General features: G+C 39.9%; 107 protein-coding genes, 11 pseudogenes and 2 other annotated features (2 of these 120 cut by a window edge). Of the genes and pseudogenes, 22 read left to right on the top strand and 96 right to left on the bottom strand.

Annotated features, from left to right (window positions below; genetic code table 11):
* From budA to argF, 6 genes are all read left to right on the top strand, one after another.
* On the top strand, positions 1–42 hold the 3' end of the coding sequence (gene budA / locus JCM15457_RS06255; protein WP_034988492.1) for an acetolactate decarboxylase. The gene continues 669 nt to the left of window position 1, outside the view; the window shows 42 of its 711 coding nt (coding positions 670–711); the start codon falls outside the window, past its left edge; its stop codon occupies positions 40–42.
* A 329-nt stretch (positions 43–371) separates the two neighbouring features.
* Positions 372–1,403, top strand: coding sequence for an N-acetyl-gamma-glutamyl-phosphate reductase (gene argC / locus JCM15457_RS06250; RefSeq protein WP_034988491.1), 1,032 nt, complete (start codon positions 372–374; stop codon positions 1,401–1,403).
* 18 nt (positions 1,404–1,421) lie between these two features.
* A complete protein-coding gene (argJ, locus tag JCM15457_RS06245) occupies positions 1,422–2,624 on the top strand; it encodes a bifunctional glutamate N-acetyltransferase/amino-acid acetyltransferase ArgJ (protein ID WP_034988490.1) in 1,203 nt (400 codons plus the stop codon).
* A 52-nt stretch (positions 2,625–2,676) separates the two neighbouring features.
* Positions 2,677–3,423, top strand: coding sequence for an acetylglutamate kinase (gene argB, locus JCM15457_RS06240; protein ID WP_034988489.1), 747 nt, complete (start codon positions 2,677–2,679; stop codon positions 3,421–3,423).
* Between the two features lie 2 nt (positions 3,424–3,425).
* A complete protein-coding gene (argD, locus tag JCM15457_RS06235) occupies positions 3,426–4,577 on the top strand; it encodes an acetylornithine transaminase (RefSeq protein ID WP_034988488.1) in 1,152 nt (383 codons plus the stop codon).
* Between the two features lie 164 nt (positions 4,578–4,741).
* A complete protein-coding gene (gene argF / locus JCM15457_RS06230; RefSeq protein ID WP_034988487.1) occupies positions 4,742–5,758 on the top strand; it encodes an ornithine carbamoyltransferase in 1,017 nt (338 codons plus the stop codon).
* A gap of 845 nt (positions 5,759–6,603) precedes the next feature.
* Here argF and JCM15457_RS06220 read toward each other — a convergent pair.
* The 6 genes and pseudogenes from JCM15457_RS06220 to guaB form a co-directional block, all read right to left on the bottom strand.
* Positions 6,604–7,113 carry an ECF transporter S component gene (locus tag JCM15457_RS06220; RefSeq protein ID WP_034988485.1) on the bottom strand — a complete coding sequence of 170 codons (510 nt, stop codon included), beginning with the start codon at positions 7,111–7,113 and terminating at the stop codon, positions 6,604–6,606.
* A gap of 117 nt (positions 7,114–7,230) precedes the next feature.
* Positions 7,231–8,079, bottom strand: a complete 849-nt coding sequence (locus JCM15457_RS06215; RefSeq protein WP_034988787.1) for a PfkB family carbohydrate kinase — start codon at positions 8,077–8,079, stop codon at positions 7,231–7,233.
* 160 nt (positions 8,080–8,239) lie between these two features.
* The gene (locus JCM15457_RS06210) at positions 8,240–9,013 is read right to left on the bottom strand and encodes a hypothetical protein (RefSeq protein WP_034988484.1); all 774 of its coding nucleotides are present in this window, start codon (positions 9,011–9,013) and stop codon (positions 8,240–8,242) included.
* Positions 9,014–9,040: 27 nt separating this feature from the next.
* Positions 9,041–10,635: pseudogene (locus JCM15457_RS06205) on the bottom strand (APC family permease).
* 173 nt (positions 10,636–10,808) lie between these two features.
* The gene (locus JCM15457_RS06200) at positions 10,809–11,528 is read right to left on the bottom strand and encodes a demethylmenaquinone methyltransferase (protein WP_034988483.1); all 720 of its coding nucleotides are present in this window, start codon (positions 11,526–11,528) and stop codon (positions 10,809–10,811) included.
* Between the two features lie 162 nt (positions 11,529–11,690).
* Positions 11,691–13,174 (bottom strand): annotated as a pseudogene (gene guaB / locus JCM15457_RS06195) (IMP dehydrogenase).
* 528 nt (positions 13,175–13,702) lie between these two features.
* Here guaB and JCM15457_RS06190 point away from each other — a divergent pair.
* Genes JCM15457_RS06190 through JCM15457_RS06165 form a run of 6 tightly spaced genes read left to right on the top strand, consistent with a single transcriptional unit; the run spans position 13,703 to position 19,818 of the window.
* Entirely contained in the window at positions 13,703–15,133 is a 1,431-nt protein-coding gene (locus JCM15457_RS06190; RefSeq protein WP_081778221.1) for an MFS transporter, read from the top strand.
* A 39-nt stretch (positions 15,134–15,172) separates the two neighbouring features.
* On the top strand, positions 15,173–16,339 hold the full coding sequence (gene aroC, locus JCM15457_RS06185; protein WP_034988481.1) for a chorismate synthase: 1,167 nt from the start codon (positions 15,173–15,175) through the stop codon (positions 16,337–16,339).
* A 16-nt stretch (positions 16,340–16,355) separates the two neighbouring features.
* The gene (locus JCM15457_RS06180; RefSeq protein WP_034988480.1) at positions 16,356–16,883 is read left to right on the top strand and encodes a hypothetical protein; all 528 of its coding nucleotides are present in this window, start codon (positions 16,356–16,358) and stop codon (positions 16,881–16,883) included.
* A gap of 5 nt (positions 16,884–16,888) precedes the next feature.
* Complete coding sequence (gene aroA, locus JCM15457_RS06175; protein WP_034988479.1) at positions 16,889–18,211, top strand: 3-phosphoshikimate 1-carboxyvinyltransferase; 1,323 nt, start codon at positions 16,889–16,891, stop codon at positions 18,209–18,211.
* A complete protein-coding gene (locus JCM15457_RS06170) occupies positions 18,208–19,302 on the top strand; it encodes a prephenate dehydrogenase (RefSeq protein ID WP_034988478.1) in 1,095 nt (364 codons plus the stop codon). Before aroA ends, JCM15457_RS06170 begins: the two co-directional genes overlap by 4 nt.
* 6 nt (positions 19,303–19,308) lie before the next feature.
* A complete protein-coding gene (locus JCM15457_RS06165) occupies positions 19,309–19,818 on the top strand; it encodes a shikimate kinase (RefSeq protein ID WP_034988477.1) in 510 nt (169 codons plus the stop codon).
* Positions 19,819–20,041: 223 nt separating this feature from the next.
* Here the strand turns inward: JCM15457_RS06165 and JCM15457_RS06160 are convergent, their stop codons facing one another.
* The 17 genes and pseudogenes from JCM15457_RS06160 to JCM15457_RS06080 all read right to left on the bottom strand — a co-directional run bounded on the left by JCM15457_RS06160 (position 20,042) and on the right by JCM15457_RS06080 (position 41,682).
* Positions 20,042–21,271 carry a dihydrolipoamide acetyltransferase family protein gene (locus tag JCM15457_RS06160; RefSeq protein ID WP_034988476.1) on the bottom strand — a complete coding sequence of 410 codons (1,230 nt, stop codon included), beginning with the start codon at positions 21,269–21,271 and terminating at the stop codon, positions 20,042–20,044.
* Between the two features lie 13 nt (positions 21,272–21,284).
* Positions 21,285–22,316, bottom strand: coding sequence for an alpha-ketoacid dehydrogenase subunit beta (locus JCM15457_RS06155; protein ID WP_034988475.1), 1,032 nt, complete (start codon positions 22,314–22,316; stop codon positions 21,285–21,287).
* Between the two features lie 23 nt (positions 22,317–22,339).
* Positions 22,340–23,308 (bottom strand): thiamine pyrophosphate-dependent dehydrogenase E1 component subunit alpha, encoded by a 969-nt coding sequence (locus tag JCM15457_RS06150; protein ID WP_034988474.1) that lies wholly within the window; start codon positions 23,306–23,308, stop codon positions 22,340–22,342.
* 62 nt (positions 23,309–23,370) lie between these two features.
* Positions 23,371–24,714: a dihydrolipoyl dehydrogenase gene (gene lpdA, locus JCM15457_RS06145; protein WP_034988473.1), complete on the bottom strand. Its 1,344-nt coding sequence runs from the start codon at positions 24,712–24,714 to the stop codon at positions 23,371–23,373.
* 572 nt (positions 24,715–25,286) lie between these two features.
* Positions 25,287–27,104, bottom strand: a complete 1,818-nt coding sequence (locus JCM15457_RS06140; protein WP_034988472.1) for a sigma-54-dependent Fis family transcriptional regulator — start codon at positions 27,102–27,104, stop codon at positions 25,287–25,289.
* Positions 27,105–27,275: 171 nt separating this feature from the next.
* Positions 27,276–28,454, bottom strand: a complete 1,179-nt coding sequence (locus JCM15457_RS06135) for a pyridoxal phosphate-dependent aminotransferase (RefSeq protein WP_034988471.1) — start codon at positions 28,452–28,454, stop codon at positions 27,276–27,278.
* A 61-nt stretch (positions 28,455–28,515) separates the two neighbouring features.
* Entirely contained in the window at positions 28,516–29,661 is a 1,146-nt protein-coding gene (locus JCM15457_RS06130; protein ID WP_034988470.1) for an ArgE/DapE family deacylase, read from the bottom strand.
* 45 nt (positions 29,662–29,706) lie between these two features.
* Positions 29,707–30,408 carry a methionine ABC transporter permease gene (locus JCM15457_RS06125; RefSeq protein ID WP_034988469.1) on the bottom strand — a complete coding sequence of 234 codons (702 nt, stop codon included), beginning with the start codon at positions 30,406–30,408 and terminating at the stop codon, positions 29,707–29,709.
* A complete protein-coding gene (locus JCM15457_RS06120) occupies positions 30,401–31,483 on the bottom strand; it encodes a methionine ABC transporter ATP-binding protein (protein ID WP_034988468.1) in 1,083 nt (360 codons plus the stop codon). Before JCM15457_RS06120 ends, JCM15457_RS06125 begins: the two co-directional genes overlap by 8 nt.
* Before the next feature lie 55 nt (positions 31,484–31,538).
* Positions 31,539–32,381, bottom strand: coding sequence for a MetQ/NlpA family ABC transporter substrate-binding protein (locus tag JCM15457_RS06115; RefSeq protein WP_034988467.1), 843 nt, complete (start codon positions 32,379–32,381; stop codon positions 31,539–31,541).
* 91 nt (positions 32,382–32,472) lie between these two features.
* Positions 32,473–32,719, bottom strand: a binding site (T-box leader).
* 112 nt (positions 32,720–32,831) lie between these two features.
* The gene (locus JCM15457_RS06110; protein WP_338040111.1) at positions 32,832–33,671 is read right to left on the bottom strand and encodes a homoserine O-acetyltransferase/O-succinyltransferase family protein; all 840 of its coding nucleotides are present in this window, start codon (positions 33,669–33,671) and stop codon (positions 32,832–32,834) included.
* Between the two features lie 422 nt (positions 33,672–34,093).
* Entirely contained in the window at positions 34,094–36,199 is a 2,106-nt protein-coding gene (locus tag JCM15457_RS06105; protein ID WP_034988465.1) for a cation:proton antiporter, read from the bottom strand.
* Positions 36,200–36,318: 119 nt separating this feature from the next.
* Complete coding sequence (locus tag JCM15457_RS06100) at positions 36,319–36,909, bottom strand: uracil-DNA glycosylase family protein (RefSeq protein WP_034988464.1); 591 nt, start codon at positions 36,907–36,909, stop codon at positions 36,319–36,321.
* A gap of 170 nt (positions 36,910–37,079) precedes the next feature.
* The gene (locus tag JCM15457_RS06095; RefSeq protein ID WP_034988463.1) at positions 37,080–37,895 is read right to left on the bottom strand and encodes an SPFH domain-containing protein; all 816 of its coding nucleotides are present in this window, start codon (positions 37,893–37,895) and stop codon (positions 37,080–37,082) included.
* Positions 37,896–37,926: 31 nt separating this feature from the next.
* A complete protein-coding gene (locus JCM15457_RS06090) occupies positions 37,927–38,262 on the bottom strand; it encodes an Arc family DNA-binding protein (RefSeq protein ID WP_187325791.1) in 336 nt (111 codons plus the stop codon).
* 78 nt (positions 38,263–38,340) lie between these two features.
* A pseudogene (locus tag JCM15457_RS06085) lies at positions 38,341–41,270 on the bottom strand (DEAD/DEAH box helicase).
* Positions 41,263–41,682, bottom strand: a complete 420-nt coding sequence (locus tag JCM15457_RS06080; RefSeq protein WP_034988462.1) for a (deoxy)nucleoside triphosphate pyrophosphohydrolase — start codon at positions 41,680–41,682, stop codon at positions 41,263–41,265. The pseudogene JCM15457_RS06085 and the gene JCM15457_RS06080 overlap by 8 nt, the downstream one beginning before the upstream one ends.
* Positions 41,683–41,868: 186 nt before the next feature.
* On the opposite strand from JCM15457_RS06080, the gene JCM15457_RS12635 reads away from it, so the two are divergent.
* The 3 genes from JCM15457_RS12635 (at position 41,869) to JCM15457_RS06070 (ending at position 44,483) form a co-directional block, all read left to right on the top strand.
* Positions 41,869–42,108: a hypothetical protein gene (locus JCM15457_RS12635; RefSeq protein WP_369384617.1), complete on the top strand. Its 240-nt coding sequence runs from the start codon at positions 41,869–41,871 to the stop codon at positions 42,106–42,108.
* Positions 42,081–43,052, top strand: a complete 972-nt coding sequence (locus JCM15457_RS06075; RefSeq protein WP_369384616.1) for an ArgE/DapE family deacylase — start codon at positions 42,081–42,083, stop codon at positions 43,050–43,052. Before JCM15457_RS12635 ends, JCM15457_RS06075 begins: the two co-directional genes overlap by 28 nt.
* A 93-nt stretch (positions 43,053–43,145) precedes the next feature.
* Positions 43,146–44,483, top strand: a complete 1,338-nt coding sequence (locus JCM15457_RS06070; protein ID WP_034988461.1) for a dihydrolipoyl dehydrogenase family protein — start codon at positions 43,146–43,148, stop codon at positions 44,481–44,483.
* 114 nt (positions 44,484–44,597) lie between these two features.
* On the opposite strand, the pseudogene JCM15457_RS06065 reads toward JCM15457_RS06070, so the two are convergent.
* The 21 genes and pseudogenes from JCM15457_RS06065 to JCM15457_RS05970 all read right to left on the bottom strand — a co-directional run bounded on the left by JCM15457_RS06065 (position 44,598) and on the right by JCM15457_RS05970 (position 64,912).
* Positions 44,598–45,477 (bottom strand): annotated as a pseudogene (locus JCM15457_RS06065) (VOC family protein).
* A gap of 31 nt (positions 45,478–45,508) precedes the next feature.
* Entirely contained in the window at positions 45,509–46,114 is a 606-nt protein-coding gene (locus tag JCM15457_RS06060) for an alpha/beta hydrolase (protein WP_034988460.1), read from the bottom strand.
* A gap of 357 nt (positions 46,115–46,471) precedes the next feature.
* Entirely contained in the window at positions 46,472–47,017 is a 546-nt protein-coding gene (locus tag JCM15457_RS06055; RefSeq protein WP_034988459.1) for a phosphoribosyltransferase family protein, read from the bottom strand.
* Positions 47,018–47,020: 3 nt separating this feature from the next.
* A complete protein-coding gene (locus tag JCM15457_RS06050) occupies positions 47,021–48,097 on the bottom strand; it encodes a guanine permease (RefSeq protein WP_034988458.1) in 1,077 nt (358 codons plus the stop codon).
* A 204-nt stretch (positions 48,098–48,301) separates the two neighbouring features.
* A complete protein-coding gene (locus tag JCM15457_RS12150; RefSeq protein WP_156406576.1) occupies positions 48,302–48,478 on the bottom strand; it encodes a hypothetical protein in 177 nt (58 codons plus the stop codon).
* A 265-nt stretch (positions 48,479–48,743) separates the two neighbouring features.
* Positions 48,744–50,201: a glycoside hydrolase family 1 protein gene (locus JCM15457_RS06045; protein WP_034988457.1), complete on the bottom strand. Its 1,458-nt coding sequence runs from the start codon at positions 50,199–50,201 to the stop codon at positions 48,744–48,746.
* Positions 50,202–50,225: 24 nt separating this feature from the next.
* Entirely contained in the window at positions 50,226–52,040 is a 1,815-nt protein-coding gene (locus JCM15457_RS06040) for a beta-glucoside-specific PTS transporter subunit IIABC (RefSeq protein WP_034988456.1), read from the bottom strand.
* 119 nt (positions 52,041–52,159) lie between these two features.
* Positions 52,160–53,014, bottom strand: coding sequence for a BglG family transcription antiterminator LicT (gene licT, locus JCM15457_RS06035; RefSeq protein ID WP_034988455.1), 855 nt, complete (start codon positions 53,012–53,014; stop codon positions 52,160–52,162).
* Positions 53,015–53,191: 177 nt separating this feature from the next.
* Complete coding sequence (locus tag JCM15457_RS06030; RefSeq protein ID WP_034988454.1) at positions 53,192–53,824, bottom strand: superoxide dismutase; 633 nt, start codon at positions 53,822–53,824, stop codon at positions 53,192–53,194.
* Between the two features lie 244 nt (positions 53,825–54,068).
* A complete protein-coding gene (locus JCM15457_RS06025; protein ID WP_034988453.1) occupies positions 54,069–54,881 on the bottom strand; it encodes a transporter substrate-binding domain-containing protein in 813 nt (270 codons plus the stop codon).
* Between the two features lie 15 nt (positions 54,882–54,896).
* Complete coding sequence (locus JCM15457_RS06020; RefSeq protein WP_034988452.1) at positions 54,897–55,640, bottom strand: amino acid ABC transporter ATP-binding protein; 744 nt, start codon at positions 55,638–55,640, stop codon at positions 54,897–54,899.
* Between the two features lie 24 nt (positions 55,641–55,664).
* A complete protein-coding gene (locus JCM15457_RS06015) occupies positions 55,665–56,363 on the bottom strand; it encodes an amino acid ABC transporter permease (RefSeq protein ID WP_034988451.1) in 699 nt (232 codons plus the stop codon).
* Positions 56,364–56,396: 33 nt separating this feature from the next.
* A complete protein-coding gene (locus JCM15457_RS06010) occupies positions 56,397–57,545 on the bottom strand; it encodes a trans-sulfuration enzyme family protein (protein WP_034988450.1) in 1,149 nt (382 codons plus the stop codon).
* A gap of 87 nt (positions 57,546–57,632) precedes the next feature.
* Positions 57,633–57,868 (bottom strand) — a binding site (T-box leader).
* Positions 57,869–57,969: 101 nt separating this feature from the next.
* Positions 57,970–58,704, bottom strand: a complete 735-nt coding sequence (locus JCM15457_RS06005) for a DUF1129 domain-containing protein (RefSeq protein WP_034988449.1) — start codon at positions 58,702–58,704, stop codon at positions 57,970–57,972.
* 34 nt (positions 58,705–58,738) lie between these two features.
* Complete coding sequence (gene ychF, locus JCM15457_RS06000) at positions 58,739–59,839, bottom strand: redox-regulated ATPase YchF (protein ID WP_034988448.1); 1,101 nt, start codon at positions 59,837–59,839, stop codon at positions 58,739–58,741.
* 19 nt (positions 59,840–59,858) lie between these two features.
* A complete protein-coding gene (locus JCM15457_RS05995) occupies positions 59,859–60,068 on the bottom strand; it encodes a DUF951 domain-containing protein (RefSeq protein WP_034988447.1) in 210 nt (69 codons plus the stop codon).
* Between the two features lie 31 nt (positions 60,069–60,099).
* Positions 60,100–60,981, bottom strand: coding sequence for a ParB/RepB/Spo0J family partition protein (locus JCM15457_RS05990; protein WP_034988446.1), 882 nt, complete (start codon positions 60,979–60,981; stop codon positions 60,100–60,102).
* Positions 60,974–61,738 (bottom strand): ParA family protein, encoded by a 765-nt coding sequence (locus tag JCM15457_RS05985; RefSeq protein WP_034988445.1) that lies wholly within the window; start codon positions 61,736–61,738, stop codon positions 60,974–60,976. The genes JCM15457_RS05990 and JCM15457_RS05985 overlap by 8 nt, the downstream gene beginning before the upstream one ends.
* 14 nt (positions 61,739–61,752) lie before the next feature.
* Positions 61,753–62,610, bottom strand: coding sequence for a nucleoid occlusion protein (noc, locus tag JCM15457_RS05980; RefSeq protein ID WP_034988444.1), 858 nt, complete (start codon positions 62,608–62,610; stop codon positions 61,753–61,755).
* A gap of 2 nt (positions 62,611–62,612) precedes the next feature.
* Positions 62,613–63,359, bottom strand: a complete 747-nt coding sequence (gene rsmG / locus JCM15457_RS05975) for a 16S rRNA (guanine(527)-N(7))-methyltransferase RsmG (protein WP_034988443.1) — start codon at positions 63,357–63,359, stop codon at positions 62,613–62,615.
* Positions 63,360–63,541: 182 nt separating this feature from the next.
* Positions 63,542–64,912, bottom strand: a complete 1,371-nt coding sequence (locus JCM15457_RS05970) for an MFS transporter (RefSeq protein WP_034988442.1) — start codon at positions 64,910–64,912, stop codon at positions 63,542–63,544.
* Positions 64,913–65,141: 229 nt separating this feature from the next.
* Here JCM15457_RS05970 and JCM15457_RS12145 point away from each other — a divergent pair, with 229 nt between their 5' ends.
* Both JCM15457_RS12145 and JCM15457_RS12515 read left to right on the top strand, forming a co-directional pair.
* Positions 65,142–65,315: a hypothetical protein gene (locus JCM15457_RS12145; RefSeq protein ID WP_156406575.1), complete on the top strand. Its 174-nt coding sequence runs from the start codon at positions 65,142–65,144 to the stop codon at positions 65,313–65,315.
* Positions 65,316–65,650: 335 nt separating this feature from the next.
* Positions 65,651–65,773: a hypothetical protein gene (locus JCM15457_RS12515; RefSeq protein ID WP_268870128.1), complete on the top strand. Its 123-nt coding sequence runs from the start codon at positions 65,651–65,653 to the stop codon at positions 65,771–65,773.
* 95 nt (positions 65,774–65,868) lie between these two features.
* On the opposite strand, the pseudogene JCM15457_RS11920 reads toward JCM15457_RS12515, so the two are convergent.
* Positions 65,869–66,138 (bottom strand): annotated as a pseudogene (locus JCM15457_RS11920) (site-specific integrase); the annotation flags it as partial.
* Between JCM15457_RS11920 and JCM15457_RS11915 the strand changes: the two are divergent.
* Positions 66,128–66,406: pseudogene (locus tag JCM15457_RS11915) on the top strand (type II toxin-antitoxin system PemK/MazF family toxin); the annotation flags it as partial. The pseudogenes JCM15457_RS11920 and JCM15457_RS11915 sit on opposite strands and share 11 nt — an antisense overlap.
* A 421-nt stretch (positions 66,407–66,827) precedes the next feature.
* Here JCM15457_RS11915 and JCM15457_RS05960 read toward each other — a convergent pair.
* The gene (locus JCM15457_RS05960; protein WP_034988440.1) at positions 66,828–67,214 is read right to left on the bottom strand and encodes a winged helix-turn-helix transcriptional regulator; all 387 of its coding nucleotides are present in this window, start codon (positions 67,212–67,214) and stop codon (positions 66,828–66,830) included.
* A gap of 166 nt (positions 67,215–67,380) precedes the next feature.
* On the opposite strand from JCM15457_RS05960, the pseudogene JCM15457_RS05955 reads away from it, so the two are divergent.
* Positions 67,381–68,402: pseudogene (locus JCM15457_RS05955) on the top strand (zinc-binding alcohol dehydrogenase family protein).
* 69 nt (positions 68,403–68,471) lie between these two features.
* On the opposite strand, the gene JCM15457_RS05950 reads toward JCM15457_RS05955, so the two are convergent.
* The 5 genes and pseudogenes from JCM15457_RS05950 to JCM15457_RS05930 all read right to left on the bottom strand — a co-directional run bounded on the left by JCM15457_RS05950 (position 68,472) and on the right by JCM15457_RS05930 (position 72,170).
* Complete coding sequence (locus tag JCM15457_RS05950) at positions 68,472–68,849, bottom strand: nuclear transport factor 2 family protein (RefSeq protein WP_034988439.1); 378 nt, start codon at positions 68,847–68,849, stop codon at positions 68,472–68,474.
* A gap of 147 nt (positions 68,850–68,996) precedes the next feature.
* Positions 68,997–69,698: pseudogene (locus JCM15457_RS05945) on the bottom strand (type 1 glutamine amidotransferase).
* A 67-nt stretch (positions 69,699–69,765) separates the two neighbouring features.
* Positions 69,766–70,488 (bottom strand): DUF554 domain-containing protein, encoded by a 723-nt coding sequence (locus JCM15457_RS05940; protein WP_034988438.1) that lies wholly within the window; start codon positions 70,486–70,488, stop codon positions 69,766–69,768.
* A gap of 107 nt (positions 70,489–70,595) precedes the next feature.
* Positions 70,596–70,907 (bottom strand): Rossmann-fold NAD(P)-binding domain-containing protein, encoded by a 312-nt coding sequence (locus JCM15457_RS05935; RefSeq protein WP_051993315.1) that lies wholly within the window; start codon positions 70,905–70,907, stop codon positions 70,596–70,598.
* A gap of 66 nt (positions 70,908–70,973) precedes the next feature.
* The gene (locus JCM15457_RS05930; RefSeq protein WP_081778204.1) at positions 70,974–72,170 is read right to left on the bottom strand and encodes an MFS transporter; all 1,197 of its coding nucleotides are present in this window, start codon (positions 72,168–72,170) and stop codon (positions 70,974–70,976) included.
* Between the two features lie 92 nt (positions 72,171–72,262).
* On the opposite strand from JCM15457_RS05930, the gene JCM15457_RS05925 reads away from it, so the two are divergent.
* Positions 72,263–73,156 (top strand): helix-turn-helix domain-containing protein, encoded by an 894-nt coding sequence (locus tag JCM15457_RS05925; protein ID WP_034988437.1) that lies wholly within the window; start codon positions 72,263–72,265, stop codon positions 73,154–73,156.
* Positions 73,157–73,337: 181 nt separating this feature from the next.
* On the opposite strand, the gene JCM15457_RS05920 is transcribed toward JCM15457_RS05925, so the two are convergent.
* From JCM15457_RS05920 to JCM15457_RS05835, 18 genes are all read right to left on the bottom strand, one after another.
* Positions 73,338–74,504: an MFS transporter gene (locus JCM15457_RS05920; protein ID WP_034988436.1), complete on the bottom strand. Its 1,167-nt coding sequence runs from the start codon at positions 74,502–74,504 to the stop codon at positions 73,338–73,340.
* 73 nt (positions 74,505–74,577) lie between these two features.
* Positions 74,578–74,865: an ArsR/SmtB family transcription factor gene (locus JCM15457_RS05915; RefSeq protein WP_034988435.1), complete on the bottom strand. Its 288-nt coding sequence runs from the start codon at positions 74,863–74,865 to the stop codon at positions 74,578–74,580.
* 212 nt (positions 74,866–75,077) lie between these two features.
* Positions 75,078–75,713 (bottom strand): glutathione binding-like protein, encoded by a 636-nt coding sequence (locus JCM15457_RS05910; RefSeq protein WP_034988434.1) that lies wholly within the window; start codon positions 75,711–75,713, stop codon positions 75,078–75,080.
* Between the two features lie 59 nt (positions 75,714–75,772).
* Positions 75,773–76,060, bottom strand: a complete 288-nt coding sequence (locus JCM15457_RS05905; RefSeq protein ID WP_034988433.1) for an ArsR/SmtB family transcription factor — start codon at positions 76,058–76,060, stop codon at positions 75,773–75,775.
* Positions 76,061–76,102: 42 nt separating this feature from the next.
* A complete protein-coding gene (locus JCM15457_RS05900; protein WP_034988432.1) occupies positions 76,103–76,954 on the bottom strand; it encodes a transporter substrate-binding domain-containing protein in 852 nt (283 codons plus the stop codon).
* Between the two features lie 98 nt (positions 76,955–77,052).
* The gene (locus JCM15457_RS05895; RefSeq protein ID WP_034988431.1) at positions 77,053–77,691 is read right to left on the bottom strand and encodes an amino acid ABC transporter permease; all 639 of its coding nucleotides are present in this window, start codon (positions 77,689–77,691) and stop codon (positions 77,053–77,055) included.
* 457 nt (positions 77,692–78,148) lie between these two features.
* Complete coding sequence (locus JCM15457_RS05890) at positions 78,149–78,388, bottom strand: hypothetical protein (RefSeq protein WP_034988430.1); 240 nt, start codon at positions 78,386–78,388, stop codon at positions 78,149–78,151.
* The gene (locus JCM15457_RS05885; protein ID WP_051993314.1) at positions 78,358–79,236 is read right to left on the bottom strand and encodes a DUF4767 domain-containing protein; all 879 of its coding nucleotides are present in this window, start codon (positions 79,234–79,236) and stop codon (positions 78,358–78,360) included. The genes JCM15457_RS05890 and JCM15457_RS05885 overlap by 31 nt, the downstream gene beginning before the upstream one ends.
* 23 nt (positions 79,237–79,259) lie before the next feature.
* The gene (locus tag JCM15457_RS05880) at positions 79,260–80,024 is read right to left on the bottom strand and encodes a hypothetical protein (protein WP_051993313.1); all 765 of its coding nucleotides are present in this window, start codon (positions 80,022–80,024) and stop codon (positions 79,260–79,262) included.
* Between the two features lie 102 nt (positions 80,025–80,126).
* Complete coding sequence (gene fliS / locus JCM15457_RS05875; protein ID WP_034988429.1) at positions 80,127–80,504, bottom strand: flagellar export chaperone FliS; 378 nt, start codon at positions 80,502–80,504, stop codon at positions 80,127–80,129.
* A 16-nt stretch (positions 80,505–80,520) separates the two neighbouring features.
* A complete protein-coding gene (locus JCM15457_RS05870; protein ID WP_034988428.1) occupies positions 80,521–80,862 on the bottom strand; it encodes a hypothetical protein in 342 nt (113 codons plus the stop codon).
* A 16-nt stretch (positions 80,863–80,878) separates the two neighbouring features.
* The gene (fliD, locus tag JCM15457_RS05865; protein ID WP_034988427.1) at positions 80,879–82,294 is read right to left on the bottom strand and encodes a flagellar filament capping protein FliD; all 1,416 of its coding nucleotides are present in this window, start codon (positions 82,292–82,294) and stop codon (positions 80,879–80,881) included.
* Between the two features lie 10 nt (positions 82,295–82,304).
* Positions 82,305–82,736, bottom strand: a complete 432-nt coding sequence (locus tag JCM15457_RS11680) for a flagellar protein FlaG (RefSeq protein WP_051993312.1) — start codon at positions 82,734–82,736, stop codon at positions 82,305–82,307.
* 117 nt (positions 82,737–82,853) lie between these two features.
* Positions 82,854–83,843 carry a flagellin N-terminal helical domain-containing protein gene (locus tag JCM15457_RS05855; protein WP_034988426.1) on the bottom strand — a complete coding sequence of 330 codons (990 nt, stop codon included), beginning with the start codon at positions 83,841–83,843 and terminating at the stop codon, positions 82,854–82,856.
* 556 nt (positions 83,844–84,399) lie between these two features.
* A complete protein-coding gene (locus JCM15457_RS05850) occupies positions 84,400–85,863 on the bottom strand; it encodes a glycoside hydrolase family 1 protein (RefSeq protein ID WP_034988425.1) in 1,464 nt (487 codons plus the stop codon).
* Entirely contained in the window at positions 85,863–86,795 is a 933-nt protein-coding gene (locus tag JCM15457_RS05845) for an ROK family protein (protein WP_034988424.1), read from the bottom strand. The genes JCM15457_RS05850 and JCM15457_RS05845 overlap by 1 nt, the downstream gene beginning before the upstream one ends.
* Positions 86,796–86,829: 34 nt before the next feature.
* Positions 86,830–88,416 (bottom strand): alpha-L-rhamnosidase-related protein, encoded by a 1,587-nt coding sequence (locus JCM15457_RS05840; RefSeq protein WP_034988423.1) that lies wholly within the window; start codon positions 88,414–88,416, stop codon positions 86,830–86,832.
* Between the two features lie 20 nt (positions 88,417–88,436).
* Entirely contained in the window at positions 88,437–89,651 is a 1,215-nt protein-coding gene (locus JCM15457_RS05835) for an MFS transporter (protein WP_081778203.1), read from the bottom strand.
* A 129-nt stretch (positions 89,652–89,780) separates the two neighbouring features.
* On the opposite strand from JCM15457_RS05835, the gene JCM15457_RS12380 reads away from it, so the two are divergent.
* Positions 89,781–90,908 (top strand): helix-turn-helix domain-containing protein, encoded by a 1,128-nt coding sequence (locus JCM15457_RS12380; protein WP_235725602.1) that lies wholly within the window; start codon positions 89,781–89,783, stop codon positions 90,906–90,908.
* Positions 90,909–91,256: 348 nt separating this feature from the next.
* Here JCM15457_RS12380 and JCM15457_RS05825 read toward each other — a convergent pair.
* The 5 genes and pseudogenes from JCM15457_RS05825 to JCM15457_RS05805 all read right to left on the bottom strand — a co-directional run bounded on the left by JCM15457_RS05825 (position 91,257) and on the right by JCM15457_RS05805 (position 94,621).
* Positions 91,257–91,984: pseudogene (locus tag JCM15457_RS05825) on the bottom strand (class II aldolase/adducin family protein).
* A gap of 41 nt (positions 91,985–92,025) precedes the next feature.
* On the bottom strand, positions 92,026–92,253 hold the full coding sequence (locus JCM15457_RS05820; protein WP_034988422.1) for a hypothetical protein: 228 nt from the start codon (positions 92,251–92,253) through the stop codon (positions 92,026–92,028).
* 13 nt (positions 92,254–92,266) lie between these two features.
* Positions 92,267–93,805 carry a PTS galactitol transporter subunit IIC gene (locus JCM15457_RS05815; RefSeq protein WP_034988421.1) on the bottom strand — a complete coding sequence of 513 codons (1,539 nt, stop codon included), beginning with the start codon at positions 93,803–93,805 and terminating at the stop codon, positions 92,267–92,269.
* 18 nt (positions 93,806–93,823) lie between these two features.
* Entirely contained in the window at positions 93,824–94,141 is a 318-nt protein-coding gene (locus JCM15457_RS05810) for a PTS sugar transporter subunit IIB (protein WP_034988420.1), read from the bottom strand.
* Between the two features lie 12 nt (positions 94,142–94,153).
* On the bottom strand, positions 94,154–94,621 hold the full coding sequence (locus JCM15457_RS05805; RefSeq protein WP_034988419.1) for a PTS sugar transporter subunit IIA: 468 nt from the start codon (positions 94,619–94,621) through the stop codon (positions 94,154–94,156).
* 216 nt (positions 94,622–94,837) lie between these two features.
* Between JCM15457_RS05805 and JCM15457_RS05800 the strand changes: the two genes are divergently transcribed.
* Complete coding sequence (locus tag JCM15457_RS05800; RefSeq protein ID WP_034988418.1) at positions 94,838–95,611, top strand: DeoR/GlpR family DNA-binding transcription regulator; 774 nt, start codon at positions 94,838–94,840, stop codon at positions 95,609–95,611.
* A 60-nt stretch (positions 95,612–95,671) separates the two neighbouring features.
* Here JCM15457_RS05800 and JCM15457_RS05795 read toward each other — a convergent pair whose 3' ends face one another.
* From JCM15457_RS05795 to JCM15457_RS05695, 22 genes and pseudogenes are all read right to left on the bottom strand, one after another.
* The gene (locus tag JCM15457_RS05795; RefSeq protein WP_034988417.1) at positions 95,672–96,790 is read right to left on the bottom strand and encodes an NAD(P)-dependent alcohol dehydrogenase; all 1,119 of its coding nucleotides are present in this window, start codon (positions 96,788–96,790) and stop codon (positions 95,672–95,674) included.
* Between the two features lie 274 nt (positions 96,791–97,064).
* Positions 97,065–97,880: a rhamnulose-1-phosphate aldolase gene (rhaD, locus tag JCM15457_RS05790; RefSeq protein ID WP_034988416.1), complete on the bottom strand. Its 816-nt coding sequence runs from the start codon at positions 97,878–97,880 to the stop codon at positions 97,065–97,067.
* A gap of 30 nt (positions 97,881–97,910) precedes the next feature.
* The gene (locus JCM15457_RS05785) at positions 97,911–99,176 is read right to left on the bottom strand and encodes an L-rhamnose isomerase (RefSeq protein WP_034988415.1); all 1,266 of its coding nucleotides are present in this window, start codon (positions 99,174–99,176) and stop codon (positions 97,911–97,913) included.
* A gap of 15 nt (positions 99,177–99,191) precedes the next feature.
* Positions 99,192–99,509, bottom strand: a complete 318-nt coding sequence (gene rhaM / locus JCM15457_RS05780; protein ID WP_034988414.1) for an L-rhamnose mutarotase — start codon at positions 99,507–99,509, stop codon at positions 99,192–99,194.
* Positions 99,506–100,977, bottom strand: a pseudogene (rhaB, locus tag JCM15457_RS05775) (rhamnulokinase). The gene rhaM and the pseudogene rhaB overlap by 4 nt, the downstream one beginning before the upstream one ends.
* 23 nt (positions 100,978–101,000) lie before the next feature.
* The gene (locus JCM15457_RS05770) at positions 101,001–102,263 is read right to left on the bottom strand and encodes an MFS transporter (RefSeq protein ID WP_034988413.1); all 1,263 of its coding nucleotides are present in this window, start codon (positions 102,261–102,263) and stop codon (positions 101,001–101,003) included.
* A gap of 168 nt (positions 102,264–102,431) precedes the next feature.
* Positions 102,432–103,424, bottom strand: a complete 993-nt coding sequence (locus JCM15457_RS05765) for an AraC family transcriptional regulator (protein WP_034988412.1) — start codon at positions 103,422–103,424, stop codon at positions 102,432–102,434.
* Between the two features lie 441 nt (positions 103,425–103,865).
* The gene (flgL, locus tag JCM15457_RS05760) at positions 103,866–104,786 is read right to left on the bottom strand and encodes a flagellar hook-associated protein FlgL (protein ID WP_034988411.1); all 921 of its coding nucleotides are present in this window, start codon (positions 104,784–104,786) and stop codon (positions 103,866–103,868) included.
* A 6-nt stretch (positions 104,787–104,792) separates the two neighbouring features.
* Positions 104,793–105,203: a flagellar basal body rod C-terminal domain-containing protein gene (locus tag JCM15457_RS12375; protein ID WP_235725601.1), complete on the bottom strand. Its 411-nt coding sequence runs from the start codon at positions 105,201–105,203 to the stop codon at positions 104,793–104,795.
* Complete coding sequence (flgK, locus tag JCM15457_RS05755; protein ID WP_152537282.1) at positions 105,200–106,315, bottom strand: flagellar hook-associated protein FlgK; 1,116 nt, start codon at positions 106,313–106,315, stop codon at positions 105,200–105,202. The genes JCM15457_RS12375 and flgK overlap by 4 nt, the downstream gene beginning before the upstream one ends.
* Positions 106,316–106,327: 12 nt before the next feature.
* A complete protein-coding gene (locus JCM15457_RS05750) occupies positions 106,328–106,687 on the bottom strand; it encodes a hypothetical protein (protein ID WP_034988410.1) in 360 nt (119 codons plus the stop codon).
* Positions 106,688–106,690: 3 nt separating this feature from the next.
* Positions 106,691–106,987: a flagellar biosynthesis anti-sigma factor FlgM gene (gene flgM / locus JCM15457_RS05745; RefSeq protein WP_034988409.1), complete on the bottom strand. Its 297-nt coding sequence runs from the start codon at positions 106,985–106,987 to the stop codon at positions 106,691–106,693.
* 152 nt (positions 106,988–107,139) lie between these two features.
* Entirely contained in the window at positions 107,140–108,330 is a 1,191-nt protein-coding gene (gene fliY / locus JCM15457_RS05740) for a flagellar motor switch phosphatase FliY (RefSeq protein ID WP_034988408.1), read from the bottom strand.
* Complete coding sequence (locus JCM15457_RS05735) at positions 108,327–109,454, bottom strand: flagellar motor switch protein FliM (RefSeq protein ID WP_034988407.1); 1,128 nt, start codon at positions 109,452–109,454, stop codon at positions 108,327–108,329. Before JCM15457_RS05735 ends, fliY begins: the two co-directional genes overlap by 4 nt.
* A 20-nt stretch (positions 109,455–109,474) precedes the next feature.
* The gene (locus JCM15457_RS05730; protein WP_034988406.1) at positions 109,475–109,867 is read right to left on the bottom strand and encodes a chemotaxis protein CheW; all 393 of its coding nucleotides are present in this window, start codon (positions 109,865–109,867) and stop codon (positions 109,475–109,477) included.
* A 21-nt stretch (positions 109,868–109,888) separates the two neighbouring features.
* Positions 109,889–110,251, bottom strand: a complete 363-nt coding sequence (locus JCM15457_RS05725; protein ID WP_034988405.1) for a response regulator — start codon at positions 110,249–110,251, stop codon at positions 109,889–109,891.
* Between the two features lie 14 nt (positions 110,252–110,265).
* Positions 110,266–110,853 (bottom strand): chemotaxis protein CheC, encoded by a 588-nt coding sequence (locus tag JCM15457_RS05720; RefSeq protein ID WP_034988404.1) that lies wholly within the window; start codon positions 110,851–110,853, stop codon positions 110,266–110,268.
* Positions 110,853–112,939, bottom strand: a pseudogene (locus JCM15457_RS05715) (chemotaxis protein CheW). Before JCM15457_RS05715 ends, JCM15457_RS05720 begins: the two are co-directional and overlap by 1 nt.
* Positions 112,940–112,963: 24 nt before the next feature.
* Complete coding sequence (locus tag JCM15457_RS05710; RefSeq protein ID WP_034988403.1) at positions 112,964–113,737, bottom strand: CheR family methyltransferase; 774 nt, start codon at positions 113,735–113,737, stop codon at positions 112,964–112,966.
* A gap of 4 nt (positions 113,738–113,741) precedes the next feature.
* Positions 113,742–114,779 carry a chemotaxis-specific protein-glutamate methyltransferase CheB gene (gene cheB, locus JCM15457_RS05705; protein WP_034988402.1) on the bottom strand — a complete coding sequence of 346 codons (1,038 nt, stop codon included), beginning with the start codon at positions 114,777–114,779 and terminating at the stop codon, positions 113,742–113,744.
* Between the two features lie 17 nt (positions 114,780–114,796).
* A complete protein-coding gene (locus JCM15457_RS05700) occupies positions 114,797–115,294 on the bottom strand; it encodes a chemotaxis protein CheD (protein ID WP_034988401.1) in 498 nt (165 codons plus the stop codon).
* Positions 115,275–115,343 carry the 3' portion of a chemotaxis protein CheW gene (locus JCM15457_RS05695; RefSeq protein ID WP_034988400.1) on the bottom strand. It continues 426 nt past the right edge of the window, so 69 of the gene's 495 nt are visible here — the last part of the coding sequence; the start codon falls outside the window, past its right edge; it ends in the stop codon at positions 115,275–115,277. Before JCM15457_RS05695 ends, JCM15457_RS05700 begins: the two co-directional genes overlap by 20 nt.

Raw genomic sequence — 115,343 nt, 5'->3', positions numbered from 1 at the left:
TCTCAAGACAATGTCGCTGATGTTATCTCTAAAGCTGAATAAAAACTACCTATATTAATGAAGACTGGAGAATTGCCGGTCAAAGTGTAGACTTTATTATTTTTCTATGCTTTGCGTGGCAACTTTATACTCCAGTCTTTTTTGTTTATGCATTATACATCAATTTTATACAACAGCACCCAAAAAATGTTTTTTACTTTTATTCATGCAAAAAGTGAATACAAGACTATATATGCATATAAATATTCATTTTAAAGTATTTTTATGATATTTTATTAAAAAACAGTTGAAAAAAATACTATAATATAATATAGTTGTAAACAACAAAATGAATTGTTATTCAATTTATACGGATGGAAGAGGGAGAAAAAATGAAAGTCGGGTTACTAGGGGCTACGGGATATAGCGGTGCAGTTCTATATTCCTTATTAAAACAACACCCTAAAGTTGCACATATTGATTTATATGGTCATAAAAAAGAGGCAAAAAGCACTGAATTTCTGGACACAACCATTCCTGCATATCTAAATGAACATGTGGAACTGCAGGAATTCGATCCTGCCGTGATTATAGACAAGGATGATATTCTGTTTTGCGCCACACCATCAGGAGTTACCAATAAATTAGCCCGACCTTTCATTGAAAAAAACTTTCCACTTATCGACCTTTCTGGAGATTTCCGATTCAAAGATCCGGCAGTATATTCAAAATGGTATAACAAACCAGCAGCGCCAGCTGAACAGTTGCAAAAAGCATGCTACGGCTTAGCAGAATTCAATAAGCTGACATCAAATTACATTGCTAACCCTGGCTGCTATGCTACAGCTTCATTGCTAGGACTTGCTCCGCTTGTTATCGACAAACTGATCGTTCCAGATACAATCGTCATCGATGCCAAATCTGGAGTTTCCGGAGCTGGGAAGAAGCCTAATGCAACCAACCATTATACCTTTATAAATGAGAATGCTTGGTTATACAAATTAAACAAACATCAGCATATCCCAGAAATCACTCAGCAATTACAAGCATGGGATGCAGACATTCCTGCAATTCAATTTACCACAACTTTGATTCCTGTAACTCGTGGTATTATGGCAACGATTTACGTTAAAGCAGCAACGGGAGTGACCTTGGATGGTCTGCGACGATCATTCCAACAGCATTATCAGAATAAAAAATTCGTTCGTGTTTTAGCAAATGGAGTGCCAAGCATCAAGGAAGTTACCGGTTCGAATTATTGTAATATCGGGTTCGACTACAACAAGGTTACCAATACGATCGTTGTCGTTTCGGTAATCGACAATTTAATGAAGGGTGCCGCGGGACAAGCTGTGCAGAACTTTAATAATTTATTTAATTTTCCTGAAGACGCAGGCCTGCCATCAATGCCGGTTTTCCCTTAAACAAAAGGAGAAACAACTATGAATGCAGAAAAAGAATATCATGAAATAGAATTTACTTGGCCACAAGGCTTTTATAGCGATGGAGTCAATACTGGCATGCGGCAAAATCGTCCTGATCTCGGTTGGATCTACTCAAAGATCCCCGCAGCGGCCGCAGGTGTCTACACTACCAATAAGGTTTGTGCCGCACCGACTACCCTTACTAAACAAATCGTTACACAAAACCACCAATTACAAGCTATCGTTATGAACAGTGTATTCGCCAACTCATGTACCGGCAAACAAGGCGAAAAAGATGTGGCAGTTGAACAACAGCTCGTGGCTGAAAAATTGCATATTGCTCCTTCTCTTGTCGGGGTTGCCTCGACTGGCTTGATTGGTTCATATCTTCCAATGGAAAAAATAACAGCAGGAATCAAGAAGTTGCAGGGAACAAAAAGCGACACTGTTACTGAAGCTGTTATGACAACTGATACCCGCTCAAAAAAGATCAGCGTTTCTTTCAAGCTTGGAAAACAGGAATGTGTCATGACTGGTTTTGCGAAAGGTTCAGGCATGATCCATCCCAATATGGCTACAATGCTCGCTTTCATCACAACCGATGCAGCTGTCAGCCCCGTTGTACTGCAAAACCTCATCAGTGAACTGGCTGATGAAACATTTAACCAGATCACAGTTGATGGAGATACTTCGACCAATGATATGGTAGTTGCTCTTGCAAACGGTGCAGCCCAAAACGAAATACTAACATCTTCGTCGCATTCTTTAACCATTTTCAAAGCAGCACTTCATCACGTGTTGGCATTTTTGGCGCAAAGCATTGCAGCTGATGGCGAAGGTGCCACCAAGTTGGTTGAGGTCAATGTTGCTGGTGCTGCATCAGTTCAAGACGGCAAAAAAATTGCAAAAGCTATCGTCGGCTCCAGTCTTGTTAAAGCTGCACTTTTTGGCAATGATCCGAATTGGGGACGCGTTATGAGCACAATCGGTACGACAGATGCCGCTTTTGATCCCCAAACAATAACTATTAAGCTTAACAACATTCTGGTTGTTAACCAAAGCCTAGCCGCTGAATTTGACAGAGATGCTGCGGCCGAGTCATTGAAGGGTTCAAAAGTCACTATTGATGTCGACCTGCATAACGGTATGTTCCACGGACAGGCATGGGGTTGTGACTTAACATACGGTTACGTCAAAATCAACGCTGCTTACCATAGCTAATCTCAAAAAACAGTTTGCTAATAACTTAGCGCAAGAGAGAAAGGATTACAGAATGAAAGATTTTATTGTTATCAAAATTGGTGGCAACACGATCAGTCAACTAACAACAGAATTTTATCAACAATTACGGACATGGTTGTCTGAAGGCAAGAAAATTCTACTCGTTCATGGTGGTGGCTCCAGCATTTCAAAGCTATCATTGCAGCTGAATCTGCCTGTTCGCAAACTTAATGGTATTCGTGTTTCCGATGAACAGACACTCGATGTTACACGGATGGTTTTACTTGGAAAAACACAACCGCTACTGCTGCAAGAACTGAGTGCACAGTCTATCCCAGCTATCGGCCTAAACGCGGCCGATGACAATCTTTTGGGCGGTGACTTTCTTGATAAAAAGACTTATGGTTACGTGGGAGAGATAAAGACCATTAATAAAGAATTACTTGACAAACTGCTGACAACACACATTGGGGTTATTGCTCCGCTTGCAGTGACTTCGACCAATCAATGGCTTAACGTCAACGCAGATACGGCAGCAGCCGATATTGCAAGTCTTCTTAATGCAACCGCACTTTATCTCATGACTGATGTGCCCGGTGTTTTGAATAACGGTAAAATCGTCCCCAAGCTTTCACGCGAAGTAGCCCATAATTTGCGAAATAAAAAAATTATTACAAATGGAATGCAGCCCAAAATAACAGCAGCTTTCCAAGCATTTCAAACAGGGGTCGAACATGTCTCGATCACCAATAAACTAACTACATCTGGAACACTTATCACCCAGGAAGGAGAAGATTAAAGATGAAACATATTTTCCCGACATATAAACGTTTCCCATTCGAAATAGTAAAAGGTAACGGGGTCACTTTAACTGATAACAACGGTCAGCAATACCTCGACCTTACCAGCGGTATTGGAGTGTGCAACCTTGGATACAACACTACCCCTATCAAAAACGCTGTTAAAGCACAATTGGATAAAGTATGGCATACATCTAACTTATATAATAGCGAGCTTCAAGAAAAAGCAGCTTCATTACTAGTTAAGGACGAGGATAAAGATGTCTACTTCTGTAATTCCGGAACTGAGGCCAACGAAGCAGCCTTAAAATTGGCACGTAAAGCAACCGGAAAAAGCTCTATTCTTGCATTCGACCATTCATTTCATGGTCGCAGCTATGGTTCACTTTCTATGACTGGCAACGAAAAGATCAAAGAAGGTTTCGGACCATTCGTGCCTGATATCAAATTTGCAGAGTACAATGCACCAGACGCACTTACACAAATAACACCTGAGCTCGCTGCTGTCATTCTAGAGGTAATTCAAGGTGAAGGCGGTGTAGTCAATGGCGATCCGGATTGGCTTGAAGCTGTCGCTGCAAAATGTAAAGAACAAAAGGTTCTCTTGATTATTGATGAGGTCCAGACTGGAATGGGACGAACCGGAAAATTATTTGCCTACCAGAATTACAACCTTGATCCCGATATTGTGACTTCAGCTAAGGGACTGGCTAATGGCATTCCCGTTGGCGCAATGATTGGAAAAACTGAGTTGGCGGCTGCCTTTGGGCCAGGAAGCCATGGAACAACTTTTGGCGGCAACCCACTTGCAATGGCCTCCGCAACAGCAGTTTTGAATATTCTAAACGATGATTTTCTGGAAGCTGTACAGCAAAAAGCCCTTTTCTTCTGGCACTATTTAGAGAAAGAAATTCAACCATTAGAACTAGTGAATGGTATTTCCGGCAAAGGTCTAATGGTCGGTATTCATCTAAAATCCGACATTGAAGTTGGCAAAGTAATCACTAGCTTGCACAAGCAAGGTATCTTAACACTCTCATCGCGGGATAATACTTTGCGTTTACTGCCTCCACTTATTATTACCGGCTCAGAATTGTTGCGTGCAGTCCATGTTATCAAGGAAACATTGGTTAACACAGTGATTGGTCAATAAAACTTTGGCAGTGTTCCGCAAGAACGTAAAAAAAAATGCATCTGCTGAATTTTATTTCAAAAAGCAGTGCGTCTTCACTCTTGCGAACCATAATTAACGTAAGACTGAGTTAACTTGAATGAGCTGTAAAAACATATTATTCACATCATACTGGAGGGTTCACAATGAATCATTTCTATGGCAAGTCTTTTCTAAAAGAAACCGACTTTTCGGCAGCTGAAATCAATTACCTAATTGATTTTGCTATTCACCTTAAGAGTCTAAAGCAGCAAAACATTCCGCACCAGTACCTTGCGGGAAAAAATATTGCATTATTGTTTGAAAAATCTTCAACGCGGACGCGTTCCGCCTTCACCGTTGCAGCAAATGACCTTGGTGCTCATCCTGAATTCCTCGGCAAAAACGATATTCAATTTGGTAATAAAGAATCGGTTGCTGATACCGCTAAAGTCTTGGGCGGCATGTTCGATGGAATCGAATTTCGCGGTTTCAAGCAAAAAACTGTCGCAGACCTCGCTGCATACAGTGGTGTCCCTGTTTGGAACGGTTTGACAGATGATTGGCATCCAACGCAAATGATAGCTGATTTTATGACCCTCAAAGAACACTTCGGCAGTCTAGAAGGCTTAACATTAACATATGTTGGCGACGGCCGTAATAATGTTGCCAACAGCCTTCTGGTTACCGGCGCTATCCTAGGAATTAACATTCATATTGGAGCCCCCAACGAACTCCAGCCCACCGCCTCTGTCCTTGAAATTGCACAGAATGCAGCTGCGAAAAGCGGTGCCCAAATACTGGTCACTGAAGATGTCACAGCCGCTGTCAAGAATGCTGATGCTCTCTACACTGATGTATGGGTTTCAATGGGCGAAGATGTTGATTACGATAAGCGAATCACACAATTGCTACCCTACCAGATCAATGAAGACCTCTTGGCACAAACAGGGAAAGAAGAAACAATTGTTCTTCATTGCCTGCCTGCTTTTCACGATACTCAAACAACGATTGGTGCTCAATTATTGAAATCACATCATCTTGATGCACTTGAGATAACAGATGATGTCTTTCAGAGTACAAAGTCCGTTGTATTTCAAGAAGCAGCCAACCGTATGCACGCCATCAAGTCAATTATGTCCGTCACATTAGGGAAACCTTTTATACCAGAAAGTATTTTTTAAAACAATAAAAAAATTGTTTTTGAATTTTAATATATGTTACTATGATCCTAGTTTAAGAGATAAGAAAAGGATCTGAGCATCATGCCAACACCACCTAAGTTTCTGGTTCTTCTAAACCGTTACTCAGTTACTGCATTTTTTACCATTATTGCTATCATCGACCTTTTTTTGAGCAGAGAACCACTGACAGCAAGATTTTTGTTTCTAGCATGGAATTTTGGAACCGCACTGCTTAACGAAAAACTGTTGTTTCACTTTTTCTACGCTTCCTCCAGTTCCTCCCGCTATGCAAAACTAAAGGCTGTTTTGTGTCTCTGGCAAGTAGTTCTTGCAGTGCTGGGCTTTTACTTAGTTCGCTTATAATAAACACAAAAAGACCTGATTTAATTAATATCAGATCTTTTTTGTGTTCATATTTTCATCTTTGGCTTTCCTTTTCAAAGAGCATGAACTGCACAACATTATCTTGCTATAGTTTCCGCTTCGTGTTTAGAATGCTGACTACTCCAAGAACTTTTTCCCATTTTCGCTAAGGTTCCTGATTCCATGTTCAACCAAAAAATCTTATTCTAATAAATTGAGCATAGAAGCATACTTTATCGCCCACATTCTCAGTCTGAAACCGCCTCTAAAATTTTAGAGATCGTAACACTTAGCTATCATTTAAAAAAATAAGCATGTTTACTCCAAAAAATGAGTTCTTCAGCTGTGTTCCCACATAAAAAATGTGTGAACAGCCAAGCCTGCTAACATGCTTTTGCTTCTGCCATGATCCACACCTAAACTAAAAAAAGCGACTATTGGACTATTGACACACCTCATTTTGTCAAAGTTCTTTCTTAATATTATTTATTATGGCTGGTAACACCGCTATTAAGCCGATAGTAAACAGGCAATGCCACTAATGCCCCAACGATACCTTGGAATAGATTAGTTGGAACACCCACTAAACCGGTCTGCAACGTGTATAGAATAGAATCTGCTACCAAGTACCCCCCGACCATTACAAGAATCCCTACAAAGGCTGACAGTAAGAACGAGGATTTCCCCCTATCCGCACCAAGCAAGCCAGCCAAGTAGCCTTCCAACCCGTGAATAATCAAAGAAAACAACATGTACTGCGGGTACCCAGCCAGCAGATCCAGTAAAAATCCGCTCAATCCGCCAACGATTGCTCCTTCACGTTTTCCAAATAACAATGCAGCAATAAAAATCCCCGCATCACATAAATTTATATAGCCGTGCGTCATTGGTATTGGTATTAAAAATACTCTTGCGATAACAACATTTACAGCAATTAGAACAGCTACTACTGTCAAACGTTTCAAAGAAAAAGAATTATTTTTTTGCTCCATATCAGTACATGTCCCCCTTTACAACCTCAGTGTTTAAGAATGATAAATTACAGCATTTTTTAATTTTCTCATCAATTATTAATCAACATTATACCACTTACTGCTGCATATTCTAGTCTAATCTGTATTTTTTTGAGCCAATTCACGCATGATTCCACTTATGTCAATTCCAGCACGTCGTTCGATATTGGCATCAGCTGTGTCTTTCAGGGCTTGATAAGTCAAAAGGGTTGCTTCACTAACAGACTCTGAGAACGGTCGACCTTTCCAAAGAAAAGCTGTCAACAAAGCCGCGAAAACGTCACCACTTCCATAAAAATGACCGTGTAGCCGCGGAAACATACTTCTCCTTACACAACCATTCTCATCGCGCCAAATACAACCAATTTTTCCTGCTTGCTCAACCCCTGTGATGACTGCCCTTCCATGGTGCTGCATCATCTTCTCTAAACGCTCTAATAATTCACACTCACTAAAGGCCTGCTGCTGATCCCCTTCACTTTCTATTCTTCCGGCTGTTAAGAGAAGAGCTTCAGTGTAATTTGGAGTAATAATGTGAGCCTGTTGAATCAACTGACACATAATCTCTAACTGTGTCGCCGCCAAATTTGGATATAACTTCCCACCATCTGCGAAAACAGGGTCAATAAAAACAAACGGCAACTTATTTTTCGTCAAAAATGTAACTAATCTTTTTCCAACCTGCAAATCTCCAATGTATCCAATCAGAGCACCATCAATCTTAAGCTTTTGCTGATTCCAATGCTGTAAAACACGTGGCACCCACTGTGCTACTGGTAAACTAATAGGCTGACCATAGCCTTCACTTTGAGTTGATAAAATACTGGTCGGCAACAATGCTGGTGTGATGCCTTGCAGCACTAACAGTGGTAACGCGACCGTTGTCGACAGACTTCCAATAGCCGATATATCCTCTGCAAGCAGCAACCGCCCCCTTTTTTTCATGCCTTTCACTATTGCACCACCCTTCGTTTTACCTAATTGCCCTTCAATAACCCGAATAACCTATACAAAAAAGCGAGAACCGAAAATCACTCTAGTTCTGCCACTTTTCTCGCATTATTCAAAAATTCTTCGATTCGTTTGTTGTATAACTTCGTTGCTATCAGCTACGGTAATTTGACAATAACCCCCAACCGCCGATACCAAGTGCAATAACAATTCCAATTGCCAAAAGTATTTTGCCTGTTTCATTTGTTTTTTTATTTTCTTTGTTTGCTTTTTCTTTTACTGCTGCCTTGTTGTCAGTATTTTCAGAGCTGCTTTTCTGAGCTTGGCCTGAAGACTTTGCATTTTCCCCAGTTTTCTGTTTGTCCGGCGCAGTCTGTTGGGTTTCTATTGAAGAACTGTGCACTAGTTCGCTTTCCTCTGTGCTCTTCTTCGAAGGATTCGCATTCGGTGCCAGACTCTTTCTCTCACTTATTTGTGCAAGTGTAGGAATCTTTCTTGCATCTAAATCTAGGTTGAAACCGCCTTGATAATGGTAATTGCTACTATCTATATCTGCTCTAAGTACTCCGTATATTTTTTGATGGATATCTTGCGTAATGAATGAAAATGTATAATAATCCTGCTGCCCTAGCGTTTTTTTCTCAACTTTCGGCAGCAATCCATTGATTCTCAGTATTTGAAAAGGAAATGAACCGAGATCATGATTAGTGACGATACTGATTGTAACTCTATAATGTTCATTCTCTTCTATACTGACAGTTGCTGGTTTATTGAAATACACATCAAGTTCTGCTTTTTTATTACTGATTGGTTGTCTAATCGTGTAATCTGCGTGATATGTAGTTGTCGCCGCCGCTGCCGTTACGTGAAAAAAAGCTAGCCAGATTACCGCAGCTACTAGTATTTCCGCCAAAATAATTCTTCTCATATGACCTCCACAAACATTTTTTTGTCGTTATTTATTCATTTTCACCTGCTGATTCAGCTCATACGCGAGCATCGTTTCACGGCTGGTGTAACTATCATGCACGCCCATGAAGTAGCACCCGACGCTGCCAAAAGCTACAAAGGCGAAATCTATTGGGTACGGCAGTAAACCACTGCCGCCAAACTGTTTACTACCTATCAAGACATCATCGTTAACCATACCATTTCACAAAAGAGCCAGCGTGTCCCGCGAAGACTCAAAACGAGTTTCTTCCTGTTTGATGATTGCCGCAACTCATAAAAAGTATAAAAAACCAGTCCAAGTGCAATTACACCAAAAACTTCAATAGTTGTCGGCCACTTTGCCCAGTAAATTGCTAAGCTAGCTAATGTATATGCCACAGGAGCTAAAAATACTGCTCCATGCAAGCGAAATGGTCTCTTAAGGTTAATTCCACGCTTCCGAAAGGACATCAGAGTGACCGGTCCAGTCAAATATGCAATCAAGGTAGAAGTTGAAATAACATTTGACAGTGTTCCCCAATTACGAAAAGCCGCAACCATCAAAACTCCCAAAAACAAATTGACCACCATTGCTCTTCGTGGCGTTTTATATTTCTGATTCAGTTGCCCTAGTTTTGTCGGTAAATGCCTAGTTTGTGTCATTGCAGCCAAAGCTCGCGAAGTAGTTGCAACAAACGAAACGCCAGTTCCAAATGGTGAAATAAAAGCATCTAGATACAATAAATTAGCCAGCCACGATAGATTGAGCAGAATTGCTATATCGGCAAAAGGAGACTGGAAACTGATCCCTTGCCAGCCAGCAGTTTCAAGTCTTTGCGCCGGGACAGCACCAATAAAAGCAACCTGCAAAAATGTATAAATCACCATGCTAATTCCAAATGCAATCACAATTCCCCAGAAAATATTTTTCTCTGGTTTCTCGATCTCGTTTCCCATATTAATCGTTGTCTGAAAAGCATTGTATGAAAAAATGATTCCCGCCGAAGTTGTGGCTGTAAAAAGTGCTGCGCTTCCATAAGGCATAAAACCTGCCGCCGTATGAAAATTAGTGGAATGAAAACCTGACATCAAAAGAATAATAATCGTCAGCAGTGGAATAATGATTTTAAAAATAGAAATCAGACTAGTAAAACTCGTTAAAAGACGTATTGACCAAAAATTCAATAATGTAAATGCAAGCATAAATAAAAAAACAACGGTTAAGCCTAGATTTGTAATATCACCCTTTTCAATGAACACTCGTGTCCAATTAGCCCAAGCCCACGGCCATGAACTCATATATTGAACTGCAGCAACTGCCTCAATCGGAATAATAGTTAACAGTGAGATCCAGTTCGCCCAACCAGCAACAAAGCCCAACAAAGGGCCATGAGAAAATGATGCATATTGGCTCATTCCTCCGCTAGTTGGAAACATCGTCCCTAATTCAATATAGTTCAGGGCGATAACACCAATTATTATGCCGCCCAATATCCAAGAGAGAATTGCTGCGGGTCCGGCAATATGTGCGGCCATTCCCGAGCCAAACAGCCACCCCGAACCAATAATTGCGCTCAAGGTCAGCATCACGATCGAAAACAAACTCATCTTACGCGGCATTCTTTTCTCCCCTTTATTTAAAATTCAATGGTTAATTATACCACAGTAAATAAAGATATACCGCCACCTGCTGCGATCAATTAGTAGTCATTTTTTTAGACTGGTTCTTATCTCTTTTTTGAAATCAAATTTCTGTCAACAATGCAGCAGTATTAATTTTAGTCGCAAATAATCTAGCTCATTTTCTTTTTACCGATATGCAAAGCCCCTGCACCAAAAGTAAAAAGGGAATATTTGACACTTTCCATTCCAGCTGCTGCAAACATTTCAGCTAGTTTTTGCACTGAAACAAAAGACTTCGTCGTTTTTTGCAGATAGTCGTAGTCTTGGTAACGGCTACCAGTCATTTTAGCCATCAGCGGTACTACATGAAAATACCCTTCCCAGCCTAAACGGATAAGCGGTTGTTGCGGCTGCGATGTTTCTAAGCACGCAACTTTTCCACCCGGTCTAATTACTCGCACCATTTCGCGTAAGACCTGATCTGCATCGGGAACATTGCGCAATCCAAAACCAATCGTCGTAATATCAAAATGGTCGTCTTCAAAGGGAAGATGCATTGAATCACCTTCTATAAGAGTTACTCGGTCATTCAAATGAGCCGTTTTCACCTTTTCTTTAGCTAACTTCAACATCTCAGCACTTAAGTCAAGTGCCACTACATGTCCGCTTGGACCAACTCTTCGTGCTAAATCCAGAGTCAGATCTCCTGTTCCACAACACAAATCTAGTGCAAAATCTCCCTTTTTCACATTTAATTTTTCCATTGTTTTAGCACGCCAACGTCGATGCAACCCTAAAGTTATCAGGTTATTCATCTTATCATATTTTGGTGCGACCCTATCAAATAGTGAATGTACCTGTTTTTGGGGTGTGTTATTTGTTTGTACCATCTAAAAGACTCCTTTGCAGCATGTGCTGTATCTTTCTCTTTAAAAACATGTTACCACATCCCGTTTCACTCGCGAAAAATATCGTTGTTCAAATTGAAGGCTATAAAAAACCAGCTCAGCACAACTGCGCCGAACTGGTCCTTGATTCATGTAAATCAATTATTATTTACTGTAATTAGGTGATTCTTTTGTAATTTGAACATCATGCGGATGAGATTCAAGCAAACCTGCATTAGAGATTTGAACAAACTGTGCATCATCCTGCAATTCTTTAAGATGTCCAGCACCTACATAGCCCATTCCGGCACGCAGGCCTCCAACTAGCTGATAAACCATATCTGAAAGACTGCCTTTATATGCAACACGGCCTTCAATTCCTTCAGGCACAAGTTTGTTAGCCTCATTCACTCCACTCTGGAAGTAACGGTCAGATGAGCCATGTTTACTGTCCATAGCCCCTAAGCTGCCCATACCGCGGTAGGTCTTGAAACGACGTCCTTGATAGATCTCTGTTTCACCAGGTGCCTCATCAGTACCGGCAAGCATCCCACCAAGCATTACGGCATTTCCGCCTGCTGCCAAGGCCTTAACGATATCACCAGAGTACTTGATTCCTCCATCAGCAATAATGGTCTTACCATATTCACGTGCCACACTCGCAGCATCATAAATAGCTGTCAATTGCGGTACACCAACACCAGCAACGATACGTGTCGTACAAATCGATCCCGGTCCAATACCAACCTTGACGATATCCACACCAACATCGTAAAGTGCTTTCGTTGCCGCAGCAGTTGCCACATTACCAGCAATCAAAGTAGCTTCTGGGAACTTCTGCCGAATTTCTTTGATCTTGCGGATAACACCCGCAGAGTGCCCATGAGCTGTATCAATAACAATGGCATCTACTCCGGCATCCAATAATGCTCGTGCACGGTCGAAGGTATCACTTGTTACACCAACTGCGGCAGCCACCAGCAAACGTCCATGTTCATCTTTGGCAGCATTAGGAAATTCTACAACCTTTTCAATGTCTTTAATCGTTATCAGACCCGTTAACCTGCCATCCTTATCAACCATTGGCAGTTTTTCTATCTTATGTTTCTGCAGAATAGCTTCGGCAGTTTTCAACGAAGTGCCTTCCGGCGCAGTAACAAGATTTTCTTTAGTCATTACTGTATCAATAGCCACAGTAAGATCGTTAACAAATCGCAGGTCACGATTCGTAATGATGCCGACAAACTTACGATTTTGCAATGTATCAACAATTGGGACACCGCTGATGCGGTACTTCTTCATTAGGCCTTCTGCTTCAGCTACGGAGTTGCCAGGTGTCAAAAAGAAGGGATCGATAATAACTCCACTTTCAGAACGTTTAACTTTGCGAACCTCATCCGCTTGACGTTCAATTGTCATATTCTTATGGATAACACCTAAGCCGCCCTGACGAGCCATTGCGATTGCCATCGCAGACTCTGTAACAGTATCCATTCCAGCACTAATGATCGGGATATTCAATCTGATATTCTTAGCAAGTTGCACAGTTAAATCAACATCATTCGGTAAAACATGCTTTCCGCCGGTATTAGTAGAACATCGTCAAAAGTAAATCCTTTTTTCGCAAATTTAGTATCCCAATTGGACATTACGATAGCGCTCCTTTTAATATTTTATTTTCTAACTTAACCAATTTTATCAATAAAAGCAAGTATTCTCATCTATTTTTCAGAAAAACAGCTAGAAAAAAGCAAAAAAATATTTTCTGTTTGATCAGAAGACATAATATAGTTGTTTTTATTCTTCTTTTTTCACAAAAGTGATTAATTTAAAATTACGTATTGACTTAAAGTATTAATAATGTTTTAATTATTCCAAGAATTATCAACAGGAAAGGAATAACGACCTTGGAAAATAACCGGACTTTTAACACAAGTTCATATTATTATGGCTTTGCTTACTTTATGTAGGCGTCCGTACTTTAAGATGCGGGCGTTGATCACACGTTCGTGTCTAAAGTTGCAAGGTTGTTTTGCTTTGCCAGTTAGACACTCAATAAAAGTCTAGCTGGTCGCATAGGTTCTTTGTTTCCTTAATTAATGACTATCAAACCAGCTAGATTTAAAATCTAGCTGGTTTTTGTTTTTTATTAAGGAGGAACTTTAATGAATTTACACATGCGACAACGGCTCTCACTGAGCCTTTATCTAAATTACTTCGTCCATGGAATCGGCTTAATCATCTTAGCACAAAACATGGAATCTTTAGGCAAGTTGTGGCAGACCCCACTGGCGACTGTCTCTTATGTCATATCCGGTGTAGGAATCGGGCGTCTTATCGCTTATTTGATTTTAGGCGCTTTGTCCGATCGCTATGGCCGTAAAAATTTTATCTTCTTAGGAATGGGCTGCTACTGTATCTTCTTTCTTGGAATGCTGGTTGCTCCCAACATTCAAGTAGCTTATTTACTAGCAATTGTAGCTGGTATTGCAAACTCAGCTCTTGATTCAGGCACATATACAACCTTCGTTGAATTAGGCGGAAGTGAAAGTGCCTCAAACGTCCTGATAAAAGCTTTTATGTCGTTAGGTGAATTCATCCTGCCTCTTCTTGTCGCTTCACTGGAAAATAACAGCTTGTGGTTTGGCTGGTCTTTCATCTTCGCAGCTCTCGTTTTGATTATCAACTTCTTCCTATTGCTGCCGTTGAAGTTTCCCAAGGCAAATCAAACTCAGTCAGCTATGCTTGGGACTTGGAAAGGACTCAGTAAAGCTAAAAAAATCATAATAACTGTTGCGCTCGCACTTTATGGCTACACCTCAATGGCTCTAATGATCCTCTTCACACAATGGATAACAATGTATGCAACTGAGGTCCTGCATATGGGCAATATTGCTTCGCATTTTCTACTTTCGCTTTACAGCATAGGTTCGATCAGCGGTGTTTTGATTATGTTCTGGCTGCTGCATAAGCACTTTTCAGAACTAACACTGCTGGTTTACCTGAATGCAGCTGCACTTATTTCGCTAGCCATTATTTGTTTTATACATATAACATGGTTAACACATCTTGCAGCTTTCATCTTTGGCCTAACAGCCGCCAGCGGTATCATGCAAGTTGGGCTTAACACTTTCTTGAAACTTTATCCTCGAACGAAAGGATTAATTACAGGTATTTTCTTCACTTTTGGAAGTTTCGCCTCTTTCACCATTCCAGTTGTTACAGGATGGCTTTCACAAAAAAGCGTTGCTGCAGCTTTGGAATTCGACTTGCTGATCGGCAGTGCCAGCCTGATTCTCGTCGTGATCGTCCGTATTGCTCTAGGTCACCAAAAGACTCTTGCAAGCTCCAGGAGAACTGTTTCACTTCTAGACAAAATAATCGTTCGGTTGCTAGTTCGCCGCTTTAAAGCAGTGAAGACGATCGGCCTTCTCAAAGAGGAAGTAAAGGTCCCTGTGCTCGATAGCAAACGTGAAGAAAAAGTAAAAGCTAATGTTGCTGCAAACTGTTCTGACCAAAAGATAGTTCCTTATCTGCAGGAAATCTATGGCACCATAATGGCCTCTTCACGCAAGTATCAAGAAGATAAACGGCAAAATAATGACTAGACAAAAATTACAAGTTTAATCCAATGGAGGTAGAATTTTATGTACTTTTTAACTGCTGGTGAATCACACGGCCCACAACTTACTGGAATTATTGAAGGTGTTCCCGCCGGGCTTAAAATTGACGTAACTCAGATTAATCAGGCTTTGGCAGCTCGTCAAGGAGGTTATGGCCGGGGGAATCGCCAAAAAATAGAGCATGATCAGGTTCAAATCGTTGGAGGACTGCGTCATGGGATCACGCTCGGTTCTCCCTTAGCACTGACTATTCAAAATCGTGACCATGCGCATTGGTCTAAAATTATGGATCCTGTCAGCCCTGAGACTCCTGAAAATACGCTGCGCCGCGTTGAACGGCCCCGGCCAGGACATGCAGATCTTGTTGGCGGAATGAAATATCGGCATCACGATCTGCGCAATGTACTAGAACGTTCTTCAGCTCGAGAAACAGCGATGCGCGTCGCTATTGGGTCAATTTGTAAGCAACTGTTGCAGCAATTAGGGATACATTTAATCGGCTACGTCCAACAGATCGGCAAGATCAGCGGCTCTCAGAATTTACCAACTGATGTTTTACAAATAGAAAAGAAGATAAACCAAAACGACTTACGAATTCTAGATGAACAGCAAGTTGCGGTAATTCATGAATTGATTGACAATACCAAGCGCGCAGGTAACACTCTAGGGGGAATCATTCGGGTCGTTGCAGAAAATGTTCCAGCCGGCTTGGGCAGCTATACCAGTTGGGATACAAAATTAGATGCTAAACTTGCCGCTGCTGTTATGGGCGTTAATGCTATGAAGGGCGTTGCAATTGGTGATGGCTTCTCTGCTGCTGCAAATTTCGGCAGTGAAGTGATGGATCCCATTGCTTGGGACAAAAATGAAGGATGGAGCAGACTATCTAACCACCTTGGAGGTTTTGAAGGAGGAATGACGAATGGGATGCCTATCATAGTTCAAGCTGCTATGAAGCCGATCCCGACGCTTTACAAAGCACTTCAAAGCGTTAACCTCAAAACACGCGAGGTTCAAAAAGCAAATGTTGAGCGTTCAGATACGACGGCGATCGTTCCCGCATCAATTGTTATCGAAAGTGTAATTGCAATCGAATTGGCTAAAATCATTACTGATACTTTTGAAAGTAGCAATATGCACCGCCTGCAAGAAGAGTTAGCAGACTACCGTCGCGAATTAAAAGAATATTAATTTCGAGGTGAGTTCAGTGATCATTCATACCTTAGGTCCGCAGGAAACAGATAGTAATGATGCCGCCCATTATTATGTACAACAAAAACTGGCAGGAAAAGCACAAATTACGCTACATGATAGTTACGCAGAAATTATCCAATGTTTCTCACAGTACCAGAATGATTTTTTCCTAGTTCCAACTGCTTTTAAATCCGCAGCGTTAAACATCACCTGGGGTGAATTACATTATCAGTATCTGGATCAGTTGCTTTTGCAAGATTGCTTTATGCATCGCTTAAACCCCTTGGTAATTATTGAAAATTGTACTCGAAAAAATGGTATCGCCTATTCACATCCCGCAACAGCTAAACTCTTGACTTCCAAGGTCAAACTGCAGCATATGCGTTATTCTTCCAGTAAATATCTTGCTTATCAACAATATCTTTGTGATGGGCAATATGTACTGACAAATGAAAAAAACATTGCACTTTCTCCCAATGAAAAGATCGTCGCCCGTTATGAACCACAGATGATCTGGAGTCTATATCAAATTAAGGGGTAATTAAAATGACGAAAAGAGAACTATCCGCCTTGCCAAAATTGGGCTTACACGGAACATTGCTGCTCCCTGGGGATAAAAGCATATCTCACCGTGCACTTCTAATAGGTGCAATCAGCAATGGAGAAACAGTCATCAAACATTTTTTGCATTCTAATGATTGTCTGAACACACTTCAAGCAATTCGTGCGTTGGGAATCGATGTTGCACAGCATGGAGCAGACATTATCGTACATGGCAAGGGTCTTCATGGATTGAAACAACCTGCTGGTCCGCTCGACATGGGTAATTCTGGAACAACGACCAGACTGATAATGGGACTGCTTGCTGGTCAGAATTTTCAGAGCGAATTGAATGGCGATTCATCACTGCAAAAAAGGCCAATGCGCCGAGTTAGCGATCCTTTAACGACGATGGGTGCAGACATTCAAACGACCGCCGCTGGGACTCTTCCCGTTAAGATTGTTGGGCGCTCGCTTCACGGAGCTGATATCAAATTACAGATTGCAAGTGCACAAGTGAAAAGTGCACTGATTCTCGCAGCTTTACTGGCAGATGGACCTTCAACCATTATCGAAAAAATTCCTACACGAGACCATACAGAACGAATGTTGCGCAAGTTCGGAGCTAATGTTCAAACAGCCTCAGACAAGCTAACTATCACAGTGGAACCTCAGCCTGATCTTAAGGGCCAAACCATCACTGTTCCAGGTGATATGTCCTCCGCTGCTTTTTTCCTTGTAGCAGGAACTATTATTCCCAACTCAGACATAACCTTACGTAATGTCAATATCAATAAAACTCGAACTGGGATCTTAGACGCCCTATTAAAAATGGGGGCAGATATTCAGGTCCATGAGCTTGCATCCCAAGGAGAACCTGTAGCCAATCTTCGAGTTAAGTCTGCTCCGCTCTCACCGATTAAACTAGGTGAAGAAGATATTCCTGCAATCATTGATGAATTGCCCTTGATAGCACTGCTCGCCGCGTGCGCTCATGGACAAAGTACCATCACTGGTGCACAAGAACTGCGTTTCAAAGAAACCGACAGAATTGCAACAGTTACCCAAGAGCTGCATAAGTTAGGTGTGCCAGTGAAGGAACTGCCCGATGGCATGATTATTGAGGGGCAGCCTGTATGGAGAATCAACGACCCCATTTTAGATAGTCACGGCGACCATCGAATCGGAATGATGATGGCAATTGCTGCCCTGCGTTCAACTACTCGCCTTTCACTGAACGAACCCGAAGCTGTCTCCGTTTCATATCCTGCTTTTTTTGCTGACCTGAATTCATTACTCAATCAAAAACGGGAGTGTGATCTGACATGACCACTGTTTTTATCAAAGGACTAGGTTTGATCGGAAGTTCCTTGGTCAGAGCGATCCGCAAACAGCATCCTGCCTATAAAATCATCGGCTGTGACACAGAAAAGGAAACCTGTTCATATGCACTTGAGCATAAATTGGTCGATCACATTACTGCTGACCTAATCGGGGCACAAACTGCCGATTTTATTATCTTAGCTACCCCAGTTGACGAAATAATTAAAGATCTTCGGCAGCTGGCTAACATGCCGCTAAAAAGAGATGTTATCGTTACTGATGTTGGCAGCACAAAACAAAAAGTTCTCAAGGCAGCTCTTCCTCTACAAAATAAAGGTATTACCTTTATCGGGGGACATCCAATGGCTGGCTCGCATAAAACTGGTGTAACGGCTGGGCGAGCCGATCTTTTTGAAAATGCTTTTTACTTCATGATTAAGACAAATGCTGCTGATCCTGCTTACCTGCAACTACAAGAGTTACTCCAAGCAACAAAGGTCAAATGGCTGCTGATCTCCGCTGAAGAACATGACCAGTTGGTCGGGCAAATCAGTCATTTGCCACATGTGATTGCTGCTGCTCTTGTCAATCAAACACAGAATTTCTTTGCTGATTCGCCCTTAGGGATGCGTATGGCAGCTGGTGGTTTTAAATCGATCACTCGGATTGCTTCTTCTGATCCGACAATGTGGAGTTCGATACTGCAATCTAATTCTGCAATCATTGTGCAGCAGCTCGAACGATATATCAACGAGCTGAATAAGATTGAGCAAGCCATCGTACAAAATGACCATGAGCAAATATTTTCTTTCTTCGAATCCGCCAAGCATAGTCGTGACAAGCTTGGGCCAAAAAAATTGGGGCAATTACCTGACTTCTTCGATCTTTTCATTAACATTCCAGACCGAATTGGCTCCATTGCCTCTATTACACAATTACTTGCGTTTAATAAAATCAGCCTTGTCAACATTCATATTTTGGAAATTAGAGAAGATATTGATGGTGTCTTGCAGCTTACCTTTATGCGCGAGGAAGATCGACTTAAGGCAGAAAAATTACTCACACAAAAAAATTACGTTGTTTTAAGAAGGGATTGAAAACTAATGGAGGCTATACTAATTGGTTTCATGGGTAGCGGAAAAACGACTATTGGCAAACTATTAGCACAACAGCTCCAATTGCCACATATCGACCTTGATGCTCAGATAACTGCAACAGCAGGTTCCGCTATCACAGATATTTTTGAAAAACATGGTGAACACTACTTTCGTCAACTTGAGCACAAGGTACTGGTAGACTCAATAGCACGTGCTGGAGTTCTTTCAACTGGAGGCGGTACTCCCACACAAGCCATGAATCTCCATGTTCTGCAAGAAACGTCAACCCCAGTCATTTTATTAGAAGCTACGACCAACACAATCCTCGATCGCATCAGCAATGATGCTGGACGACCACTGGTGAATTCGCTCGGCACAAATGGTCTTGTTTCCTTAAAAGAAAAACGGCGCTCGCAATATCATGCGTGCGCTGATCTGATAATTCAAACAGACGGTGCAAGTCCTCAAAAAATAGTTTCTGATATTTTGCATTATCTAAAACATCAGAAAAACTGACTGCTGAAACATATTAATACAAAGTCAAAACGAAGGAGCAGGTCAAAAGTTAAATTTTAACCTAGCTCCCTTTTCCCGTATAGATATGCACTGTAAGTAAAAATTCTCCGTCTAACTATAATTTTACCGACTTTGTACTACCTTAAAGAAGTTGAACATACAGATCAAGTTTGTAAGTCACTTCACTTAGGTCACACCCTTCCTCATCCTCAATTTATCATCTCTAAATTATTAATGTGTATGGATCTTCTAGATGAGCAACAATTTCAGCTAAAAAGTCGGCCGCTGGTGCTCCATCAATAATTTGATGATCGAAGGTTAAACTTAAAGGCAGTTTTGCAATTTGTTTAACTGACCCGTCATCCCTAAGAGCAAGTTCCTTCAGCAATGTTCCAACTCCCAAAATACCGATCTCAGGCTGATTAATGACAGGTGTAAAGTACTCAACCCCACTTCGGCCCAAATTACTGATCGTAAACGTACCACCACTGTATGCACTACCGTCTAAGGTTCCTTCGCGTGCGTCACTTATTACAGTATTCAACGACCGACCCAACTCAGTCAATGTCATTGAATCTGCGCCTTTGACCACGGGCACGACAAGACCATCATCTAACGCAACCGCCATACCGATATTTACGCTGTCAACTTGCTCATACTTGCCAGCCTGATACCAAGCATTCATCTGCGGAGTTTTTCTCAATGCTAAGATGGCTGCTTTTGTTACCAGAGTTGTAATACTCAATTGCCCATCAACTAGTGGCTGACTTACTTTTTGCTTCATATCTTCCCTGAAAGCCATTAAGCTCGTAATATCAGCCTTGCGCTGCAATGTAACCTGTGCAGTATTCTGTAAGCTGCTCATCATCCGTTGAGCAATGATTTGCCGCATTCCTGTCAGACCGGCACCTGCTGAAACTGTGGTTGCGACTGGTGTTACCGGTTGGACAGCAGGGGTGTAGTTCTCAACATCACGCTTTGTTATCCTGCCATTGCCGCCGGTTCCTTTGATTTGCCGATAGTCCCAACCTTTTTCCGCAGCTATTTTACGTGCCAGCGGTGTGATAAAGATCCGGTCGGTCTCATGATTTTGCTCGTGCGGCTGCGGAGCTTCTGTTTTAACCGTTTCTTCCTCTTCAAGTTGTGGTGTCTCATTTTGTCCTGCTGTCTGTGCTGCTTTTGCTTCCACAGCTTTGCTTTCACCGATTGCTTCACCGGCTGCACCGATATAGCCAATCGGGGCTTTACATTTGGCATCTTCACCCTCAGGAACTAAGATTTTAATCAACGTTCCATCAGAAGGGGCATCAACATCAGCAGTCAGTTTTTCGGAATTGATTGTCGCTACAATATCGCCTTTCTTGACCTCGTCGCCTTCATTTTTGACCCATTTATAGACAGTTCCTTCCGTCATTGTCAAGCCAAGTTTTGGCATTATAATTTCTGTTGCCATGCTAACACCCCCTCTATTTCTTCAAATCGTCGATCAACTCTGCTGCTGTTTCAAGCACACGATCCGCATTTGGCAGATACAACTGTTCAAGATTAGTTGCAAACGGTACCGGTGTATTTGGTGCACAAATTTTTTTGATCGGTCCATCTAAATAATCGAACGCTTGATCACCAACAACCGAAGCAATATCTGTCGCTGTGTTGTTATGCGGATTAGCCTCATCGATTATTATCAAACGTCCAGTTTTCTTAACTGAATCAATTATAGTTTTTTGATCCCACGGTGCGACTGTGACGAGGTCGATAACTTCTACTTCGATCCCATCTTTAGCTAATCGATCCGCAACTTCTAAAGCAACATAGAGCATTTTACCAATCGTTACAATTGTAAGATCTGTTCCCTCACGTTTTATCTTCGCTTTACCGATCTCGACTTTGTAATAATCTTCAGGAACCTCATCTTTTATTCCATATAATGTTTTATCCTCTGAGAACACAACGATATTGTCATCTTCAATAGCGGATATCAAAAGACCCTTAGCATCATACGGATTTGAAGGAACAACAACCTTGATTCCTGGAATGGATGCTAAGATTCCATAATAGGAACCTGAATGCTGGGCTGCGGCACTGGCACCAGCACCATGACAAGTACGTACCGTCATCGGAATTTTTGCTTTGCCGCCGAACATATATCGCATTTTGGAGCCTTGTGCCAGAAGTGTATCCAAACAGAAGCCCAAGAAGTCATTGAACATCAATTCCGGCACTGGGCGTAATCCCGTTGCCGCAGCTCCAACCGAAGCACCCATATAACCCATCTCGGAAATTGGAGTATCAATGACCCGCTCACGTCCATATTTGGGCATTAACCCCTTCGTCACACCAAACACTCCACCCCAAGCATCCTCATTCTCCTCTTCTAAATGCTCAACTCCAGCTCCTCCAGCAAGATCTTCGCCTAAAAGTATGACCCGCTCGTCCTTTTCCATCGCCATATCCAATCCTTCATTGATTGCTTTCATGAACGTTATTCGTCTAGCCATTTTGCATTCTCCTTTCTTTCATTTCAATCTACAAAAACATCCTCATACAAGGATTCTGGTTTTGGAATAGGGCTTTCCTCTGCAAATTTAATTGCATTTTCAACATCTTCGGCAGATTTTTTCTCAAGCTGATCTGCTTTCTTAGCAGTCAGTAATTTTTTGAAAATCGCGTATTTACGAAATTCTGTAATATTATCACGCTCAGCTAATTCTTTTTCAGCCCCTTTTTGAGCCTTATATTTCTGTTCATCGCCTTCGAAATGACCATAATTACGGTATGTCACACATTCAATAAGCGTTGGCCCTTCACCCTTGCGTGCCCGTTCAATAGCTTTGCCGGCAGCTTCATAAATCGCTGCTAGATCCTTTCCATCGACAGTCTCACCCGGAATCCCATATGCCGATGCTCGGTCTGCGATTTTTTTAGAACCTGAAGCATACTTTTGGGGAGTAGCCTCACCGAACGCATTATTCTCATTCACAAACACAACTGGTAGTTTCCATATTGATGCCATATTAATGCTCTCATGGAAGGTCCCTTCATTAGCAGCACCATCTCCAAAGAAACAGACAGCGACATCGCTCGTCTTCAAATACTTGTTGCGCAAAGCTGCTCCAATTGCAATTGGAAAACCACCGCCAACCATCCCATTAGCACCTAGCATCCCCTTGTCAATATCTGCAATATGCATGGAACCTCCTTTGCCCTTGCAAAGCCCTGTTTCTTTACCATATATTTCAGCCATCATTTTGTTCAAGTCGCAGCCTTTAGCAATACAATGACCATGTCCACGGTGAGTACTGGTAATATAATCATCATCGGTTAAATGTGCACAGACACCAGTTGCAATCGCTTCTTCACCTGCATACAAATGAACAAAGCCCGGAATTGATCCCGTTGAAAATATTTGATGGACTTCATCTTCAAAATTACGGATATCATTCATTTTTTTATAAATCCACTCTGCACGTTCTTTCGATAACTTCTCCATTTCTATTCCCTCCTTGTTTTGGCAAAATATTATTCAGAATTCTGCCTTTCGTCCAAAAATACTCAGCTAAGTGTCCGCAAAGAATCTGCAACTTCACCTGTTAGCTCTGACAGAGTCGGATGTGCAAAAATGGTATCTGCAAGTTCATCAACAGTTCCCTCGGCTTCACATACAGCTAAGATAGTATGGATCATTTCAGTTGCATTACCGCCGACAATGACAGCGCCAAGAATTTCATGATATTTTTTTTCGCTGATAATTTTTACAAAACCATTAGCTTCCTCACTTGCAATTGCTTTTCCATTACCGACATACGGTGCGCTTCTAACAATAACATCAAAACCTTTTTCCTTGGCTTGAGTCTCATTCAGTCCAAAACTTGCAACCTCTGGATCCGTATACAGACAACGCGGAACATATTGCTGGGGCACTGGTGCCTTAGGCTTGCCGCAAATTGCGGCTACCGCTCTGACCCCCTCGGCACTTGCCGCATGAGCTAACTGATAGCCACCGATCAAATCACCGATTGCGTAAACATGTGGAATACTTGTTTGATAATGCTGGTCAACCTTCACAAAATGCTCTTTTTCATCCAATGCTATTTCTGCATGACGTGCAAGTTCAAGATTGGCCTTGCGGCCTGTTGCAACAAGCAACTGATCAAATTCATACTTTTCGTCAACAAGCTGCACTTCTTTGGCAACAACTTGTTTGATTTTTACACCAGCCCTAACTGTGATACCCATACTTTGTAATTTTTGCTTAATAATTATTCGTGCATCTTCATCCTCAGTCAGCAAAATGTCTGGGGCTACTTCAAGCAATGTGACCTCAACACCTAATGGCTGCATCGCAAAAGCAAGTTCGACCGCGATAATTCCTCCACCGATGATAACCAATTTTTGCGGCAACTCAGCCATTTGAAAAAAGGTATCAGTCGTTAAATAAGCGATCTTTTCAAGCCCTTTGATTGGTGGAACAAAGGGATGTCCCCCAGTCGCTAAAAGAATATCGCGTGCAGCTATCTTCTTGCCATCAACACTTAACTGATGCTCCTTGGTTAAAGAAGCCTTTCCCTCAATATATGCGATATGATTTGTCTTGAACAAATATCTGATTCCGTCTTGTAGAGTTGCAACAACGTGGTTTTTACGCTGCACCAACTTAGGAAAATCAACTTCTTTTACTTCCATTGGTATGCCAAACTGACTAGCCTCTTTTGCTGCTAGCACCCAGTGACTGTGTTTCAAATAACTTTTTGATGGTATACATCCCGCGTTTAAACATACTCCGCCAATATCCTTCCTTTCGATCACAACTACTCTCTTACCCAACTGTGCTGCATGGATTGCTGCGATATAACCGCCTGGGCCCGCTCCGACAACTGCAAGATCATAACTTGCCATAGACTATTCCCCCCTCACTAAAAATTCTTTCTTTCATTTGTCTACAAGCAAGTTCCATGCCAACAGCATGAGCCTTTTTCTTCTTTTCTTAATTGCGTGATTACACTTCAAAACATAAAATCCAGCAGCAATTTAGTAATTTACTCGCAGCTTTATGTATACAACTAATAAGATTACATCATGGTCATTAACCATGCGGATTACCGCCAAAGTACAAGGATGCTCTGGTTCTGTCTATGATTAATTTCGTTTTTAAGTGAAAAAGATCAACTTTTGGAATACATTTATCCAAAATAAATAGAGGAGATAGGTTAATTTAACTTTTAACCAATCCCCTCATCAAGCGTGCGTTATACGGCACCAACATGTTTCAATTATTTGTTTTCTTACTATTCAAAAGTTCCTATCTAATAAAGTGCTTCCCGCATAATATGCATATACATTTGCGTAAAAGCGAATAGTTTAATCATCATTATTCTTGTTCAACAAGTTATTTTTTGTTCATACCTCAAGTAACAAAGTGTTGCACTTGCAACACTTTGTTACTCTCAAATTATGAAACCACTTCTTCCTTATCTTAATTTGTACCTTTTCATTTTTCGATAAATAGTCGTCCTAGAAACATGTAGCTCGGCAGCAGTTTTACTAATGCGATAATGATTTTTTTCCAATGCTCGTCGTAACTTTTTTATTTCTTTTATTTCTTCTGTTTCTGACTGTTCCTCACCATCACTCGGCTGTCGCTTTGACACAGCCGGTATCTCTTTTTCGTTATCATTATTTCTAATTGTGCCGGCCTCTATCAATTTCCTAATCTGCTTAATCGTCGGTTTTTGCTGCTCATAAAAAAGATATAAGCGCTCCATAAAATTGTTGAATTCACGCACATTACCATACCATGGATAGTCTCGACTGACACTGTAAATATTCTTCTGCCAAGCTATCTGCCACTTCTTGACTTTACAAAAAGAAGTGATCAATTGCTGAATGTCTTCTTTTCTTTCACGCAAAGGTGGAATTTGAACAGGGCACACATAAATACGGTAAAAAAGATCTTCCCGAAACTTCTTTCTCCGCACTAAAACACGTAGGTCTTGGTTGCTGGCAGTTATCAACCTGAATGAAATTTTTTTAGGTTCTCCGTTGATCGGAACCACCTTTTTTTCTTCGACAACACGCAGCAAGGCCGTTTGCATCTGGCGCGACATACTTTCAATTTCATCTAGAAACAAGGTTCCTCCGTTTGCTTGCTCGATTTTTCCCTTTTGACCCTTAATATTGGAACCTGTAAACGCCCCTGGCGCATAGCCAAACAACTCACTTTCAAGCAGATTCTGATTCAAAGCACCGCAATTAATAGCAATAAGTGGACCACTTTTTACTGAACTATTATAATGAATCGTCCGTGCAAGTACTTCTTTTCCCGTTCCCGATTCACCAAAAAGATGAATTGGCAAGCTGCTACCAGCCAATTTCAGAATGCGCTGCAAGAATTGACTGTATGCCCTGTTCGCAGTCGGAACACCCGGATAATAAAAAGTGTTTGTCCGCAACGGTTCAGAAAAAATACGAACCTTGTACCCAATCAATTTATTTTTAAAATATATTTTCTCACTTTTATATATTGTTTTGGAGTTGATATATGAATGGATGTCGTTGCCTAGTTTAAAATGCGCTGCATATTTTTCTGGAGTACTGACAATTTTAAAGTGCGTATCGCATAACAGTTCATCTGAGCGGTGAAGCATACAATACTGTAACAACTCTTTTCGGCGTTCAAGGTCTGCACTTATCAGTATATTCGCTATTCGTTGAGTCAGCAGCGTCAACAGTAAAAATGCATCTTTTGCAGAATCGTTATGCAACGTTGAAACATCCAACACTCCCAGGACATTCCCATCTTCATCTAAAATTGGCGAAGCTGAACAGCTCCACTGCCTTGAAGCATGGGCATAGTGCTCATTCAAAGCGACATGCTCATCTTTCTTGGTCCGTAGTGAAATTCCGATAGCATTTGTTCCTACATTGAGCTCAGTCCACTTTGTTCCTTCACGAAAATAGAAATCATTCGCATGTTCCTGTGCTTGGAGATTGCCATCGCGCCACAAAATGTTACCCACTTCGTCAGTTAGAATAAAAACTGGTTGGTTCAATTTTAAATTGTTCTCGATTGTTCCAACTTGTGTCTTCACTACTTCAATCATATTTCTGTATTGGTGTTGTTTACTAAGCAATTCTGAGGCTGAAAGAATTTTCTGCGGTCTAACAAGGTAAGGATCAATCTCAGCACGCGAGCAAATTTTCCATGACTCCGCTATTCTAGTTTCCAGTGTATTTGCAACAAACTCATTACCTGCAATAAATTGTTTCCACAACTGCTGATCCTGCATGAAATCAACCTCCATTCAAAACACAAAAAAAGCGATCTTCATCTATATTATATATGAGATCGCTTTTATTACTACTTTTTAGATTTTATTGCTTAGACCATTCTTTTCAACAGCTTCACTTAAAATATCTGTTTCAACTTAGTACGTCTACTATTTTGTAGGCCGCAAACACTAACCGAACAAATTCAATTTGCCAATCCGTTGTACAGCCTCAATCAGTCTTTCAGGCGAAACAAGCAATCCTATGCGCACATACCCATCTCCCATAAGTCCAAAACCTTTGCCAGGAGCAACAGCGACATTAGCCTTATCTAGTAAAAGATCTGCAAAAGCTTCACTCGTATACCCTTGAGGAACCGGCATCCATGCATAAAATGTCCCCCCCGGAACAAATGCTTGCCAACCAATCTTAGCTGCTTCCGTGATAAATGCATCACGTCGCTGCTGGTAGAGCGCTTCTAATGCATCAATCTCACTCTTCCTTTTATCAGAACGTAATGCCGTAATACCAGCTTTCTGAATCGCCGGGAAAACACTCACAAAAAGATGATCCTGAATCAAGTTCAAAGCCTCGATGATATCTGGATTTCCAACTGCAAAAGCTAAACGCCAACCAGCCATGTTAAATGTTTTAGAAAAGGTGTAAATTTCAATGCCGACATCTTTTGCACCTTCAACCTGTAAGAAACTTGGATTCTTGTAATTATCGAAGCCTAGAGCCCCGTACGCAAAGTCACTCACAACTCCGATTTCATACTTTTTAGCGAATGCAACTGTCTGTTCGTAAAACTCCTTAGTTGCAACTGCACCAGTCGGGTTATTGGGATAGTTCAAATAAATGAATTTAGCCCTTTTAGCGACTTCCTCTGGAATTTCATCATAGTCGGGCAAAAAGTCGTTTTCTCTGCGCAAAGGAACTGTATCGTACTTCACTTTCCCCAAAGCAACACCTGATAGATAATCGGGATAACCTGGATCAGGTAAGATAAGACTCTCACCTGGATTCATCAAAGCCCATGGAAGCTCAACTAAACCAATTTTTGAACCGCCCAAGATTGCAATCTCTTTTTCAGGATCAGCCGCAACACCATATTCTTGCTCATAGAAATCTGCTGCCGCTTGCTTTAATTCAGTGAGCCCTCTAAAGGGCGAATACTTGTGTGTACTCGGATCTTTTGCGGCTTCGTTAAGTGCTGCAACAATGTAATCAAATGTTGGCTGATCCGGATTTCCTTGTCCAAGGTTGATCACATCATTTCCTGCATCAATCTTTTTGTTTACTTTTGCTACTAGTGCCGCAAAAAACTGTGCTGGCAGTTTTTCCAAAATTTGTGATTCGTCAAATTTCATTAGCTATTCCTTCCAATCCAAATTATCATTCATGTCTGTTTTGCTTTTGAAGATTCAAGTCTCATGCGAAGAAGTCTAATGCCAATCTTTCATATATCTCAATAGTCTTCAAATAGCTAGCGACCGTTGTATATTCATTTGCCTGATGTGCGACTTTCCAAGCATCAGCCCCCAAAATAATGACAGGCATGTTAGGTTTGCTTTGGATAAAGACACTCGCGTCCGTTGCCCCATTGATCGTTTTTAGCTCAATTTTGCGATCTGCATACTGCTCAGTCGCAATTTTTTGTGCAAGTTGCACGAAATCATTATCTGGTGCAGTCCCAATCGGATAAAAATTATGCACGATCGAAAACTCTAATTTAAAAGGCCCATTTTCATTTATTTCATTGATTTTATTCTGTATACGTTCAATAACCTGCTCATTATCAAACTTTTTTGTAGGACGAATATTGCCATAAAGCTCGGCATAACTAGGAATACTGTTAACCTGCTGCCCGCCCTTGATCACCGTCACACTATGCTGCACAGCACCTAAAAAGGGATCTAGCGGTGTATCATCAAACAGAATTTGTTCCGCATTCATGTACTGCACCAACCCATTAATAGCGTTGACTCCTTGGCTAGGACGTGAGCTATGCACCGCTTTCCCATAACTTTTGATCTTATAATTCAAGCTTCCTGAATGCGCATAAATGATCTGCCCGCTAGTTGGTTCGCCCACGACCAAAGCAGCAATATCATTCGTTATTCCTTGAGCGTTCAGACGATAAGCTCCTTGCGCTCCATACTCTTCACCAGCAGTTGCAACAAAACGGATCGCTCCATGAGGAACATGCTTTTTTTCAACCAATTCAAGTAATGCAATAACCTGTGCTGCAAGCCCACTCTTCATATCAGCTGCGCCACGCCCATATACTCGGCCATCTATGATCTGTCCAGAAAAAGGATCGTATTTCCACTTATCTTTTTCAGCAATCGCAACGGTATCTTGGTGCCCAGTAAAGCATAGAACACCCTTTCCATTTGGTTCTCCTATCTCAGCAATTAAGTTAGCCCGCGTGTCGTCAAAACGATCGAGCTTAACCGGTACATTTTTCTCCTTGAATAATGTGGCAATATATTCAGAAGTCGCAAGTTCGTTGCCATTGACAGAATGAATTTTGATCAGATCGGTCAATATTTTCAGTTTTTCTTTTTCTTCCATAAGCTATCGCATCTTTCTAAAAATGACTAAAGAACTGATTTTTGATCAGCTGTTTTTATGATTTAAAACTCGTGCCAGCAAATCACCTATCAGCTGAACAAGCAGCACAAATATCAATACTAACAGAGTTGCGATAAAGGTCGTATCGTTTGCGAAGCGGTTGTAGCCATAAGCAATCGCCATGTTACCTAAACCGCCAGCGCCAATAGCTCCAGCCATCGCCGTCAGTCCAATTAAACTAATCAAAGTCACTGTTGTTACCCTGACCAATTCTGAACGTGCTTCACGCAGATAAACATCAAAAATAATATCACTGAACGTAGCTCCTAAAGATTGGGCTGCCTCAATAATCCCATGATCTACACTAGCCAATGCAACCTGAACCTGACGAGCATAAAACGGGAAGACTCCTAGCGATAATGGAACAAGTGCCGCTGTCGTCCCGATTTGTGTGCCAACTATTTTTTGGGTTACAGGGGCAATAAATGCTAACAGAATAATGAATGGAATGGCACGAAAAAAGGAAACTACTTTGTCAAAGAAACTAAACAAACCACGATTAGGAAGAATGCCATCCGAGTCAGTCAAAACGAGTCCGATTCCAAATATAAGCCCCAAAATTCCTCCAAAAATTGCAGACCAAAACGTCATATACAAGGTCTGTCCAATTGCAGGTAACCAACCTCCATCACCGTTCCATCCTTGGTAAACAACGTTTGGAAAATACTTAGTAAATAGCTCAGCCATTGACTAATTCACCCTCTTCCACTTTGTTTATAATTATATCTTGCTTCTTCAAAAAAGCGGTCGCCCGTTCTCTGTTTTCAGCACTACCCTTAATAATGACAAAAAGTGCTCCAACAGGTGTTCCCTGTAAAATTTCAATGTTACCGTAGATTATATTCGCAACAATATCGAAATCCTTATACAGTTTAACTATCAGCGATTCGCTGACCGCCGCACCAATGTACGTCAGTTGAATACACTCCTGATCGTCATCAAGTTCGACCAGATTGGCGGCTTGCAATGTCGCAAGCGCCTTAGCTGACCCACTTTCGGTTCCCACAAATTCCCGTGTTAAGTGGTGTTTAGCATTGGTAAAGATATCTAAGAGACCACCCGTTTCAATAACCTCACCATTCTCCATCACTGCCACACGATCAGCGATACGTTTTACGGCCTCCATCTCATGTGTAATCAAAACAACAGTCAGCCCTAATTCTTTGTTTAAGCGTTTCAGCAAGTCCAAGATCTGGACCGTATTTTTAGGATCCAAAGCAGAAGTTCCTTCATCCGAAATAAGTATTTCTGGATCATTCGCCAATGCTCGCGCTATCGCAACACGCTGTTGCTGTCCACCTGATAATTGTGAAGGGTATGCATCCGCACGTTCTTCCAATCCGACTAGTTTCAACAGATCCAAGGCTTTTGCTTTTATTTCTTTTTCTTTTAAAGAACTGTGCTTGAGTGCAAAAGCAACATTTTGCACAACGGTCTGCTCGTTAAGCAAATTGAAATGTTGGAAAATCATCCCGATTTTGCGACGCTTTTCTCTTAATTTTTTAAGTGGAATCACTTTTTCATTTCCATCAATCTTTTCATAAAAAAGATCACCATTAATCTTAGCTCTACCAGATGAAGGCTGCTGCAGTAAATTAATAACACGCACAAGCGTTGACTTGCCAGCCCCTGAATATCCAACTATTCCATAAATATCGCCTTTGTTGATATTTAATGAGACATTCTTCACCGCTTCAATCGTCTTATCTTTTTGTTTAAACGTGACACTGATATTGTCTAATTCAATAATTTTTTCTGCCATTGCTGCACCTCATGCCTTTCATAGATTACTGCTGTTTGTCCAACTCAGGCGTCGGTTATTTCAGTTTAATATCCCATGCTGGCAATTCAGCAGTTCCATATACATCCTTGATAGCTTTCTTAGTTGCCTCAGATTGGTAGGCCTTAACAACTTCCTTGTAAGCTTTTTTGTTTTTGTCTTTTTTATTTGCTGCGATAACATTTATCCATTGTTCTGAGTCCTTGTTGACTGGTTCAACATAAATTGCAGATTTGTAGTCAATTCCTGCCGTTTCGGCGTAATTTCCATTAATAACTGCAGCTGTGACATCTGATAATGAACGTGCTGTCTGGCTTGCATCAAGTTCCTTAATCTTAAGGTTCTTAGGATTCTTCGCAATTGATTTAACTGTTGCCAACTTAGTATCAGATTTTAAAGTAATCAGTCCGGCATTCTTCAAAACATACAATGCACGTGACTCATTAGTTGCATCATTAGGAACCGCAATCGTAGAGCCATTGCCAATGTCTTTTACATTTTTTACTTTGTTTGAGTACAAGCGAATTGGGATTATGATTGTTTTACCGATTGGTTCAATGCTTGTCTTGTTAGCCTTGTTCCAAGCATCCAAGAATGCATAATGCTGGAATGAATTAAGATCAATGCTTCCACTTGTCAAAGCCTTGTTAGGTTGTGAATAATCAGTGAATTTCTTGAATTTCAAATTCAAATTGTATTTATCTTTAGCTGTTTTTGTAACCGACTTCCACACCTTGTCGTCTTGTTTCGACCCTGACATGATCCCAATAGTCACCGTCTCGGCTTCTTTTTTCTTTCCGCCAGCGAAACTAAAGTACCCTGCAACAACAACTACTACTAAAATAACTAATCCAATGATATATTTTAATGATTTCTTCATTATTCTTTCTCCTCTACACTTTTTTTGAATGCGAATAAAAACAGATAAATGCTATTTACTAATATTTTGTATAAAAAAACACCCGTCCCCTAAAAAGGACGGATGCTTTTCCGTGATGCCACCTTTATTCACAGCCCGCTCACACGAACTATCTCGCTAAGATACACCCTCTTGTACCAAGTATATCCTTGCATCTTTAACGGTTGCAATCCCGTCAGTGGCTAACTATCACCGCTGCCATTCCAAGCCCATATTCCAAGTCTTCATCACACTTCTTCGCACCAACCAGAAGCTCTCTTCATGAATTCAACCTGTACTCTGCCCTTCAATATGTTTATCGTTCATACAGTTAATTATAATCGTATTTTAACTTAATCGGGGAAATTGTCAAGTTTTTTTAATCAAAAGTCCCGCAGACTGAGCATAGGAGACGGCATCTGTCTTCTATACTCAGTGCTCAAACGCTAAAATATTCTGATTTTTCGCAATACTTACTTGTTTAAGCCAATTACTATAAAACCTCCTTTGCGTTTTTTTCCAACTGAAGACAGGTTCCTCAAGTTTTTCAGGATATTTAAAATAATATTCAGGTCGGGCTGGCTTCTGTTTGGCCTCTGGGTATGCTGCAGCTTCTCGCTGATACTCCTTCAAAAGAGCATCTTTGTCATACTCTAAGTGCGAAAATAGAAATGTCTGTTTTGCCGCTGCTGCTTCAACTAACGTCAAATGACCTTTCATATCTGAAGATAAAAGGGCAAGGTCGTCATGTTCAGCAATCTGCTTGTGATCCATCTCAGCATAGCGTGCATGTGGTGCTGGAAAACCAGCCGGCATTCCAAACAATAAGTTGCTCTCACTTTGAATCGCATTCGGATAAACACCGAAAACCTTGGCTGGCAATATCCTTTTCTGTATTCCGTAGAAATAATTGAGCGCAGCCATTGCTCCCCAGCAAACATAAAGCTGTTCAATATCATTTTCTGCTAATACGTCAAGTAGAGCTTTCACCTCAGCTATATAACGGACTTCTTCAAAAGCGAGCTTCTCGATAGGTGCCCCAGAAATGATAAATGCATCTAAGTGTTTGACTTCTTCTAAATCTAAAGGTTTAGCAATTCGCCGCAGCTCCGCTGGGACAGGCCGCTCGTTATAGTGGGTCGCCGGATAATAAAAAGTTAATTCAACGGGTTCAGCTCCATCAGTCAACACCTTCGCAAATTGTTGCTGCGATTCTTTCTTGTTGTGCATCAAATTGAGTATCCCAATTTTTACCTTCTCCTGCTTTTTCATCATGCTTCTCCTTTATATGCTATCCTCATATCAGATTTACTAATCCCACTTTCAGCAATCCATCTCTGGATACAAAAAAGGCACCAACCTCCTACTGAGATTCGTGCCTTAAAGCATAGAATTGCTATTTTAGAAGACGAGTTTGCTAACTGCCAACGCAGAAACAGCAACATCCCAAAACAGACGTATTCCAAATGCTTTCGCACGAAATACGACAACAACAGTTTTGTTCTGTTTTTGCGTTAAAAGCTTTCATCTCTAAACCCCACCTGTAATATTATTTGTAATTAGATTCTACCTTGCTTTTGTTTAATTTGCAAATTATTAATGGGCAAATACCAAAATTTTTTATCAGTACCTCTCGCTAAACAATAAAGTTGCACGAAAAAGCATAAGTTTTCGTTTGCAACACCGCAGTTTCCTCACGCACCAACCTCTAGAATAATGCTTTGAGCAGCAATAATGTCATCATACAAGACCTTTGTCAAGTCTGTACTATACTTGCCTTCTGCATGGCGGTCTTTTATAAAACCTAGCTCAAACTGCAAAATATTTATCAGGTCTGCATTTTGTTGTGTTTCAACACTAAGCTGATTTTGCACACTTAACTTTTCATTAGCAATTTTTTCACGTAAAGCTACAACTATTCCCTTGTCTGTGTTCTTCTTATCAAATTCAGCAACAAAGCGGCTAACATCATCAGCTGTGGCATCATCAAGCTCCTGAAGAGCCTTCAGCCAGCGATCCTTTTGAGAGTCATTTCCATAAATTTGGATAACTGATATCTTTCTTTCAACCTTAGTAATTTTAGCCTGTAAAAATGGCTTTTCTTCCTCATTTGCTACTATTTCTTTTCGCTCAAGCTTTTTGATTCGGCGCCGATACTTCCTCACTTGATAATGTTCTCTTTGCTTTGTCGTTAAAAACAGTTCCAGTATTTTTCCGGAGAAGCGGCTCAGCATATGCCAATACATGATTCTTTTTTTGACATTTTTAACATTATGTTTTTTGCCTTCATTCATTATATCCCAGAGCTTGATTGCATCGGCTGAAAGCAAACCATCCTTGATCGCATTCTCAACTGCTTGGCTGCGGACACCATTTAATTGCTCACTTGCTTGCTGCCAAGCCCTAGGATCCCTATTATATTTATAACCCAGCTGTGTCTGTACTCTGCTCGTCAACTGTCGTTTTCGGTCATCTGAAAGCTCTAGCGTGTTGATATACGCCAGCGCAGCATTGACGATCTCACTGTATGCCTGATCCAGCTCATTGACAGCAAAATTTTTTTGCTCTTTTGGTAAAATTTTGGGCAGCAGCAACAACGGGACGAGTAAACTAAAGAGAATGACCAGTGCTGAAATCGTTACGATGTCGCCTCTTATTGCAAAAACATGGTGGTCACTCAGAAAAAGCGGCAATGAGAAAGCCATTGCGAGTGTTACCGTCCCATGAACACCCCCTAAAGAGAAAACAAGAGCATCTTTAAAAACATTGTCGGGAATTCCCTTGTTTAACCGCTTAGCATCATAAAGTGCATAAAAGTATCTTAACAGCAGCATCCCTGTATAAATAAAGAACGCCGTTATAATTATTCTGATGCTTTCTTCCAACTTAAGGGCAAAAATATTCTTCAAAATTGGCACTAGACTCAGCCCTAAAATAACAAAAACAACACCATTCAAAAGCTGCGTGATAACTTTCCACAATTGTGTGATCAAATTATTCATTTGTGAAGAAACTAGCAGTGTTCGACTGCGTTCCTCATGATGAATAATCCCCGCAATCACGGCCGCAATAATTCCAGAGACCCCAATTCTTTCAGCCACCACGTAAATCACCAGCGGCGTCAGCAGTTGCAGCATAACTTGCGCTGTCATATCATCGAATTGCTTTCGTAATAGATATTTACGTAATTGAATAGCTAAGAAACCTGTTGCTAAGCCAAAAATAATACCACCGACCGCAACAAAAGCAAATTTTAGTAATATCTCGCCCACTGAAAGATGCCCTGTATTGATCCAGACAAGCGCCAGCTCTAACGCAACGATTCCAGTAGCATCGTTGAACATTGACTCGAGATTTAGTGAACGAAGAACCTTCTTAGGCATAGTCAATCCTTTATTAACAGAGTTTAGAGCCGTCGCATCCGTTGGGGTCACGATTGCAGCAAGGGCAAGTGCTATTGCTAAAGGCCAGTTCATAAAATGATGGACACCCCACCCTATGATAATCATCGTTATTAATGCCAGAATGACTGAGAGCCGCAGAATATTTCTTATATTTTGTGAAATGGTCCTTCCTTGAGTCTGCTGCCCTTCGAAAAAAAGCAGTGGTGCTATGATCAGCATCATGAACCATTCCGGATCTAAATTAACTATGTAACTGGATAGTGAGGGCGTCATCGCGCATACCAGTCCCATAATAATCTGCCAGATAGATTGCGGTACAGCTGTGAATTTCTGTGCAACAAAATTTGCCAGAATTACCGCCGCAATCAATAAAATTATTGAATAAACAAATGTCATTCTTCTGCCTCCATTTTCGTGCTGACTACGCCCATTATGTTAAAATAGCCCTTTGAAAATTACTACTCAATTTTTTGACATTGCATCCAGCCACTAGGAAAACGGGATAGTCTTCTTCTTTATTTTTTTAAAAACATCTTTGTTTTAGCTTTCAAAGAAGGCAATACTTCGGCAGCAAACCATGGGTTTCTTGCCATCCATATCTGATTACGTGGAGAAGGGTGAACTATCGGAAAATATTTTGGCAGGTAATGTTGATACTCACGAACCGTATCCGTCAGTTTTGCGGAACTTTTCAAATGTAAATAATACTTAACTGCATAGCTTCCAACTAAGATTGTAAGTTGAATATTGGGCATCGTTTTTAATAACAGCGGGTGCCATCTAGCTGCGAACCCCTTTCTAGGCGGAAGATCCCCTGCTTTACCCTTTCCCGGAAAATAAAAATCCATTGGTAAAACGGCAATTTCCCCCGAATTATAGAATGTCTCGTCTGAGACACCCAACCACTTTCGCAACCTGACTCCACTGGCATCATTCCAGATAATATGCGTATTTTGCGCTTTTTTCCCAGGTGCTTGTCCGATAATTAAAATCTTAGCTCGTGGATTTGCATAGTAAAGCGGTTTAATTCCGCGATACGTGTATTCAATATTTTGTGGATCCTTACAGATTCTCTCATTTATTTCGTTATAATTTGGTTTTGGCACCCTAACTCCCCCTATCTTAGCCGCTCCCATTGTAGCATTGCAGATTCGATTATTGAAATATCAAAAAAAGGCGTGCCCTAACAAGAAAACCTTGCAGCAGGCGCACCTTACTCTATCCAGTACTAAGCAAAATATTATTCATTTAAAAACTGTCATTCAAACTGACTACCTTAGCTTTTTTCTTGGTCCAACATTTTTTTAATCACTGGGACCTGTCCCAAAGTCGTTATTTCATCCTTGGATAAAACAACAAGATTTGTATTGGAACTCGCCAATCCTTCAAATGCATGAATACTTTGATCCTTGAAGTAATTACTATTAACATCTTTCAAACTGTTTTGAATCTTGTTAATCCGATAGCTTTCTGCATCTGCGCGTGTTTTTGTTGCTTGCGCCTGTGCTTGGGCAGTTTCAATGAGCGCTCTATTCTGAGCATCTGTCGTCAATTTGATATTTTGTGCTTGTCCCTGTGCTTTGGCAATCGTTGCAATACGTTCTCGATCAGCGGTCAACTGCTTATCCATTGCCTCTTGGATCGCGGTAGATGGAGTCAGTTCATCAATATTGACCCGATCGACGTTGATTCCATAAACATTCGTCAAATCACCAATTGCAGCGGCAAGATCAGCATTAATTTTGGAGGTTGATCCTAGAGCATCCGTTAGATCCAACCGGCCGATAATATCGCGCAAATGTCCGCGTACTAACTGAGCCATTGATTCAACTGAATCCGTATTTTCATAAGTGTATTTCTGTGCATCAGTAACATGGTAATTAAGCGTGACGCTTGCCTTGATGTCGGCATTATCTTTAGTGATAACAGAATATTGAGACAGTTGTAACGGTCTCATTGCTAAATTAACTGACCTGATTCGTTGGACTAAAGGAATATAGAAATGCAGCCCTGCTTCAACATTTCTCCGATATTTTCCCAATGTCTCCACTAATCCTTGGCAGTTCTGCTGTACGATTTTAATTCCAAACACTGTAAAACTCCCCCTGTTGCGCTGAACAAGTCTAAAGTTCGACTGGCCTGAGCGTTAATATGTTGCCATTAGCTTCAATCACGATGTAACTCTTGGTTAGATCAACATCTAAATTACTTTCGATCAAGTAGCGATAAAAGATGCCGTTGACCTGTACCAATCCATTATCTTGATCAATTTGTTCACTTGAAACAACTTGTCCGATAAATTGACGATGTTCAAGTGAAGTTGCAGGCTTATCAGTCAGCCCCAGCTCATCTTCTATCATCGTCTGCAGCAAGCTGTTGACACTCCTATTCTGTTCCTTTGCATGTGTCTCAAGCTTCTTTTTTAAGCCTTGCGGCAAACGCAATAGAAATGTTGCCATCTTCTCCAGAAGATCACTTCCTTGCAAGTTTGAGTCATTCCATTTGATATTCTAATGATATCATATAGATATCATTAGTCAATTATTTTTGTTATCATCATTGGTGAGCATCGTAAAATACCGGTATTGAACAGGTGTTTTGAGGCGCAAGTCTAAGGCAACAATTGCTTTCTTATGTCCATTTTTCCCCAAAATCATCTTCTCAGATGCAGAACTTTCGATTATCTTGCATTCACCCAAGTAAAAGAAGTCTTTCCCCTCGGCATCACTTTTTTTAATAAATAAATGAATTTTAACAATAGGTTCACCTGCTTCGTCCTTTTCCAGCAGTCTTCGAACCTCATCTGAATAAAGATGCCGCGGGCTGCGCGTAAACCAGCGCACAACAGAGGTGCTCAAAAATTCATTCTCGTAATTTTCTCCCTTACGTTTACCGCTATTATCCTTAGTATAAGTTATAAAAATAGGACATGTATCCTTACCAACACGATAGCCATACATCGGTGCACTCACATCTTTTTTCCAATTCAAAAGGCGGCAAACATCTTTGCGCGTATACTTTTTATAGAGCGTAAACGGAACCGTGTGATCAAAATTCTTAGTTTTGACAAGTCCTGTTTCAATAACATCCATAAATAATTTCTTAAACAATGAATTTGCATTAAGCTCTGTCTGAAGCTGCGATCGCAGACGATAATTGCCTTTTTCATGGAAAACTAACGCTGACCGCCATATTTAACTGACTTAAACTCTTTGCCGGCCTTAACGTGAAAGAAGTCTAAGCCTAATATTCTATCGACCGATCCTAAAACATCTTCGTTTAAATAACAATTTTTCGAACGCAGCAGTTTAAAAAAACATGCTTCTGTTACTGTTCCATGCCGCATTAATTCTTGCAGTAGCAATAATTCGTGACAGCGCATCCCATTCAATAATTCTTTTGTTAAAAAATATAATACTTTATCTTGATAAACTGTCAATTTAACATTTTCTTTCATCTTCAAGAGAAAATGATAATAATTGGGGAGAAGGTTATTGTTTGCAAAAACAAGCGGATCAATTGATCCGTATTTTTCGAAATCGCGCAGCAATGGTACTCTTCCAATTTTGTTTTTAAGTTCATAGTAGTCCTTGCGCATTTCCATCAATGAATCAAGTTTGGCATTTTGCAGTGAAGCATAGATCTGTTGCCGGGCAACTTCGGTAAAATTGATCGTGGAGATCCCAATTGTTGGCTGCAAGCTGATCTCAGCACGGGCATTATCCTTGCTGCGTGACCTATCACCAGTCAAGGCCATTGGTATCAAATAATTATTCTTATAGTTACCAATAAAATCCAAAATTGTCACAAATTCTTTATGTGCAAATTTGCGCAGACCTCGTCCAAGCTGCTGGATAAAAACGATACTCGACTGTGTATTACGCAACATTACAATTTGGTTAAGGCATGGTATATCAATACCTTCATTAAAGATATTGACGGTCACAATATACTCAATCTGACCTTTTTCAAGCATTGTAATTGTTTTTTCACGAGTTTTGATCGTTTCATCTGTAAGAGCAACGGTCGGATGACCTCTATTTGTCATTATCTTGGCCAATTCATACGCTTCCTGTTGCCGACTGCAGAAGATCAGTCCATGAACTTTATCACCTGAGTAACCGTAATATTCCAACTGCTGCAAAACATAATCAACACGTTCTGCAGAAGCCAAATGTCGCAAAACTGCTTTGTCATCAATCAGTTTTCCTTGATATTCATAATCCTGCAATCCAACATAATGAAATGGTGTCAGCATCTGTTCGTTCAAAGCGTCCTGTAATCTGATCTCATATGCAATATTATAATCAAACAGCTGGTATATATTAAAATCATCAGTTCGTTCAGGTGTCGCAGTCATACCCAAACAGAATTTCGGCTTAAAATATTTTAAGAAATGACGGTAACTCTCGGAACCTGTTCTGTGAGCCTCATCCACAAGAATATAATCGAACTCTTCTGGTGAAAAATACTTCATATTGTCTGGTTTGGAAAGTGTTTGAATTGTGGCAAATAGATACTTTGCCTTTTTATCCGCATGATGACCAGACAAGATACCGTAATCACTTGCATTTCCTCCAAGCACTTTGCGAAAACTCGCACGTGATTTTTGCAAGATTTGTTCACGGTGAGCAACAAACAAAAAACGTCGCGGCTTAAACTGCTTGACATCAAACGCTCCTAAGTATGTCTTACCTGTCCCTGTAGCGGAAATAATTAATCCCCGCTGTTCACCCGTTTGACGCAATTCTTGCAGTTTTTGTAAAGCATGTTGTTGCATTTTATTAGGAATAATCTTCGCCTGCATCTCATATGGGGCGCTTTGTTCATTGATGATAGATACTCTTTTTTCGGCAGCCACCGTGGCTTTTTCATCGAAAAGCTGTTCATATCTGGTCACCCATTGAACAGTTAACGGAACAGCTTCTTCCCAAGCATGCGCAATCTCCGAACTGATCTGATTAGTAACAGCTCCTGCCGCATATGAAGTAAAACGCATGTTCCATTCATAATTCTGAAGCAATGCAGCCCTTGTCAGATTTGAACTGCCAATAATTACAGATTGATAGTTCTGGTCAGTATGTTCAAACAAGTATCCCTTAGCATGAAAGCCCGACTGTTGAGCAATTCTAACCTCTACATTAGCTATTTTCAACAGCTCAGTAAAAACTTTGGGTTGGTTAAAATATAAATAATCCGAAGTCAAGATTTTCCCGTAAACACCGTGCACCTTAAGATCTGCTAGGACAGCTTTAAGCGGTGTCAGCATATCAACAGTAATAAAGGCAACCGCAAAAGTAAAACTCGAACAGTTGTTTAACTCATATCTGATATGCTCCCAGACCGTTTCTTGGTTCACATTATTCAGTAGTTGGGGTGAAAACTCTGCCGCAGCATAGTTCTGCTGCTGATCGACATAGCCGTTCAAAACAGCAGACTGCAATTCGTCTTTCGTAATATCAGTCATTAAAACTCACCCGTTTCAAATCATTTTGTGCGATTTGTGCAATAATCGGCAGATTGGCAGGTAACCATTCCAGCTCTTTTAATTTTACTTGACTCATCCAACGAACTCGGCTATGTGCAATCAAGTTATAATTTTGAGTCAGCATTTTAGCATAATACACGCTTAAATGAACAACACCGAAAGCATACTCATAGGTAACCGGCATCGCGACCCGCGGACCCACGATGATTCGATCGGCAAATTCTTCTACCAGTTCGCGTTTCAAGGCCATTTGAGGTGTTTCTCCATCTTTGATCTTACCGCCGGGAAATTCCCACATCCCACCCAAAGTCCGCTCAGCCTTCCTTTTCGCAGCTAAAACCTTGTCTCCACTAATCAGAGCTGCGCCCACTACATAAATGTCTTTTTTCATTTGTACTTTCCCTTCATTGACTCTGTTCTGCATTGAGTATAACAAAAACTCTATAATTTCTCTGAATCCAGCACTGAATATTCAAATTATGGTTTTTTAAACATTGAAATATGAAAAAATTCATAAAAAGTGTATAATTGCAAAATGAATAAGAATCGATACTTTTAAATAACGAGGTGCACACTAATGAATAAGCAAAAAAAAATCGAGATCCTTCAAAAAATAATTCAGATTGACTCTGTTAATGCCAATGAAACTGAAGTAGCAAATTATATTAGTTCACTATTTTCCAAATTTCCCGATGTTGAGATTCAAAAAATAACTTATGCTCCCCACCGGGACAATCTTGTACTGACGATTGGCAAAAACAATGGCCCCATGCTAGGTTCACTGGACATATGGATGTCGTTGCACCAGGAAATCTAGATGATTGGAATTACGATCCTTTTTCAGCAACGATTGCCGATAATAAAATCTATGGCCGTGGTGCTACCGATATGAAGAGCGGTTTAGCAGCACTCGTTGCCGCATTGCTCGAATTGTTGGAACAAGGAACCATAATTCCCGGTAAAATCCGCCTTTTAGCAACCGTTGGTGAAGAAACTGGCGAATATGGTGCTGCGCAATTAACTAAGCAAGGATTCGCAGATAACCTCGCAGGCCTCATCGTTGCTGAACCAACATCCAGTATGCAGAAAATTATTTATACTGCCCGCGGAGTAATTGACTATAAGGTCAAATCATATGGCAAAACTGCGCATAGTGCTGAACCTGAAGCAGGGATCAATGCAATTGATAATCTAATCGTTTTTTACCATCTTGCATTAGAGCGGCTACGCAAATTCAACAAAACAGATACTGTTCTTGGAGGTGTGACTCATAGCATTACTAAGATAAAAGGTGGCGAACAAGTCAACAGCATTCCCTCTTACGCTGAGTTAATGGGCAATATCCGCACCATTCCAGATTATCCTAACCAGCGTTTTTACGATGAACTAGAAGCAATCATTGCGGAATTGAACCAAAGGGAAGGTTTCAACTTAGCTATTACATATAGTTTTCCCGAGGAAGCAATATCTGGCAAGCCTGACTCACAGATTATTAAGATTGCGCAAGAAACACATCAGCAAATCTTCGGCTCTTCTGCCAAGGTAACTGGAAGTTCTGGTGCAAATGACGGTGCTGAATTCTTACAAGCAAAAGGAAATTTTGACAGCATCGAAATCGGCCCCGGCTCAAACACATCACATCAAAGTAATGAGTATGTTGAGATAACCGATTATCTGAATGCAATAACTTTTTATAAACAATTTGCACTAAACTTTCTGCAAGATAAGGAAATTAAAAACCACGCCTCACAGATTTATTAAAATTCTTTTACTAGGATAGTGAGCATTTACTTTGTTAGAATAGCTGCCCTGCGCTACTGTTGAAGAGAGATAAAAAAACAACAGGAGGCGGTTATGTTGGAAAAAAAGTACGATTATGATGTCTTATATCTTGGAAGTGGACATGGCACTTTTGATGGTGCAATCCCCTTGGCCAGCAAAGGATTCAAAGTTGCTGTCGTTGAGAGCGGCTTGATTGGCGGTACATGTCCCAACCGTGGCTGCAATGCAAAAATCACATTAGATGCACCTGTGCCGCTGCAACGTGAAGTTGAAGACCTTCAAGGTATCGTCACTACTCCAATTGCTCTGAATTGGTCTGAAACGGTCAAACACAAACACGATGTTATCAAAGACCTGCCAGAATTTATTGCTGGTTTACTGAAGAAAAATGGTGTTGACATTCTCCATGGGCATGGCAAATTTCTAGATTCGCATACACTTGATGTCGACGGTAAGCAGGTGACAGCAGCCAAAGTAGTTATTGCAACTGGGCTGCACCCACACCGTTTGGATATTCCTGGTAAGGATTTGGCACATGACAGTTCCGAGTTCATGAACTTAACAGAATTGCCAGCTAAAATTGCGATTATCGGTGCTGGTTATATTAGTTTAGAATTCGCTACTATTGCAAATGCTTTTGGATCAGAGGTTACTGTCCTGATGCACGGGCAAAAAGCTCTACGCAAGTTTCACCAGCCTTTCGTTGAGCATGTTATCACTGACCTAGAGAAACGCGGCGTCCATTTTGTTCGCACCGCTTCTGTTTCACATCTTGAAAAACAAGAAACTGCAACAGTTGTCCATTATGGCAATGGCAAAAAGCTGCTTGTTGATTGGGTGCTCGATGCAACTGGGCGTATTCCAAATGTTGAAAACCTTGGCCTTGAAAAAATTGGTGTTAAATACGATAAGGATGGAGTTATCGTCAATAATCATCTTCAAACAACTGTTTCCAATGTTTATGCAAGCGGTGACGTTGTTAAGAAAACACAACCTAAGCTAACACCTACTGCTATTTTTGAATCAACATATTTGCTTCACCTTTTTGCTGGTGAAACAGCCGAAGCTATCAACTATCCTGCGATTCCTTCCGTTGTTTTCACATCACCACGCATTGCACGTGTCGGCCTTTCCGTCGAAGAAGCAGAAAAAAGTCCCACACATACAGTCGTCAAAAATAATGTTTTGGACAACTGGTATCGACAAGTTACACGTGAAACATTTGGTGAAAATGCCCTTGTTTTCGATAAAGACCATCATCTTGTCGGCGCAACAGAAGTTAGTGAACATGCGGAAGACGTTATTAATAGTCTGTTGCCAGCAGTTGAGCTTAGATTGGAACCAGAACAAATCGAACGTATCGTTCATCTTTTTCCAACCATTGGTTCAGCTTCATGGGAGCTGTTGTAAATTAATAACTTACTGCTTGATACGAAAAACCAGTGAATGACTTTAAAAGCCTTCCACTGGTTTTTTGACTGCCTAGAATCTATAGACATGTGTTCAAATTTGCTGTGTCATTTTTTAAAAAGACTCAATCTGTATCTGTATCTGAATTCCATTCGGATCTGTGATCCACAGATTACCTGCGGTATCTTTTTTATAAGCAGCATTTTTTTTCTTGCCAATGCTGCTCTATTCGTTGTACTTCAAGCTCATTTTCAACAAAAAATGTGTAATACTCTAACCCTAAATCCTTCTCATCCATTGCAGGAATATTTCGCCCTGTCCAGATATTAGTACCAAGATGATGATGATAGCCACCTGTTGCAAAGAACTTAGCCTGATTCCTAAAATCTGTTTTTAGTGACAGACCCAAGATATCATTGTAGAAAGACTGTGTTTTATCTAAATCTGCAACTTTAAGATGAACGTGTCCAACTTTAGTTTCATGCGGAAACCCATCCCATTTACGGTCGGCTGCGTCAACTACTCCTTGAGCGTCCATTTCGATGGTAATCGCTGGAACCTCGCCATCTTCGTGTACCCCCCAATAACTGTGAGGTTTATCGCGATATACCTCGATCCCATTACCTTCTGGATCAGTTAGATACAAAGCTTCACTGTATCCATGATCGCTTGCACCAATAAGTGGTGCTTTAACTGTCAAGTAATGAATTAAAGCATTGCCTAAATCTTTGCGGCTAGGAAGCAGAAATGCTACATGATATAAGCCAGTTTTTCTTGTTGCTGGAGTAGCATCATTGATTTCATTTAGAATCAATAATGGCGTCTTTTCACCTTTGATCCCCAAGACCCGCTGCTTCTCTGTCTTCTTGATCGTTTTCAATCCAATCACATCTTCGTAAAAAAGAGTTTGTTTTGCCAGATCCGCTACCTTCAAAGCAACCGTTCCTGTATGCGTCTTTTCTGATAATCTAAACTTCGGTATAACTGCTGTCATATTTACCACACCTTTCCCTTCAACCAATCCTTCAGATCATTGACACTTTGGGGTCCACACCATGTCCTATAGGATATTCTCGATACGTCACACTGTATCCATGTTCTTGCAGATAGCGAGCGAGATGCTGCCCTATTCTAGGGGCAAACAGTGGATCTCTTTTCCCTTGCGAGATAAAAATTCTCGGTTGCTTTCCGCTTCTCCTATTCAGGAATCTTCTTTCAAGAAAAAGCGGTAGTCGCCCGCTTAAGATAACTCCGTCAGTCAGCCACTCGGGGTAAAGTAAACACAGACTAGCTGTCAGAATAGCTCCTTGGCTGAATCCGAGCACATATTTAGGATGAGTTGTTAATTTCTTTTCTTCCAAAATTTCATTTATCTCATGATAAATAGCGTTAACTACTGGTTCAAGCACACTTTCTTCCGTTCTCTTGGAAAAATCCGGTTCAAAAAATGCAAATCCTGTTCCAAAAGGAACGTTTCCTTGAAGATGCAACTGAATAACACGAGCGTCAAATGCCGCAAGCAAGGGTCTTAGGTCATAGAAGTTTGATCCCATACCATGCATTGTTATCACAACTGGTGTTTTTTCTGTTACTTCTTTCTCTGGATAAAGCAGCTCAAATTGATAATCCACTTGCTCACCTCGCTTTTTTTAACTGTTGTCACTATTATATACACTTACAATTAGTAAGTATAGTTTTTATGCTTATTTTTTTAAAAAACTTTTTCATTAACAGCTTGCTAAGCTTATTACCACAAATATTGCAGAAACAACGCCTTATCATAAACATTTACCGCTTTCACTATCATTAATTCATACTTGGGTTGTAAAAGCAACTTTTAAAACATATCAAATTGTTTTTTACTGAAGTGACATTTAGATAGCGCATCACATATTAAATCTAAAAAAACAGGCAGCGCATTAGCGATTGAACATCGCCTATACACCACCTGCAGAAATAATTCATTATTTACTTTATAGCTTTTTTATTTACGGTTGAAACAGCGGCAATTTCTCTAAATATTGAATGTCTGCGCGCTCAGCCGCATCGCCTTCCGCCAAAATTGCAAAACGATCCACCACATCGGCTTCTGCTTTGCGCATCAGTTTCTCAGCTGCCGCAATTGAGCCGCCGCTGCTAATAACATCATCAATAATAACAATCTTTTTCCCTTTTAATAATGCAGCGTCATTCCCATCAAGGACTAATTGCTGCTGTGCGCTTGTTGTAATTGCGTTAACAGCAACACTCAAATGCCCCTCCATATAATCCTTCACATTTTTTCGCAGAACCACATACCGCGGTTTCTTTAAGAAATGACACATTTCTTGCGCTAAAGGTATTCCTTTGCTCTCCATCGTCACTAGATAGTCAAAGTCAAAATCAATTTTCCTTGCCAATCTTTCGGCCGCATAATGTGTTAGTTCAGCATCTCCCAAAAGTACAAATGAAGCAATTGCTACATTATCATTGAGTTTGATCAGTGGTAATTTTCGTGTTAAATCATCTATCTTAAGTTCATAATATTTTTCCAACAGTTATACCCCCAAGCCTAATAATGGCAAAACAAATTTTAAAGCAGCACCTGTTACTAAACCTGCAAATGGGTCAAAAATAGCTGTTACTACTAGTGTAATTGCAGCGATAGTCATTCCTGAACCCGTCATAGCTGCCGCTGCATTTTCAGGGAATATGACAACCGCTCCCAAAATAAATAAGAAACCTGCAATCGAAGTGCTTGGAACGTAACGTCCGATTTTAGGGAGCCAGCCAGCAAACAAGATCACAGCCATGATCAACATCATCATAATTCCTGCGATTACAGGTTCAGGGGCACTAGCTGTTGCTGAAATAATCGTTTCAACCGGTGCTCCACCCAACAAACTAGTTCCCATATCAGCAATTGCCTGTGTTGTCGTCAATAAGTTCAGGTTAACAGGGTTAGGCTTAACCCCTGTCATTTGTCCTGTGATCAACCCATAAGAAATATTGGCTCCGATATTCAAACAGGCTAGCCCAAGTGCCCCACGCAAAATTCGCAGATTAAACTGCGGGCGCATAAAATTAAACTTGCGTTCTGTAACGTATGCAGGAAGTTCAGCCCGATAATGTTCGACTTTTACTGCATATAGACTAGATAAAACAACCGAGACCGTAATCGTCCATACCAGATCTTTGGTTATCAAATATGTTATTGCCGCCAAAGCAATTGAGATCCACCCTATCTTGCGTTGTTCTTTGGTCATTTCAATTGCAATCTTAGCGAGCATGAGTCCCACACCAGCCATCATACCTGACATAATATTGTTTCCTAAGTATGAAACAATTTTGGTCAAAGTTCCGGTCACTCCGATGAATACCATAATCAGGGAACCGCCAAAAATAATTGATGTCCGTTCACGTATCGTCTTTCCTAAATTTCCAGTCAAAGCTAATGACTCTGCCTGAAAGGAAAGCGGCGCTACAGAACCATAGAATCCATTGATTGCTGAGGCAAAAACGAATGAAAAGGTAGTTGGAAAAACTGCAAATCCCAACCCCATTGCCATAATTCCTTGCGGAATCCCATTTAATACAACTCCAAGTGCTGCCATTAAGTCAGCTATAAAATGCATAATAGTTTCTCCTAACAATAAACATTTTACACCCAAAAAGTGTAATAGTTCGTATTTATAAATCATTTTATTATATAAAGCTAATTATAGCAATACATTTTCGTTATATTATGAACAATAAAAAACTAGTAGCTGTAATTTTCTTATTTTTACGCTGCTAGCCTTTTTTCTGATATGATTATTTAAAAATTTATTCGTAATAGTTCAGTTTGCTGCTTTATTATCCGAACATCTTTTACTTTCTGCTGTCACACGTCCTTTTTCTTTGCAAATAGTCTGCCCCCAAAATTGCAGCAAACAATTGAGCTTAAGAAACCCAAAAATAAATTCAAGTAGTTTCTGATTCCAACTGAGAAAGCGAATATCTATCTTTATTTTCATGTTTTGCTGCCACTTCAGGCATGATAGTTGTTTTTAGTTGAAACGGCGTTTGCGAAAGGGGGTGTGACATAAGTCGGGAAAATTTGAGTACTAACTCGAAATTACGAACATAGCGTGTACTTTGCTATGAGTAATTCGAAATGGACAGAGAATTTTAACTTATGGAACACGTTTATACGGAAAAAAGAGGGTCTATGCCAAAATTTAACTTTTGGCACAGACCCTTCCTCACTTATATAATAATCACTGTATCTGATTAATCTTTTTACGCCAAATCTGCTCCGTTCGAAGAGATGACCTTCTTATACCAGTAGAAAGAATCCTTCCTAATGCGCTTTAATGAGCCATTACCCTCATCATCTTGATCAACATAGATAAAGCCGTATCTTTTAGACATTTCTGAAGTTGAAAAGCTAATAAGATCGATTGGCCCCCACATGGTGTAACCCATAAGCTGAACACCATCTTTGATAGCTTCTTTCATTTGTTCAATGTGTTTACGCAAGTAATCTATGCGATATTCATCGTGTACCTTCCCGTCTTCAAGTTTATCTAGTGCTCCCAGACCATTTTCAACAATGAATAATGGTTTGCGATAACGGTCCCACATCTCATTCAGAGTGATCCGCAACCCTATCGGATCGATCTGCCAGCCCCAGTCAGACTCTTCGAGATACTTGTTGCGCCCGCCCGTTGCCATATTACCATTAACTTCTTCGCCGGCCTCAGCGCTAGTAACAGTTGTCATATAGTAACTGAAACTCACAAAATCAACTGGTGATGAGGCAAGGATTTCTTGATCTTTCTCCGCCATTTTGATCTGAATACCATTTTCAGCAAAATACCTGTTCATAAATTCTGGATATTCGCCGCGTGCTTGCACATCAGTAAAAAATAGATTTTTCTGATCTTCCATTTGTGCCGCGCGGACATCTTCAGGCCTGCAGGTTGCTGGATAAGTCTGCATTCTTGCCAGCATGCATCCCATTTTCGCCTTTGGATCAATCTCATGTAGTTGTTTAGTCGCCAATGCACTAGCAACTAACTGATGATGCAGTGCTTGGTAGCGAACATTCTCTTGTTCTTTTTTGTCTAAATGACTGTCAACGACGCCCGTCTCATGAAATCCCCAAGTGCCTGTATTGATTTCATTGAATGTCAGCCAATAACGGACCCGCCCACGATAACGCTTGAAAACAACTTCCGTATAACGCGTAAAATCAGCAATTGTTGCTCGATCTAACCAACCATTTTGCTTTTGAGTGAGCGCAAGCGGCATTTCATAATGCGAGAGCGTAATCAACGGTTCGATCCCATAGTTTTCCAGCTCATCTAAAACACGGTCATAAAACTCGAAACCCTTTTCATTTGGCTGCAAGTTATCACCATTCGGGAAAATACGTGCCCACGCAATCGAAAAGCGGAAAACCTTAAATCCCATCTCTGCAAAAAGCTTAATATCTTCCTTATAGTGGTGGTAAAAGTCAATTCCACGCCGTTTAGGGTAATTGGCTGTTGTCGAGTCATTAATGGCTGCTTTGATCGAGGAAGGATCAACTATATTCATCGACATCTTTTTTCGGTCATCGGCCTTTCTAACGACTTCAGCAGTCGTTAGTCCCTTGCCATCAATATCCCACGCTCCTTCAATTTGGTTGGCGGCAGTCGCACCTCCCCATAAGAAATTTTTGGGAAAGTCTTTTGGAAAATCTACTTTATACATGTGAATATCCCCTCTCCGAACTTGTTATTTTAATAATTGCAACGTCAAAACGGTGTTCTGATCTGCTGCAGTTTCATTCGTACTATCTACTTCGTATTGCTTAGTATTTGTAATGACCATCATAACAGTGTTGTCGTACCCTGCTGCTTTAATCTTCTCAGAATCAAATGCAATCAATTCTTCTCCTTGACTAACATGCTGGCCTTGTTTAACTTTAGTTTCAAAATATTTTCCATCTAATTTTACCGTGTCTATCCCAATGTGAAGTAAAATTTCGGCTCCCTGATTCGAAACAATTCCAATCGCATGTCCTGTTGGATAAACCGCACTGACCGTTCCACTAACTGGTGAAACAATCTTATTATCAGTTGGCACGATTGCGATACCCTTACCCATAGCTTCTGATGCAAACACTTCATCTTTAACACTTGTTAAGGGAATAATCGTACCTTTAACTGGAGCAACCAATTTATCCAGATTCTGATCATTTACCTGATTAGTGTTCTTGCTCATGCCAAATAAATATGTCAGTACTGCACCTAGAACAAATGATACTGCAATTCCAATCAAAGAACCAACGAAGCCTTTGCCAATATACGTTGGAATAGCCAACAAACTAGGAAGTGTGAAAGAACTAGCTCTAACTTGGAATCCGCCAATAATTGCGCCGCCGATTCCACCAGCGATAACTGCACATATGAACGGTCGTTTTAGCTTCAAAGTCAATCCGTAAATAATCGGTTCAGTAATTCCAAAGATACCGGTAATAACCCCTGACCCAGCCAGTGCTTTTTGCTTTTTGTTTTTTGTCTTCAAGAAAATCCCCAAGGCCGCACCAGCCTGAGAAATAACAGCTGCACATAGAATTGGTAATAATGGATCATAACCCAACTTACTAATGTTATTCATCATTACTGGAACAAAAGTCCAATGTACTCCGAAAATTACAAAGACTTGCCAGAAAGCACCCATGATGGCACCGGCTAAAGCTGGAGCAAAGTTATAGAGCGTTGAAACAAGCGTTGACAAAACATTACCGACAGATGATCCTAACGGGCCGACAACAAGCATTGTTAGGGGAACCATAATGGCTAATGAAAATAACGGTGTAAAAATATTTCTCACAGCCTCAGGGAAAAACTTATTCAAGACTGGTTCAATAAATGACAAGACCCACACAGCCAAAAGAATTGGAATAACTGATGAAGTATAAGTTGTCGGAATAACCGGAATCCCCATAAAATGCAGTGTCTGTGCTTTAGAAGCAGCTGTGACGAGTGTTGGATACACTAGTGCAGCAGCCAGCGCAACTGCAACAAACTGATTGACATTTAACCGTTTAGCAGCTGTGAATGCAAGGAATATTGGCAAGAAGTTGAACAAAGCATCGCCGGCAGCATATAAAATTACATACGTCCCACTTGTCGTGTTCATCCAGTTGAATGCTACAAATAATGCCAGTAATCCTTTTAAAATCCCGGCACCCGCCAATGCACCTAGAAAGGGAGTAAAAGTTCCCGAAATAAATGCAATAAACCGATTGATGATATTCTTCTCTTTTTCTTGCGATTGTGTATTCTGAACTTCATCCTCCAAACCAGTCTGCTTGGCTAAAGCATTAAAAACATTTGCGACTGCATTGCCGACAACTATTTGATATTGTCCCGCAGACTGCACTACTGTGATCACGCCGTCTAGATCCTCAATCTTTTGTGTATTTGCTTTTGATTCATCCTTTAATTTAAATCTGAGACGTGTTGCACAGTGCCACGCAGTATTAATATTTTCTTTTCCACCAATATCTTTTACAATATCTGCTGCTAATTTTTCGTAATCCATATTTTTCACCCCTAAAATTATTTTTAAAATAAAAACCCAAGTCGATATCAAATTCAGACTAAAAGGTCTGGATCTCATATTGACTTGGGTTTTGCCTAATTTAATAGTTACAATCCCTTCTATTCAGTTTTTTTATTCACATCATCTAAAATTCGCTGTACATGCATTGTTAAATAGATCTGCTCATTGATTGAAAGCTCAATCTGCAATTTCTTACTGATAAAAGCTGCTACCTTTTTGGTGCACTCATATGACGTTGGATATTTTTGAACCAAGTGCTGAAATAAAAACTCATCATCACTACCAGCTTCATTGACCTTTTTCTGCAAAACACGTTCGGCCAAAAAACGCAAGTGAACTAAAAAGCGCCGATAACTCATGGTGTCTGGATCAAGTTTGATCTGCAGTTGATACTGAACAATCTGCACAATATCGCCAATCAGTCTAGTCATCTTAACTGTCTCACTGCTCTGTGGGTGATCAACACTGCTTTCAAGAAACTTTATTGCAATGAAACCAGCCTCATCTTCTGGTAATTCCACCTCCAACTGCTGCTTGACGATTTGCAGTGCCTCCACTGCTGCCTGATACTCTCCTGGGTAGTAGTTCTTTATTTCCCAGAGAATTTCGTTATGAATCTGCATCCCTTGCTTATATCTGGTGACCGCAAAATCAAGATGGTCAGTCAAAGATATTAATAAATAATCATTGAACTTTGTATTCAGCATTTTTTCTGCCTGTTGAATTATCCGCGCTGATAATTCAAGGTATTCCGGTGAAATACTTTGAACCAAATCGTGAAACAACGTGAACCATTTATCATCAGTTGGCGCAAATACCTGACTAATCCTGTCTCTTTCGATAGGCATCCCCGCTTTTTTCTTAAATCCAATCCCGCGTCCGACCAGTACCACTTCCTGCTCGCCTTGCGTTGCTAAAAGAACATTATTATTAAAAACCTGTTTAACCTTCATAGATTCTCCCCGGATTCCAAATAATGATATAAAAAAACCTGTACACAAACCTTCGTATAAACCATCGCTGGCCCACACATCCAATCTGCGACAGGTTTTGCCCACTTTTGATAGCGGTAACAATCCTTCGACAACTAGAATTTTACTACTTTTTAAAAATTTTTGCAAGTGCTTTATTTATTTTTTTGAACCGGTTTCAGCTAACTCACTGTCAAAAAGACGGGCAGCCTCATGCCAATTAACAATATGCCAGAAAGCTTCAACGTATTCTGGTCTGCGGTTTTGATATTTTAGGTAGTACGCATGTTCCCAAACATCAAGTCCTAGAACCGGGAATAGGCCATCAGACAATGGTGAATCTTGGTTAGGTGTCGTGACGATCTTCAACTCACCTGCATTGTCTTTTACAAGCCATGCCCAACCTGAGCCGAAAACACTCAATGCTGCTTCCGTAAATTGTTGTTTAAATTTCTCAAGGTCGCCGAACCTCTGTTCAATTGCAGTCCGCAAAGCTCCCTCTGGTGCTGTGTCAAAATGCGGCGAAAGTAATTTCCAGAAAAGTGAGTGATTAGCGTGCCCACCGCCGCCGTTGCGCACAGCCTTTTTAATTCCTTCAGGAACCTTATCCAACTGTCGTACCAAGTCTTCTACTGGAAGTTCAGATAACTCAGGATGATCCTTTAAAGCTGCATTCAGATTATTAACATAGGTTTGATGGTGTTTATCGTGATGAAGACGCATTGTCTGCTCATCAATATAAGGTTCTAGTGCACTGTAATCATACGGCAAATCAGGAAGCGTATATGCCATGTTATCAATCTCCTTTCGCTTGTAAGGGCTTTACTCTAAGTCAATCTTACCCTACTATTTTATAAAACTCCAAGAAGATGCTTAAGCACTTTTCACACACAAGTGCTGGTATAAAAAAGTGCCTCACAATCACTAGACTCTTTGTCTAACAATTCTGAAGCACTTCAAAATTAACGCTTGACCTAGCTCGCTTATTATTTCGTATAAACGTATGCCACACTAGCATCAGTATTCTTCTAGTTTTTTACTCTGTAATATCAGCACCAAAGTATTTTTGAGACAATTTTTTCAATGTTCCATCTGCCCGCAAAGTCTTCAAAGCCTTGTTCGTTTCAGAACGCAATTTAGTTGATTTCTTGTTAAATAAACCAACGATCTTAGCTGGTTCCTTTTCAGATGAAACATCATGATATACCAACCCTTCAGTTGAGTTAGTCTTCTTATATGAGTACCATGCTTCACGAGCATTGACTGTTGCATCAACACGTTTTTGCCTGATCAATGAAAGACTTGTTACAAAATCACCCGAAGGAACAATCGTTGCACCATTTTGTTTGGCAACGAGTTCATTGTTAGTTCCAGTTCCTTCAGCCAATTTTTTGCCTTTAACGTCCTTGAGCGTCTTGATGCTGTCATCACCTTGCCGCGTAATCAGCGCATAGCGCGAATAGATATATGGCTTGGAGAAAATATAGCTCTTAGCCCGAGCCGGCGTGGCAGTTATATTGTTTAATACAACATCATATTTGTTGCTCCCTAACCCAGCTACTAAACCATCCCACTTTGTAGGAACAAATTTAGCCTTTAGTCCCATTTCCCTTGCAAGTTTATTTCCCAATTCAACTTCAAAACCAGTTAATTTGCCATCTTTACGATAAGAATATGGTGAATAGGTGCCTTCCAGTCCTATCGTTAAAGTCCCTTTCTGGTTAAGCTCTGACTTGTAGCTATCCTTTGAACTTGATTTGCTGTTGGATGAGCAGGCCGCCAGTACGACCCCTGCCGCTAAAACATTGGCTACTACGAATGCTTTTTTGAACAATTTGTTTAATTTCATTTTTCTCCACCTTTTTTAAATATTTGCAAATGTCATTGCTGAAATAAAATCTGCAATTCTTTTGTTATCAGTTTTAAAGAATCTCTCATTCGGTCCATCAAATAAGATATGTCCATCTTCAACAAAGATGATCTTATCCGCAACCTCACGGGCAAATGCCATGTTATGTGTCACAATAATCATTGAACGTTTTTCTGTTGAAATTTGTTTCAAAACCTTAAGTACTTCTAACTCCAACTCTGGATCGAGTGCGCTGGTAGGCTCGTCCAATAAAATATATTTTGGCTGCATTGCCAGCGAACGTGCAATTGCCACACGTTGTGCCTGACCACCTGATAGCTGATTAGGATAGACATCCGCTTTATCAGCCAAACCAACCTTTGCCAGCAGAGCATGTGCCTCCTTCTCAACATCAGCTTTGGGCCTGTGCAGCACTTGGACTGGTCCCTCCATGATATTTTTCAGAACTGTTAGATGCGGGAAAAGATTGTAACCTTGAAACACCATCTCAGTTTGTTTCCGAATATTAAGCGTATCCTTGACTGAGATCCCTTCGGCAAAATCAAAAACATCGTCATCAAAGAAGTACTTGCCAGATTCTGGTCGTTCCAAAAGATTAAGTGAGCGCAACAAGGTTGACTTTCCTGAACCAGATGGTCCTAAAATCACAGTCGTTTGATGTTCAGGAAAAGTCGTTGTGATATCGACTAATGCACGATGCTCACCAAAACTCTTGTTAAGTTTTTCCAATTTAAGCATAACTGTCTTTATCTCCTTCTGATCTTAATCAGCATTTGTGACATAACGCGAAGTTACCTTTTCAAGATATCCCTGAAGCCATGACAGCAGTGAGCAAGCAACCGCATATAAAGCAGCTACTAAACAGTACATAATCAATGGCTGATAATTCTCAGCTGCAATCTGTTGACTGACTTCAAACATTTCTACAATTGTAATTGAAGCTGCCAATGAAGTGTCCTTGACCAAACCGATAAAACTATTAGCCAACGGCGGCAGTGAGACCCGCACTGCTTGGGGTAAAATAATCCGCGAAAGTGCTTTTGATCTAGTCATTCCCATAGAATAAGCTGCTTCCCACTGTCCCTTGGGAATCGAAAGAATCGAAGCCCTGATCGTTTCTGAACAATAAGCACCAGTATTCAGCGAGAAAGTGATGATGCCCGCTACAAGCGGTGTTAGCTTTATTCCGTCTGGCGCAATGCCAGCTATCTTCAGGTATGGCAATCCAAAATAAACAATAAACAACTGTACTAATAATGGCGTGCTTCGGAAAAGCCACACATAAAATCTAAAAATTGCTTTAAGTATCCTGAATGGCCCTTTCTTGGTCGATAACCTGACCAGAGCCGTTATCAGGGCAAGTATTAATCCTAGCAAAAACGAAACGATCGAAATTGGGATCGTGTATTTCAAGCCCGCAACGACCAATTGCGGTGTTGCATTGACAATAATATCCCACATAATCTTAATCTGACACACCTTTCAATAACACTATTATTTTTTAAATGAGTCCAATGCCTGTGCAAGATCACCAATCAGATCCTGTGCATCTTCAATCCCAACAGATAAACGAATCAACTGCGTACTTATACCGCAATCTTGCAGATCCGCAGCTGACAGTTCAGCATGGGACATCTTATACGGCAATTCTACCAGACTTTCAACTGCCCCCAAACTGACAGCTAGCTTAAATAAATTCAACCGTTCAACAAATGCTTTTGAATCAATGGCCGCAGCCAAATCAAAACTCACGATCCCACCAAACCCGCGACATTCTTTTTGAGCGATCTCATGATCTACAGATCCTTCTATCCCCGGATAGTATACTTTGGCTATTTCCGACCTTTTAGTTAAAAAATCAACAATTTTAGCTGCATTAGCTAAGTGCCGATCCATTCTCACCCCCAATGTCTGTATTCCGCGTCGAATCAGATTTGAATCCTCAGGCGATAAAACTCCGCCAAGAGCATTTTGCGAAAAATAGATTTTTTCACCTAGCTCGGCCTCCTCAACAACCACCAAACCTGCGATCACATCAGAATGTCCTCCTAAGTACTTAGTTGCCGAGTGAATAACAATATCAGCTCCCAACTTTAACGGTTGCTGCAAGTAGGGGGTCAAGAAAGTATTGTCAACAATCGTCAACAAATGATGCTGTTTTGCAATTTCTGCGATTGCTTTAACACTGGTAACTCGCAGAAGGGGGTTAGTGAACGTCTCAAAGTAAATTGCTTTGGTGTTAGGCTTAATAGCTGCTTCAACTGCTGCTGCGTCTTGTGTATCAACCGTTGTGAATTCAAGCTGCCACTTCTTGAAGTACTGGTTGACAAGCCTAAAAGTTCCCCCGTATATCTTATCACCAATAATAACGTGATCGCCAGGCTCAAAGATCGCAAAAGCAGCGTGAATTGCTGCCAGCCCGGAAGAAAATGCAAATCCGCGCGTTCCTCCCTCCAAAAGTGCAATCTGTTCTTCCAGAAATGCACGTGTTGGGTTTCCCGAGCGGGCATAATCCCACTTGACCTTTGCATCAGCACTTTGATAGACATATGTTGATGAATTATAGATTGGGACATTGACTGCTCCTGTATTATTGTCACTACAACAGACTCCGTGAACCAAATTTGTGTCGAAATTCGTCATGTTAAATTTCCTCCTGAGCTATTCGCTAACGTTTAATTTCATTTGCGTTTCGCTTTATTTCAAAATAAAAAAATCCCCCCACTTCTGTTTAGAAGTGAGAGGACCCACGGTACCATTCTAATTATGCACAATCGCATAGCTAAGTTACTATCTTAATATAATAGTGTCCCAAAATAACGGAGGGCACCCCGTCTGCTGCTCAAAAAAATTCTCGCAGCAACCAATCACAGGTCATTTTCATAATTTCACCTATCAGCTGCTTGCACCATCCGCAGCCTCTCTTGGATACATGAAAGAATTACTTTCCTGATCAATTTGTTTATTAAAGCTTGATTATAGATACTTATTTTAACCTAATCAGAAAAAATGTCAACCTCGTTTTCAACTGACCCTTCATCGGCACACCAGCAGTTATTTTGGAAATTTAAAAGATCGAGCCAATAAGGCCATATTTCTTCTTCAAAATATACCGTGCACCAAATGCAATGACCGCCAATACAGCGTATACGATCGGTTCAAACGTCCGATTTAAGACACCAGGAACTGCCATGACTAAAGTGTATGCTGTGATCCAGATAACTACTAAAGCCGCTGAGAGCAAGAGTGTTTTCCATAAAGGAATACGCTTTTTGCGATCGCGCCGGTTGCCTGCCACTTTGTAGAAATAAGCCATCCCCAGCCCAGCAATCACAGATGTTACGATGAGTGTCAGAATACCTCCATTGACTTCAGCCTGTTTCTTTGAGAATGTCCCCAATGCTGCATACATAATACAGAACATCATGAACATAATCAAGCCATTATCCAAAGCCAAACTCCAGTATGAGGGCTCCTTTGCTTTCTTCTCTGGTCCAGCAATAATTGCTTCAACCCGTTCACTAACTGTGCCATACAACTTATTGGCTGTGATGCCTTGACGCTGTTTATCCCTGAGCTCCGCAGTCATTTCATCAACGACCTGTTTACGCTTTTCAGCAGGGATACTTTTTTCTTCAAGCGCTCGATTCAAGCGAAACATGTAATCCTCATTGCGCTTAGTCAATCCTTCAAGAGTACTTGCTGGAATGACCTCATTTTTTTTCGCTTGCAGTTTTTCAGCCTGTTTTTTTGCTACTTCCTGATTGCGCTGTTTATTATTTTGTTTGTTCTCTTCCGTCACAAGTAATCTCCACCTTTATTCTTGTATCCCGCAACTACACGTTGAATCTGAATTCTATGATATCTCCATCTTGTACGAGATATTCTTTACCCTCAGAACGCAGACGACCTGCTTCACGAACAGCAGCCATACTGCCATACTTGTCCAAATCTTCAAACGAAATGGTCTCAGCGCGAATAAAACCACGCTCAAAATCTGAATGGATGATACCTGCAACTTGTGGAGCCTTCATTCCTATTTTGAAAGTCCAAGCACGAGTTTCCTTTCCACCTGCTGTGAAGAAAGTGGCAAGTCCCAGCAGTTTGTATGAGGCCTTGATCAAACGGTCAAGCCCAGACTCTTCAACCCCTTCTGCTTCTAAAAATTCTTGCTTATCAGCGTCATCAAGTTCCGCGATTTCTTCCTCCGTTTTGGCACTGACCGCAATAGTCTCAGAGCCTTCAGCTTCTGCAAACTTTCTGATCTGCTGCACATATTTATTCGCATCAGGATCAGCCATATCGTCTTCTGCAATGTTGGCAACATACAAGACAGGCTTGGATGTCAGGAGAAACAACCCCTTAACGATCTTTTGTTCCTCTTCATCAAAGTCCAAAGAACGAACAGGTTTCCCTGCCTCAAGAACCGGTTTAATTCGTTTCAAGACTTCGAACTCTGCGACAGCTTCCTTGTCCTTGGTACGTGCAACTTTTTCAACACGTGCATAGCGCTTATTAACACTGTCCAAATCAGCCAGTGTTAATTCCAGGTTGATCGTATCAATATCATCTAAAGGATCAATCTTATTGCTGACATGTGTAATATTATCATCATCAAAAGCACGAACAACATGGACGATCGCATCGACCTGCCGAATATTTTCAAGGAATTTGTTACCTAATCCTTCACCCTTGCTGGCTCCTTTAACGATTCCTGCAATATCTGTGAATTCAAAAGTCGTATGAATGATTTTTTTAGCGGGGATCAACTCGTCGATCCGTGGCAAGCGTTTATCCGGTACCTCAACCATCCCAACATTTGGATCGATCGTGGCGAATGGATAATTCGCCATTTCTGCTCCTGCCTTAGTGATTGCGTTAAATAAAGTCGATTTGCCCACGTTAGGCAAGCCGACGATTCCTGCGGTTAATGACATATCTCTTCTTCACTCTTTCCTAGTCTTGTTCTTCTTTTTTTGCCTGTTCGAGAACCTTTTTGAATTTGCGATTAAACTCACGTCGCGGCATCATAATCAGATGGTTGCAGCCGGTACATTTTATTTTGATGTCCATTCCTACTCTGATAATCTCCCACCGATTGACTCCGCATGGATGCTGTTTCTTCATTTCAACAATATCATGCAATGCATATTCCGTTGCTGCCATTTGAATTCCTCCAGTCGATAGTCCTTTAGTTTTAATCCAAACTGATTCCCAAAATATCTAGAATTCGGTTAAAATCCTTAGTTGATAAATAATCGATCTCGATTTTGCCTTTACCAGATTTTGACCTGTTTTTAATTGCTACCTTAGTTCCGAACTTCTCCTGCAATGCTGTTTCACTCTGCTTATAATAAGGCTCATTTGGGTCTTTGACGACTTTTTTGCCTTTTTTTGCGCCTTTGCCATTCATTTTAGCGATCAGCTGCTCTAACTGGCGGACTGTTAAATTATCGTGAACTGTTTTTTGAGCCAGTGCAACTAACTGCTTTTTATTCTTTAAAGCTAATAAAGTTCGTGCTTGTCCCATCGACAGCTTTTCAGTCTGCAGCATCTGTTTGACCTCCAATGGCAGGCCGAGCAGCCTGAGGTAATTAGCAATATAAGGTCTGCTCTTGCCCAGACGTTCAGAAACCTGATTTTGAGTCAAATTGAGTTTCTCCATCAGTGTATTATAGGCCTCAGCCTCTTCAAGCGGCGTCAGATCTTCACGTTGCAGATTTTCTAGGACGGCAATCTCCATCATGCTAGCCTCATCTATCTCACGCACAATTGCTGGAATTGTTTCCTTGTCTGCAAGTTTTGAAGCCCGAAAGCGCCGTTCTCCAGCAATAATCTCATATCCCTTGACCGTCGATTTACGGACGATGATCGGCTGAAAAACACCAGTTTTCTTGATGGAATCCGTTAGTTCTGCCAAAGATTTTTCATCGAAAGTTTTTCGTGGCTGATAAGGATTAGGGCGAATATCAGCCAGTTTTAATTCAGTCACAACTTCTTCAGACTCGTTAGTCTCATCGAATTCTTGGAATAATGCTTCGATTCCGCGACCCAAGCCTTTATTATTCTTATTAGTCATGCGCAGCAAGCACCTCCTTGGCTAGGGACATATATTCTTCCGCACCGCGTGAACTCGGATCATAATCAATGATTGCTTTCCCATGGCTAGGTGCTTCTGAGAGACGGATGTTACGCGGAATAACAGTTTTGTATACTTTGTTTTTAAAATAATTCTGCACCTCAGCAACGACTTGTGTTCCAAGATTCGTCCGTGCATCTAACATTGTCATCAAGACCCCCTCAATCTTCAAGTCCGGATTAAAATGCTTTTGCACTAGGCGGATCGTGTTCATTAACTGGCTCAAACCTTCCAAAGCATAATACTCACTTTGAACTGGGATCAAGATTGAATCACTCGCACTGAAAGCATTGATCGTCAGCAAACCCAAAGAAGGCGGGCAATCAATCAAAATATAGTCATAGCGGTCCTTGATCTCTTTGACCGCATCTAGGAGACGCGATTCGCGAGCCATTTGCGAGGTCAGTTCAATCTCAGCACCTGAGAGCTGGATTGTTGCTGGAACAATATCAAGACCTGGATGGCTGCTCGGAATAATCGTCTCAGCAATCGGATATTCATTGACCAAAACATCATAAATGTCTTTTTCGATTTTTGCCTTATGAATTCCAACACCACTTGTAGCGTTGCCCTGTGCATCAGAATCAATCAGCAAAACCTTTTTGCCTAATTCAGCCAAGCACGCTCCTAGATTGACACTAGTGGTCGTCTTGCCAACGCCGCCCTTTTGATTTGCCAATGCAATCACGATTCCCATGAATCTTTCGCCCCCTATTTTTTCTTTGTATCTTCCCTGCTCTTCTTTTCAAGCGGAATATCAATGATGATCCGATGAAAATCCCCACTATTTTCTTCATGCGTTTTGATTTTCATCCCATTGTCATTGACCATTTTAAGTGCCTTTTTTATTGTGTTGACTGCGACACGGACATCGCTGGTCGAACCCTTGGAACGCTTTTTAGACCGTTCCTGCTTCACTGATTTCTTTTCAGTTAATTTTTGGACAATTTTTTCAGTTTCTTTAACGGTCATCTTTGCAGCAATAACCTGCCTAAGAACTTCTTCCTGCTGTTTCTCTGCTAGTCCCAATACTGCTCGCCCGTGACGCTCAGTGATCTTTCGTTCCAAAATAGCCTGCTGTGCAAACTCTGACAACTTCAGCAGCCGCAACTTGTTAGCCACAAAAGACTGGCTTTTGCCGATCGCCTTTGCCAGCCCACTTTGCGTCAGCTGATTCAGTTTCATCAGATCTTTATACGCGCGTGCCTCTTCTATAGCCGTTAGTCCCTCACGTTGCAAGTTCTCGATAACTGCCATTGACGCTGCTTCAGTATCGGACATTTCTCTGATAAGCGCCGGTACCTTTTCCCATTCGAGCTGGGTAACTGCACGGAAACGGCGTTCTCCAGCAATAATTTCATAGTGTTCAGGCTCGTACTGCCGAACAATGATCGGCTGCAGCAGGCCATGTTCCCTGATCGTTTCGGCTAATTCGTTTATTTTATCATCAGCGAAAACCTTGCGCGGCTGAAATCGATTAGGAATGATTTGCTCAAGCGGAAGCTCTGTGATCCGTTGTTGGGTGTCATCAGCTGTTTTTTTCTTCTTATTCCAAAATGAAAATGCCATCATCATTTCCCCCTAACATCAGAATTTACCAAAGGATTCTTAGCAGGCGTACCTGGCTTGCGTGGATATTTTTTAGGTGCAATAGCTTTTTTTGCAATCGTAATAATATGTCGTTCGTCCCCATTTTCGGGCAATACCAGTTTGTCATCAGCAACGAGTTCTCCACCTAGCTTTTTGATTGCATACTGTGCTTCTGCCAACTCGATCTGCGCTTTCTGTGCCTTGAGCGCAATAAACCTGCCGCCAACCTTTACTAAAGGCAAGCATAATTCTGCTAAAACAGATAACCGCGCCACCGCACGTGCGGTCACAAGATCAAAACTTTCACGAAAAGGACTCCTTTTACCAGCAAACTCTTCTGCACGTGCATGGTGAAATTCTACCCCGCTCAATTGCAGCTTAGCCGCCAGCTCGTCAAGAAACTTGATCCGTTTATTGAGTGAGTCAACGATTGTAACCTGTAACTGAGGGAAAGCAATCTTCAGTGGTATTGAAGGAAACCCTGCCCCCGCTCCGACATCGCAGAGTCGCAGTTTTTCCTGTCGAAGGTCCTTAACCACCAGTGCAGGCAGCAATGAATCATAAAAATGTTTCAGATACACTTCTTCCTGATCAGTAATTGCCGTCAGATTGACATGCTCATTGGCCGCCACCAAGAAGCGATAATACGTTTCGTATTGCTGCATCTGCTGTGCTGTCAAATCAATGCCATGCTGGGCAAGTTCCTGTCTGAAACGCTCTGGAGTCATAATATTCCTCTTTCATATTTTAAATTAAATCCATGTTTTATTTTGTGAAACAATATGTTTCACACACTACTTCAGTGTAAAGTATTTTAAGACTAAATACAAGAGAAGGCACGGTTTTAAAACAACTTTTCCGTGTCTTCTCTCGCGTTTAAACTATATAAAAAACAAAACAATTCTGTCTACTACTTTTCTTTCTTCTGCCGAATGGCACAGGCTAAAATAAAACCAATGATTTCCAGCAAGCAGAAGAAAATAAAAGCACGACGATAACCGCTAATTGAGCTGACAGACCCACTGCCGGCAGCTAAAATCAAGGTTGCTACAGTAACACCCAGTGCTCCCAAAAGCTGGCGGACAGTTGTTATAATCGCCGTTCCATGAGATATCTGATCTTCAGCCAACGAATTAGCGCCCAAGGTCGTTGCAGGCATCATAACAAATGCGTTGCCGCCCTCAATCAGCATGGCAAAGATAATCATCGAAATCATTGTCAAGCTGCCGGCAAAGACCACTAATGCTCCCCAGCCGCAAACCAGCATCAACATTCCAATAAGCAGTGTCTTCTTAAAACCGATCTTTTCAGCCAGTTTTCCAGTCAATGGATTCAAGATACTTAATAAAACCGCTGGTGGAACCAATGCTAAACCCGAAGCCAGTACTGAAGTATGCAGTATCTTCTGATAGTAGAGCGGATAAATTACTGTAACAACAATCAGTGAAATGTAAGCAATTCCTGTTAACAAAACTGCCAAATCAAAATTCACAACACGCATAACCCTTAATTTCAAAAGCGGTTGTTCAAGTGTAAATTGCCGATAGATGAAATAACCTGTAAATGCCAAACTGATAACCAGTAAAACCAGTAAGGAAGATGTCATCTTCAACTTGCTGCCATACATTTGAACGACATATAGAATGCCAATCAGACCGAATGATGCAACAACTGAAACAAAATCAAAACCGCTGTACTGCCGTGGCAAAACATCATATATATTGAAAAGTGCACTCACGAATACGATCAGGATCACAATCAAGAAAAAGCAGAAAAGGCTCTGCCAACTGAGATAATTCAAGATAATCCCTGATATGATTGGGCCGCAAGCTAATGCTGATCCCATAACAAGCCCTGCTAAGCCCATAACTGATGGTCTTTTTTTCGTTGGCGTGATCGTCAATAGAACTGTTTGAAATGATGGGAACAACACTCCAACCGCAATCGCCTCAAGCGCTCTTCCTATCAGTGCAATAACAAAGTTCGGTGACAAAATAATCATGAGCGTTCCCACCATAAAGATAAGCAAAACACTCAAATAAATTTTTTTGAACGAAAAGTTATTCAGCAGCCATGGGCTCAATGGCATCATGACACACATAATCAACATGAAACCTGTGGTCAGCCATTGAATCGTAGGCGCATCGACACCAAAATACTTCATCAGCGTCGGATATGCCGTCGACAATGAAGACTGGCTAATCGACATCGTAAATGTTCCTGCCAGCAGCGTCCACACAAAAATAGTCCTTTTAATTCCATGTAGCTCTTTTTCCTTCATACAATTCACTCCTAAGTTATCCATCTAAATGATAGTTGATTAGAATTAATTTGTAAACATTCTAAATTACTTTCTGAAAGTTATCTAATAATAATAAAGAACTTAATTAAGTCAGCTGTGTTATTTTCTTTCAATTCCATGTTATTGTTGCACGACAATAGCAAAAGTTTGAAGCAGCAGGAATTAAACGCTATCATTTAAGCAGATAAAACTTTAGGAGGCGGTCATTATGAACAAGGATCTTCGTGTTATCTTAGCGCTGATAATTATCTCACTGATAATTCTTCGTGGTTATTTCTTCAGCTCTGGCTCAATGGATGCTTACTTCGATTATGGGGCTGTATTGCTAGCATTAGTTGTGATGCCTCGTCCAAAATTTGCTCTGTGGCCGCGCAAAAGCTGAAATTTTCCCTTAATTCATCCCAATAAAAAACTTGAATCGTAAAAAAACAACGCAAATTCGTTAATCAAACAGCAGCATCTGACTGATTATATAAAATTGGAGTATGACATAAGTCTCCATAATAAAGGTCGGTCTGGAAAAACCAAAAATTTTTCCAGACCGACCTTTATTATAATAGAAAATAAAAAAGAGTATCGGTCGCACCCAATACTCTACGAAATTATCCCCGAAAGGGCATTCCTAATATGCAAAATTATTATAACATAAATCAGACTACCTTGAGTATCGCTTTAGATTACCCGCCAGAAGGAAACCACGAAGCAGGTCACACCTTTATGCGGGTCAAAGAAGATCCGATGCAAAACGGTCAATTGAAGCCCGCCTACAACTTTCAAATTGCCACGAGCAGTCAATTTATCACAGGATATCAGTTGTTTCAGAACCCAACTGACACCTGAACGTTACAGACATTTATTAAACATTTAAAGACCAACGATACGTTAGGTACCACCTTGATCCCGTATGGGACGATGCTTAAAGAGAATAGTCGAAAATGGCGCTCTGGGTGTTGCATGGAAGGAAAGAGCCATTCAGACTCTAGTTTATGATCAAGCAGCCACTGACGATACAATAGGAGATCTGTTTGAACTGGTTTAAGGTACAAGGTATTAGGCTTACCAGTTTTTCGATCGTGAATGAACGCGTTTTGTTTAATAGAACCGTCCGGATTAAAAATATCGGTCTGTTTTAAGCACATAACGCCACTCTCTCTCAGTAGCGTAGCTTTACCAACTTGAAAAATCGTATAGTTGCGCCGGCCAGCCATTGCTCTAAGTAATGATCTAGTCTGTCAGACAAGTAATATGACGATTGTGGCTCCAATTAGCAGCACCGAGCGTAATTTTCCGATGTATCATCGGCTAACTAGTAGTCAAACAGTATATGGGAAAGTATTATTAAATCAAACAATATCCTTAGATTTGCGGGCAAGACATGTCACTGACGAAGCTATTGTTGATCATGTATCGCGTGAAGAATTAGAAGAAATAATCTCTTTATACAAATTGTTGTTCAGTATTGATGATGAATAAAAGAGGTCATTATTATAGTATAAATATAAATACCCCCTAATATCTCGATTATAGATATTGGGGGCTATTTAACAATGTTTTTGAGGGGTTATTAGAATTATGGACCCTAAATTAAGTAACATCTTAGTGACCACCTAGACTCATACCTAGTCCATAACCAAAGCCCCGATATTTATCAGCAAATTTTTGACTTGTTAACTGTAAATAAAATGGCGACAATGGCTTAAACAGACTATTTTTCATGGCTATCAGCAGGCCGAGTAAAATGAGGTCAATGCGCACTTACGAAGCTGTGACATAAGTCTCCTCATTTCGTATCTTTACAGAGTTGTCCGGCTTTTAGAATAACTTCATGCCATGTTCTTCCCAGTGAAGCCGAGTCACATCACAATCCCATTTGTTTTGAGTTGAAATATACGAATTACCGTATTTCGATAGACTGCCGACAATCAGTGCTATTCAGGTACCCTTTTTTAGCAGCTGTTTTATTATAATGATTCCCCCATTTCTCCATTGCTTCAATAACCGGGGCCAGACTTTTCCCAAACTCTGTTAAGACATAATCTGTCTTCAATGGTGAAGCCGAGTAAATATTTTTCTTGATCACACCGTCTTGTTCAAGTTCATTCAGCTGCAAGGCCAGCATTCTGCTGGAACAGTCTTTTATTTCTCTTTGAAACTCGCCAAAATGATGTGCATTGCCCTTAAACAAATGGTACAAAATAACTGCTTTCCATTTTCCAGCTATTACCTGCAACGTACTCTGAACAGGACAGCCATTTTGACATGCGTAAATATGTCTTTGCATAATTAATATCCCCTTTCAATCATCAGTTCAACTATACTAATACATTGCTAGAATGTATATGGCGCTAGGTTTTTATTTCACCTTACAAAAATTTCATTATTGCAACTTCTTTGACCATAGCCAATAATAACTGTGAAAGAAGGGATTTTTTAAAATGACCACAATGATGAAAGCTATCGGATTTAAAGAACACCTACCAATTGAAAGTAAAAACAGTTTGCTAGAATTCGAAACCCCTAAGCCGACAGCAAGGGCCATGATCTGCTGGTTAAAGTGGCAGCCGTATCCGTCAACCCCGTAGATGTAGGAGTCCGAAAGAATGGACGTGGGAAACTCAAACAACCTAGAGTAATCGGCTGGGATGCAGTTGGTATCGTCGAATCCATCGGCAGTAAGGTTTCGCTTTTCAAAGAAGGCGATCGTGTCTTTTATGCAGGCTCCTTCAAACGCCCCGGCAGTAACAGCCAATATCAATTAGTCGATGAACGAATCGTCGGGCATGCTCCAAAAAGTCTGTCTATCCAACAGACAGCAGCTATGCCACTGACGTCTCTAACAGCATGGGAAGCTCTTTTCGAACAATTGGGAATTGATCCGTACAATCACAATACAAACAGCACTAAAACGATATTAATTATCAATGGTTCCGGCGGAGTGGGGTCAATCGCCATTCAGTTAGCTCACTGGGCTGGATTAAAAGTCATTGCAAGTGCCTCGCGCCCCGCAACAATTGAATGGGTAACAAAATTCGGAGCCGATCAAACAGTCAATCACCGTCAGGATCTGGTAAAAGAGGTGCGGGGACTTGGTTATAAATATGTCGATTTTATCTTGGAACTGAATGACTTGGATGGTCATTGGGACGAAATGGCAGAACTGATCAGACCTAGTGGCTGTATTGCTTCAATTACTGAAAACCGTCATCCTGTCAACTTGCGTAAACTTATGCAAAAACGTGCGAAGTTTGTATGGGAATGGATGTACACCAAATCCTTTTATCAAACCTCCGACATGGTCACCCAACATCAAATTCTCGAACAAGTTGCTAGCTTATTAGACAAAAATATACTAAAAAGTACTTTAAATAAAACCCTGTCTCCCATAAATGTGCAAAATCTTAAAAAAGCGCACCAATTGGTTGAATCCAATCACATGACCGGCAAAGTTGTCATCAGTGCTCTCGAGTAGCCAACAATTTTTTTATTTAATGAATTGCTCCATGCAACATCATCAAGCTATATTAGTTTAGTTGCTGTCTTACCTTTTAAAGGGCCGATAAAGCTCATGGTTAGCCGCATACTCGCTAATATGGCTGATTTTGCCGTTAACAAAATTAATTAAAGAAACTCCATCAAAACTATATTCTTTCTCTTCTTTTGCATAGAAAAACCACGTTACAATAAAACTACCAGAATAATTTTTTTCGATGCTGTCGATATCCCACTCTAAAACGGTTTGCTTTTTTAGCATGTGCTTTATCCACTCGTTAATTTCATCTAAACCGCAGTAACTTGCTCCAGTGCATTCACGATAGTAAATATCGTGTGTGAAGAAGTGGGCAACATTGGGGAAGTCGCGGGTAACCCATGCTCGAAAATATTCTTTGATGAGTTCCTCTGAATTGAACTGTGTCAAAACCCTCACCTCCTCAAACAAGCAATAAAGATCTTATAATGTACCCATAATAATGCTGACTTTCTAAATTCTGCAGTACATACCCCATTGTTTCATACATTAATCAGGCCTTGACTAGGGTATGTGAATCGCAGTTGCATTCAGCACCTACCAACTAGCAGTATCTGTCTTTTTACCCTGGCTATCTTCACTGATGTAATCCAACAACTTGAACATCGCTTGCTTATTCTCAGCAGGAACTGGTGTCTTTAAAATATCATTTGCAGTTTGATTAAGAACCGATCCCTCAATATATGGAAAATCGTTAATCACAATTTCACGAACATTATCAGGCTGCGGTTCAAAATGAAACTGCAGCCCTACGATGTGGTGGCCTATAACAAAACCCTGATTTCTTACCATATCGCTTGAGAAAAGCAATTCGGCTCCTCGGGGAATCTCAAACATTTCTTCATGCCAATGCAAAGCCAACAACTGTTTAGGCAAATTCGGAATGACCCTGCTTTGACGATAAACTGGAGCCCATCCGACTTCCTTTGCCGGTGCTTTGTCAATTGAAGCACCTAAGGTTTTAGCAATCTACTGCGCACCATAACAAGCCCCGAACATTGGTGTTCCTATATCTATTAGTTGCTGAATAAGTTGACGTTCTTTCTTGATCCAAGGCATGTCATCATTAGGACTCATTGGTCCACCTAAAATAATAAGCATGTCAGTTTCTTCGACTTTGGGTAAAAAGCCAAATTGATATGGATGATAAATATAAATCTCATAATCATGTGCACGTCCCCAATCCAAGATCGATCCTGGTCCTTCGTTAGGTGTGTGCTGTAAGACATTGATACGCATAGCAACCCCCGCTTTCTACATTTTTCTATATTAGCCAAACCCAATCTTAACCTAGAAAACATTGTACTCAGATTCCAAAGAAACGAACATATAAAATCACAACTACTAAAGAAGGCAGCATATTAGCAATTTTAATTTTTGAATCCAAAAGCATATTGATTCCAATCAAAGCAATCAGCGTGTTACCCACTAATGATATTCCTGTCAACATATCTGTGGTTAAAAAAGCTTTGATAACAGTAGCTAACAGTGTTAGTCCGCCCTCAAATAGCAGTACTGGAAGTGCAGCGAAGGAAACACCTATTCCATATGAAGACGCGAGCAGTAAAACCGTAATGAAGTCAATTGTTGACTTTGTGAACAAAATCGACGGATCATGGTTCAAGCCGTCCTGCAGTGCACCGACTACTGCCATCGCTCCGATACAAACAGTTAAAGTTGAGATGATAAAGCCCTCGCTGAACTTGGAACTTTGGCCTCGACTAAAACGCCGCGCGAGAGCTGCTCCAAGCTTATTCAACCACGCATCTATATCTATTAGCTCACCAATAATTGCGCCAGCTGACAACGAAACGATCAGCATAATTGCTCCAGTCACTGTGAGTTCATTATTTTTAATAACCAGCATTTTGCCTAGGGTTCCAGAAAAGCCAATGAATATAATTCCAAGTCCGATTGCCTGTAGAACCGTTTTTTGAACCTTTATCGGAATAAGCCTTTGGAATGAATACCCGATAATTCCGCCAAAAGCGATGGCACTTGCGTTAACTAATGTTCCTATTCCTACCATCCCTAAAACTCCTTAAATAAAATAATTAAAAGATGATTTTTATTCTACACTTTATTAAAGGAGTTTTTCAACGAAAAAACAGGTTTGCCAAACTAGTTTTACACAAATTATCTGATCACTGTGTCTTGCGTCACACCTTTAGGATAAGCCTCTTCACCATGTTCATTGTTAATGTACTTCTGATACCAGCGGTCAGCCACAGCATCTGGATCATCGACTTTAAGCGTATTTCCCTTTAAAAAGACCCCCAAAGAAATATGACCAACAAAGATGTTTTTATTTCCCAAGCCTTGCTCTAAATTCAAAATATAGTTTCTTAATGCAGCCTTAGCAACACTAGCATCAGCCATGTTAGGATTGGGATAAATAGCAGATAGACCTGTGGTAAACAATAATGCACCTTTATCTTGACGCAACATACTTTGTTAAACCTGCTGAAGTTTTTTGAAACTTAATCCAAGCAAAAGTATCGCTGACTTTGCTTTTTATTTTTCCCGGCCCAAGGGAGACAGGTTAGCACCTAGGCCGGCTAAAGTCCGAATGATACCAGCTAACAAGATAACACTAGCCATTGATTGACCGTGTGCTAATAGTACTCCACCAAACCATGAACCAACTGGAATTGATGCATAAGAGACCATCCGTGTTACTGCAACAACGCGTCCTAGAATATTTTGCGGGACAGTTCGCTGCCGCAAAGTAAAGTAAGTGATAACGTTAAGTGTGCCAAAAAAGCTCACCATCGCTAGAATCAATCCAATACAGATGTAATTGGTGCTGGTCACCAGAAGTAAAGTGCTCAGCCCCGCCAAGATTGTGCTTGCGGATAGTAAGAAACCGGCTTTAAAATGATTGACGATCATGCTTCCTACTAAACTGGCAGCTAAAGCCCCGCCACCACCTAGTGCCATTGCGACCGTTGTATTAATGACAGAATAATTTAATGTTTTAGTCATGTAGAACATAAAATTGGCTTCAAACATATTGAGTGCAAAGTTAGTGAATAAGAACATTAGCGAGCCGCTGAAAATAACTTTTTGTTGCAAGCTATACTTGGCACCCACTACCATTGCATGCATCATTGCGTTCAATGTATGCGTTGTTTGCAGAGGCTTAGTCCTCGTTGGCAGCCTGATTAGAATACTTGCTGTTGCCAAGAAGCTAACTGTATCAATCCATAACGCACTTATTCCACCCAAAAACGCAACTAAAGATCCGCCTAGCAGCGGTCCCATGATGGACAATGTATTATCGACCATTTGAATAGCGGAATTAGCGCTGGCAAATTGATCTTGAGTAGTAATCTCTGGGATAATGCTTTGAAAACTAGGATGAATCAGAGGATCAACAGATGCCAGCACAAAAACGGCCGCATACAATAATCTGAAATCAATTGTCCGCTCCAGCAGGGTAAAGATCAAGAATGAGCTGGCCAACGCGGCCGCAATATTTCCCGAGATCAATATCTTCTTTTTGGAATAATTGTCTGCTAGGCTGCCGCCTAATAATGAAAAAAAGATCCACGGTATAAATGAGAGACCGAATACCGTCGCGGCATGATACGCTGAACCGGTTTTTTCAAGAATAATAAGCGGCAAGGCTAACCGATACAACCAATCCCCCAGCGAAGAGATCAGAAATCCTAGCCACAAGCAACTGAATTGCGAATTGCGTATAAACAAATTTTTTCCTCCCTAAATCAAACATGTATAGTAGCTTTTATCTTAAGCTAGCGCTAGAATTAAGAATAAAAAATTGCATATAGGTTAAATAAATGATTAAAATAGGTCAGATTTTCAAAGAATTTAGAACAAGTAAACACATTACTCTTCTAGAAGCGAGCCGAGGTATCGTTTCTATCCCTTTTTTGTCCCGCTTTGAACGCGGTTTAACAGATATTTCATTCACGCACTTGTTAGAATTATTGAACCGCATCAATGTTCAACTATCAGAATTTGAGTTTCTGTATCAAACTAGAAGCACTGCTAGCAATGATCTTCTGCCCAGTTTCCAACATGCTTATCAAAACGGCGATATCAAGCAGCTGCAAAGTTACCTGCGGGACTGGCAAAAACAAACCGGAAAATTCGCTAAACTACAAACTATCCAAATAAAAATGATGCTTGCAACCTTGGGAGCTGCAAGCATCACAGATAGTGAATTAATAATTCTTAAAGAGTATTTTATAAGCATTAGCAACTGGACTTTCTTTGAACTATATTTGTTCGGTCATTCACTTCCATTTCTAGATAAAACATTCATGTTCAACTTATTCGAAGAACTTCGGAAAAAGAAAATAATTTATGAAGATTTTAGACATGACAGTTTTTCGTTGCTATTCTATCTTTATAACAACATAATTTTATCTATGCTAGAGGAGCACAGTATCAAAAGCGCGGAAATATTAGTTCTTCAACTTGAAGATTACTTTAAAAACCAAGGTAAGGACTACTATCATCATGCACGTATTTTTAATTTGAAGGGGCTGACTATTTATCTCAAAGGAAAAAAAGAAAAAGGCCTATCCTTGATCAAAAAAGCTAATTTGATTGCGCACTTAACTGGACAAGATCCTAAGTTCTTGACCAACGAACGAAATTATTTGGCCAAATACCTGACCGCAGAAGAATTAGTTTATGTTTTCGATTTCTCAGACGTACAGTTATGAACTCTAAGGCTCATAAGACAGCTAAAAAAAGAAGTATGCAAGTCGCTATATTTCGAGTACTAGCACGAATTCACTAACATAACGAGCATTTTACTATAGGCAATTCGAGGCAGATGGGGCATTTTGACTTAGGAAACACGGTTATACGGAACAAATACAGAAGCTAGTTTAATTTTAATTTTTACCCAGCCTTGTTTCTTTCTTTTCTAAAATACCCTTGTCGCGCGTACAACAGCATCGCCAAAATCACCCCAATAATGGTGAACGCAGCTACACCGAAAAATCCTGCGAAGTTTTTAATAAGTATCCCTCCCAAGACACCCCCGATTGCTTCTCCAAAATACATGGCTGCATTCGCCAACGAGGAAATCGTGCCACGTGCATTGCCAGCTTGTGACTGTAGTGTCGTCATAAATAACGGGAAAATCGCTCCGCCAATCAGATAAATAAACGCTAAAATAGTTGTTGCTACAAGTGCTGATGGTGAAAAGGGGAGAATCAGGTAACCGCCAGCAAAAAGCAAAAACTCCAGCAAAAATGCCCTTGGCAAGCTCAAGGCCTGAACTAAGCGCGAAGCCAGCAGACTGCCAATAAACTGTCCTGCGCCAATAATTAAAATAAAACTTCCGATTGAAGCAACTGGCAGTGAAAAACTTTTTGCAAACCACGTTCCAATAAAAGAAAAACCGCAAAAATTGGCTGTTTGGAATAATAGATAGGAAAACAACAATTTCAACACTGCTTTATTTTTGGAAACCTCTCGGTAGACATTAGCCGAACGCGGCTTAACTGCAATTCCATTCAAGTCTGGCATATAATTAATTACTAAAACGGTTAATACTAATGCAATACTGCCCACAAAAAAGAACGGAAAACGCCAAGACCAAGCAGCCAAGTAACTCCCCAGAGGAACACCGATGATTTGCGCGATCGCTAAACCAGAAGTTGCATACCCCATCGTTTTTACGACCTGATTTTTAGGAAACAGAATGGGAATGGCAGCCCAGATTTGCGGGCCAGCAGATGCTGCCGCAACCCCAGCAATAAATCTGGTAAACAGCATTAATAGGAAAGTATTGGCAAGGCCGCAAGCGGTGGTTGCCAATGTAAAAATTATCAACCCGCCAACCAGAATCTTCTTACGATCATACTGGTCTGAAAAAGGCCCAACAACAAGCGCTGAGAGCATATACCCAAGCGCATAAGAACTAACCATAAACCCAGAAAGACTGGTTGAAATGCCATAATAATCAGTTAGAGTTGGTAGTAGTGGCGAGACTAAGAAAGTATCCGTTCCAATTACAAACATAACTAAGAAAAATAAGAATGAGAGTCGACGATATTTCAAAATTGGCCTCCAATCGTTTTATAGTTTTACAATCGTCAAACAGTATCTCAAAAAATAAGCACTCATGTGCTTATCAGAGTAATCTCAGCAGTCCAGGAAGCAGCCTCTCAATTTTCTCTATATTTAAACTAACATACTTCTGCCTGCCCTGCGTGCGAGTATTGGTAATTCCAATTTCTCTCAGTGTCCGCAAATGGTAAGACATAGTTGATTTGTCTATCTCCACATGCTGATTCAATTCATTACACCCCATTTCGTGACCAACATGGTAAAGCATAGAGATAATTTTGTACCGTCCCGGATCGGAAAGAGCAAAGAAAACTCGTTGTTTAATTTCTGTATCTGATTGTTTGATATCCATAAAACAATAATCTCACTTTTCGTATAATATTTCAAGCAAAAGTAGATTGAACAATATGCAATGTTTAGATTACGTAACAAAAATTCCAATCTTTGTTTCAAGATTAATTATTTAAGTATGATGTAACTGCTGTAATCCAATACCTCCTACTTAGCTATTATAGGAACTAATTTTAAATTGCTTTTTCAAACCTCACGCTAGCTACGAACTCGTCAATCTTTTTCTTGCAAGGTGTGGGCCTTACCTTCCTGCCGCAAAACGCGTTGAACTGCTGAACGTTCTCTCATCCTAGCGTCAAAACTCTGTAAATTTTTAAAGTCGTCAAAATTATAGCCTAACCTTTTAATCCAGTTAGTTATCACAAATAAATAGGCATCAGGAGCGGAAAATTCGTTGTTAACTAAATAGTCCTGTTGCTTCAAAGCATTGTCGACAAACTTCAATCTGGGAAGGACCCGCTTATAAACAAAACTTTTCGAATCAGCAGTATTTGGCAGCCAATTCCCCTTTCTAAAAGGAGAAATGAAATTTTTATGTAACTCAGTTGCTATATAGTTTAGCCACATTCTTTGTTTCCAATAGCTTTTGCTGCGATATTCGTCTATAAAGTGCTCCTTGTTTGTTTGCCTTCCGATATACTCTAAAACAACTGCACACTCTGTCAGCACACCATCACTATCCGTTGCTAACGCGGGAACATAAGACTTAGGATTCAGTGAGTTATAATCTCCACCGTTCCAAGTCTTAGTGTCCAAATTGACCTTTTCTAATACATAGGGGATTCCACTTTCCTCCAACAAAATATGCGGTGCCATGGAACTAGAACCAGCAGCATAAAATAATTTCATAACAATTCTTCTTCCTTTATTTTTATATTCATCGAAATAGCAATTAAAAGAAAAAGGATTCATAACGAATCCAGAAAACCTGGCAAGTATCGCTCGAATGTCTCCTTATTCAAAGACAAGTACTTTGCCTGCGCCTGCTGCCTAGTTTTAGTTAGACCCGCTTGGCGCAAGGCCTTAAAGTGATACGAAACTGTCGAAGGTGCTATTTGCAATAACCGGCTTACTTCACCACAATTCAATTCATGCTCACTATCCCTTAAGATCTTAATGATTCGAATACGATTAGGTTCACTAAGGGCACCAAACAATTCTGCTAGTTTATTTTCTTTTTCTATTTCGATATTCATAGAAATAGTTTAACTCTTCTTCAAAACAATTACAATGATGAATTATTGTCCATCATACTTATTACTTTGAATGGTAAATTCTTTCGAGATGTGAGCACTCGGTTTCTTTGTGACATCAGCACCATAATACTTCTGCGCTATTTTAGAAATCGAGCCACTCTTTTTCAGCTTAGCAAGTTGGATGTTGATCTGTTTTTGGAGCTTTTTATTACTTTTACCAATGATAATTCCTTCACCTTTGCCATCTTCATTAGTGGTGAAGTACATGCTAGGAATAATCTTAAGCCCGTTATTAGGTACTGCCTTAAGTGCCAGTTTCTGTAAATAGTAGTCATTCATAATAAAATCAGTTTTACCATTCTTAACATCTCTGAGGTAAACATCATTGGTGACATTATCGTAGTTGACTAGTTTAGCTCCTAACTGTTGTGCAAGCCGCTGATAGTTGGTTCCTGCTTCTCCCGCAGCACGTTTTCCCTTAAGGTCAGCCCACGTGTGAATACCGGAATTATCCTTTGCACGGACAACTAAACTATTGAATGAGTGCTTTATTGGGACCGACATCAGATAGTTTTTTTGGCGGTCTGGTGATATTGCAAAGTCATTAATTGCCACATCTGCCTTGCCAGACTTGACTGCAGTCAGCATGCCATCAACGCCGTACTCCTTAAAAATCACCTTCCTATGGATTTTTTTAGCAACTACCTTAATAACCTCAATGTCATATCCGGTCAGCTTCTTTGTTTTGGAATCATGATACGAGGTCGGATAAAGAGTTCCCGAAGTAGCAACCGTCAAAGTGCTCTTAGCGGCACTAACATTGTTCGCACCTATGAGTCCAATAATAAAGGTAATCGTAAGCACTAAAAAAAATAACCATTTTTTGCGTAACATATGCAAATTCCTCCCTTTAGATAACAGTTTAATTACCAACCATTTTAATAATAAGCTTTAGCAAGCGCTATCACAATATAAAAGCCCTTTAATAGAAATTAGTAATGAAAATATCGTTCTGCCAGCTGTTCAAGAAAGCTTAGGCCACAACAGACTAACCAGTAAATAATTGCGATCACGATGTAAATGGTCATGTAATCTTGGCTGGCACCAGCAGTGATTTTGGCCTTCATAAATATTTCTGAGACAGTGATCATCGCAGCAAGGGAAGTTCCTTTAAACATATCAAGGAGCACATTGCCTAGGGCAGGCAAAGCAATGCGAAAAGCCTGGGGGAGAATCACGTAGCGCATTGCCGCAAATTTTGACAGGCCAAGCGCCCGAGCTGCATCAGATTGTGTCTCGTTAATTCCAATAAGAGCGGAACGATAGTATTCTGCCACAAAGGCGCTAGAAACGAGTGTTAATGATAGAATAGCAGCGGGAATTGCATCCATGTTGGCACCAAAGTAGGTCAAGAACAAAACTACAAGTACAGGGACTCCTCTGAAAAATGAAATATAGAAACGGGCAAACAAGCTAAATAAGCGATTATGGCTAATTCGCAGAAGCATTATAAAAATACCGCTAATATTTGCCAGAAAAAAACAAACTGCAAGTAGAAACAGCGAAAGCGGCAATCCACTGAGAATTGTTGGTAGCGAGTCAAGGGCCAGCGCAGGATCAAATAGCTTCATGATGAAAAACTCCTTAAAATTTATTTGTACTGCAACCACTTTCTTATAATAGAACCTAATATGCCAAAGTGCTAAACAAAAGACCCTTTAACAGAAGATCCGTATAACCGAAGTTAGTTATTCAAATTTATCCTCTAGTAACCAACCATCCTATTGTTTCATGTAACAATGAACTTGCAAAGAAAGAATAAATATTTTTACACCAAAGCCCCTAGCGATTCGTGGTCGCCAGGGGCTTTTTTAGTGGCTAAATGTCGCCTATTTTACTTGTGGTGTTTACGTTTTAGCCAGTATGTAAACTACGCTGTTATGCAGCCGCAAGTGGGGCAAAGAAAGAAGTAAGCAATTTTCACAATCAAATTAAGATTGAATTTATGAGCTAAATAAAACATAAATTTTAAAATGCCCCTTTTAAAAAAATACTGTATTTTTTACAAACCGGACGATCTATCTAGTTCTAGTCAGCATCATCGTAATACGTAATATCATCGTACTTCTGTCCCTGCTGTTTTTTGGCTAAATCAACTGAAGCATAATAAGTTTGTGAACACCAAGCACCAGCTCCACCAGCTTCCACCATAACATCAATATTTTGTCCAGCGACATTTTCTTGCTTGACACCGTAGTACTCACCGTCACCAGCTGTTTGGTTCCACCCTCTAACATTCAGAAAATCAATTCCACGAATATTCCCCATGCTGGCGTTGCCCAATCATCATGTTGCGGCTCTTGGGATGGGTCAATATTATTATCTCGTGTGTGCAGATAGATTTTGGAACCGCCGGCTGTCAATGTATCATCAGTAATTGTGACTGTATTAAGTTTTCCATCATCATCATAACCATACCACGTCCGCTTCAGAGCGGCTGGAACAATTGAAACTGTTTTTTGACTATTGCTCTGACTACTTGAGGTTGGTGCCGTTGCACTTTGTCCCTTAATAATGTTGGCAAAGCCTGTACTTAAAACCTTGTTTTCTGTTTGTTTGAAATGAATCAAATGATCGGGCATCCCCTGATTTTGTTGTGTAATCAGCACTTCAGGCTGCCCATTATGTAGCGTAAAAATGTATAAGTGTTCGCCCATGTTCTGCACATATTCGGCATCAGAATAGACGGCGACCACTTCATATTCTTTATTACCGCTGCCCGTATCTGACCACTCGACCGAGGCTTGTTGGTCATTGACTGCTGTTGTCTTATTCGCCAGTTCATCAGGATACTTCGCACCATAGAAATTAACGTTCTTGGCAGGTGTGTAACTCTCATATTGCTGGTCCATCGTTTGCTGCCACTGATCCATAAATTTGCGCAGTGCAGCCGCTTTGGCACCGTTCCAACGAGTTGTTTCATGCTTGGTGGAACTACTGCTTGAACTAGAAGAAGCCGCACGGTGCTGTGTCTTCTTACTTGAAGCCTTGACTGCTTTTTTCTGCGTAGACGAATTTTTGTTGTCTTTGTTGGCAAAAGTTGGCTGACTGTTGGAGCTGCAGGCGGTGAGTAAAAAGACACTCATTAATAAAACTACTACTGTTTCTCTTTTCAAACTATCACCTCAATTTTTTATTACTACATTATCTCTCCTTCAACAATAATTGGATCACTTTCAAGGCCTTTTTTTAAAGCTTTTTCTAATTTCATACCCATGGGTTTAAATGATATAAACGTCAAACCACCTGAAACTATTCCTCCAAGAACAGGTATAGCCTTTGTTAAAAATTTTCCGGTAGACTGTTTGGTAATTTTAATTCCTATAGCATTTCCCACTTTTTTTAGTATAGGATACCAAGCCGTTTGTGTAACAGCTGTCTTGGCAATCTTTTTTTCTGCGGTGCCACCAAACCTTCTAGAGACAAACATTAGTCCCGAATTAGCACTCGAAACTCCCAGCATAATACCTAAGTAAATTATTAAGGCTTCCTGCCCATTCTCAGTTAGTTTGTTATTTTCACTAAATAACTCATCCTTGCCAAACAAATAACATAGTTGCTGAGCCAAATGTATTGCGAAGCCAAAATACTGTATTATATCTGCTCCCGCTGATGCAGATGCGGTCACAGGATTAGATGGCAGCCCTGCCAAAAACGAAGTTCCTGCTGTTTCAAGTATATTCTTTTTAATTAACTTATTAGCTCTCATTTCCAATTCATCTGGCGTATATACTGATTGTGGCCCTTCATGAATTATTTTATACAGTCTTTCATCACTAACTTCAGAAGACTCTCTACTCAGAAATTCTTTTCTATTTACACGTACTAACGGCATACTTACTACTTTTCCAATAAGACTTACTGTTTTGTTATAATTTTTATCCGTTATACCGTTTACTTCCACTTAAAAGACCACACAATGTAATAATACTAATTTATTTTTACCACTTGTTACTCAGTAAAAAAACGCCCCTAAGCCAAGCTTAGCAAGACGTTTTCTGCTACATTATTTTATTTCAGTTGTAATCTGTGTCCATGCATCAAGCAGCTCCGTCAGCATCTTAACAACTGGCGGCAGCAAGGTTTTATCCTTATTAATATTAGCTTTAACAAGCTGTTCATTCATAAAATCATACAGTGATTCTAAATTGGCTGGGACATCACTCTCAACCTCAGTATTAAGTGAGCCCTTAAGCTCCATTAAGATATCTTGGGCACGGACTAGTTCTTTATGCGCTTTTTTAGGATCATCGTTCTCAATCGCAAGACCAGCGATCTTAACACTCTTAATTGCGCCTTGGTAAAGCATCTCGATCAATTTGTTTGGTGAAGCACTGATTACTTGGTTTTTTAGATAACTATCCTTGGCATTTTCATAACCCATTCTTTATTTCCACTCCTTAAAAGTCAACATCAATAAGGGATGCCCCTTGTTCTTGCTGCAAATACGTTCTGATCGTGCTGTTTGGTTTATTCAACTGTGCATACTGTTTTACCAGCTGCCCCTTCTTAGCTGAGAGAACATGCACTAGTTTACCATACTGTCCCACGATTCGGTCAACGACTTCTTTTTCAGGATCAGTTAACTTTTTAAGCGACAAACCATCCAAAACAACAATCATTGCTTGTGCTTCCTTGAGAATACTTTCAGCCTGTTCAAGGCTCTTCTCATCCCAAGAGCTCAACAAATCAGCTAATTTTTGCAATTGACTCAGCAACTGCTCGTCTTCCGTTGTTTTCATTTTTATCACCTAATCTTTAACTAGACATTGAGGATGTTTGACTTGTGAAGTAGTTCATCTGTGATTGGGCTTCCATCATAGCCTGATCAAGCCGGGTAAACATATCAACATACTGCGTCTTTTTCGCCTCTAACATTGTATTAAAACTATCGATCTGCTTGTTCAGGTCTTTAATGCTAGAGTCATACCCAGCAGACTTGGTCGCAATGACACCCTTGTTAGCTGAACTATCAACCAGGTAAGTATTAAGCATCTTAGACAAGTCAGCAGCATAACCCGATTCAGAAGTAACTGTCCCAATTGAATTCTTGGTTGATTGATAGAACATATTCTTAACTGCTTCAGGATCATCTGCAACTGCTTTATTCAGCTTATCTTCATCCAACCCAAGAGTTCCTTCACGATCAATAAATGAAATTCCAACTTTATTCGGGTTTAAACTGCTGCCAGCAACATAAGGATTGGTTACCATATTCCGTAAGGAGGATTGCAACCGCATCAATTCACTATCACCGACTAATTTACCAGTTGTATTATCTGATTTGCTAGGATCACCTACATCTAGATCATCGCTAATCAAACTCATTAAGCTGTTATACTGTGATACCAAGTCTTTGACTGCTGAAACAGTCTTAGAAGTATCATTCGTCAATGAAAGTGTTGCGTGGTCGTCACTGACCTTCGAAAGTGTAAAGGTTGTCCCTTCAATGACGTCGCTAACAGTATTCGTGTCACGGGTTACTTGCATGCCATCAAGTTGAAAAATAGCTGACTGCCCTTTAGTAGTTGTCGCTCCAGTTGCTAATCCAAGGCTGGCTGCGGAATCGCCACCAACGCTGATGTCACGCGCACCCATTTTGTTATTCGCCAGAATCAGCCGGTTATCAACCACGCTAGCTTTGATGTTTGAATTACCTGTCTCTTTATTGACCTTAGCTGCAATATCGTTCAATGTGTCTGTGGCACTGATATCGAAGTTAAAAGTCTTAGCTTGACCATCTTTATCTAATTCCGCACTTGTTAGCGTTAATGAGCCGGCAGCTCCAACAGCCGTTTTACTGTTCTTGATATCGAGCCGAGCACCTGTGATCTTACTGGCAGTCGCTAACTGTTCGACCTTTAAATCATAAGTTCCTTCAGCAGCTGCCGTGTCGCCAGTAATTGAGGCGATCGTTGCATCGGAAGTCGTCGCTTTCTTCGTCTGATAAGCATCGTCAGACTGTAAAGCGTTGACCTTGGTTAGAAAGTTATTCAGTCGTGTTTTAACGTCGCTCCAAGCCGTTTTTTGATCAGTTAGAGTCGTAATTTGATTCTGGGCTCTAGTCTTACCGACTGAGTCAGCTTGCAACAGTTGTTCAACGTCGTCAGCCGTTATACCTGAGAATTGCCCTAAAGTACTGCTGATCCCATTAGCGGTTGTAATACTTGCCATCTCTTAATCACTATCCTTTCTTATCGACAACGATCCCCATCTGTTTCCAGATACTGCCGATCACGTCCAGCATTTTGGTTGGTGGTATCTCCTTAATAACATCGTCGTTTTTCATATTAATTAATTGGACATAAGTCCGTCCCGTTGTTTTATGCACTCTGAAACGCATGCGAACATCACGGCCTAAGAGGTGCTTATTCATCTCATCAACAGCTTGCTCTAATTGAGCCTGTGGAATTGCTTGGAAAGCCGCATCACTTTTACTATCGGCCTCAGGCTTAGGTGCGACCTGTTCGCTGTCTGGCTTGTCCTCACCCTTATCGGACAAGAGGTCCTGTGCTAAGCGTCGCAGATCTAAGTTAGCACCATCTAAATCATTATCAGTCTCAATTGGCTGAACCCGCGTTGTTGGCGGAACTGGTTGAACTTTTTCAATTTCCATCCATACATCCTCCCCTTCAAAAAGGATAACTTAAAAAAGTTATGTATGCCACAAAAACCGACCGCCGAATATACACGACGATCGGCCTTTGCCAAAAACGAAAATCTGTAATTAAAATTAACCTTGTAACAATGAAAGAACACTGTTTGGCATTGCGTTTGCTTGTGCAAGCATTGATGTTGCTGCCTGTGTCAAGATGTTGGACTTCGTGAAGTTCATCATCTCTTCAGCCATATCAACGTCACGGATACGTGAGTTAGCTTCAGATAAGTTTTCTTGTGTCGTACCCAAGTTGTTAACCGTATGTGTCAAACGGTTTTGAGCAGCACCCAAGTCAGCACGTTGGTCAGAAACTGTTTTGATAGCTGCATCAATGCTTGTAATTGCTTTAGAAGCATTAGTGCGGCCACCCTTATCAGCATCAGCAACGGCAGTATCATAATTACCTTGTGCGGTTGCTAGAGTTGCTTTGTCTGAATCAGCTTTTGGAGAAGCATCATATGTTGTTTGAGCTGTATCTAATGCTGTTTTTGCATCAGTTACCGCCTTAAGATCGTCTGAACTTGCATCCAATGTTACTTTAGACGTAGCATCTTTTTCATTCAAAAGTGTTGCTGCATCCATTTTACCAATTGTAACATCCATTGTTTGACCAGCGTTAGCACCAATTTGGAAAGTGAATGATTGATCTTTTTGATCCAATAATTTTTTCGTATTAAATTCTGTTGTGTTACTGATACGATCAATTTCGTCATGTAAAGCATTGAATTCTTTATTAACAGCAGCACGATCATCTGAACTCAATGTTCCGTTAGCGCTTTGAACTGAAAGATCACGCATCCGGCCTAAGATACTATGTGTTTCATTTAAAGCACCTTCAGCTGTTTGAATCAATGAAATACCGTCTTGAGCGTTACGAGTAGCTTGTGTCAAACCACCGATTTGGCCCTTCATTTTTTCTGAAATTGCAAGTCCAGCAGCATCATCCCCAGCTTTGTTGATCCGTGAACCAGATGATAACTTAGCTAATGAGTTGCTTTTTGATGTTGTAGCAGCTGTTAAACGCGAGTATGTGTTTAAAGCAGCAACATTTGTATTAATTCTCATGTTGAATTCCTCCAATAATTGTTTATTTATCTTCTGAGGTTTCCCCCTCATGCTATATGTATCGGACGAAAACGGGGGTGTTTAATTAGTTTTTTGAAAAAAATTGTTTTTTATTGAAAATTTTAAAGTACTTCGTAGTTTTTAAGAGGTGTAAGTAACCATATTTCATATATTCTTAGGGCATGATAGCCTATGGGTGGGATAGAGTGAATTCACGAATTGATCACTCGTATAAATGAACTTGAGCAATCCGTCGCGTTTATGAACTTCCAGTCCTAGCTTGCTGGAAGTCGTATTCTTAAATCTATTGTATTTAAAATTGGTGCTTATCGCGTAAATGCAATCTAATTGCGATACTAGTCTGATTGGGAAGATGCCCCTAGCCTATATCTAGGCTTATATTAAACTAGTCAAGAAAACATGCTAAATCTAATTAATTAAAGTTATTTATAAGTAATACCCCCAAAGCTAAAGTAAAAACTTTAACTTTGGGGGTATTACCCATAGTCAACAGAATTACGTTCAAAATTTTAATGCCCACTGCACACTAACTTGTTTATAACTTGCTTCCATTGCTTTGAACAACTTTTTGATACCAATAGAACGAATCTTTTGGAATCCGGTTAGAACTGCCTTGACCTTGATCATCAAGATCAACGTAAATAAAGCCATAGCGTTTACTCATTTGACCGGTTGAAGCGCTAACCAAATCAATACAACCCCAAGGGGTATAGCCCATCAAATCTACTCCATCAGCCACTGCCCCTGCCATCGCTTGAATGTGTCGCCGTAAATAATCAATTCGATAGTTATCATGAACCTGATTGTCAGCCGTTAGTTTGTCAAAGGCTCCTAACCCATTTTCAACAACAAACAATGGTTTTTGGTAACGATCATATAATTGATTCAAAGCAATCCGCAATCCGGTTGGATCAACCTGCCATCCCCAATCGCTAGTTTTTAAAAATGGGTTGCTGACACCACCAATTAAGTTTCCAGCTGATGTAGCCACATCTTGATGCGTAACATCCGTTACAGTCGACATATAGTAACTAAAACCGATGTAGTCGACCGGATAATCTTTCAATAGTTGCAAATCTTCTTCTGTAATCTTAAGTTTCTGCGGATCAACTCCATGTGCTTGCAGCATCCTGCCAGTCGATGATGGATACTCGCCTCTAACCTGTACATCAGTACAAAAAAAGTTAAAGTCTTGCATTTGTTGTAAATTAGCTAATTGATTCCTCGGATCAGCATCATATGCATAGCTAGTCGCATATAAAACCATGCAGCCTATCTGTAAGTCTGAATTTAACCGATGGCCAATCTTAACTGCTAATGAACTGGCAACAAATTGATTATGCCATGCTTGAACAATGTTAGTAAAATCTTTTGCGCCATTACTTGGTACTAATCCTTGACTCATTACTGGAAAATGAAATGCTGAATTAATTTCGTTAAAAGTCATCCAATAATGAACTTTCTGATAATACCGTTCTAGAACCACTTTTGCAAAGCGTTCATAAAACAAAATTAATTGACGATTCTTCCAACCACCATATTTTTTTGCCAAATTCAGTGGCATTTCATAATGTGAAATAGTGATTACTGGTTTAATTTGATATTTCAAGCACTCATCAATTAATTGATCATAAAACTTTAAACCGGCTTTATTGGGCTCGATTTCATCTCCTTGAGGAAAAATTCGCGCCCATGCAATTGAAAAACGATAGCATCTAAATCCCATCTCAGCAAATAATTTAATGTCTTCCTTAAAGTGTTGATAATGTTCAATACCACGGTGATTTGGATAATGATACTTATCCTCATCAATTTGCCAGTTAAACTCTGGTTGACTAGCAATTGCGAAACGCTCATTTCCTCCTGGCAAGGCATCTGCAATTGATGGACCCTTACCAGCTTGATTCCAAGCTCCTTCCAATTGATTAGCCGCTGTTGCTCCGCCCCACAAAAAATCCTTTGAAAACACAGGTGTTGTTGGTGAATTAAAATCAAACATTAAAATTTTCCCCCTTGATCAGCAACTACGTTCTGGTCCACTTTTTGCAATAAACTATAAAGTGCTCCATAAAGGTTAGCACTATTTTCAAACCTAGCCTTTTTTATTTGCGGTCGTACTAAAGTTTGTTTTACCAATGGCAATTCTAGTAACATTTTGTCATATTCTTCATTAATTATTTTGACTACTAGCGGTTGACTGCTGATACCCCCACCAATTGCGTATGTTGTCAAATCAAGTACACTTTGAACATTTAAAATCAGATAAGCAACTCGTTGACAATAGGCTCGGAAAATTTCCCAGGCTACTGGATTCTTCTGATTAAGCTGCTCAAAGATAGCTATTCCGTCCTTTTTATTTGGCAAATTCAGTTTCATCGCAATTCTTTCAACCATTTTAACTGCTGAGCAGCTCATACCTACTAACTTATCATTACCTGACAACTGAAAATTATTAACCATGAAACTTAACTCTCCAGCCTGAAAATGACTTCCTTGCAACAAATGATTATTAAGAATAATACCACCTCCAACTCCGGTACCAAGGATGATTGCTGCTGAATCAGGTTGGCCTTGCAAAACTCCAAGCCAAAATTCAGCTAATGCACCTGCTTTGCCGTCATTTTCAACTCCCACTGGTAATTCCCCAAACTCTAACTGGATTAACTTTTGAAAATTCAATTGATTTAAAAATGGTAAAGCTCCGCCATGATAGACAATTCCACGCTGTGAATCGACTTGACCAGGAACGCTAAGTGCTACTCCAAAAATTTTTGAACGATAAGCCGCAATAATTTTTTTTAATTCGGCCACAAAAGATGCTTTTTCAGTGGGTGTAGCAAGTTGTCGTTTAAAAAGCAAATTGCCCGAATGATCAATCAGTCCATACTTTAGATTAGTTCCACCAATATCAATGCTCAGGTAATTGCGCATAAAATTTCTCTCCTCTTAGCCTTGTTACAAATATCTATTTATTTTTTTCTGCCGGTAAGTATTTTCTAAGCAGATATGCTGGTGTGCAGCTCCAAGCATGGCAATAACTGTTGATAGCCATGCTATTATATGGTGAGAAGTTCGGCTTTTCCGGTTGAAATGCTTCCCAAAATGTATCCGCACCATACTCAAGCATCTTCCCCCAATAATTTTTGATTAGTTCAATTGCCTCTGCTGAATGTTGAGTTTCAAATAGTGCTGTACAGATATGATGGTACATGTATGGAGTTGCAATGCCAGTAACTGGGAACATCTTATTTAAGACTTTTTCCATTAATTCATGATTCTGGTTAGGTGGCAGTACCTTAGCTAATGCCATCCAAACTTGACTAGCAATATTAATCTCCCGTCTGCTTCCACTGACAAACAACCCACATTGCTGATTATACAATTTTTCTGTGGCAAATTTAGTTAATTTATCTAAAACAACTTGATATGGCTCTATAGAAATTTTCATTTTCTGAGCTAACTCAATAAATTGCCTTAACGCATAGATTGTAACGGCTTGCGCACAAGTTGATTTATCAAATTCTTGCGACCAATCAATAAAAATTGGCCACTCAGAATCTAAAACTACCTGTCCTTGCTGATTTACTAATTGCAAAGCCTGTTCAATTTGCTGTTGAGCTATTGGAAACAAATCTTGCAATACTTCAGTATCATGATAATGCGTAAAATAATCAGCTAAAGTTGAAATAAAAAATAAGCTGTAATCATACAAGAAAGTATCATCTGGAATTGGATTATTTTGAGTAAATATATTGGCAGAAATTCTTCCATCTTCTGTAGTTAAACCACCAAATAAATATAGACAACGTTTAACTAATTTCTGATTATCAAAAGTTGCATAATTCGCCAAAGCCTGCAATCTAAGGTCCCCTAACCATAATCGTTGATCACGTTTCGGTCCGTCTTCAAATACATTTTGCATACAATCATGCAAAGTCTTACAACTAACCTGATCAATTTTATCCAATAGTGGGTCACCAGAATTTAGCTCAGCAATTTGTTTTGAGGAAACAGCACTTTCTGCTGTAAACAGTGGCTCACTAAAAGTGACTTTCCATTTTGGAGAGGTGTCCACTACTTCAAGCATAATATACCTGCAAGCATAGCGCCGTGGCAATTTTAATAATGAAGGTAGCACATCTAAATGTAAATATTCTTCGGCTAACCACGAACTGCTTAACAAACCATGGTATTCTTCATGAATAGTCCCTAGTTCAGCTGGCAATTCAGCAAATACAACATGCAGCCATAATGGTGCATCCATCGGTGAACCAATCGAATTAACTTTCACCTGAAAATGTCCAACTTGATGGTCTCCCAGATCCAATACTATTCGATCACCCTTACCCAAAGATAGTCGATCTAATTCAGTAACTTTTTGCGGCTGAGAAACTGCACGATAACCGAATAGCTCTCGCTGGTCAGCAACAACTTTAACTACCTTTTGTGGGACAATTTGTTTGAATAGCAATTTTGGTTTAGTTTGTCGCGCTTTTTTGAGTAATTTAGTATTATTTCTGAATTTAATAGCTGAATTCATTTGAAATTCCATGATTTATCGTCGTCCTTTCCTTAATTATGCTGCATTTTCTTACTTGAATTAATCTTGACAATTACTGTTAGTGAAACGATTGCCAGTACCATCATTAAAAAACCAGCATTTAGAATTGCAATTTTGCCTGAAGTTCCTAGGATCTTACCGGCATATGGTGATAGAAATGAACCCAAGTTGGAACCAACTAAAGCAATTGAAGTATATAATGGTGCTTTCTTCGGCGAAGAGCTTTCACTAATTCGATTGAAGATATAGGGGATAATCATTGCACTAACAATTCCCATTACTACGCACAAAACATACACCATTTCAACACTATGAGCCGTACTGATCAATGCCATACCAATTCCAGATAAAACTAATCCTAGTGGCAATAAATACTTGCGCAACACCTTATAACAATAGCCAAACAAAATTCCTCCAGCGACACTGGCAAAGTTATAAATACTCCATGCATTACTTGCTTGTGTAGCGGTTCCAATCTTACTTTCAACAAAGAATGTTGGTAGTTTGATTGCTAAGACCATAATTGCAATTAAGATCAAAAATGTTAAACCCGCTAAAGTTGCAACTAATATCTTAGAATCATTTTGAATACTCTCCCCTTTAGCTTGAGCTATTTTCTTTTGCTGTTCTTCTTCTTGGCGTTTAATCGCTCCAGTTTTTTCTGGATCTGGAACGAAAAAGATAAATAACAGTAAAGTGGGAACGAATAATAAATATACCCAGTAAGCTGCATGCCAACTGATATTAAGCAACTGTCCTGCAAAATAAGTCATTAACGATGTACCGACCCCAGCTATCGCTGAACGCCAACCCATTAACTTTGCTCTTTCATCCCCAAAAAAGAAAACACCAATTAAGCTAATTGCTAATGGATTAGCTAGACCAATACCAACACCTAAGATTGCACGTGATACTAAAATAACTGTAAAATTAGTTGAAAAGGCTGGCACAATTGAGCCAGCAGTCGCAATTGCTAAGCCTAAAACCGCCGTCTGTTTCTGACCAATTTTCCGAACTACGAAGCCACTAACCAGTACAAAAACGGTTACAAAAATTGAAACTACAGTTGTAATTAATTCAATATTAACTAATGATTCGCTTGAAAATGTTTTAGCCATCCCTGGAATTGTGCCTGTAATTACACTTGCAGCTTGTTCAACGATATTTAATGACAGCAATGCAACAATGATTAATGCATTTTTGAATGAATGATTAGAAGTTGTCATGATGCGTTCTCCTTTTACTTTTTTAAGATGATCATCTATAATGCTATTTTACTTTATTAAAGCGTTTTTAATTGTATAATATTGATTGTATTGGTTCTATATAGTCTACAATGAAAGGGCTTACTAAAAATGAAACAATTGATGACACTACTTAAAGAATTTCACCTAGCTTCAAACATATCGGTTTTTGTTTATGATTATCAAAAGAAGTTAATCAATCAGTTCAAGCAAACTGTTTCTCCTGATTTTCCTGATAGATTTCTCGCCAAAATTGATTTTCCTTTAACAAAAGGTTCCGTAAAAATATTTAGTACCAGTCGTAATGAATGTTTTAGTGTTATTGCACTTACTGAAAACAATTCCAAAATAATTATACTTTGGTGTAACATTCAAACCATTGCAGCTTCGGGTTATTTCCGTGATAGTTTTCCAAGTATTAGTCTTGAAAGACTAAATTCCTACACAAAGATCTTATATTTCATTCTTTTTCAAAAATTGCCGATTATTAAGCAACCTGATTTTATTAGTGATTTTTCGTTTACTGCTGAGGAAAAAGAAGAAGATCTAGATAATGAAAATATTAATATTTATCACAATAGCTACTACAAAGAAAAATTAATGCTTCAATCTTTAGAAAAGGGAATTCTAGTAGAATTTCGCCCTCGACTAGCAGACTTTATCAATAGTGGGACTTTTGGAAAAATGGCAGTTGGAAATGAATTAAGAAATAGTAAAAATTTGCTTATCGCAGCAACAACGCTTTTTACGCGCGCAGCTATTAAGGGTGGAATGCATCCAGAATCGGCATATAAACTAAGCGATCGCTGCGTTCAACGAATTGAACGACTACGAAAAATTGACAGTATTGTTGACTTAACTCAAGAGATCGGAGAAATATTCGTTAAGCGCGTTCGAGCGGCTCAAAATTTTTCCAATTCAAGTTTAATTTTTCTAATCCAAGATTATATTTTCAAGCATCTAACTGAAACAGTCAATTTAACTTTAATGTCGAATCAACTTGGTTATTCGAAAAATTATCTTTGCCGTTCATTCAAACAAGCTACTAACCAGACAATTGTTGAATATGCAAATGAGCAGAAGATTCGTGAAATCCAAAGCCAACTAGTATTTTCAAATAAAACCGTCACTGAAATAGCGACCATGTTAGGCTTTAGTGACCAAAGTTATCTAACTAAACTTTTTAAAAAATACTTAAACACCACTCCAACAAAATTTAGAAAAAGATACCATCTCTAAAAAAACAATCGCAAAATATATCTGCAATTGTCATTTTCCCTTTAAAGTTTGAAAAGAAATTGTCAAAATTAGCATATTCGCTGAACTATAAATTATGTCTTTTATTTTTTAAATCCATCCATTCCCGCCCTTAAAAAGTGCCTATTTACAAGATATTTTGCTTACACCAATTCTAATAAAGAAACTGCAAATTTTGTTCTTGAACCTTTCAAAGAATGGGGTGCTTTGTATAGTTATAAATTTTATAAAAAAACAGTTTCTGAATTTTAAACATTCAGAAGCTGCTTAGCTTGTACGCTTTTTAATTTTTATTCTAGTTGGTAATTTTCATTGATTAACAAAACTAGCTTAAATTTCTAAAAAACCATTCGTCGTTTTACCGCAGGACTTATATTCGTCTATCAACCCTAGTTTTTTAAAAATTGCTTGCTTATAAGCTATTTCAGCATTCCATTCAACGGTTTCAAGAACTTCAGTAGCAGCATGCAGATCAGTGTCAGTAATCAAAACCCCGTGACTATTCAACAAAAAAATATTTTGTTTTGCTTTATCACCCAATTTTAAAAGCTCATCATACACTAAATCTGCAAGTTCTTTAGTACAAGCCTCTCTGTAAGGTAAACATTTTATTTTACCTAAAGGTACATTTACTGATGTCACTTCTGTAAGGTTTGGCATATCTTGACCAATTGTCGCCCAGAACATACTATTTTTTGCATGAGAATGGTAAACAACCCTTATTTGAGAATTGGCTTTATAAGCTCCTCATGCATATTAATTTCTCTTGTAACTCGACCCTCACCAGCTATTTTTTCCCCCGTCTCAAGATCAATAACTAGTATTTGAGAAACGCTCAAATTTGCATACCAAGCTTCAGACATGAATGTTGGTGTCATGATCAGATAATCTTTTCCTGCTTTATATTCATATCCATCATAGCCAAAACTTTCTTTTGGTGTTAGTTTAACCGATATGTTTCCACCAGCAACATTAGTCATTTTCCTTGTGAACATTTCTCTAGCAACCTGCGCTAAATTTCTTCTCTGATCTTCAAAAGGTAATCTTTCTTTCGTCATACAATCATTTAACATTTAGCATATCTCCCTTGCATACATTTTTAATCTCTCTTCTTTTTTAATAATTCATTTAAAATTAATTTTCTTTTTTCTAGTCGTTTATAATAATTTTTTAGTAATATAGGAGATGCCTCTTTACTGAAGGTTATGCTAAAAAATATTAAGACCACACATCCAATTATATTGCCTGTATTTATGGCATAAAAAGTTAAAAAAACATCAACAAATAAAATAATGTGGTACATTATTTTCTGCATAGATTCGGACACAGCTAATTCCCCCTTACCTCTTCACATTACTAAAATCTACTCCATCAAGATCGCTAATAGTAATCTTTTTTGAAGATTTTGATTTGCTTACATTGCTAAAATCTAAACCCTCAATGTCTGCAATTTTTGCATTTGAATAACTTTTCAAATTCTGCTTCTTAGCATCATCTGTTTTACTTTCATCTACAGCAATTTCTCCTAGGTTTGTAACATATCTCTTACTTGGAACAGGAATTTTATTTTGATCAATATACAGCCAGACAAATCCTAATATCCAAGCAATGACCATAATCATTGCCCACCATTTACCATTGAATGCCTGAGCAAAAAACAACCTGAAATCAGGTGCTTCAAATGTTGACCATGATAATTGCTGTCCAGCTTGAACTTTCACGGCACCCGTGGTCTTAGCAAGTTTAGTAATTATTGGCGCAAAGTACGTTGCCCCATATAAAAATATTGGCGTTGTAATTATTCCTAAAGTTATCATTCTCCAAAGATTTGCTCCAGTAAGTAGTAACGCAGCGACGACAAACGATAGGTTAATTATTCCGGCAAAAGGTAACACCGTATTTCCGGGTAGTAGCATAGCCATGACTAATTCAATCGGCACCAAAATAATTACAGTCACCCACAACTCATTTCTACCCGCTAAAATCGGCCAATCTAGACCAATGAAAATTTCCCTTCCCTTAAATTTTTTCTTCATCATTGTATTCATAGCATCCGCTATTGGAGATAGCGCTTCCATAAAAAGCTTTGAAATCATAGGGAATAAAGTCATTGCCGCTGCTGCTTCAATTGCGAGCTTAGCTGATCCTGAAACTGAATATCCAGCACCTAACCCTAAAAGTGCCCCGATAATTGCCCCCATAACAGTGTTATCCCCAAATATACCGATCTTTTTTTGTAATGCATTTGCATCTGCGGGTCGATTCATGACAGGGATAAAATCAAGTAATTTGTTAAGGGGCATCAGTAGCACTGCAAACAAGGCAATTAAATGTGGAACTGTGACTCCAGGAATCCCTGTCAGATCCTCAATATGTCGTTGCCACATATCTCCTCCCTTTAATTCAAAGACAATTTGTATACTTGCAACTAAAAAGCCAAAGATAGCATTGCCTGTTACATAGTAAACTACTACATAAGTGAAAATTTTGTTCCAAACATTCCACATATCTACATTAAGAGTTTTTGTCCAATTAAAAGTTAACATTACAAAATTTATTAACAATAATAACGGGAAAAAAAGAAAAGCTGACTTATATGACCAAGTTATTGCCGCAACACCTGTCCAACCGGCGTCAATTGCATTTAAACTTAAATGAAACAGTTTGGACATTGACTTAGCTGCTGGCGATATTGAATCCATCATATAATTAACTACAAGAGTCATACCACTAAAAGCAACACCTAATGTCAAAGCTGCTTTTACCGCTTTGCTTGTCTTCAAACGGGCTACTAACCCTATAATCAACATGATAATTGGAACAAAAACAGGAGCACCTAAATTCAGAACGTAATTAACCATATCTCTTAAAACACTCATATTTATAACCCTCCCAAATTATGAAGCATGTTTTAGACTAAGCATTGCCTGTACCAAATTTAAAAAAGTTTTATCTCCCTTTGCTCCAGTTAAAATATCGACCCCATTCACATCAGGAATTCCCTCATTATTGCAAATCTCCTGAATTTCCGGAGTAGGTTTTGCTAACCATACGTAAATATCATAATTGTGTAAAACATTTGCTAACTGTTTGAAATCTGTTGCTTCAACTTCCACGCCTGTGACTTTATGCTGTTCTAAAAAAGTCTTAATAGATGCTACTACCGTCTCACTCGTTGCCACTCCGCTCCCACAAGCAACTACAATTTTCATCATATTTGGTTCCTCCTAGAATTTTTTTAAAAAGTATTCATAAATATCTGTTGAACTATTCAGTTTCTTATATTCATTTACAAAACTCTCATCATTCATTAGCTGCATAAACCTTTGTAATAATTTAACTTGAAGATCTTGCGTTTCTTTGACAATTCCTAAAAAGAAAAAGTTTTTTGTCTCCTCATCTTCACCAATCCCCATTTGCTCCACATGAATTAAATTTTTACATTTCACGATGGCAATAAATGGTTTATTAACATTCTCAGGATTTGCATGAGGTAATGCAATGGCTAAATTTTCTGTTAAAATCCCTGTAGGAAATTCGTCTTCACGTTTGTTTAATGCTTTTAAATAACTAGCTTTTACATATCCTTGGTCAAAAAGCAGTTTTGCTACTTTTTCAAATAAATTTTGCCTGTCTGCAGCTTCCACATCAACGAAAATCAAATTTTCATCAAACAACTTATCAAATTCAGACATATCTACGCCTCCACGTTCATATTTTTGAACAATTGTAAACTTTTAAACTTGCAAGATTTAATTTACACTTATATTATAAACCGCTTACATTAGCTTATCAATAGCATATACTAAAAAAATAGTATTGCATGTGTCTTTTTAAAAGTTCATATTAGTTCATTAAAACAATAGCAAATATATGTTATAATTTAAAAAAATACTTGGAGAATTATTTATATGACATTAAATCAAAGCGAACGAGAAAAGAAAATAATAGAAATTCTTATGCGGGAAAAAAACGTGAACGTAAATAATTTAAAAGATTTGTTAAAAACTAGTATTTCAACATTGCGAAGAGATTTAATAGCTCTTGAATCGACAAATATTATAAAGCGTTCACATGGAACCGTTAGTTTGTTACAAAACTCAAACATTGAATTCGCCTATGCTACTAGGAGACAGGCAAATGAAGATATTAAAAACAAGTTATGTAGGAAAGCATCACAATTTATAACAGACAATAGCGCAATATTTTTGGATGCCTCCTCAACTCTTTCTTTCTTGCCAAAATACCTTTCTAATAAAAAAAACCTACACATTATTACCAATAGCATTCATATTGCTCTTGAGGTTAACTACCTAAATAATATCGATTTATCTATTTTAGGTGGAAAAGTTGCTTTTGAATCTGGAGCAGTATTGGGAGGTAAAGCTTTGAGTGATTTGATAAACTATTTCAGACCTGATTTATCTTTTCTTTCATGTAGTTCTATCAATGAACACGGAATTTTTATGGCTGATGAAGAGCAAAATGTTTTAAAAAAAGCAATTCTTCATTATTCAAAGCAAGCAATTTTATTAATAGACCACACAAAATTCGAAAAAAAAGATTACATAATCTTATCAAACTTCAAAGATTATAATATAAATAAAATCATTACTGATATCAAGCCCTCTGAAGAAATTTGTCAATCTCTCAAAGCGAATAACATTAGTTTAGTAACTATATAAAATCAGCCAAGAATAAATTTCCTTTATTCTTGGCTAATTTTTAAAATTCTGTATTACTTTTTATTCAGGCTGATAATTTTCATCAATTATCAAAACTGGTTTAATGGTTTTACCACTGACCGAATCCTGATTAGCCTGATTGATGTCAGCAAACTTATAGAATCTCTCAGTTTTATCAAAATCAAATATTCCTAGCTTATAAAATTCTATCAAGCGCGGAACATCAATTTGCGGAATAGCATCACCCATATTGACACCAACAACTTTACGATCAGAAGTGCAAAGATCATTCCATGAACTCATCGTTATGTTTTGAGCAGTAACTGCAATTAAGGCAGCAGTTCCACCTTGAGCTAATGCATTGATAGCCTGTAGCATTACTGGTTCAATTCCGGTTGTATCAACCGTGAAATCAACTCCGTAACCATTAGTTAGCCTTTGAATTGCGGTAACCGGATCTTCTTCCTTGCTATTAATAGTTTGCGTCGCACCAAGTTCTTTAGCCAAGGCTAACCGTTCAGAAACAACATCAACTGCAATAACTTTTGTACATCCAGAAATTTTACCTGCCATCATTGCTGCTAAACCAACCGCCCCAGTACCAAAAACAGCAATTGTTTGACCGGGTCTTGGTTTTAAGGTATTAAAAACAGTTCCGCTACCAGTAACATACCCACAACCCAAAGGTCCTAATTTGCGCAAATCAAGTTCTTTGTCAACTTTTACCGCATTTCGTTGGTTAACAACTGTGTGTGTAGTAAATGATGATTGGTTGAACATATCACTAATATGCTTGCCGTATTCAGTAAAATGGTCAGTCCCATTTGCTCGAACACCGCTTAAATTATATTTGGCATAACTGCGGCACTGAGTTGGAACACCCTTTAAACAATTATCACAAGTACCATCAGAATAAAATGATAAGACTACATGGTCACCAACAGTGAAGCCCTTAACTTGTTGACCAACCTTCTCAACAATTCCTGAACCCTCATGACCTAAAATTACCGGATAACCTAAAGAAGCGTCCCCTTTACGAATTGCTTCATCCGAATGGCAAATACCACTGGCAACCATCTTAACTTGTAAATCCGTCGGACCCATCTCGGCTAATTCAATATTGTTCTTCACAACAAATGGATCACCCATTTTTTCAACTACTGCTGCTCTGATTTTCATATTACATCCTCCTAAAATTTGTGAATTAACTAACTACCTACAGATATTATCTGCAATCGAGTAACCGTTTTCAATATCAAAAATACATTTAGAAAGTACTAAATATACAGGTGGGCTAAACTTGAAAATACCATTAGTCTTAAAAAACAAAGATGGTGACAATAAATAGATGTCTACCGTCGAAAGCAGTTTTATATCCAAACCAAAAATTTTAAAAAAAATAAAGCCTATCTGTTGATCTGGCTTTATTTTTTAATTTATTTAAATGTTTTAGTTACAAAAACTTTGGATTTGCGGTCACGTTAAATGCAGCTGCTAATTCACGCAATTGATTATCGGTAATTGATTGTTTTATTTTGCCGCCCTGGGCTCCAATTTGCGAATAAATAGTAGCTGCTTTTTCGACTGTTTCAATCAATCCAAAAGTCTCATCTAAGTCAGCACCTACTCCAAAGATTCCATGATGCGGCCACATAACTACTCGAAAATCTTGCATTTTTGTAGCAGTTGCGCGCCCAATATCAGTAGTACCTGGAGTCATATATGGGATAACGCCGATTCCTTCAGGAAAAACGACTAACGATTCGGCCTGCATTTTCCAAAGCAAGCGAGAAATCTGTGCTTCATCCAACTCTTGTGTAAATGACAGAGCAATCAAGTTGGTTGGATGGCAGTGCATCACCACTCGTTGTGTTGGATCGATCTTCAAGCGTTCAATATGTGTCATTAAATGACTTGGAAATTCTGATGTTGGTAAACCACCATCCTCAAAGCCCCATAATAACTTCGCCTTCTGCCCATCATCTGTAATCTGAACCAACCCCAGATCCAGTGTTGATTGATTAATTACGTTACGAAAATACCGACCTGTTCCTGTTACTAAAAAATATTCTCCCGCTAATGGGGAAGCGTTAAAACCGAGTGCCAATGTCTTTTTAATATCCTTAACATCTTCAAAATCCTTTAAATCCACAGCATCAATTCTTAATGAAATGTTTCCCCCATTACGTTCATCCCAACCATCTGTATAGGACTCATGTGTAATTTCACTAATTTTTTTTACAAATTTTGAATCAACAAATTTTACCATTATGTTTCCCCCTAATGCCTAATTCTTTGATTAATTGCGTTTGAACAAAATATTCTTTTCGTACTGGTGGATATTGCTCAACCAATCTGTTCCAACCGGAGTGCCATTTTGTAAACAAAATTCATCCCAAACTGCACCAAATGGATATGATTTCAATTCTTCAGTAACTGCTAAACGTGTAGTAAAGTCATAGTTGAGTTCAGATTTCTTTAATTGATCAATTGGTGCCAGCATTGCCTGCAGCAAAGCTTTCTGAGTTGCTCGCGCACCAACTACCCAAGCAGCCACCCGATCAATTGTTGCATCAAAGAAATCCAACCCAATATTTGTCCGCCCCAGCTGATTATCTCGAACCAACGAACGTGTAATCCGTAATAAAGCATCATCCATGACTACAACATGATCGCTATCCCACCGTACTGGACGTGAAACATGTAACATCAAACCTTTACCAAAGGGCATAAATGCTGAGAACTTATCCGAAACGTCTTCTGTTGGATGCCAATGACCAGCATCAATCGTCCACAACTTATCACGGCTAATAGCATAGTTATTGTAGAACAAGTGTGAGCCAACCGTGTACGATTCAATTCCCGTTCCAAATAATTTTCCTTCAACCGCTTCAATTGTGTTGTTTTCATCATATTTCTTAGCAAATATTTCATCTAACGAATCTATCAGGCGTTCACGCGGACTTTGCTTATCAATTGGATTATCTTTAAAACCATCAGGAATCCAAAAGTTATTAACTGATTTTTGACCGAGTTCTTTACCAAAATAGTTTGCAATTTCACGTGACTTTTTGCCAACTTCAATCCAATAATCACGAATTTCTTTTTCTGGGCTGGCTAAGGTGAAATTATGTTTTACTTTAGGATGTGAGAAGAATGTCGGATTCATATCGAGTCCGATGCCTTCCTTTTTAGCCCAATCAACCCAATATTGGAAGTCTTCTGGACCAACTTCATCAAAATCCTTTTTCTGATCAGTCACAGCATACAAAGTATGCAATTGAACCTTGTGTTTACCTGGAATCAAAGTCAATGCTTCGTGTAAATCTGACGTTAGTTCGTCTGGTGTTCTCGCGATTCCGGGATAGTTTCCACTTACTCCAATTCCACCAGTTAATTCCTGATCTGGATTCAAAAAGCCATGAATATCATCACCTTGCCAGCAATGCATTGAAAGTTTAACTTTTTTTAGTTGCTCCATAGCTGCATCAGTATCCACTCCCAATTCTGCATATCTTTCCTTAGCTACCGCATAGGCTTTTTCAATATTCTCTGATTTAACCATTTTTAAATTCCCCCTTTAATCTAAATGAAATACTTCGTGTAAATTCAACGTTACCGGGCTTTGATTAATATTAGTGTCCATAATTGGTTCCATGTAAGCCCACCACTCCTTACATGCTTCTGAGCCTGCAATAGCATCATATTTTTCAACATTATCAACTTCTAAATAAGCAAATAAATTACCAGTCTTTTTGTCAAGAAAAATTGAATAATTATGAGCGCCTGCTTCTTTCAAAGCTTTCCTCATTTCAGGAAAGAGGTTATTATGACGTCGCTCATACTCTTCATATTGATCAGGATAAACATGCATCAATTGTCCCATTCTAACTGTCATCTTTTTCTCCTTTCGAAGCTACTTTTTAAAAATCTCTGATAAACCTGTAAAATTTCTGGATATTTATCATTTTCTGGCCTAAATTCTTTGATATTAAATGAATTTGCTATTATTCTCCTAGCAAGATATACATTTAAAATGTCTCCTTTCGTAATCATTTGTACCATGATGTTTCCAATTGCAGTTGCTTCACTCGGACCAGCATAAACGTTAACTCCGCTAATCGTAGCTGTTAGCTGATTCATCAATTCAACATTCGAACCGCCACCCACAATATTCAAGCTATCAATGTGATAACCTAGAATATGATCTAAAATTGATAATTCATTTGCATAGTAAAGTGAAAGATTCGAATAGACAGCCATTGACAATTCACCTGGTGTCTGAGGAACTTTTTGTTTTGTTTCTTGACAATACTTTTTAATTTCCTCAATCATATTGGACGGATTTTGAAATCTCTCATCATTAACATCAATCAACTGTTGAAAAGGTGGTTCTTCTTCAGCTAATTTTGCAAGCTCTGCAAAACTATACTGATCTCCAAGTTCTTGTTTAATGTTTTGAATAAGCCAAAGGCCCATAATATTTTTGAGAAAACGATAAGTTCCGTATGCTCCCCATTCATTGGTGTAATTTTGTTTGAAAGCTACTTCACCATTTTCGGGTATGTTAAGTTCTGCCCCAATTAAGGACCAGGTTCCTGAACTCAAGTAGGCCCACTTTTGTCCGATGCCTGGGGCTCCTATAACAGCCGATGCAGTATCATGCGTTGCAACGGTTATTACCTCAGTTTTTGGCAAATCATACTTTTCACTCAACTCCGATTTAACCTCACCTAAAATTGTTCCAGCTTCGACTAATTTAGGAAATTGGCTCTGTTTAACATTGACCTTCTCCAACAAATGATCATCAAATAACCCTTCACGTAAACTAAGCATTTGAGTAGTAGAAGCATTAGTTACTTCTGTAACTGCCTTTCCTGTTAATGCGTAACCAATATAATCTGGAATCATCATAATTCTAGCGGTCTTTGCTAAAAGATCCTTATCTTCTTCAAATAACTGATATAGTGTATTAAAATCTAAGAATTGAATTCCGGTTTTTTGATAAATATATTCTTTAGAAAGGTCTGTGGTTAACCGTTCAATACTTCCTTGCGTCCGAGTGTCTCGATAAGAAATTGGATCTTGTATTTTTTCGCCCTGTTCATCGACTAAGACATAGTCAACTGCCCAAGTATCGATCCCCAGAACAACGTCTGATAACCAGCTTTTTTGATTTTACTTAAGCCAATCAAAATTTCTTTGATTAAACCATCAACATTCCAGCGATCATGTCCTTTATCATGAATAAATCCATTTTTAAAACGATGAGCTTCTTTCATAACAAGTTTAGAATCAACCAAATTAGCAAGCATTAACCGTCCACTAGAAGCTCCAATATCAACTGCAACATATGTCCTAGTCATAAATTGCTCAAATCCCTTCATTTTCAATCTTGTTGATCGCCATAGCGTTCTTTTGTGATTTTTGAAAGTGTTTTTCCACGAGTTTTAGGTGTCCAGATTGTTCCAACTAACAGTGATACAATCAGCAAAACAATCATTGCTGTTCCAGCAATTTTAAATCCCAAATTTGATAAAATCATAGGAAAAATAATTGACCAAATTCCGGCTGTCCCTCGAACAATGAAAAACATAAAGCCTTGTGACCCAGCTCGATATTTTGTTGGAAATAGCTCAACAGCCCATAGTGCATACCATGCTTGAGCTCCAATACCTGCAGAAATTCCCCAAATTATAACGAACGCCCATAAGGCAGCCCATCCGAAACCTATATAAGTCAAAACTAGCCAAGAAATAACTGCCATCACTGCCCCAACAAAGAAAAATGAACGGTGATTTAGTTTGTCCCCTAACAACGCAAAGCCAAAATATCCCGCTAAAGCTGTAAATGCCCACAAAACTGCTTGCAACATATTAGCTTGAGTATTATTAAGCCCACCAACAGTCTCGTAGACAAATGGCATGAAGAAGCCCATTGCTCCAGCAACTAAATTCCAAAATACGTAAACTCCACAAAGGAACAAAATGCTTTTTAGTGAAATCATATTAGAGAACAACTCACGATACGGATGTGACTCTACCGGTGATTCCTTTTCTTTTTTCTTCTGCTCAATCCAATCTTGCGATTCAGGTAATTTTCTTTGCAAGTTCCAAGCAATGAAAGCTACCACAGTTAAAAAGGCGAAAAGAATCCGACTTCCCATCAAGCCCAACGGTGCCAGAAGTGTTCCAGCAACAAAGATTATAACTGGTCCCATAGACCAAGCAAATTGTGAAATTCCAATGTTATGTGCTCGATTAGTATCTCCTGAAGTTTCTCCAATGTAAGTCCATGATGCTGGCACCCCAGCTCCAACGGCAATCCCAGTAACTAAAAAACCTAACAACAACATTGCGAAACTTGTCGAAAAGACAACAATCAATGTTCCTAGCATATAAACCAACATATCGTACGTATAAATCATTTTGCGACCAAACTTATCAGAAAGCCGTCCTCCAATAATTGCTCCTAACGCTGAACCAAAAGCATTTGCGCTTAAAGCTCCCAACAATCCCACTTCAAAGTTTGATAGTCCAAAAGACTTTTGCCATAAGGTTAATCCCGATGCGCCTGCAACGATAGAACCAGAATCTAAAAAGTTTGTTAACGATACTGCCCATGTTGATCCATTTGAACTTTTTTCTGTCATCTCGCCACCCCTTAATAGTTTTGCGGATATCCTCTCTTGTGTACACTGAATATTACACCACTCTGTGTATCCGCTTACAATGGCAAAAAGACAGAACTTAATTAACATATATACATATGAATTTTAAAAAAGGCCTACTGTAATTTGCTAATTACAGTAAGCCTTAGCTTAAATATTAATTAAATTTTGTTGCCGATCAGCCAATGGTTTTTCTTTATAAAAATCGTAATATTTTTTATAGAAGAAACTTTTATTAGAAATACCCACGGCCTCCACTATTTTGCTAATTGGAAGCGAAGTCGACATTATCAATGTATGAGCTTGAGTCATTTTCTTTTGAATAACTACTTCGGAAAAAGATTTGTTAACTTCTTTTTTAAATAAATTACTCAAATAATTTTTATTATATCCAAACATGTTGGCAACTTTTTGTAATGTTATAGTACTATAATTTTTATCAATTTCATCCAATATTTCAATAACTATTTTTCTTGTTTTGCTTTGTGGCTGCTGATCAACAATTTGATAGTCTCGAACCAAATTAGTAACTAGAATGTGGAGATAAGATTTAATAATGGTATCAGAAAATTCTTTTTTTAAAAAATACTCCTCAATTATCTCATCCATGATTTGTGCTATTTTGTTATTTTTAGCCGTTCGAAAAACTAAATAATTTTGTTTTTCATTAGCCTTAATTGGACTTTTTAATAAAAAATCGTATAAAACACTCCTACTACGTCGCAAATCTTTTAAAAAATCAATATTTATATTGGAATTACGAAAGAGAATATTGATTAATAAATCCCTTTCTCCCAGCGTACCGATCGAATGCTCAGCTCCTACATCTAGTACCAGCAAGTCTCCACGATGTAAAAAGATTGGTTTCCCATTAACTACTTGATCAGCATTTCCCTCAAGCATATAATTAATCTCTAAAAAAGTATGTGCGTGTAACGGATAAGGTGCAAACCGATTGTGCTTGCTTACATATATATCCTTATTACGAAAAAAATAATTATTGAGGACCTTGATTTTCTTTTTTTCAGAAAGGTCTTTGCTAAATGCTTTCACTGGCATCTCTTCAAGATAACAAGCATCCTTTTTCTGCTTTTTTTCGAGTGAATTTAATGTATGCAGCATATTTAAAACTCTTTGATTCATAATTTATCCTCCAAAAAAGTAAAGGCTTTCAGAATTAATATAACACAAATTTTATTTTTTTTGCTATAGTTATTAATTTGACAGTGACTATTACTTAAAAGAGGTGGTTAACTCATTTATTTTTCTAGAAAAAGGCTTTTTACTATACACTTATGAAGCTTCATACTATTAGCTTAATTCTACCGAAGTAATGGCAATTTAGCTAAATAAAAGATATCTTCGCTTAATTGTCTCATCTTCAGCTAAAATCGCACATTTATTAATACTATTTGTTCTGCTTGATTCAATATTCTCTCAACCGCTGTTAATGATGTGCCAGTTACAATAACATCGCCAATTAAAGATAGTCGGTTTCTCTGCGATTCTCCAGTATAAAAACAATTATCGTTACTTGGTTATTCTAATTGAATTGGCTGAAATTTTCATTTGCTACCTATACTCTTAATGTAAATAATCCAAAATCGTTGTCTGCATGATTTTTGTCCCCATCGCCAACGTTGCGCGATATGAGGTCATCTGGTTCTGGTACTCCATGTACTTCTGTGCAACATCAACATCTTGTTTATCTGACAAGACATCTGTCAGGTTTGTACGTTCGGTTTCATTTCTTGAGGAAGCTGCCTGCAAACGAGTTGCAATCGTACTGATTTTTGCCTGTGCGGTCGTAAAGTTATCGGTGTAATCTTGGCTTTCTTTCAATAAACTGCCTGACAATGTTTCTTTATCATCATTTTTTAAAGCCGTAATTAGCTTATTGAAATAGCCACTGATATTTTCACCCGTTTGTGCGCTGTCCGTCAAGTTCATCAGTTTCGAACCATCTGCGAACAAATTAACGCCGACACCCTTGGCAATCTCGCGTGGCAAGTCCTGTGCCGTCCCATTGTACTTGATACCAGTGATCTCGCCGTCTTTCTTCTCAACTTCAAACGGAACTGTTGTTGTATTCTGCCCACCAAAAATATAACGTCCGTCAAAGTTAGTATTCAGCGAATCGACCACGCCCGAAATCAACTGTTCGACTTCATCTTTATTAGCCTTAACGGCCTCTGTTGGTGTCGAGCCGTTAGCCGAAGACTGGATCAACGCACTGATTCGCTGCATCGAAGTAGTTACCCCATTCAGAGCAGCGTATTGTGTCTGTGACCACGAGATACCATCCGCGATTGTACTGGAATAAGTCTTATTTTGTGCTAGCGAAACATTAAGATCCATGATTTTCGAGACTAGCAGCGGATTATCTGATGGTTTGCTGACTTCCTTGAAGGATGACAGCTGATTCATCGTTTTTTGAACCTTATTCGTATTCGTTGTTAAGTTTTTAAGAAAGTCATTGTAGGTCATATTATCCGAAATTCGCATATGTCTCTACACTCCTGTTCTATTGATCAATGTGTCCAGCATTTCAGACACGACTGAAATAATACGTGCATTGGCTTGGAAACCTTGCTGGAAACGAATAACATCCGACATTTCCTCATTGATTGAAACACCAGACATCGACTCATTCTTATACTCAAGCTGGTTCAAAAGTGAAAGCTGTGCCGAGGACGTATTGTCTGCCTGCTGTTTGGAAATTCCGTTCTTCGTCACAATGTTATTGAAAGCATCTGCGTAACTTGAACCGCCATCCTTTTGGGCAAACGTCATATTAGTCTTGTCATAACTTGCCAAGTCACTATCTGAAAACGGATAGTTTAACTTCAGATTATTCAAATTAGCAATTGCTAACGCGCGTGATCCGTCACCAGCAGCGGAGGTTGTCCCGGCGGGTATCAATGATGGATTAGTGCAAGGGTTGAATCGACCTTAAGATTTGCAGCATAACTAGCTGGATCATTCCCAATGCTAAAGAAACCGCTTGTGCTCTGCTTACCGTCAGAAAAGACCATATTAGTTGTTTTGGCGACCGTTGCCGCAAAGTCATTCAGCTCTTGCAGATGCGTCTGAATTTCATTGACAGATGCCTGCAGCCCACCCAAGCTTCCAGAAGGAACATCAAGTTTTGTGAATGCCGCGTTACCGTCAGCAGCATTCTTGGTCAGCAGAATCGTTCCAGCAGCATAGTCACCTGAAAGCGTCTGTGTCCCCGTCGTTGTATCTCCGTCTTTAGCGACCGCAGCCTGTCCGTTCTGGGTGCCAACGACCACACTGAGCGTATTGCGTTCATCCCCATTCAGGATTGTCTGTCCCGAAAGTTGAATTGAAGCCCGCCCATACCTATCAATTGCGGTTGTGACATTCGCCAAACTAGAGATATCCTTCAATAAATTATCTCGTGTGTCTAACAAGTCATTCGGTGTTTCGCCTGAACTGTTTAGATTATAGACTTGTTCATTCAACGATTGCAGCTGCTTGATTTTTTCATTAAAATCAAGCGCTGTTTTAGCAATATTCTGTGTTGTATCGGCTTTAAGCTTGCCAACCTTATCCGCCATCTCACGCACCGTATCAGCAAAGCTGCTAGCTGTCTCGACTACAGTTGCTTTTGAAGTTCCCATCTCCGGATTCTTCGAAAGTTGTGTCCAACTATCGGACAACTTGGACAATTGACTGACAACACCGCTGTCAGAGGGTTCATTCAGTGTATCTTCAAGTTGTCCCAACACATCTGACTTTTCATTATAGAACTGATACTGCGCATTAGCTTCACGAATCTGCGAACGAACAAAATCATTCACAACACGTTCCACCCCGTTAGCTTCAACACCAGTCCCAATCATACCAACACCCGCCATATTATAAGGTGTTGTTGTTTTCATATCGACCCGCTGGCGTGAATATCCATCCGTATTGGTATTCGCGATATTATGACTGCTTGTTTGAAGTGCAATCTGGTTCGCGCCCATTCCGCTAGTTGCCGTCCCCAAAGTGCCGAATAACCCAACCATTCAAATTCCTCCTTACACTTCTCGATCAATCAATGCTGTTCTTGCTTGCTGCTTAACTGTTTTATACTTCGAATATGTAGCTCCAGGCGCTTTAATGTTATCCTTAATCGCTGTCATCAGCATCTTCTGGTAGCTGAGAGCCTGCTTTGTCAACAGCATATTCTCATCTTGCTGCACCTGAATCTGTGCTGCTAATTCCTTAGTTTTAGGCGAAGCTGCTCCCTGATATCCATTAAGGATGGGAACATATTTTTCTTTTTGCTTGACTAACTCAACCAGTTTTTCTGCCTGGTCCTTAATCAAGAAATTCTTTTCTTTCTTTAGTAGGCGCAAAAAAGCCGCCAATTGCAATTGAAATTCGCTTTCCTTCATAGGCTAATTATCCTTGTTGATATCAAATTCAGCCATCATTTTTGAAGCGATTTTTTCAGCCGAAACCTTATAATTGCCATCTTTGATTGCTTTTTTTAAGCTAGCAACACGCTCAGGATCAAGCCCTGCCTCTGCTTCTGTTTGGCTGTTCTCACGGATTTTTTGTGTTTTAGCCGAAAGGCTGACATCTAAAGCCTTGCTGTTTTCTTGGCGTTTAACCTGTTTTACTTTGTTTTGATCGCCCTTAAGCCGATTGATCTGATCGTTATAATTATTATTTTGAAATCCTTCTATCTTCATCAGAGCCGCTCCCTTCTCGTTCTGAAATGTCCTATAGTAACTTTATCGGCGAAAATAAAAAAAGTTAAACCTCTCGGCTAACTTTTTTTAATCTTAAGGTTTTCTTAATAATTAATCTTAGTCAAGGACCCGTTACCGTCCGCTGTCCTTGATTAATTCATCCGATTGATCCGCTGATTAGGTGAGAGAATATTAGTTATACGGACACCGAAGTTTTCATTGATAACAACGACTTCACCTGTAGCAATTGGCTTGCCATTCAGCAAAATCTCCAAGGGTTCATCCGTTAACTTATCTAATTCAATCACCGAACCTGAATTGAATGAGAGAATATCCCTGACAGTTTTCTCGCTTCGTCCTAAGACAACACTTAAATTCAAAGGGACATCCAAAATTAGATCCAAGTTATCGCCCTCAGCAACTTCTTTTTCACTCAAGCGCTGAAAATCAGGCGTGCTGACTTCAACTTTCTGCTGCGGTTTGGCTTGAGTTGTTGCATGTTTTGGTTGTGTTGTCGCGGCTTGTGCCTTTTCAGGCTGCGGCTGTGCAGCCGTCATTTGCGAAGCTGCTGGTTCTTGTGCAGTCTCCGCAGTCTTCGTAACCTCTGCCTCTTGCTCTGCTGCTTTTTTCTCACTTTCTCGATCATCAACAACAGTTGCCTTATCTGACATCATCGCATCAGTTATATCGGAGACCATATCTTCCGTAAAGATCTGCATGATCTCACTTTCGATCAAGCCTTCAACCGATAGTTTAAAGGAAATACGATAGATTACTTGTTCCTTGTCAATCCCATCATATTCAACACTTGCTGGTTCCTTCCACAATTTCACCGTTGGCGGCAAAATATCGACTTTACGCGTGATCATTGTTGCCATTGAGGTAGACGCTGAACCAATCATCTGATTCATTGCCTCTGCTACCGCACTCAGCTCCAGTTCGGTAAATTTGTCGGATTTAGTCGTGCCATCGCCGCCCATCATCAAATCAGCAATTATGATCGCGTCTTTGACTTCCAGCAGCATCAGATTTGTGCCCATCAAACCTTCTTTAAATTCAACCGTTGTTGCAACCTTAGGCGCCTCGATCCCTGAGAGTAAATCAGCGAACTTGACTTTGGTAACACGCGGTGTTGTGATGCTGACACGACGTGCAAGAATCGACGAAAGCGTAGTTGCCGCTTGCGACATTGAAATGTTGCCGACTTCACCAATAATGTCCTGCTTTGTCTGCTCGTCAACTCCTGTGTCTTCAGGCTTTTGACTTTCTTGTGACTCATCTTCTGCTCCTGAATTTGCATTCATTAATGCATCAATTTCTGCTTGTGATAAACCGTCGCTCATTCGTCTTGTTCCCCTTCCAATTTATCTATCAATTCAACTGCCAATTGTCCATTCTTCTTTCCCGGTTTTACACGGTAGAATGGATGCCCCTCAATATAGGAATCCAACGGTTCTGCAATTTTACTGTCCAACTTAACAACATCCCCTACTTCCAAATGTAGGAAGTCAGACAGATCCATCTCAGATTCCCCTAGCAGGACCTCAATATTCATATCGACTCCGTTTAACCCCTTACGGAGTTCGCGCTCATCATTGCGGTCAAATTTTTGACTTGAGTCAAACCAATTACCGAAGCTCAGCTTATCAGTGATCCCTTCAAAGAAAACATATGGAATACACAGATTAATAAATGTGCTAGTTTCTCCGATATTGATCGTAAAGGTACTTAAAACGACTGGTTCATTCGGTGACATATTCTGCAGCAATTGCGGATTCGTGTCCAGTCCATCTAAAGTCGTATCAAGTTCAACAATTTCTTTCCATGAATTTTGAAAGACCTCAGTCAGCCCTTTGACAACCTCTTCAAGAACAGCCAGCTCAATGTCGGTGAACCCCTTCTTATCATGGGCTTTGCGCTTACCTTCTTGCTCTGCCGGCTCTTTTTCTTTTCTTGTTGGTGCAGGGTTTTTTTCCGGATTTTCCTCTGGCTTTTTTTCTGTTTTATCTTTTGACTTTTCCTTGCTCTCTTCACCCTGCTTCTGGTCTTGCGTCGCCATATCGGCCCCGCCGCAGAGCATTTCGATCATTTTCATACATAGTTGCTGGTTCATTTCAATAATCTGAATCCCTTTTAGAGGTTCAGAATGAAAAAGTCCCAACAATGTTACCCGCGGGATCGAATGGATGAATTCATCATAACTGACTTGTTCGATCGCCGCTAATTGAAGTCTGACATTAGCGCGCATTTGCGTTGAAAGTACGTTGCTGCCCATTTTTGAAAAGTCCTCAAAGATCATGTGCAGAGTATTGACGTATTCTTTTGAGAGCTTTGTTGGCCTTCTAAAATCGTAGCTTTTTACTTTCGCTGCATCGTTTTCCTCTTCAATTTTTTCTTGATCAATCTCACCGGTGCTCATTGCATTCAGCAGTGCATCGATCTCCTGTTGCGTCAATACTTGGTCCACACAGATCCCTCACTCACTTATCAAAAAATCAAATGGTTCACGTCAACTACATTTGCTACCTTATCCTCTAGGGATACTATTCCCAGATAATGCTTTTCTTTATCCGTTTTTTCTAATTGAATATCTTCTTTGTCGATATCAACAACTTCAACCACTTCTTCAATCAGCAGACCTTTGCGTTCATCATCCTTTTTCATAATCAGAATGTTGTGGTTGCTTTCCGAGGTGGGAACGCCAATCAGCTCAGATAAGCCGATCACTGTCATAACCGTCCCACGCAAGTTGATCAAGCCCTTGACCCAACTAGGGGCCAGTGGGACACGGGTGATCCGTACCGTATCGATAACTTCTTCAACAGAAGCTGCTGAAATCAAATAATACTGCTGATTCATTTTAAACAGGATCATTTGCATTTAATATCATCTCCTGACTATTTAGGAAAGAGCTTTATCTATGGCTTTGATGACCCGGTCTGTATCGAATGGTTTAACGATGAAGTCAACGGCCCCAGCACGGATGGCGTCCATAACCATTCCCTGCTGCCCCATCGCACTGCACATAATAACCTTCGCATTTGCATCAGCTTCACGAATCATCTTCAAAGCCTGAATGCCATCTACTTCAGGCATCGTAATATCCATTGTTACCAGATCCGGCTTTGTTGCCTGATACTTTTCAAAAGCTTCTTGCCCGTTCTGAGCTTCATCAGCGACCTCATATCCATTTTTACTCAAAATATCCTTTAATTTCATGCGCATGAACACCGCGTCATCTACGATTAAAACTTTTTTCCCCAAAATATTTGCTCCTCTCAGATTCCTAAAGATTTTAGTATTTGTTCTAACACGCCCGTTTCCGGAATGAAAAACAACGACGCATCTAGTTTTTCTTCAGAATAAGTAAATTCATTTCTAATCACCATGATATGGTCATCATATTGATCCAGTGCCATATAAACACTGCTGATGACCGCCCCAAAATAATCATCTTGAATCACTGGCAACGCAGATACTAATTGGACATTTAATAAGTTCCCGATAGCACCTAAGAAAGAGTTAGAAATAATATTCGTCAACTCGCTGACCGCTGACATTTTGACATTGATATCATCAGTCTTCATTCCAAGCATCAACTCAGACAGTTTATCCGCTGAATCATCAGAAACAACAAACAAAATCACTCCGTTGTAGTCCCCAACAATACTGCTGACCACTGCATGAACCTCAACATCATCAGCAATCACTTGTTCGTACAGTTCATGATAACTTAAAATGCTGATTTCTGGAACATGCATTTCGATTTTTTGGTTAACCAGCTTAGAAATACTTGTTGCTGCGTGTCCACCGCCAATATTAATAACTTCTCTCAAACCGTCTAATTCTAATTCTGAATATCCCATCATTTACTACCTTTTTTCTCATTGCAAATAGCATTAACATCCAAAATCAAGCAATTGCGCCATTGCCGAAAATCGTTGCGCCTTGGTACTTATTGATCTTCTGCAGCATTGGGTCAATTTTCTTGATAACTATCTCCTGCTGACCAATCAACTCATCTGCTAAGACTCCATAGTATTTTTGCTCGATCTTAACGATGATTGCAAATTTCTTCTTATTAGGGTCCGGTTCGATCTGCAGCAAACGATCCGTTCGAATAAGTGGGATCAAGCCTTCTTGGAAACGATAAACTTCTTGATTAGTCGTCTTCACGATTTCGTCTTCCTTGAGCATAACGACTCTTTCAACCACATCCAACGGAACGGCAAAACTTTCATTACCGATTCTGACCATCAGTGCTTGAATGATCGACAACGTCAATGGCAGTTTAATAATGAACTTAGTTCCAACATGAAGTTCACTCTTCATCTCCAATGAGCCGCCTAATTCACTAATTTTAGCTTGCACTGCATCCAGCCCCACACCGCGTCCAGAAATATTGGTAATTTCCTTAGCAGTCGAAAAACCTGGATGAAAAATCAGTTTCTTGATCTCGTCATCAGACATTCCTTCAGTGTTGATCCCCTTGCTTTCAGCACTTTCCTTGATAACAGCCGGATCGAGTCCTTTACCATCATCTTCAAGCGTGATAATAACTCGATTACCTTCTTGATAAGCTGACAGCTTGATCGTACCTTTGCGGTCCTTGCCTTCCTTCTCACGGACATCTGGTGCTTCAATTCCATGATCAGATGAATTACGCAGCAAATGGATCAACGGTTCACTCAATTCGGAAACAACAGTCTTATCAAGTTCCGTTTCTTCCCCTTCGACCACTAATTCCATTTCCTTATTCAATTCATTGGCAAGGTCGCGCACCATCCGCGGAAAACGGCTAAAGACGACACTGACTTGCTGCATTCTGATCTTCAATACAAGATCTTGCAGCTCTGAAGTCAGACGCGAGACTTGTTCCAGAGCATCGCGCATTGCATCAGCATTATTGCGCATGCTAGCATCATCCAATTGATTACGATAAACTACCAGCTCTGATACTAAGTTCAAGAAGCGGTCGAGTTTTGTCAGATCCACTCTGATCGATTGGTTGCGCGCATTAGCATGCTGATGGGCTGCTGATGGCTTTTTACTTTTTGGTGTTTTGGGCTGGACTTTAGGTTTAGCTGCCTTTTTAGCAGGTGCTTGGGATTGCGAAGCTGCTGCTTTTTTGGCTGCCTTTGGTGCTTCTGCCTGCTGCTTTTCAGCGGCTTTTTGTTTTTCTTCATCGAACGGCTCAACGATTGTCGCATCAATCTCACTGTTGCTTTCAATATTGTGCTTGACCATGTCTAAATTATCCTTGGTCAGATAAACAAGTCTGAAATCAGTATCGAAATCACCATCTTCAAGAATATCAACGCTTGGCTCAGTATGCAGCACGTCGCCCTCTTGTTCGAGCTTCTCCATAATTAAGAAGACACGCGGACCCTTAAGTAATGATTCCTTATCGATCCTGATAGCAATACTATAAGCTTTGTAGTCGCCTGTAATTGCCTGATGAATCACATCCAGATCTGCTTCCTCCAAATGCTCAAAAACATTTGTCAGTGCACCTGTGTCATGCTCTTCCTTTGCGGGCGCAGCGCCGTTCTGAGCGCCTCCGTTGACACTTTCTTCGACTTTTTCAAGTTCCTCCAATAGGTCGCTGATCTGGTCTTGACTCAATTCTTTTTCGTCACGCAGATCCTCCACCAATTGAGATAAACGATCCAAGCACCGGAAAATCAGCGAGATATAATCGCTGTTTACCTTAAGCTTGCCCGATTTAAAGAAATCAAACAGATTTTCCATTTTATGTGTCAACTTTGTCATCACATCGTAACCCATTGTTGCAGACATGCCCTTCAGCGTATGGGCTGCACGGAAAATTTCATTAACAAGATCCATATTATCTGGCTCATTTTCCAGTTCTAGGACATTGTCATTCAGCTGTTGCAGATTGTCATCACTTTCTTCGAAAAACAAACTGCGATAAACACTGTTATCATCCATTAATTTCAACTCCTTCCTGACTTACTAAATCTTCTGATATATAAATGAATCTACTTTTTTTAACCCCATCTGTTCTGCAAGACTGATTGTTTCGGTTGCCCCTGTAAATAATATTCCGCCTTGAACCAGTGATTCACTCAACTTGCGGTATACTTCATCCCGTGCATCAGGTTTAAAGTAAATCGTCACATTGCGGCAAACTATCACATGACAGCCGCTCTCATAACGGTCTTTCAGCAGGTCATGTTTTTTAAATGTAATTTTATTTTTTAAAGCTGCGCTAACTTGGTACTTATTATCATCGGTTTTGACAAAGTATTTGTTCAAGTCGCTTGACGTGACATTTTTGACTTCATTATTTTGATATAAACCTGCCTTGGCCTTTTTCAAGATTTCATCATCAATATCAGTTGCAACTATTCTGCCGCCAGCAACATTATTCTTAGCCAAGATCATCGCCAGGGTGTATGGCTCTGCCCCAATTGAACATGCCGCGCTCCAGATCTTAGGATGGTCAAATTTTGGAACGATCTGCTCCAGCAAGCGCTGTTCAAACATATCGAACAGGCTCTTGTTACGGTAAAACTCAGTCACATTGATCGTAAGATGTTCCACGAAAGCGTGTCGTGCAACACTATCTGTCTCTAAAATCTTGGCGTACTGCTCCAAAGAAGCTGCACCCGCCGACTCCATAATATTGGATATTCTGCGTTGCATCTGTCTTTCTTTGTACGCACCAAGTCGTATGCCCAGCTTGCGCTGCACCCACTCATTAAAAAATTCAAAATTTAATTCCATTTTCTCACCCGACTATCTGCCCAATTTTGCGTCCGATCGAATTTAGATCTAGAACTTCATTCACGACATGATTCTCAATTGCATTCCGCGGCATTCCAAAAACAACACAGGTTTCCTTATTTTGAGCAATTGTATAGCCGCCGTTTGCCTGAATGTCATGCATTCCAGCGGTTCCATCTTTTCCCATTCCTGTCAACAGCACTGCTACTAAATTTCTGCGATAAGTACTTGCCGCAGATGAGAAAAGATAGTCGACTGCCGGCCGTGTTCCATGCAGTTTTGGTTTCTGATCAAGCTGTATCTTGCCGTTTTTAAGGGTCATATGATAATCGCCTGGACAAAGATACACTTTGCGCTCAACCGGCATACCATCTTCTGCTTCACACACCGTAATGCTTGTCTCCTGATCCATTCGCTGTGCAAATGAACTCGTAAAGCCCTTCGGCATGTGTTGCACAATAAAAATTGGAACCTTCGTTGCAGCAGGAAGAGACCGAACTATCGTCAGCAATGCACGGGGCCCGCCAGTCGATGCACCAATCACTACTGCTCTGACATGTGAAGCTAGCAGTCCGCTAGCAATTCTATCATCTACCCCAGAATCATTGTCAGTCAGCTGAGCACTAGAAGAGAAATCATTTATTTTTAACGCTGTTTTGCCTTTAGCACGCACACTTTTGATCTTCATGTGGAAATCAAGAATCCATTCATCTTGGATCGCCATCAGATTAACAGGTTTCTCGACAAAGTCTGCTGCTCCCAAAGCAAGTGCTTCAATCGTAACTTCCTTGTTGGTCAAAGAGCTCAGCATGATGACCGGTGTATCCATTGTTTTTTTTATGTTTTTCAATGCTTCCAGTCCGCCCATCACCGGCATTTCAACATCCATCAGTACCAGATCGATCGTTTGAGAACCAAGGATCTCTAAGGCCTGCTTACCGTTACGTGCAGTTCCAGTGACATCAACATCAGGCATTTCTTTGAGCAGATCAACAATGATCTTACGCATAAATACAGAGTCATCAACTACTAAAATCTTCATTCTCTCCAGTAACTCCTTCATATATATACTGCATCGTGGTGCACAATACGGACCATTGTTTCAAAGGTCTTTAAATCAACGATCATAGTCCGACCGCTATTTCCACCCACATGACTCGCAATGAGCGGTATTCCAAGTTTTTGCAGCATTTCTTCAACTGCTGCAATATTCCGCTGCCCAATATTGCCTGTTTTCGATGTTGTTTTAAAACCGAACATATTAGCGCCGCCGACAATTTTGGCCTTAAAACGCGCACGTGGCGAGTCTTGCTTAAGTTTGTCCACCATTTCTGGAAGTGCAAGATCAGCAAATTTTGCAGTGTTCAATGCCTGCTTTTTGGCAAAAGGACGGCTATCAGGCAGCATAATATGACTCAGTCCGCCTATTTGGGTATGCTCATCATAGATAATAGTTCCAATACAGGAACCCAGACCGACTGTTATCAACTTAGACGGTGCATGAGCTATCTTATAGTCTGCAATTCCTACTCTAACCTCACTCTGGATCAGTTCCATCACTAGCATTATCCTTATCAGCATTTAATTGATCAACCGTCGCCAACAG

The organism is Liquorilactobacillus sucicola DSM 21376 = JCM 15457, from assembly GCF_000612445.1.
GTDB lineage: Bacteria > Bacillota > Bacilli > Lactobacillales > Lactobacillaceae > Liquorilactobacillus > Liquorilactobacillus sucicola.
Note: the sequence above shows the minus strand (reverse complement) of the source record. Positions and strands in the feature narration are given on the sequence as shown.

What these genes read in the sequence shown, in the direction of transcription:
- argC (WP_034988491.1), top strand. Translation starts at nt 372, where the DNA reads ATGAAAGTCGGGTTACTAGGGGCTACGGGATATAGCGGTGCAGTTCTA.
- argJ (WP_034988490.1), top strand. Translation starts at nt 1,422, where the DNA reads ATGAATGCAGAAAAAGAATATCATGAAATAGAATTTACTTGGCCACAA.
- argB (WP_034988489.1), top strand. Translation starts at nt 2,677, where the DNA reads ATGAAAGATTTTATTGTTATCAAAATTGGTGGCAACACGATCAGTCAA.
- argD (WP_034988488.1), top strand. Translation starts at nt 3,426, where the DNA reads ATGAAACATATTTTCCCGACATATAAACGTTTCCCATTCGAAATAGTA.
- argF (WP_034988487.1), top strand. Translation starts at nt 4,742, where the DNA reads ATGAATCATTTCTATGGCAAGTCTTTTCTAAAAGAAACCGACTTTTCG.
- JCM15457_RS06220 (WP_034988485.1), bottom strand. Translation starts at nt 7,113, where the DNA reads ATGGAGCAAAAAAATAATTCTTTTTCTTTGAAACGTTTGACAGTAGTA.
- JCM15457_RS06215 (WP_034988787.1), bottom strand. Translation starts at nt 8,079, where the DNA reads ATGAAAAAAAGGGGGCGGTTGCTGCTTGCAGAGGATATATCGGCTATT.
- JCM15457_RS06210 (WP_034988484.1), bottom strand. Translation starts at nt 9,013, where the DNA reads ATGAGAAGAATTATTTTGGCGGAAATACTAGTAGCTGCGGTAATCTGG.
- JCM15457_RS06200 (WP_034988483.1), bottom strand. Translation starts at nt 11,528, where the DNA reads ATGGTACAAACAAATAACACACCCCAAAAACAGGTACATTCACTATTT.
- JCM15457_RS06190 (WP_081778221.1), top strand. Translation starts at nt 13,703, where the DNA reads ATGCGACAACGGCTCTCACTGAGCCTTTATCTAAATTACTTCGTCCAT.
- aroC (WP_034988481.1), top strand. Translation starts at nt 15,173, where the DNA reads ATGTACTTTTTAACTGCTGGTGAATCACACGGCCCACAACTTACTGGA.
- aroA (WP_034988479.1), top strand. Translation starts at nt 16,889, where the DNA reads ATGACGAAAAGAGAACTATCCGCCTTGCCAAAATTGGGCTTACACGGA.
- JCM15457_RS06170 (WP_034988478.1), top strand. Translation starts at nt 18,208, where the DNA reads ATGACCACTGTTTTTATCAAAGGACTAGGTTTGATCGGAAGTTCCTTG.
- JCM15457_RS06165 (WP_034988477.1), top strand. Translation starts at nt 19,309, where the DNA reads ATGGAGGCTATACTAATTGGTTTCATGGGTAGCGGAAAAACGACTATT.
- JCM15457_RS06160 (WP_034988476.1), bottom strand. Translation starts at nt 21,271, where the DNA reads ATGGCAACAGAAATTATAATGCCAAAACTTGGCTTGACAATGACGGAA.
- JCM15457_RS06155 (WP_034988475.1), bottom strand. Translation starts at nt 22,316, where the DNA reads ATGGCTAGACGAATAACGTTCATGAAAGCAATCAATGAAGGATTGGAT.
- JCM15457_RS06150 (WP_034988474.1), bottom strand. Translation starts at nt 23,308, where the DNA reads ATGGAGAAGTTATCGAAAGAACGTGCAGAGTGGATTTATAAAAAAATG.
- lpdA (WP_034988473.1), bottom strand. Translation starts at nt 24,714, where the DNA reads ATGGCAAGTTATGATCTTGCAGTTGTCGGAGCGGGCCCAGGCGGTTAT.
- JCM15457_RS06140 (WP_034988472.1), bottom strand. Translation starts at nt 27,104, where the DNA reads ATGCAGGATCAGCAGTTGTGGAAACAATTTATTGCAGGTAATGAGTTT.
- JCM15457_RS06135 (WP_034988471.1), bottom strand. Translation starts at nt 28,454, where the DNA reads ATGAAATTTGACGAATCACAAATTTTGGAAAAACTGCCAGCACAGTTT.
- JCM15457_RS06130 (WP_034988470.1), bottom strand. Translation starts at nt 29,661, where the DNA reads ATGGAAGAAAAAGAAAAACTGAAAATATTGACCGATCTGATCAAAATT.
- JCM15457_RS06125 (WP_034988469.1), bottom strand. Translation starts at nt 30,408, where the DNA reads ATGGCTGAGCTATTTACTAAGTATTTTCCAAACGTTGTTTACCAAGGA.
- JCM15457_RS06120 (WP_034988468.1), bottom strand. Translation starts at nt 31,483, where the DNA reads ATGGCAGAAAAAATTATTGAATTAGACAATATCAGTGTCACGTTTAAA.
- JCM15457_RS06115 (WP_034988467.1), bottom strand. Translation starts at nt 32,381, where the DNA reads ATGAAGAAATCATTAAAATATATCATTGGATTAGTTATTTTAGTAGTA.
- JCM15457_RS06110 (WP_338040111.1), bottom strand. Translation starts at nt 33,671, where the DNA reads ATGAAAAAGCAGGAGAAGGTAAAAATTGGGATACTCAATTTGATGCAC.
- JCM15457_RS06105 (WP_034988465.1), bottom strand. Translation starts at nt 36,199, where the DNA reads ATGACATTTGTTTATTCAATAATTTTATTGATTGCGGCGGTAATTCTG.
- JCM15457_RS06090 (WP_187325791.1), bottom strand. Translation starts at nt 38,262, where the DNA reads ATGGCAACATTTCTATTGCGTTTGCCGCAAGGCTTAAAAAAGAAGCTT.
- JCM15457_RS06080 (WP_034988462.1), bottom strand. Translation starts at nt 41,682, where the DNA reads ATGAAAAAAGACATTTATGTAGTGGGCGCAGCTCTGATTAGTGGAGAC.
- JCM15457_RS12635 (WP_369384617.1), top strand. Translation starts at nt 41,869, where the DNA reads ATGAATAAGCAAAAAAAAATCGAGATCCTTCAAAAAATAATTCAGATT.
- JCM15457_RS06075 (WP_369384616.1), top strand. Translation starts at nt 42,081, where the DNA reads ATGGATGTCGTTGCACCAGGAAATCTAGATGATTGGAATTACGATCCT.
- JCM15457_RS06070 (WP_034988461.1), top strand. Translation starts at nt 43,146, where the DNA reads ATGTTGGAAAAAAAGTACGATTATGATGTCTTATATCTTGGAAGTGGA.
- JCM15457_RS06050 (WP_034988458.1), bottom strand. Translation starts at nt 48,097, where the DNA reads ATGCATTTTATAGCTGACTTAATGGCAGCACTTGGAGTTGTATTAAAT.
- JCM15457_RS12150 (WP_156406576.1), bottom strand. Translation starts at nt 48,478, where the DNA reads ATGAAAATAAAGATAGATATTCGCTTTCTCAGTTGGAATCAGAAACTA.
- JCM15457_RS06045 (WP_034988457.1), bottom strand. Translation starts at nt 50,201, where the DNA reads ATGTATAAAGTAGATTTTCCAAAAGACTTTCCCAAAAATTTCTTATGG.
- JCM15457_RS06040 (WP_034988456.1), bottom strand. Translation starts at nt 52,040, where the DNA reads ATGGATTACGAAAAATTAGCAGCAGATATTGTAAAAGATATTGGTGGA.
- licT (WP_034988455.1), bottom strand. Translation starts at nt 53,014, where the DNA reads ATGAAGGTTAAACAGGTTTTTAATAATAATGTTCTTTTAGCAACGCAA.
- JCM15457_RS06030 (WP_034988454.1), bottom strand. Translation starts at nt 53,824, where the DNA reads ATGGCATATACGCTTCCTGATTTGCCGTATGATTACAGTGCACTAGAA.
- JCM15457_RS06025 (WP_034988453.1), bottom strand. Translation starts at nt 54,881, where the DNA reads ATGAAATTAAACAAATTGTTCAAAAAAGCATTCGTAGTAGCCAATGTT.
- JCM15457_RS06020 (WP_034988452.1), bottom strand. Translation starts at nt 55,640, where the DNA reads ATGCTTAAATTGGAAAAACTTAACAAGAGTTTTGGTGAGCATCGTGCA.
- JCM15457_RS06015 (WP_034988451.1), bottom strand. Translation starts at nt 56,363, where the DNA reads ATGTGGGATATTATTGTCAATGCAACACCGCAATTGGTCGTTGCGGGC.
- JCM15457_RS06010 (WP_034988450.1), bottom strand. Translation starts at nt 57,545, where the DNA reads ATGACGAATTTCGACACAAATTTGGTTCACGGAGTCTGTTGTAGTGAC.
- ychF (WP_034988448.1), bottom strand. Translation starts at nt 59,839, where the DNA reads ATGTCATTAACCGCAGGAATCGTCGGCTTGCCTAACGTGGGCAAATCG.
- JCM15457_RS05995 (WP_034988447.1), bottom strand. Translation starts at nt 60,068, where the DNA reads ATGGCAGCAACGGAATATGCATTGCATGATATTGTTGAAATGAAGAAA.
- JCM15457_RS05990 (WP_034988446.1), bottom strand. Translation starts at nt 60,981, where the DNA reads ATGACTAATAAGAATAATAAAGGCTTGGGTCGCGGAATCGAAGCATTA.
- JCM15457_RS05985 (WP_034988445.1), bottom strand. Translation starts at nt 61,738, where the DNA reads ATGGGAATCGTGATTGCATTGGCAAATCAAAAGGGCGGCGTTGGCAAG.
- noc (WP_034988444.1), bottom strand. Translation starts at nt 62,610, where the DNA reads ATGGCATTTTCATTTTGGAATAAGAAGAAAAAAACAGCTGATGACACC.
- rsmG (WP_034988443.1), bottom strand. Translation starts at nt 63,359, where the DNA reads ATGACTCCAGAGCGTTTCAGACAGGAACTTGCCCAGCATGGCATTGAT.
- JCM15457_RS05970 (WP_034988442.1), bottom strand. Translation starts at nt 64,912, where the DNA reads ATGAAGGAAAAAGAGCTACATGGAATTAAAAGGACTATTTTTGTGTGG.
- JCM15457_RS12145 (WP_156406575.1), top strand. Translation starts at nt 65,142, where the DNA reads ATGAACAAGGATCTTCGTGTTATCTTAGCGCTGATAATTATCTCACTG.
- JCM15457_RS12515 (WP_268870128.1), top strand. Translation starts at nt 65,651, where the DNA reads ATGCGGGTCAAAGAAGATCCGATGCAAAACGGTCAATTGAAGCCCGCC.
- JCM15457_RS05960 (WP_034988440.1), bottom strand. Translation starts at nt 67,214, where the DNA reads ATGCAAAGACATATTTACGCATGTCAAAATGGCTGTCCTGTTCAGAGT.
- JCM15457_RS05940 (WP_034988438.1), bottom strand. Translation starts at nt 70,488, where the DNA reads ATGGTAGGAATAGGAACATTAGTTAACGCAAGTGCCATCGCTTTTGGC.
- JCM15457_RS05935 (WP_051993315.1), bottom strand. Translation starts at nt 70,907, where the DNA reads ATGTTGCGTCAAGATAAAGGTGCATTATTGTTTACCACAGGTCTATCT.
- JCM15457_RS05925 (WP_034988437.1), top strand. Translation starts at nt 72,263, where the DNA reads ATGATTAAAATAGGTCAGATTTTCAAAGAATTTAGAACAAGTAAACAC.
- JCM15457_RS05915 (WP_034988435.1), bottom strand. Translation starts at nt 74,865, where the DNA reads ATGGATATCAAACAATCAGATACAGAAATTAAACAACGAGTTTTCTTT.
- JCM15457_RS05910 (WP_034988434.1), bottom strand. Translation starts at nt 75,713, where the DNA reads ATGAAATTATTTTATGCTGCTGGTTCTAGTTCCATGGCACCGCATATT.
- JCM15457_RS05905 (WP_034988433.1), bottom strand. Translation starts at nt 76,060, where the DNA reads ATGAATATCGAAATAGAAAAAGAAAATAAACTAGCAGAATTGTTTGGT.
- JCM15457_RS05900 (WP_034988432.1), bottom strand. Translation starts at nt 76,954, where the DNA reads ATGTTACGCAAAAAATGGTTATTTTTTTTAGTGCTTACGATTACCTTT.
- JCM15457_RS05895 (WP_034988431.1), bottom strand. Translation starts at nt 77,691, where the DNA reads ATGAAGCTATTTGATCCTGCGCTGGCCCTTGACTCGCTACCAACAATT.
- JCM15457_RS05890 (WP_034988430.1), bottom strand. Translation starts at nt 78,388, where the DNA reads ATGGGGAATATTCGTGGAATTGATTTTCTGAATGTTAGAGGGTGGAAC.
- fliS (WP_034988429.1), bottom strand. Translation starts at nt 80,504, where the DNA reads ATGGGTTATGAAAATGCCAAGGATAGTTATCTAAAAAACCAAGTAATC.
- JCM15457_RS05870 (WP_034988428.1), bottom strand. Translation starts at nt 80,862, where the DNA reads ATGAAAACAACGGAAGACGAGCAGTTGCTGAGTCAATTGCAAAAATTA.
- fliD (WP_034988427.1), bottom strand. Translation starts at nt 82,294, where the DNA reads ATGGCAAGTATTACAACCGCTAATGGGATCAGCAGTACTTTAGGGCAA.
- JCM15457_RS11680 (WP_051993312.1), bottom strand. Translation starts at nt 82,736, where the DNA reads ATGGAAATTGAAAAAGTTCAACCAGTTCCGCCAACAACGCGGGTTCAG.
- JCM15457_RS05855 (WP_034988426.1), bottom strand. Translation starts at nt 83,843, where the DNA reads ATGAGAATTAATACAAATGTTGCTGCTTTAAACACATACTCGCGTTTA.
- JCM15457_RS05850 (WP_034988425.1), bottom strand. Translation starts at nt 85,863, where the DNA reads ATGTTTGATTTTAATTCACCAACAACACCTGTGTTTTCAAAGGATTTT.
- JCM15457_RS05845 (WP_034988424.1), bottom strand. Translation starts at nt 86,795, where the DNA reads ATGCGCAATTACCTGAGCATTGATATTGGTGGAACTAATCTAAAGTAT.
- JCM15457_RS05840 (WP_034988423.1), bottom strand. Translation starts at nt 88,416, where the DNA reads ATGGAATTTCAAATGAATTCAGCTATTAAATTCAGAAATAATACTAAA.
- JCM15457_RS05835 (WP_081778203.1), bottom strand. Translation starts at nt 89,651, where the DNA reads ATGACAACTTCTAATCATTCATTCAAAAATGCATTAATCATTGTTGCA.
- JCM15457_RS12380 (WP_235725602.1), top strand. Translation starts at nt 89,781, where the DNA reads ATGAAACAATTGATGACACTACTTAAAGAATTTCACCTAGCTTCAAAC.
- JCM15457_RS05815 (WP_034988421.1), bottom strand. Translation starts at nt 93,805, where the DNA reads ATGAGTGTTTTAAGAGATATGGTTAATTACGTTCTGAATTTAGGTGCT.
- JCM15457_RS05810 (WP_034988420.1), bottom strand. Translation starts at nt 94,141, where the DNA reads ATGATGAAAATTGTAGTTGCTTGTGGGAGCGGAGTGGCAACGAGTGAG.
- JCM15457_RS05805 (WP_034988419.1), bottom strand. Translation starts at nt 94,621, where the DNA reads ATGTCTGAATTTGATAAGTTGTTTGATGAAAATTTGATTTTCGTTGAT.
- JCM15457_RS05800 (WP_034988418.1), top strand. Translation starts at nt 94,838, where the DNA reads ATGACATTAAATCAAAGCGAACGAGAAAAGAAAATAATAGAAATTCTT.
- JCM15457_RS05795 (WP_034988417.1), bottom strand. Translation starts at nt 96,790, where the DNA reads ATGAAAATCAGAGCAGCAGTAGTTGAAAAAATGGGTGATCCATTTGTT.
- rhaD (WP_034988416.1), bottom strand. Translation starts at nt 97,880, where the DNA reads ATGGTAAAATTTGTTGATTCAAAATTTGTAAAAAAAATTAGTGAAATT.
- JCM15457_RS05785 (WP_034988415.1), bottom strand. Translation starts at nt 99,176, where the DNA reads ATGGTTAAATCAGAGAATATTGAAAAAGCCTATGCGGTAGCTAAGGAA.
- rhaM (WP_034988414.1), bottom strand. Translation starts at nt 99,509, where the DNA reads ATGACAGTTAGAATGGGACAATTGATGCATGTTTATCCTGATCAATAT.
- JCM15457_RS05770 (WP_034988413.1), bottom strand. Translation starts at nt 102,263, where the DNA reads ATGACAGAAAAAAGTTCAAATGGATCAACATGGGCAGTATCGTTAACA.
- JCM15457_RS05765 (WP_034988412.1), bottom strand. Translation starts at nt 103,424, where the DNA reads ATGAATCAAAGAGTTTTAAATATGCTGCATACATTAAATTCACTCGAA.
- flgL (WP_034988411.1), bottom strand. Translation starts at nt 104,786, where the DNA reads ATGCGAATTTCGGATAATATGACCTACAATGACTTTCTTAAAAACTTA.
- flgK (WP_152537282.1), bottom strand. Translation starts at nt 106,315, where the DNA reads ATGGTTGGGTTATTCGGCACTTTGGGGACGGCAACTAGCGGAATGGGC.
- JCM15457_RS05750 (WP_034988410.1), bottom strand. Translation starts at nt 106,687, where the DNA reads ATGAAGGAAAGCGAATTTCAATTGCAATTGGCGGCTTTTTTGCGCCTA.
- flgM (WP_034988409.1), bottom strand. Translation starts at nt 106,987, where the DNA reads ATGAAGATAGAAGGATTTCAAAATAATAATTATAACGATCAGATCAAT.
- fliY (WP_034988408.1), bottom strand. Translation starts at nt 108,330, where the DNA reads ATGAGCGACGGTTTATCACAAGCAGAAATTGATGCATTAATGAATGCA.
- JCM15457_RS05730 (WP_034988406.1), bottom strand. Translation starts at nt 109,867, where the DNA reads ATGCAAATGATCCTGTTTAAAATGAATCAGCAGTATTATTTGATTTCA.
- JCM15457_RS05720 (WP_034988404.1), bottom strand. Translation starts at nt 110,853, where the DNA reads ATGGGATATTCAGAATTAGAATTAGACGGTTTGAGAGAAGTTATTAAT.
- JCM15457_RS05710 (WP_034988403.1), bottom strand. Translation starts at nt 113,737, where the DNA reads ATGGAATTAAATTTTGAATTTTTTAATGAGTGGGTGCAGCGCAAGCTG.
- cheB (WP_034988402.1), bottom strand. Translation starts at nt 114,779, where the DNA reads ATGAAGATTTTAGTAGTTGATGACTCTGTATTTATGCGTAAGATCATT.
- JCM15457_RS05700 (WP_034988401.1), bottom strand. Translation starts at nt 115,294, where the DNA reads ATGGAACTGATCCAGAGTGAGGTTAGAGTAGGAATTGCAGACTATAAG.